Raw genomic sequence first — 114,351 nt, forward strand, 5'->3', positions numbered from 1 at the left:
GCTGGACGAGCTGATGGCCGTGCGCGACGGCGATGTCGTGCTGGTGCCGCGCGGCCATCACCCCTGCGCGGCCCCGCATGGGTTCGAGCTGTACTATCTGAATGTCATGGCCGGGCCGCGCGGGAACTGGAGGTTTGTGGCCGCGCCAGAGGTCGCGCATCTGATGTGAGGCGGGGGGGGGTTGTCACGAAACAGACGCGGCGGCGTCGCCTTGTTGTCATGCTGCCGCGGTAGCAGGCCCCCAGACATCCATACGGGGACCGGACCATGAAACATCTTCTGCTGACCGCCGCCTTTGCTCTGGGCGCCACCGCCGCAGCCGGGTTCACGCTCGACGCACGTTACAGCGATGCCGATGGCGATATGGTCGCCGACATTCCGACCGATCCGGCCGAGCTGGTCGATCCCGCACAGCTGGTCTTTGCCTATACGCCGGTCGAAGATCCCGCCGTCTATGCCGAAGCATGGGCAGGTTTTCTGGCACATATGGAAGAGGTGACCGGCAAACCCGTCCAGTTCTTCCCGGTCCAGTCCAACGCCGCCCAGATCGAGGCGATGCGCGCGGGCCGTCTGCATGTCGCGGGCTTCAACACCGGATCGAACCCGCTGGCCATCGCCTGCGCGGGCTTTCGTCCCTTTGCGATGATGGCCTCCGATGACGGCAGCTTTGGCTACGAGATGGAATTCATCACCTATCCCGACAGCGGCATCGAGTCGGTCGAGGATATCAAGGGCCGCACCATGGCCTTTACCGCCGAGACCTCGAATTCCGGCTTCAAGGCGCCCTCGGCGCTGATGTCGGCGGAATACGGTATGGAGTCGGGCACCGATTACACCCCGGCCTTTTCCGGGGCGCATGACAACTCGGTTCTGGGGGTCGCCAACCGCGACTATGACGCCGCAGCCATCGCCAATTCGGTGATGACCCGGATGCTGGAACGGGGCGTGATCACCGAAGATCAGGTCGTGTCGATCTACAAATCCGAAACCTTCCCCTCGACCGGCTATGGCACGGCCCACAACCTGACCCCCGAGCTGCAGGACAAGATCCGCGAAGCGTTCTTCAGCTTTGACTGGGAAGGCAGCGCGCTGGCCGAAGAGTTCTCGAAATCGGGGGAATCGCAGTTCATTCCGATCACGTTCGAAGAGCATTGGTCGGTCGTGCGCACGATCGACGCCGCCATGGGCGTCAGCTACGAGTGCAGCTGAACCCTGACTGAGCCCTATCAGCGGGCGGGGGAAACCCCGCCTGCATTCATTTCAGAAGGACCGGGACATGCTGCGCATCGACGCCCTGACCAAGACTTACAAGACCGGCGACCGCGCCCTGTCAGACGTGTCATTCGATCTGCCCAAGGGGCAGGTGGTCGGGCTGATCGGCCCGTCCGGCGCGGGGAAATCGACGCTGATCCGCTGCATCAACCGGCTGGTCGAGCCGACCAGCGGCAAGATCCTGCTGAACGACATCGACGTGACCGCACTCGGGTCGGGCGATCTGCGGCGGGCGCGGCGTCGCATCGGAATGATTTTCCAGGAATACGCTTTGGTCGAGCGGCTGACGGTGATGGAAAACGTGCTGTCCGGGCGCTTGGGCTATGTGCCGTTCTGGCGGTCGTTCACGCGGCGCTTTCCGGGGGCCGATATTGCGCGGGCCTATCGGCTGCTGGACCGGGTCGGCCTGTCGGCGCATGTGGACAAGCGCGCCGATGCGCTGTCGGGCGGGCAGCGTCAGCGGGTCGGCATCGCCCGCGCGCTGGAGCAGGAGCCCGAACTGCTGCTGATCGACGAGCCGACGGCCAGCCTCGATCCGCGCACCTCGCGCCAGATCATGCGCCTGATCGTGGAAATCTGCCGCGAGGACGGGCTGCCCGCGATCATCAACATCCATGACGTGCTGCTGGCCCAGCAATTCGCCGACCGCATCATCGGGTTGCAGGCGGGGCGCGTGGTCTTTGACGGCCCGCCCACCGAGCTGACCGAGGATGTGCTGACCACCATCTATGGCGCCGAGGACTGGACCGCCATGCGCAAGGGCGCCGCCGACGACGCACAGGACGAGGCCGATGCCCGCGCCGATGCCGACCGCCTGCTGGAGGCGCTGTAATGGCGCATCCGGTCACATGGAAGCGCCCGCCGCAGATGATCCGCTCGCGCCACTGGCGGGTGATCCTGACGGTCGGCGCGATCCTCTATCTGGTCTTTGCCATCGGCAGCGTCGAGCTGAACTGGACCCGCATGGCCGAAGGCTGGGAACGCGGCGCGCGGTTCATCGGCGGCTTTCTGCAACCCGACTTCACCTCGCGCTGGCGTGACATCAGCACCGGGCTGATCGAAAGCCTGACGATGACGCTGACCTCGACCGTGATAGGGGTCGCCATTTCGATCCCCATCGGGCTGGGGGCGGCGCGCAATCTGGCGCCGCGCTGGGTCTATGCGATCTGTCGCAGCATCATCGCGGCCAGCCGGGCGCTGCAAGAAATCATTGTGGCGATCTTCTTCGTGGCCCTGTTCGGCTTTGGCGCTTTTGCGGGCTTTCTGACGCTGACCTTCGCCACGATCGGCTTTATCGCCAAGCTGCTGGCCGAGGACATCGAGGATCTGGACGAGCGTCAGGCCGAGGCGATCCGCGCGACCGGCGCAAGCTGGTGGCAGCTGGTGAACTATGCCGTGCAGCCGCAGGTGATGCCGCGCCTGCTGGGCCTCAGCCTCTACCGGCTGGACATCAATTTCCGCGAATCCGCCGTGATCGGCATCGTCGGCGCGGGTGGGATCGGTGGCACGCTGACCACCGCGCTCAGCCGGTATGAATATAACAGTGCGGGGGCGATCCTGCTGATCATCATCGTGATCGTGATGCTGGCCGAATATGCCTCGGGTCACCTGCGGAGGATGCTGAAATGACCGCGACGTCTTTTCCCGAAACCTGGCGCCATCGCAGCCCGCGCGGTCAGATTGCGCTCTGGGCTGGCTGGCTGGGGCTGGTGGCGCTGTTCGTCTGGTGCTGGAACCTGATGACCGAGCGGACGATGTGGATCTTTGTCTATGACGCGCCCACCGCCGCAGCCGACCTTCTGGGCCGCGCCTTGCCGCCGCGCTGGTCCTATCTGGAACAGCTGTGGCGGCCGCTGATCGACACGATCAATATCGCCACGCTCGGCACGCTGCTGGGGATCGTTCTGGCGGTGCCGCTGGCCTTTCTGGCCGCCTCGAACACGACGCCTTCGCGGCTGATCGCGCGACCCGTCGCGCTGTTTCTGATCGTGGCGACACGCTCGATCAATTCGCTGATCTGGGCGCTGCTGCTGGTGTCGATTCTGGGGCCGGGCCTGCTGGCGGGCATTCTGGCCATCGCCTTCCGGTCCATCGGCTTTATCGGCAAGCTGCTCTATGAGGCCATCGAGGAAACCGACGCCGCCCAGATCGAGGCCGTGACGGCGACCGGGGCCAGCCGGTTGCAGGTGCTGAACTACGGGATCGTGCCGCAGGTGATGCCGACCTTCTACGGCATCTCGGTGTTTCGCTGGGACATCAATATCCGCGAAAGCGCCATTCTGGGACTGGTCGGCGCGGGCGGCATCGGCGCGCAGCTGCAGGCCAGCCTGAACGTGCTGGCATGGCCGCAGGTCACGCTGATCATTCTGGTGATCCTGGCCACCGTGGTCGTGTCGGAATGGGTCTCGGCGCGCGTGCGCCATGCCATTATCTGAGGCAGCCGCACCCAGCTGGCGGACATGAGGTCCGCCATGGCGATCTGATATTGTAGTTACATAAGACGGATTATTGCTCTGTCATCTGTAGCACGATGACAGAACTGTCCGGCATGCCGCGTTCCAGGATCGGCATGGTGGGCATTCGCCATCCAGCCTGTGCGCCATTGCTGCGGCAGACATCGCCCGATCAGCCGAAATCTCCAGCATCATCCTGACCTGCCACCGGCCGTTTCGCGGTCGCGGGCGGGTTGGCTGTCATGCCCTCGTCATAGCGGACCGGTATGGGTCAAAGTCATTCGGATGACTTGAGGATCGGGCGGAATGGGACGGGACAACTGGAAGATCATCCGCGACCGGATATCCGCCGATATTTCCGGCGGCGCCTTGCTGCCGGGCGCGCGCCTGCCGACCGAGGCGCAGCTGTGCCGGCTGTTTCAGGCCGGGCGCCATTCGGTCCGCCGCGCGGTCGCGGCGCTGTCGGTCGAGGGCAAGCTGCGGGTCGAACAGGGGCGCGGCACCTTTGTGCAGGCCGCGCCGCTGATCAACTACCATATCGGGCGGCGCACCCGGTTCCGCCAGAACCTGCTGGAACAGGGCGTTTTTCCGGCGGGCGAGCAGATGGCCGATGACATCGTGCCCGCCTCGGCGCGGGTGGCTGCGGCCCTTGATCTGCCCGAGGGCGGCGCCGTTCACCGCCTGCTGCGCCGGGGGTTGGCCGACGGGGTGCCGGTCAGCATCGGGCTGTCCTTTCACTGCGCGACCCGCTTTCCCGATCTGGCCCGCCGCCGCACCGCCGGAGAGTCGGTGACCGAGATCTATCGCAGCCACGGCATCGCCGATTACTTCCGCAAGCGCACCATCGTCTATGCCCGCAACCCCGATGCCGAAGAGGCCGGACTGCTGATGCAGCACCCTGATCGGCCGGTCATGGTGCTGCACAAGACCGATGTCGACGCCCAGGGCCGCCCCATCGGCTATTCCGAGGCGGTCTGGGCCGCCGAGCGGGTGCAATTTTCCTTTGACAGTCAGGATGAGGGCGCCGAGGCGCCGGAAAGAGTGACAGATGTTTGACCAAAGCGACGAGACCACTGGTCCGCTGGACCATGGGGCGATGCTGGACGTGCTGGCCCGCGCCGATCCCGCCCGGCTGGCCGCGCTGGCCGAGGCGCTGCTGCCCGCGCTTGGCGAGGTCGAGGTGATCCACAGCCGCACCGGGCTGGTGATGCTGCCGATGCGCGACACGGTGCAGGGCACCGATTTCCATCTGGGCGAGGTGCTGGTGGCCGAGGCGCAGATCCGCGCGGCGGGTACGGACGGCTATGGCATGGTCGTCGGGCGCGATCTGGAACGCGCCATGGCGATGGCGGTGGTCGATGCCGCCGCCGCCAGCCTTGGCCAGACGCCCGAAATCCGCGCGTTCCTGCAGCACGAGGCCCGCGCGCAGGCCGCCGCCGACACCGCCCGCCTGCGCGAGATCGAGGCCACCCGTGTCGATATGGAGACGTTCTGATGTCCGTGACTGAACTGGCCCCCTCCCCCGTGCCGGATGCGTTCGAGACCCGCACCAATGCAACCTTCGAGGCGCTGATGGGCGCATTGTCGCGCCCCGGCACGATCCACACACTGCCCGAACCGGGCATGGCGCCGCTGGCCGAGGCGCTGCTGGACCGCGAATGCCGGGTCTTCTGTCCCGACCCCGCCTTGTCCGACCGGATCACGGCACTTGGTGCGGCGCTGGTGCCGGTGGCCGGGGCCGATCACTGCTTTTTCGCGCTTGGCGATGCCGGGGCGGCGGATCTGCTGGCAGAGGTCGCCGTGGGATCGGCGCTCTATCCCGATGCGGGCGCGACCGTGGTGTCGCCCGCCGTCTTTGGCAGCGGCCAGCGGCTGCGCCTGACCGGGCCGGGGATCGAGACCGTCACCGACATCGCCCTGGGCGGGGTGCCGTCGCATATCTGGGCGCAGCGTTCGGCGCGCTGCCGCTATCCCGCCGGGTTCGATCTGTTCCTGATCTGCGGGGCCGGGGTGATCGGCATTCCCCGCTCGACCACAATCGAGGTGCTGTGATGGCTTATGTTGCAACCCGTGGCGGCGCGCGCGCCATCGACCAGTCCGAACGGCTGTATCGCGCGGAACTGGGCAGGATCGACGCGGAACGGGTCGGGGCCCTGCGCGCGGCCCTGCCGATGCTGATCGACCGGGTGATGGGCGAGGCGTCGCTGTACGAGCCCGATCTTGCCGCGCTGGCGCTGGCGCAGTCGGGCGGCGATCTCTACGAGGCCGTGCTGCTGCTGCGCGCCTGGCGGACGACGCAGCCGCGTCTGGCGGTCGCGCAGCCGGTCCGGCAGGATCAGCTGTTCACCCATCGGCGGATCTCGGCGGCCTTCAAGGATATTCCGGGCGGGCAGATCCTTGGGCCCAGCCTCGATTATGCCCACCGCCTGCTGGCGACCGATGTGCTGGGCGGCCAGCCCTTCGTGCCCGCCCCCGTCACCCCCGCCGCGACCCCCGCGCCCGCGCGCCAGCCCTCGCTGGCCGCGTGGCAAAAGGCGCAGGGGCTGGTCGCCGATCCGCCCCGCACCGACGTCGCCCCCGATGACATCCCCGACCTGACGCGCGAGCCGCTGCTGTTTCCCGCCAAACGCGCCCATACGCTGCAAAGCCTCGCGCGGGCCGATACCGGCGGGATGCTGGCCTTGGGCTATTCCGCCATGCGCGGCTATGGCAACGCCCATCCGACCGTCAACGAGTTGCGGCTGGCCGAGGCCGAGCTGCGCGTCACCCATCCGCGCGGCACGGTGTTTTCCGCCGGGCGGGTGAAGGTCTCGCAGGCCGAGGTCACCTCCAAGGGCAAATCGGGGCTGCTGGAGCTGGGCTTTTGCGCGACGCTTGGCTGGAACGAGGTCAAGGTGATCTCGGGCGCCACGCTGGATCTGAACGCGCCGGGTGCCGCCAAGGGATCGCCGGTCGAGGAAGAGTTCTTCCTGTATCACACCGAGCCGGTCGAGGCCTCGGGCTTTTGCATCCATTTCAAGCTGCCGCATTACGTGACCTTTCAGTCCTCGCTGGATGCGTTGCGGGGCGCACAGGCGGGTGCCGCCCCCGCCCCCGCCAAACCGGAAACCGAAACCCAGACCGCAACCGAACAGGTGCCCGCATGACCGCCCTTGCCACGCTGACCCGGCCCTGGCAGCCGCTGTCCTATGGCTTCCTCGATGCCTCGGCCAAGCGGGAACTGCGCCGCAAGATGCTGAAGGCCATCGCCGTTCCGGGCTGCCAGATGCCCTATGCCAGCCGCGAGGTGCCGATGGCGCGCGGCTGGGGCACGGGCGGGTTGCAGGTCACGCTGACGCTGCTGAAACCCTCATCCGTGGTCAAGGTCATCGACCAGGGGGCCGATGACAGCGTCAATGCCGCCTCGATCCGGTCGTTCCTGTCCAAGGTGTCGGGCGCGGCCGAGACATGGGACACGACCGAGGCGACGCTGATCCAGAGCCGCCACCGCATCCCCGAGGAACGGCTGCGCGACGATCAGGTGCTGGTGCTGCAGGTGCCCAACCCCGAACCCCTGCGCCCGGTCGAACCGAACACGAGCGTGGCGCGCCAGATGCATGCCGATGCCGATTACGGGCGGCTGTGGCTGATCCTGTATGAGCAGATCGTGCGGTCGGGGCGGATCATGCAGGGGGCGTCCTATCCGGCGCTGGTGAACGGGCGGCATGTCATGACCCCCTCGCCCATCCCGCGATGGGATCTGCCGAAACTGCACATGGCGCGGCATCTGACCTTCCTGTCGGCGGGCCGGGAAAAGCGGCTCTATGCCGTGCCGCCCTTTACGCGGGTCGAGCCGCTGGTCTTTTCCGACATCCCCTATCAGGTCGAGGATCACGCGGGCCTGACCTGCCACCGCTCGGGCGTCACCGGGTTCTTCATGAACGAGATCCCGCAGGACGGTGGCGGCTCGCAACACGAGCTGTCCGACAGCCATCTGGGCATCAAGGCGATCCGGCAGGCCGAGGGCGCGCCGGTCAGCATCGGCGCGACATGGTACGAAAACGGAAGGATGCCGCAATGAGCGCCGCCCCGGCTAGTGCACTGGCCCGTCTGGCCCCGCAACTGATGACCACGCCGCCGCTGCTGACCATGACCGGCGTCTCGCGCCGCTATGGCGATGTGGTGGCGCTGCAGGATGTGTCGGCCCTGGTCTATCCCGGCGAGGTGCTGGGCATTGTCGGCGAAAGCGGCTCGGGCAAATCGACGCTGCTGCGGATGATGAACCTCGAGGACACGCCGGATGCGGGCGATTACCGCTTGGCGATGCCCGACCTGCCCGGCAACCTGTTCGCGCTGGACCGCTTTGCGCGCCGGATGCTGTGCGCCACCCGGATCGGCATCGTCTATCAGAACCCGCATCTGGGCCTGCTGATGAAGAACAGCTCCAGCGGCAATGTGGCCGAGCGTCTGCTGATCGCGGGCGAGCGCAGCTTTGCCGCCCTGCGCGCACGCGGGCGCGAGGCGCTGGAGGCGTCGGAATTCCCGTTGGAGCGGATGGATGCGCGGCCCGCCGATCTGTCGGGCGGCATGCAGCAGCGGGTGCAGCTGGCCAAGGCCATCGCGCTGGAACCGGCGCTGCTGCTGCTGGACGAGCCGACGACCGGGCTGGACGTGTCGGTGCAGGCGCTGGTGCTGGACACGTTGAAACGGCTGCAGCGCGACCGGGCGATCACCATGGTCATCGTCAGCCACGATCTGGGCGTGATCCGCACCATGGCCGACCGGGTGATGGTGATGCGGCGCGGGCGTGTCGTGGAACAGGGGCTGGCGGATCAGATCTTTCAGGACCCGCAGCACGAATACACCCAGCAACTTGTCCATGCAAAGCTGTGAGGCCGCAATGACCCCCGTTCTTCACGTCGACAATCTGGCCAAGCATTTCCGCATGCACCATCTGGACCAGACCCTGCACGCCTTTTCCGGCATCAGCTTTTCGCTGGCCGCCGGGGAATTCCTGCTGCTGCGCGGCCCCAATGGCGTCGGCAAATCCACCCTGCTGCGCACGCTCTATCGCAGCTATCTGCCGCGCGCGGGCCATATCTGGTATCACACGACCGAGGGGCGGATTGATCTGGCCTGCGCCGCCGATGTCGATATTGCCCTGCTGCGGCGGCGCGAGATCGGCTTTGTCACGCAATTCCTGATCGCCCGCCCCCGCGTCGCCGCCGAAGACATCGTGGCCGAACCGCTGCGGCGGGCCGGTCACCCTGCGGCCGAGGCGCTGGACGAGGCGCGCCGCTGGCTGTCGGAATTCGGCGTCAAGCGCGACCTGTGGCGGGCCTATCCCACGACCTTTTCGGGGGGCGAGCAGCAAAAGGTCAATCTGGCCCGCGCGCTGATCCTGCCGCAACGGCTGCTGCTGCTGGATGAGCCCACCGCCTCGCTGGATGCGGGCGCGCGGGCGGCGCTGATCCGCAGGCTGGCCGATCTGAAAGCCGCCGGCGTGGCGATGATCGGCGTGTTCCACCATCCCGGCGATGTCGAGGGGCTGATCGACCGCGACATCGAACTGACCGCGCCAGAACTGCCTCAGGCAGTCCCCGCCTGATCGGGTCGCGCCCGTTCCGGGCCATGTAAAAGGGGGGCGGGGCCGGTGCCCTGCCCCCCTTCCCCGTGCGGGCCGGATCTAGAACACGCGCCGCCCTTCGCGCCAGACCGCGACCACCTGATGATGCGCGCCGCTTTGGCGCACACGGACCAGATCGGCGCGCAGGCCCGGCGCGATGCGCCCCCGGTCGGTCAGCCCCGCCATCCGGGCGGGCGCCTCCGTGACCATGCCGATCGCCCGGCACAGATCCTGCGGCAGCCCCGCATCGGCGCCGATGGCAAAGGCCGCATCCAGCGGGCTGCGCGGGATGTAGTCCGAGGACAGGACATCGCACAGATCCGCCTCCAGCAACCGGCGCAACGAGACATTGCCCGATTGCGACCCGCCGCGCAGCAGGTTGGGCGCGCCCATCACCACCGTCAGGCCGCGCGCGCGGGCATGGGCCGCAGCCTCCAGCGTGGTGGGGAATTCGGTCACCGCCACGCCTTCGGCCAGCGCCTGATCGACCTGCTCCGGGGTGCGGTCATCATGGCTCATCAGCGGCACGGCAGCGGCGCGGGCCTGCGCCACGACATGGGCGCGCACCCCGGCGCCCACGCGGGCCGAGCGGTCCAGCAGCTCGGCCATCACCTCGCGCGCGCTGTCCATCTGCTGGCCGGTATCCTGCGCCATCCGGGCCAGCCAGCGCTCGCGGTCGACGCTTTGGCGGTCGCCGGGCGTGTGATCCATGACCGAGACCAGCCGCACCAGCGGGCTGGCGATGGTGGCATCGGTCAGCGCCATCGTGTCGGGATCGCTGATCTCGCAGCGCAGATGCAGCAGGTGATCGGCCCGGAACAGACCGGCCGCCCGGCCCCGCTCCAACGCCGCGACCAGCGGCACCAGCAGGTCACGCCGTTCGGGCCGCTTGATCGAGGCGCCGACGCACAGGCTGTCCAGAACCGTGGTGGTGCCGCCCGCGATGACCACCGCGTCATGCGCCATCAGCGCATTCAGCAGATCCCAGGTCACGCCGCTGCGGGGAAAGACATGCGTCTCGACATGGTCGGTATGCACATCGACAATGCCGGGGATCAGGAAATCCCCGCCGAAATCATGTCCCGGATCAAAGCGCCCCGCCGCCCGCCCGCCGGGGCGCAGGGCGGCGATCTTGCCCTCCTCAACATCGACCGCGCCCTCGATCACGCCATCGGGCGTCACGATCCGGGCGCCGGTCAGCGTCGCCCTGGCCATTTCAGTATCGAACATCCTGCATCCTTCATGTGGTTAACCGTGTTTCCGGGCCCATTTCGCGGTCGTTTCCCAATGGATCGTCACCGGATCGTCGCCCAGCCCATGCGCGGCACAGATCGCGGTCAGATCGGCCATGACCCGTGTCAGCCCGATCCGCCGCACCACCACCGACAGGGTCGAACGCGTCAGATAGAGGTCGATCAGCCCGCGCGCCGTGACCTCGCTGGTCCAGGGACAGGTGCAGGACCGCGCGGCCATGAAGCCGGGCAGCTGCGCCAGACCGCGGACCACGGGTTCCTTGCGGGCCTCGCGGCAGGCCAGGTCGATGGTGCCCGCGGACTGTTCCTCGATATAGCTGTCAAAGGCGCGCAGCAGGGGCGAGGGCTTGCGCCGGTTGCGGATCAGCGCCAGCACGCCGCCGGGGGCCAGCACGCGTTCGGCCTCGGCATAGAACCGCTGCGCGTCGAACCAGTGAAAGGCGGTGCAGGCCACGACCAGCGCGGCGAAGCCCGGCGGCAGGCGCATCTCTTCGGCGGTGGCATCGGCGACCTGCACATCGGGGTCGGTGCAGAACCGCCGGGCCAGCACCCGGCGCATGTCGCGGCCCGGCTCGATGGCGATGAAGCTCCAGCCGGGGCCAAGTGCGGCGCGCAGCGAGGTGGTCGAGTTGCCCGGCCCCGCGCCCACATCGACCGCCACCCGCGCGGCACAGCGCAGATCGGCGGTCAGCGCGTGAAACGCCTGCGCGGGATAGCCGGGGCGGTGCATCTCATAGGTTTCGGCCAGCCCGTCAAAGCGCTCTGCCGCGTCGCGCATGGTTCAGCCCGCCGCCAGCGCGCCATAGGCCGCCCGGCCCCGGACGAAACAGTCGCGCACCGCCGGGGGATGGCCCTCGGGCCAGTCCAGCAGCACCAGATCGGCGCGTTTGCCCGGCGCGATGTCGCCGCGATCGCCCAGGCCAAGGGCGGTGGCGGGGTTCGCCGCGACCAGCCGCCACAGATCGGGCAGCGCGGCGATGCGATCGGCCTGCAGCCGCGCCATCGCCGCCAGCATCGCCGGGTAATAGTAATCCGAGGCCAGAATGTCGCACAGCCCCGCCGCCACCAGATCCGCCGCCCCCGGAGAGCCCAGATGGCTGCCGCCCCGCGCCGCATTGGGCGCGCCCAGCACGATCATGTCGCCCGCCGCGCGCGCCGCCTGCGCCACCGCCCGGTTCATCGGGAATTCGCAGATCCGGGCGCCGTGGCCGCGATAGAAATCGCGCGTCTCGGGCTGGCTGTCATCATGGCTCAGCATCGGCGCGCCCGCCGCGCGCGCCTTGTCCCCGGCGGCGGCGATGGTGGCGGGCACCTCGGGACGGCGCTGCCAGATCCGGCGCATCAGCCCGGCGAATTCCTCGGTGGACATGCCCGACCGTTTGGCCCGTCCCTCCATCCTGGCGACAAAGGCCGGGCTGTGCATATCGGTCACCGGATAGGCCGGATCGTGGTCAAAGGGCCGGTCCTGCAGCGCCATCGACGGGTGCAGCACCGCCATGGTCATGTGATCGTTAAAGGCCAGCGCGGGCAGCAGCGGCCCGGCCAGCGCCCTGTCGATCAGCGGCAGAGCCTCGAAACAGAACGTCTCCCACCGCAGTTGCACGCGGTTCTCGACCGTCAGGCGCGGGGCGAGGGACGCCAGCGCCGCCACCACCTGTTCGCCGGTCGCGACCGAGCGCAGCCCCGGCTCCCAGCTCAGCGTCAGGGCGTGATAGGCGGTGGCGATGCCATTGGCGCCCAGCTGCCGGTCGGTTTCCAGCAGCGCCGTTTCGGTCGGGTTCATCACGCCGGGGCGCGGCATCAGCTGGCGTTCGAACGCATCGCCATGAATGTCGACCATCGCGGGCGCCAGCACCTGCCCGCGCCCGTCGATCACCCGCGCGCCCTCGCGCGGCCCGTCCAGCGCGGTGATGACGCCATCCTCGACCCGGACCGCGACCTGCGCCACCTGATCAGGCAGGATCACGCGCGCGCCTTCGATGACGAACACCTGCATCACAGCCGCTCCAGCACCAGATGCCAGTGCCACGAGCCGGGGGTTTCGTGTTCGCGATCCTCCAGACGGCAGACCTCGAACGCGGAAAACAGCTCCAGCAGGTCGCGGCCGGTGCAGAAATAATGCGGGTGGATCTTGTCGCCCTCGCCCTCGAACACCCAGGTATTGCGCGAGATTTCGCGGCCCGGCGCGCGGGCCAGTTCGACCGGCACGCGGCGTGCCGACAGCATCGTGCCAAGGAAGGTGCCGCCGGGCTTCAGGACGCGGGCGATCTGGGCGATGGTGGCGCGCAGCACGGTCTCATCGCCGTGATAGATCACGTTCCAGGACAGCACATGGTCAAAGCTGTGATCGGCAAAGGGCAGATCGGTCATCAGCCCGGTGCGGGCATCGACGGCCAGCCCCTCGGCGGCGGCGATGCGGGTGATCTGGGCAATGCCCTCGGGGGCGGCGTCCAGCGCGGCGGTGACAAAGCCCTGCCGCGCCAGCGCCAGCGCGTGACGCCCCACGCCCGCGCCCAGATCCAGCACGGCGGCGCCGGGGGTCAGGGTCGCGGCGAACGCCATCACCTCGGGTTCGGGGCGTTCCCATTTGGTCGTGCCATCGGCGCGGGTCCATTCCCGGCCCCAGTATTCATGTGCGGTGTCGGTCTTGGTCATCTCTGTCGTCATCGTCCCGGTCCCATGATGGAGGCGCGCAAAGCGGCGCCGATCTGTTCCACCCCGATCACCACCACCGCGATCATCAGGATCACCGTCATGGCCGTAGGATAGTCGAAAAGGTCAAAGCCCACCTTCAGCTCGATTCCGATGCCGCCTGCGCCCACAAGGCCCAGAATGGTCGAGGACCGCACCGCCTTTTCCAGCCCGAACAGCGAGGTCGAGACAAAGGCAGGCATCGCCGCCGGAATGGTCGCGCAGGCGGCAATGTCGATCCGCCGGGCGCCGGTCGCGCCAAGCGCCTCGGCGGGTCCGGGATCGGTGTTTTCCATGTCATCGGCGAAAAAGCGGCCGCAATAGCCGATCGTGTCGACGACGATGGCCAGCATGCCCGCGAACGGCCCCAGCCCGACCGCGACCACAAAGACCAGCGCCCAGGCCAGATCGGGCACGGCGCGGATAAAGCCCAGCACCGTGCGCACCGCCCAGTTGATGCCCGGCCCGACCAGCACACCCCGCGCGGCCAGCAGCGCGATGGGCAGCGACAGCAGAATGCCGATGGCGGCCCCGGCCAGCGCGATCTGCAGCGTCTCGACCATCTTCCAGGCCAGCCGGTCAAGATTAGGGGTCGAGGGCGGCCAGGCCCGGTCAAAGAAATCGGCCAGCCGGGGCGGCGAGGCGATCAGCCGGTCCGCCGACCAGCCCGCGCCCTCCAGCGACCACAGGATCAGCAAAAGCAGCACGACATAGCCGATGAACCCGCCGATGCCGGGCCGTGCGAAACGGTCGGGAAGCGATCTGTCAGACATAAAGACCTGCCATATCCTGCGCCGAGACATCGCCCGCTGCTGCGTCGATGGCGATCCTGCCGCCCTGCAACCCCAGAATCCGGTCGCCATAGCGCAGCGCGTGATCAACGCTGTGCGAGGTGAACAGCACCGTGACGCCCTCGCGCCGGACCAGCCCCATGAACAGGGCCATCACCTCTTCGCCCGCCTGCGGGTCCAGCGAGGCGCAGGGCTCATCCGCCACCAGAAAGCGCGGCTGGCTGACCAGCGCGCGGGCGATGGCCACGCGCTGGCTTTGCCCGCCCGACAGCTGATCGGCGCGCCGTGCGGCCAGCCCCGCCAGCCCGACCTTGTCCAGCGCGGCAAAGGCGGCGGCGCGGGCCGCGTCCGGGGCCAGCACCTGCGACCAGTAGCGCGGCCCCGAATGGCTGCCCATCAGCCCGTGGATGACATTTGACAGCACCGACAGGCGCGGCACCAGATTGTGTTTCTGCCCCACCAGCCCGGTGCGCGCGCGCAGATGGCGCCGCCCCCGGCGGGTCAGGGTCGCCATGTCCTGACCCAGCAGCGACACCTGCCCGGCATCCGGGGCGATCAGCCCCAGACAGCAGCGCAGCAGCGTCGATTTCCCGGTGCCGTTGGCACCCACCAGCGCCACGCATTCACCCTGACGGATGCCAAAGCTGAGGTCCGAAAAGACCGGCGGGGCCGCGCCATAGCGTTTGGCCAGCCCCTGTGCGGTCAGGTCGTGGGGGCCCGCCTTGACCGCCGCATCGGGGGCCGGGGCCGTGATGCCATCAAGAGGCATCGCCTATTCGCCCAGAAAGCTGTCGAATTGCGGATAGCCCGCCGTGGTATACATCGAGCGGACCAGATTGTAGTTTTCATCCTCGATCGCCACCAGATCCATGCCGACATATTTGTCGTTCTTCTCATGGGTGGTGATCGCCTCGATGATCTGGTCCTTGCTGGCGATGATGGCGTCGCGGACCTGGGCCTGCATTTCGGCGGGGACATGCGCGCCCGCCAGCAGCATGTCATTGGGCAGATCGCCCGACCGCGCCAGCACCTTGAAGAACCCGTAAGGCACCGATGCGTCCTTGTTGCGCGCGTTGGAAATCCAGCTGCCCTCGTTGACCCCGATCGCGGCCACATCGCCCGCCTTCAGCGCCTCATGCGCGATATTGCTGGCGGTGTGCACCTTGTCGACATCGCTCACCGGATCGAGGCCGTAATCGGCCATCAGCTGCATCGGGCAGAGCATGTTCGAGGTCGAGACGATATCCCCGAACGCCACCTTGCGCCCCTTCAGATCGGCCATGCTGTCGATCCCGGCATCGGCGCGCACGACAATGGCGCAGCGGTAATCGGGGCGGCCAAAGCCGATCAGCGGCGTGGCCTCGGTCAGCGTGTTGATGATGATGTATTCCGCCGGGCCGGTGACGACGAAATCCACCGTTTCGCCCCGCAGGGCCTCGGCGGCGGCACTGCGCGACGAGACGGGAAAGAACTCGAACGTATGCCCGGTGGCTGCGTCCAGCGCCGCCTTGAAGGGGCCCCATTCGGCTTGCAGACGCTCCAACCCTTCCACATCGGTCACGGCGATGTTCCAGGTCTCGGCGGCGGCTGAGGCTGCGGCGGCGGTCACCCCGGTCAGGGCAAGGGCGGTTCCGATCATCAGGGACGTGAGGGTCATGGCTGTCTCTCTGGTCAGGATTGGTTCGGATGAATGACTAGGCCCCGGACGTGATAAAACCTGCACGGTCCGGTGAATTTTCTGTCATATTCGCAAGACGGTTTGCTGACAGACCGATCCGTTCACCACGGCAAACCACAGCTCAACCCTTTGAAACAGGTGGCAAAGGCCTGTCTCCGCCGACGGGCAACCGGCCCTTGCGCCGTTTTTCTCAACCGATTTCGCGGCTTTTGACGCGCCGGACGGGTGGATCAGGCGTGCCAATAACATGGTTGCAGAAGCGGTCCTTTGAAAACACATCATTTTCCGGGGCCACTGTCACCGTCCGGTCAGAAACCCGCGACCGAAAATTCATTCGGATGACGCGGGCGCGTTGCACCGCCCCGGCATAACGGCGGCATGGAACAGCACATCCTTTCCCTTGCAGGCCTTGGCCGCAGCTTTGGCACCACCCGCGCGGTGGATGCTGTCACACTCGATCTGCGCCCCGGACAATTCGTGGGCGTGATCGGCCGGTCGGGCGCAGGAAAATCGACCCTCCTGCGCCTGATCAACCGACTGGTCGATCCGACCGAAGGCCGGATCATCTTTGGCGACACCGATGTCACCGCGCTGCGGGGCCGCGCCTTGCGGGCCTGGCGGCGCGACTGCGCGATGATCTTTCAGCAGTTCAATCTGGTCGAGCGGCTGGATGTCCTGACCAATGTTCTGGTCGGGCGGCTGGCCGATCACGGGTTTCTCAGCTCGATGGCCATGCGCTTCAGCGATGCCGAGCGGACCGTGGCCATTCAGGCGCTGGACCGGCTGGGGATGGCACCGCAGGCATTGCAGCGCGCGGGCACCCTGTCGGGGGGCCAGCAACAGCGCGTCGCCATCGCCCGCGCGCTGGTCCAGACCCCGCGCATCATGCTGGCGGACGAGCCGATCGCCAGCCTCGATCCCGGCAACGCCACCCTTGTCATGGAGGCGCTGAGCCGCATCAACCGCGAGGATGGCATCACCGTCCTTGTCAACCTGCACACGCTGGACACCGCCCGCGCCTATTGCGACCGCATCATCGCCATGCGGGCCGGTCGGGTGATGTTCGACGGCACCGCCCGCCAGCTGACCGATGACGTGGTCCGCGACATCTATGGCAGCGACGGGCTGACCGAGTTCAACGAGGCGATCACCTCGACCCGCGCGCGACCCGCCCGCCAGCTTGAAATCGCCTGACCCTTTTCCCCGATACCGGAGCTTTCCCATGCGCCTGTTTGCCCCTCTGACCGTCCCGCTGACCGTGGCTCTTGCCACCCTGACCGCCCTGCCCGCCATGGCGCAGGACTGGAAGACCGATTACCGCATCGTCCGCTTTGGCATCCTGTCGGGCGAGAACGAATCCGACCGGATCGCCCGCTATGGTCCGTTTCAGCAATATCTGGAGGACACTCTGGGCGTCGAGGTCGAGATCTTTACCGCCGGGAACTATGATGGCGTCGTTCAGGCGCTGGCCGCCGGTCAGATCGAATTCTCGTTTCTGGGGCCGTCGGCCTATGCGGCGGCCTATACCGAAACCAATGGCGGCGTGATCCCGTTGCTGACCGCCCAGCAGAACGATGACTCGGTCGGCTATTACAGTGTCATCGCGACCCGCTGCGATGCGGGCTATAAAACGCTGGACGATCTGAAAGGCAAGACGATCGCCTTCGCCGATCCCGACAGCGCCTCGGGCTATACGATCCCCTACTATAACCTGACCGCCCAGGGATACGTCCCGGAACAGTTCTTTGGGGCGGTGCCCTTCTCGGGCAGCCACGAGGCCGGGATCATGGGTGTCATCCACGGCCAGTTCGACGCAAGCGCCACCCATTGGACCAACGAAACGGCGGGCAACATCCAGCGGATGGCCGAAAAGGGCATGATCGACGCTGACGACATCTGCATCGTGTGGACCAGCCCGCTGATCATGGCCAGCCCGTTCACCGCGCGCACCAACCTGCCCGAGGGGCTGATTGCCGATATGAAAGCGGCGGTTCAGGCGCTGTCGTCCGATGCGCCGGAGGTGTTCAGGCAGATGACCGGCGGCGATGCGTCGACGGCAAAGGCCTATGTCGAGGTCACGCATGAACAGTATCAGGTCCTGATCGACATGCGCGACTGGTTCAAGGCGAACCGGGGCTGACAGCCGCTGATCCGAAACCACAGGGGCGGGCCATGCGGCCTGCCCACAGCTTGTCGGGGCCTGCCGGATGACCACAGCCATTCTTGATTTCGAGCGCGATTACCGCGCGCAACGGCGCCGCGCGCGCCTGACCTTTGCCATCGTGACCGTCATTCTGGTCGTGCTGTTCCTGCTGACCGCCGAGGCCTCGAATTTCTTCAAGGTCACGCAGGTCACGCAGGCCGATGGCAGCCGCGCCGAGCGGTGGGTGATCGGCGCGGGCCTGCCGCGTCTGGGCGAATATGTGTCCAGGACCATCCCGGACCTGGGCTGGGCGACCCTGGGCGCGGACATGGCGCAATGGTTCTCGCGCTGGCGGATCTGGGCGGGGCTGTTGATGGAGACGGTGCTGATCGCCTTCATGGCGACGCTGTTCGGCGTGGCGGGCGGCTTTGCGCTGTCCTTTCCCGCCGCCGGCAACCTAGCGCCGAATCGCTGGGTCCGCTGGCTGTCGCGCCGCTTTCTTGAAATCGCGCGGACGGTGCCGGATCTGGTCTGGGCGCTGATCTTCGTCTTCTGTTTCGGCGTCGGTCCCATGGCCGGGGTGCTGGCCATCGGGCTGCACACGGCGGGCGCGCTTGGCAAGCTGTATTCAGAGGCCAATGAGAATATCGACATGCGGCCGCTGGACGGGGTCAAGGCCGCGGGCGGGTCGTGGTTCGACCAGATGCGCTATGGCGCGGTGCCGCAGGTGCTGCCCAATATCCTCAGCTATACGCTGATGCGGTTCGAGATCAATGTCCGCAGCTCGTCGATCATCGGCTATGTCGGCGCGGGCGGGCTGGGGCAAGAGCTGCGGACCGCCATGTCCTATCAGGAATACACCAGCCTGTCGGCGCTGTTCCTGATCATTCTGGTGACGGTGATCGTCATCGACCACGCCTCGGAACGCCTGCGTCACCGCGTGATCGGGCTGGGAGCCAAAGCATGAAAACCGACCTCTCCGGAAACGGCACCCCCACCGCCGACCAGATCGCCGCCGCCCGCGCGCAGCATCCGCTGGCCTTTCGTGCGCCGCTGCCGGTCCGCCTGCGCCGGATCGCGCTGTGGACCGGGCTGGCGCTGCTGGTCGGCTGGTGCCTCTATGACTTCAACTTTTCGCCGCTGCGCATCTGGGAGGGGCTGGGCCGCCTTGGCCGGGTTCTGTCCTTCATGTTCCCGCCGCATATGTGGTCGGAATGGCGCGAGTTCTCCGAGATCCTGAAAGGGCTGGCCGAGACCCTGTCGATGGCGTTTCTGGGCACCTTGCTGGGCGCGCTGTTCGCCTTTCCGCTGTCGTTTCTGGGTGCGCGCAACATCAACCGCCTGCCGGTTCTGCGATTTGGCGTGCGGCGCGGGTTCGACATCATCCGCGCGTTCGAGACGCTGATCCTGGCGCTGATCTTCATCCGCGCCTTTGGCCTTGGGCCGCTGGCCGGGGTGCTGGCCATCGCGGTCAGCGAAATCGGCGCGCTGGCCAAGCTCTATGCCGAGGCGATCGAGAACAGCTCGGACAAGCCGGTCGACGGGGTGACAGCCTCGGGCGGCAGCCGCGTGCAGTCGATCCGCTTTGCGGTGCTGCCGCAGGTGATGCCGGTGCTGCTGTCGATCACGCTGTACAACTTTGAATCCAACGTGCGGTCAGGGACCATTCTGGGCATCGTCGGCGCGGGCGGCATCGGCTTTCTGCTGTCCGACCGGATCGGCGCCTATCGCTGGGACGAGGCCTGGTCGATCATCTTCCTGATCATCGCCATGGTCTATCTGATCGACTGGCTGTCCGGCCTGATCCGCGCCCGCTTTATCGGCACCTGGGACGGCGCGCGGTGATCCGCCGCCCGCCGCACTGCCCGCCGTTCTGACCACCGCACCACCGAGGTTTCCCATGAAAATGCTGTCCGAGGCGCCGACGATCCATGCCACCGCCCATCTGGTCGATTGCCAGATCGGCAAATGGACCGAGATCTATGCCGATGTGTCGATGCGCGAGTCCTCGCTTGGCGATTATTCCTATATCGTCAAGGGCGGCAATGTCGTCTGGTCGAGTATCGGCAAGTTCTGCTCGATCGCCGAGGGCGCGCGGATCAATCCGGGCAATCACGCGACATGGCGCGCCTCGCAGCACCATTTCACCTATCGCGCGGCGCAATACGGGCTGGGTCAGGATGACGACGCCTTCTTTCAATGGCGGCGCGATCACTGGGTCACCATCGGGCATGACGTCTGGATCGGGCATGGCGTCACGGTGCTGGCCGGGGTGAGCATCGGCACCGGGGCGGTGATCGGCGCGGGGGCGGTGGTGTCCCGCGACGTGGCCCCTTATGAGATCGTCGGAGGCGTGCCCGCCCGCCATCTGAAATCGCGCTTTGCCCCGCATCAGGCCGAGGCTTTGCAACAGATCGCATGGTGGGACTGGGATCACGCCCGCCTGCGCGACGCATTGCCCGACATCAGGATCCTCGACATTGACGCCTTCATCGACAAATATCGCTGATCATCCACAGCCCACCTGCCCCCGGACATCCCCGACATGACCGGCATTCTGCGCGTCGCTCTGGCTCTGGCCATCGGGGCGGCGGGCGGGGCGCTGTTCGCGGCCTTGGGCCTGCCCTTGCCATGGATGCTGGGCGCGCTGTTCGCGACGATGACGGCTGCCGTGTCTGGCGCACCCGTCACCGGCCCGGCCCGGCTGCGGCCTGTGGTCGTGGCGGTGATCGGGGTGCTGCTGGGCGCGCGGTTTACCCCGGATGTGCTGGCGCAGGCCGGGGCGTGGCTGGGCTCGGTCGCGATCCTGATGGCCTATGTGGTGGTGGTCGCGCTGGTCGTGGTACCCTTCTATCGTTTTGCCGGGCGGTTCGACTGGGTCACCGCCTATTTTGCCGGAATGCCCGGCGGTCTGACCGAGATGATCGAGATCGGCGAGGCCAGCGGCGCCAAACCCGCCCCGATCATTCTGGCCCACAGCCTGCGCATCGTGGTGACCATCGCGCTGATCGCCCTGTGGTTCCGCGTCATTCAGGGCGAGAGCATCGGCGCCGCCACCGGCGGTCCGCAGGTGCCGCTGACATGGACCGACGCGGCGGTCATGCTGGGCTGTGCCGTCCTGGGCAGCGTTCTGGGCAAGCGGCTGCGTTTTCCCGCGCCCACCTTTCTGGGGCCGCTGGTGCTGTCGGCGCTGCTGCATCTGGGCGGCGCAACCGACAGCGTGCCGCCCGCCCTGCTGGTCACGGTGGCGCAGGTGGTGCTGGGCACGGTACTGGGCTGCCGGTTTCAGGGCATCCGGGCGGCCACGCTGCTGCCCGCGACCGCGCTCAGCATCGGGGCGACGCTTTTGTCGCTGGCGCTGGCGCTGGGGGCCGGGCTGGCGATGCAGTCGCTGCTGGGGATCAGCACCGAACAGGCGCTGCTGGCGCTGGCCCCCGGCGGTCTGACCGAGATGGGCCTGATCGCGCTGGCCATTCAGGCCGATGTGGCCTTTGTGGCGCTGCACCACGTCATCCGCATCCTGTTCGTGATCCTTCTGGCGCCACTGGCGTTCCGGCTGCTGCGCATCCGCCGCGACCCGGCCCGGACCCGCTAGGGCCGCGCGCGGCACCGCGTCACTGCACGCGGATCTGCGCACTGGCCGAGGCGCCGCTGGCGTCGATCACGGTCACGCGCGAAAAGCCCGGCCCCGACAGCGCAATCTCGGACATTTCCGTGATGGCGCCCGTCGCCACCGGCAGGCCGTTCAGCAGGACGGCAAAGGGCGGGGTGCCGCCGCTCAGCCTGACGGGCAGGGTCAGGCCGCGCGCCTCGACCTCGGCCCCGTCGGGCGGATAGATCAGGCGCAGCGGGTCGGCCTGCGCCGTCTGCGGCCCGCTGACCTCGCCCGGGCGCACGAAACGGCGCAGTGCAAGCGGCAGCGCCGCATTGGGCAGGGTCAGCGTGGCGGCAGGAGGCGGGGGCAGCGCGATGTCCGGCAAGGCCGCGAACAGGTCGAACAGCACCGGCGCCGCCAGATCGCCGCCAAAGGCGCCCGGCACCGGCGTGCCATCGGGCCGCCCCAGCCAGACCGCGCCGACATGTCCGCCATCGAACCCCACCGCCAGCGCATCGCGGTGGCCATAGCTGGTGCCGGTCTTGTAGGCCAGCCGCCCCGGCCGCGCCCCCGCAGGCGGCGGCAGTTGCGACAGGATGTGACCGACCTGCCATGCTGCCACCGGGCCGAACATCGCCACCCGACCGGGCCGCGCCTGCCGCCCATCCAGCTGCCGCCCCTCCAGCTGGCCCCCATCCAGTTGGCCGGGCAGCGCCGACAGTGTCACCCCCTGCCCGCCCTGCGCCAGCGCGGCGTAGCCCTGCGCCAGATCCTGCAGGCTGATCCCGGCCCCGCCAAGCGTGATCGCCAGCCCTGCCGTCTGCGAGGGCACCACGAGGCGAACGCCCGCCCGGTCCAGCGCCTGCACGATCCGGGCCGGGCCCACCGCCTCGGCCACGCGCACGACGGGGATGTTCAGCGACAGGATCAGCGCCTGCCGGATCGACACGGTGCCCCGGAAGCTGTTGTCGAAGTTCTGCGGCTGCCAGTTGCCGAAGGCGGTCGGGCGATCCTCGATCAGCGTTTCGGGATGGGCCAGCCCGTCATCAAAAGCCAGACCGTAAACAAAGGGTTTCAGCGTCGATCCCGGTGAACGCAGCGCCAGCGTCATGTCGACGAACCCCGCGCGCGGCGTATCGGTCCAGCCCGCCGTGCCGACCGAGGCGAGGATCGCGCCGGTCCGGTGATCGGCCAGCACGATGCCCGCCGACAGCCGCCCCCCGTGGCCGCGCACGGACCGCGCGGCCAGCGCCTCGGCATGGCGTTGCAGGGCCGGGTCGATGGTCGTCTCGATCCGCAATGCGCCGGGCAGGCTGCGGTGCAGGCGTTCGGCCAGCAGGGGCGCCAGCGCCGGAAAGGCGCGGCGGGTGCCGGGCAGCGGCTCGGCCATCGCGGCGCGGGCCTCGTCTTCGGTCAGCAGGCCGGTCCGGGCGGCGCGGGCCAGCACCCGGTCGCGCGCAAGGCGTGCGGCGCGGGGAAAGCGGTCGGGGCGGCGGGTTTCGGGCGATTGCGGCAGGGCCACCAGCAGGGCGGCCTGCGCGGGGGTCAGGCGGCGCGGCTCGCGGCCGAACCATGTCAGGCTGGCGGCGCGCACGCCCTCGACATTGCCGCCATAGGGAGCCAGCCGCAGATACAGATCCAGGATCTGATCCTTGGTCAGCCGCCGCTCCAGCGCCAGCGCCAGACGCAGCTGGCGCTGCTTGCCGGCCCATTCGCCGGTCGGCCCATCCTCCAGCAGCCGGGCGGTCTGCATGGTCAGGGTCGAGGCGCCCGACACGACGCGGCGATGCCAGACCGCCTGCGCGCCCGCGCGCATGACCGCGCGCGGATCGACCCCGGCATGGTCGCGAAAGCGCCCGTCCTCCCACATCAGCAGCATGTCGACAAAGCGCGGGTCCACCGCCCCCGGCGCCAGCCGCCAGCGCCCGTCGGCCACCTGAAAGGCGCGCAGCAGGCTGCCGTCGCGGGCCAGCACCTCGGCGCCGACCGGCACCGCCAGCGCGGGCAGGGGCGTGGCCGCAACCCACCTGTCCAGCGCGGCCACAGCGCCGTCTCGGGCCAGCCCCGCGCCGAACAGCAACGCCGCCACGGCGATGAGGCGCAGCCCCCACCGCCGCGAGGGGTCGTCAGCGCACAACGCGGACCTGCGCGCCGTCCGACCAGCCGCGATAGTCGGGGCGATACATATCCTCGACGCTGGCGGCGGGGTGGCGGAAGACGCCCGGCGTCACCGCGCGGACCAGATAGGCCAGACGGAAGGACCGGGGCTGGGTCCAGTTCACCGCCGCCGTAAAGCGATCGGTCAGGAACTGGCTCATCTCGGGATCGGCCAGATCGTCCAGCCATGCCAGCGCGCTGATGTCGCCCGCGCGCAGCAGGTTGGGGTTGTCGATCTCGAACCCCGCAGGCAGGGGATCGTTGACGATCAGCCGCCCGCCCTCGCCCTCGGCGCGGGCGAAGGGCGTCACCTCGATCACCACCGCCATGCGGGTGCCAAGCGCCACCAGCGCCGGGTCCATCGGCTGCCCGTCCAGATCGTAATAGCTGCGCGAGATGGCATAGCCCGTGCCCCCCGCCTGCGGCGGCGTGACGGGCTGGCCAAAGGCGGTCAGCGTCACCTCGGTCGGGGTCGCGCCGGTATTGGTGATGGCCTGCGCGGCAGGGCTGAGGGGGGCCACGACCGCGCCGATGGGCTGGCCGTCCACCGCCAGAGCCGGGCTGCCCTGACCCAGCGCATGGGCCGACAGCACCGTCCAGACGGATTCCTGCGTGGACAGGTTGCCATTGCGGGCGGCGATCTGGCGGGACAGGTCGCGGGTCAGCGCCAGCGGCTGGATCACGGTCGAGCCCGCCTCGGTCGCGGCGGCCAGAACCGCGGCGCGGTCGCGCAGGGCGGTGCCGTAATCGCGGCGGAAGACCTGCGCCTCGGTGGTCTGCGCGGCCAGCAGCGCCTGCGCCTGCGCAAACATCCGGTCGGCGCGCGGCTGATCGCCAAGCGTGGCCAGCGCCTGCCCGATCTGGGCCGCCGCCATCGGGGTCGAGAACCCCTCGATCGCCGCATCGGCATAGTAGCGCAGATCGCCGATCCGCGCGGCCCGTTCGCGGGCCAGCACCATGCTGGCATAGGCCAGCGCGGCATTGTCGCCCGCATCCGCCACCGCCGGGTCGGTGGCATAGTTCACCCGGTTCTGCAGATTGGTGATGGCCGTCGCAAAGGGCTGGTCGGGCACCGCAAATCCACCCGCACGGGCGCGCGACAGGAAATCGGTCACATAGGCGTCCAGCCACAGATCGCCGCTGTCCGGCGCCCATAGCCCGAAAGAGCCGCCCGCCGTCTGCCGCGTCAGGATCGTGGTGATCGCGTCCTGCACCGCCTTGCGCGGATCGAAGGCGGCATCGGTCCCGGCATCAGAGGGCCGCCGCGTCTGCGCCGACAGGTCGGGCATGTAGATCAGCGGCATCGCGACCGAGGCCAGCTGTTCGGTGCAGCCGTAAGGGTAGCGCGACAGCCGCCCCAGCGCCCCCGCCACATCCAGCGCGGCAAAGGCGCCTGCGGTCGCGGTCAGCCGTGCATCCGGGGTCAGCCCCGACATCAGCGCGCGGTCGATCGCGGCGGTCTCGCCCGGTGCCAGCGTCAGGCGGGCCTGCCGGGTCACGTCAGGTTCGGCCAGCGACACGGGGATGGTGATGTCCTTGGTCACCACCGCCCCGGCGGGCGTCGTCAGGGTCAGGCGCAACTGCCCCAGCCCCAGCCCGGTGCCCGCATCCAGCGGAACCGTGACGCTTGCGCTGCCCTTCTCGGACAGGTCCAGCGACGGCGCGAAGGCGCCGGGGTTCAGCCCCGCCTCGCCCTGATCCGTGACCGCCAGCGTAACCGTCCCCGCAGGCCCGGTCACATGGGTCAGCGCGACCGAGACCTGCGCCTGATCGCCGGGCGACAGAAAGCGCGGCGCGGTCACGGTCATCACCACCGGATCGCGGATCAGGGCCGTGGCCTCGGCCTGACCGATGGCGCGGTCGGACCATGCGACGGCCATGACCCGCACCTCGCCGTTGAAATCGGGCACCGGCACCTCAAGCCGTGCGGTGCCGTCCGGGCCGAGGGTCACCGGGCCGGAAAACCAGCTCATCAGCCGTTCGGTCGGCGGCGGTGCCTTGGTGCCCATTCCGCCCCCCGCATCGCCGCCGGATCGCAGCGCCCCGTCCGGCGCGCCGCTCGGCAGGATCAGCCGGCCATAAATGTCGCGCAGCCCCACGCCCAACCGGCGCTGGCCAAAGTAATGCCCGCGCGGATCGGGCGAGGCAAAGCCGGTCAGGTTCAGGATGCCCTGATCGACCACCGCGACCGTGGCCTGCACAACCGCGCCCGCCTCGGCCCCCGCAACGCGCAGCGTCACCGGCAGGGCGGTGCGCGGGCTGGCCTCGGGCGCGACCTCGATGCTGGCCTGCAGGGCGCGCGGCCCCGGATCGACCGGCGCATAGGCCAGCCCCAGCGCCCGCGCCGGGCTGCGCGCGCCGCCGGTGCCCGTGCCACTGCCGGTGCCACTGCCGCCCTCAAGGGGCCGCAAGGCGCTGACCGTGACATAGGCGCCCGCGCCCCATTCATCGGTCACCGGCAGCTCGATCAGGTTGTCGCCTTCGGTCAGGGCCACGGCCTTCAGCGCCACCACCCGGTTCGACAGAACCGAGACCAGCGCCGTCGCATCGCTTTGCGCCGCGACCCGGACCCGCGCCACCTCGCCGCTTTGATAGGCAGGCTTGTCCAGCGAGACCGACAGGCGGTCGGGTGTCTCGGTGCCCGATTGCACAGCCCCCCATCCGGCCCAGAACTGCACCGAGGCCGCCGCAGACTGACCCTCCGCCGCCACCGCCACCAGTTCGTACTGCCCCCAGTCGACCGGCACGGCAATCCCGGCCCCGCCCGCCCGCGCGTCGCCCTGCGACACGAGGCGGCGGCGGGTGATCGTTTCCCAGTTCCACTGCCCGTCCAGCGCATACCATTGGTAATCGGTCTCGATCCGGTTCAGCGTCCAGCGAATGGCCAGATCGGCGGCGGTCAGATCGGGGGCGGCGGCGGCAAAGGCAAACCGCGCCTCGGACCCTTCGGACACCGTGTCGCCCTCGAACAGGGGCCGGATGCCGATCAGCGGCAGATCGGGCAGGACCAGCCGCGTCTCGGTACGCTCGACCGGGCGGCCTGCGCCCTCACGGACCTGCAGGGTAAACCGGGCCGTCTGCGCGGCGGCGGCGGCGGCGGGCAGCGTCAGCTCGGTTTCAAACCGGCCCTGCGCATCGGTCTGACCGGCGGGAAGATAGGTGATTTCGGGCGCGTCCTGACTGTCGTGGCGGCCAAAGCGCATGCCCGCAAAGCCGGGCAGATCCTGCGCGGGCTGCCATGTCACAAAACCCTCGACCGGCAGTTCGGCGGCAGGCGCACCAAACAGCCAGCGCGCGTCCAGAGCGATGGCGATGTCATCGCCCGCCAGATAGGGTCCATCGGGCAAAGCGGGGGCAAAACCGATCCGCTCGGGCATGAAATCCTCGACCAGCGCGCGGACGGATGCCAGCGCGGGGCCGTCCGCCTCGGCCCGGATGTCGATGCGCCAGGTGCCGCGCGGCGCGGTATCCGCAATCGGGAAGGCCAGCACATAGCCGCCCGCGCCGGTCTGCGTGGGCATCTGGCGCGCGGCCTCGACCCCGTCGGGGCGATAGAGGATCGCGGTCAGCGGCACGCCGTCCAGCGCCTGCACGCGGCTGTCACGGGCCAGAACCGTCAGGTTCATCACCTCGCCCGCGCGATAGGCGCCCCGGTCCAGCGTTGCGAACACGTCGATGGGCGGGCTGGGCGGCATGCCCTCGACGCCGCGGTCGGACAGGTCGAATTCGGGATCGGTCAGCGACAGGAACGCCATGTCGGTGACCTGCCGCGCGGCGCCCTCGCCCTGCGACTGGCTGGCCATGACCACCGTCGGGGACGCCGGCCCCGTGCCGCGCGTCACACCCGCGTCGAACCGGGCCACGCCCTCATCATCGGTCACGACCGTCGCCAGAACCGCATTCGAGCGTGACAGCAGCGCAACCTCGGTTCCCGGTCTGGCGCCCGCATCGCCCAGACCGCGCACCACGACCGTCAGCCCGTCCGCGCCCATCAGCGTCGAGATCCCCAGATCCGAGATGACAAACCACTGCGCCGCCACGCCGGTCTCGTCCTCGGGACGTCCCGGAACGGTGGCCTGCAGCACATAGATGCCGGGCTCCAGCGGACCGGCCTCGGCGGGGATGGCCAGGCGCGTGGTCAGGTCCCTGTTCATCGCATCGGGGCCCGCCCCCGGCACGCTGGCAGTGCCCTGCCAGATCAGCGTGGCGCGGGTCTCGTTGAAGCTGCGCGCCGACCATGCGTCCAGCGGGCGGGCGAACAGATTGTCCTGCATCACCCCGATCAGGTTGCGGTCGGAAATCCGCATCAGGCGCAGATCGACCTGATCCAGATTGACCGTCGCCATCGCCAGCCCCTGATCGCCGCGCGCGGGCAGCACATAGCTGCGCCCCGGAAAGCGGACCGAGGGCGCGCGGTCGCGGACATAGCCCTTGATCTCGACATCGCGCGCCAGCAGATCGCCGCTGGCCGAGGGCAGCCCGCGCCGAAGGCCGATGGCGATCTGCTGGCCATGGCTCAGCCCGCCGATGCACAGCTGATCCTCGCGCGCCTCGACCGTCAGCCCGGTGTCGGGCAGGCGCACAAAGGGCTGGTAATCCACGCTTTCGGACAGGGGCTGCGAGAATGTCGCGCAGATTTCCGGCGCGAGGCTCTCTGACCGCACATCATCCGCCATGACCCGGAACCCGTTGCGGGCCTCGGACGCGGCCAGCGCGTCGGCAATGCCCGGACGGTCGCTGATCCGGGCCGCAAGGCGCAACGCCGACAGCGCGTCGCGCCCGCGCCCGGCCCGTTCCCACGCGATGGCCAGCATCTCCAGCGCCTGCGCGGCAAGATCGTCATCCGCCGCGCGCAGATAGGCGTTCAGCGCCAGCAACGCCGCCGTCTCGGCGCGATCAAGGCTGGCCTCGTCGGGGTCGGGCAGGGTCTGGCGGGCCAGCTCCAGCCACGCCCATGCCTGATCCGTGCGCCCGATCGCGGTCGCAAGATAGGCCATGGCCGCGTCGCGGTCGTTCCGGGCAATGGCCTGTTGCGCATCACCTGTGGGGTCATCGCTGGCACGGGCCGTGAACAGCCCGGCAAACCCGCGCGCCTGCGCCAGCGCGGCCTCGCGGTCGCGGGTCTCCAGCCAGTCGGCGGCGGCGGCGCGGCGCCCTGCCTCGGTCTGCGAGGCCGCGTTGTCGATCACCAGCGCCGAAAGCGCGCCGACATAGGGTGTGGGCTGGCCACCACCGGATTTCGGAAAGCACGCCCGAGAGGTCTGGTTATAGGTCAGCGCCTCGCAGCGGTCATTGGTGACGCAGGCCTGCACGCAGGCCTCGAATGCGGTGTCAAAGACCGGCCCCAGATCGCCGCCGGGCAGATCGGTGTCGGGCATCAGGCTGACGCGCCGGTCGGGCACCAGCGCCGGATCGGCCCCGGCGGGCAGTGGCACCATCAGGGCAAGACATGTCGCCAGCAGCCCCATCTGTTTCGTGAACATCCGACGCGTCATCCCGGCCTCCGCAGCCTGTCCCATCGCGCGCACCTTGTGCCCGCAGCGCACGCCGCGCAAGCGCCGTGATGGGATGATCCGGGGGCGGGGCGCGAAAAACCCGGCCGCGCCCTTCCCCGATGAATTGGCTCTTGCATCCGGCGCGACGGAAGCCTACCAAGAGTAACCTTACTGATGGTAACTTACCGATGTCGTATCACCGTCTTCCCCGGCAGGAACGCAGGGACGCCCTGCTGGATGCCGCCTGGCGCCTGATCGCAGATCGGGGCGCGGATGCCCTGACCCTGGCCGAGGTTGCGCGGCTGGGCGGCGTGTCCAAACCTGTGGCCTATGATCATTTCGGCGACCGCGCCGGCCTGCTCTGCGCGCTGTACGAGCGGTATTACACGCGCCATATCGACGATCTCGAACGGCTGCTGGCCGCGGCCGGCACGCTGGAGGCCGGGGCACGGACGATCGCGGCCGCCTATGTCGACTGCGAGATAAAGTCGGGTCCGGTTGCCGCCGCCCTGTCCGCCGCCATGAAGGGAACCGCCCGGATGGAGGCGATGAAACACGATTGCGACGACCGCTATCTGGACCTGTGCCGACGGATGCTGACCGAACGCGGCGGCGGCGCACCCGATCAGATCACGCTGGTCGGCTTTCTGGGTGCGGCGGCCAGCGTCGCGCAGCATGTCGTGTCGGGCCGGTTGCCGCAGGCCGAGGCGACGGGCTTTCTGGCCGGTCTGCTGGCAGGCGCGGCCCGGCCCGCCTCCTGAGTTTTCCCTCTCTGCAATCTGAAAAGGACTGAACATGAAAACCGTTCTTCTGATCGGCGCCACTGGCATGATGGGTCAGGCGGCCCGCACGGGCCTTGGCCGCCACAGGGTGATCACCGCCAGCCGCTCGGGCACGGGCTGCGATCACCGGGTCGACCTGACCGATTCGGAGTCGATCCGAAGGCTGTTCGCGGCGGTGGGCCCGGTCGATGCGGTGGTCAACACCTCGGGCCATTGCGAATATGCCCCCTTTGTCGAGATGACCGGGGATCAGTGGCAGGCCACCGTGGCGGGCAAGATGATGGGCCAGATCAATCTGGTGCGCATCGGCTGTGATCACGTCACCGATGGCGGCTCGTTCACGCTGATTTCAGGCATTCTGAACCTCAAGCCGGTCCCGCAGGCCATCGCGGATGCCACCACCAGCGGCGCCATCGACACGTTCGTGCGCTGCGTGGCGCCCGAACTGCCGCGTGGCCTGCGCATCAACGTGGTCAACCCGACCGTGCTGGAGGAGGCGTGGGAGGTCTATGGAGAGATGATGCCGGGCTTTCAGCCGGTGCCCGGCGCGCTGGTCGGCAAGGCGTTCGAGCGGTCGGTCGATGGCTTCATCACCGGGCAGGTGCTGGTCGTCGACGCCTGATGCACCCTCCCCCCCCGCGCGGCCCCGGAAAACAGAGGCCGCGCGGGCAGTGCGCATCGGAGAGGCAGCGTGTTGTCAATACATATCTAAAACTGTCTTTTTGGACTGACCTTTTAGACAGTGCCGTGCCAATGTGCTAAACATAAGGTATGAGGTTGTCAGTTTTAACGAGGATGTTTTTCAGATGCTTTCAACACGCGATATGGTGGGTGACACCAGCGTCGAGCTGACCCGTGACATGCTGGAATGGGTGCTGTCTCTTTTCGAAGCTCTGGGCGATCAGGCACAGGCCCTGACGCTTGAGCTGCGCGGCAACGGGTTGGTCGTGATGAACCCGGAGACGCATCAGTACGAAATCGTCGGCATGGCGCGTCTGTCGCCCGCGATGCGCCACCTGCGCTGACCGCGCCTGAACCGGGCAGCGCGGGGATCTAGGCACCGGTCCGGACCCCGATCCAGATCGTGTGGCGGCTGCCGCGTCTGGCGCGCCCGGCGCGCCCGGCGCGCACCGCGTGCGTGCTGACGTCAAAACCGCATCGCGACAGCCGCTTTGCAAAGGCCGGGTCCCCGGCTGCCGACCAGACCGCAAGAATGCCGCCGGGCGTCAGCGCCCGGCGCGCGAACCGCAGCCCGTCCTCGCTGTAAAGCGCATCGTTTCCGGTCCGCGTCAGACCATCCGGGCCGTTATCGACATCCAGCAGGATGGCGTCGAACGCCCCTGCCCCGGCGCGGATGAAGGCGCAGACATCGCCCGTCCAGACCTCGACGCGCGGGTCCGACAGGCAATCGCCGAACACCTCGGCCATCTGCGCCCCGGCCCAGCCGACCAGCTCGGGCACGATCTCGGCCACGATCAGGCGCGCGCCGGGCGGGGCTTTGGCCTGCGCCGCCCGCAGGGTAAAGCCCATGCCAAGCCCCCCGATCAGAACACGCGGCGCCGCCCGGTCGGCAAGACGGTCGAGAACCAGCGTGGCCAGCGCCTCTTCCGACCCGCCAAGCCGACTGTTCATCAGCTCGTTCCCGCCCTGAAGGCGGATCGAGAACTCGTCCCCCCGGCGCAACAGCCTGAGCGTGTCGCCTGCCGGTGCAGTCGCGGTCGCCAGTTCCATCCATGGCAGCATGCGGGTCATCCCTGTTGTCCAAACCGACCCGTCGCCTATCCGATCACCGACGACAAAAGAAGCGTCATCCGTCACCCGACGGGGCCCGGGTCACGCGGTGAGGGTTCTGTAAGGGTCAGGCATCCGGAACAGATCGGTCGCCCCGGTGCTGCCACCCGCCGCCGTAATCATCGCATGAATCTGACCGCGATGATGGGTCTGGTGATTGAACATGTGCATAACCAGTTCTGCGCGCGACGCCGCCCGGCCCGCCATGCTGCTGGCCATGCCCCCGACGTTGTCCTGTCCGAACCAGACCGGGTTCAGGTCATGGGCCCATGTCACGATCTGATGGTCCAGTGCCTGCCGCTGCAGGCAGAAAGCGGCCCAATCACCGGGAAAACCGGTCGAGCTTGCCAGACCACCCTCCGGCGCGGGCAGCCCGGCAAACCGGCTCATCCAGACGCGGTCACCCCAGAAGATATGGTGAAACGTCCGGCGGATCGACCCGAAAAAGGCGCCACGGTCCCGGTCCCGTTCGTCCGAGGGCAGGCGGGACACGGCTTCGGTCATGCTGTGGTTCTGCCACAGGTTGTATCGCGCCATCGTCAGGGCATAGGTCTGGTCTGGCACGGGATGCGGCCTCCTGTCCGGTCGCCGGTGGCGTCAGTTCATGGCCAGCACCCGCGCCGGGCCGCCGGTGCCCCCGCGATGCTTTGGCGCGCCGATAAAGATCGTGGCCCCGGTGGCCGGAAGCTGGCCCAGATTGGTCAGACCCTCGATCCCGAACCGGCCCATGGCCTGCGACAGTGCCGGTCGCGCCGACAGAAGGCCCGCGGCCGCGCCCGTCGCGGCCGTGGCTGCGGCCCCCGTGAACAGGCTGCGACGCGACAGCATATGGGTTTTGACGTTTTCGATCAGACATGCCGTGCACATGGTCGTTTCTCCGCTGCGGTTCATCCGATGGAACGGCCCGGCGCCCGGACCTGTCAAGCGCCGCCCCACCGGCGCAGGCAGTCTGCGGATTTTTCAGGCGCACAGGCGCGGTCCGGGAAGCAGAACCCGGCCCGCCGCCGTCACAGGACGATCTGCGCATAGTCCCCGACCTCGACCAGCGGGCGCAGGCCCAGACTTTCCTCGGCCCGTGCCAGCGGGTCGGCCTCGGCAAGCGGGCCGAAATCATAGCCGGTCAGCGTCTCAAGGTCGGTGACGCGCAGCTGAAAGGTCTTGTAGGCACCGAACGAGAACCCCTCCATCGCCTCGGTCTCGCCCCGCTCCCGCAGCATGTCCTGAACCAGCTGGCCCTGACTGAGCAGATAGGCGGTGGCGTGCAGGCGCAGGATACCGGTCGCATCCTCGGCCAGCATCGTCACGACCTTCCAGAAATGCAGCGGCAGCGGTGCCCCGGTGGTGCCGAGCGGCGGATCGTCATCGGTAAAGACCGGCCCGGCGAAGACGCAGGCGCGAAAGCCAAAGGTACGGGCGTTGTTCAGCACATAATCCTCCAGCCCCAGCCACTGGGCGTGACCCCGGTTCAGCAGGCGGTGCTGGGGGGCGGCGACGGTGTAGTGAAAGCTGTCGTCATCGGCCCGTCTGGCCTCGGCCTCGTCATCGCCCCAGTTGGTGGCCGCGCGGCGCACCATATGGCCCCGGTCGATGTCGGGATCGCCGTAATCGGCGCGGCCCAGCTGCGCTTCGGCGGGGATGCGCAGGTCGCGGAACCAGCGGTCGCGGCCCCGTTTGACCGGGATCGTCCGCTCGCCGTCGATGTTCAGCGCCGCCAGAGCCGGCTGCTTCATGGCCAGCGAGAACAACACCCCGAAATGCTGATAGCGCAACTCGTGCGGGCGGTCCCCGGTCGCGTCCGAGGGGCGGGCCAGTTCCAGCGGGCGCGACAGGCGCGGCGTCGTCCCTGCCGGCAGCACCGGCAGGGGCACGGGCGCCACATGCAGAAACCCGGTGTCAAACCCCGCGCGGCCCGCGAAATGGTCGGGCGGGCGGTCTCCGTCGCGCGTCTCGGGCGCGGCATCAGGCAGCGCGGCGGCGGGATGGCTGCGGATGTCTGCGTCCAGCAGACGGCGCAGGGTGCTGGCGCGCACCGCCGAATTTCCCACCCCATACCGGCCCGCATAGTGCAGCCCCACCACCTCGCCCCGCTCCAGCGACAAAAGCGGAGAGCCGGAATTGCCGCCAAGCGTCGTGCAGTCATGGCCAAGGACGGTGGCCCCCGCATCGACCCGCAGAAAGCCGGGGGCAAAGCGTTTGACGTCATAGAGGCCGCGGAAATACTGCTCCATCTCGTCGGGATCATTGCGCAGGCCATCGGTGGCCGGATAGCCCACGGTGGCCACCATCTCGCCATCGGCCCCATCGGTCCCGGCCAGAGGCAGCGGCGTCACGCCCATCCCCGCGGGCGGGCGGCTGATCCGCGCCAGCGCCACATCGGCCGAGACGTCATCGGCGATATAGGTGAACCGCTCGATCCGCAGGACCGAGGCCGGGTCGGCGGCCACGCCATGCTCTTCGCCAAGATCAATCGCGGCGCCATAGCGGTTGGCGCCATAGCGCGAGAACAGAAAGACCCCGTCGCCGCGCCAGCTGCGTTGCGCCACCAGCGCGGCCACATGCCGGTTGGTCACGACCAGCAGGTGGTCCGGCCCGTCCTCGTCGATGACCCAGCCGGTGCCGCCCCAGGCCAGATCGTGATTCAGGAACTCGATCCGCCCGACCGAGGGCAGAAAGCGCTGGACCGCCGCGATCCGCACGTCGATATCGGCCGGAAAATCGCCCACCAGCGCCGAAACCCCCTGCACCCTGCCATTGCGGACCAGCAGCGGCGGGCGCCCGGTGGCGCGCACGATGGCCTCCATCTGGCCGGGGGGCATGCCCACGCTCTCCAGCCGCGATGGCCCGGCCTTCAGCGCCTCCAGCGCCCGGTCGGGATCAAGGCCCATCTCGGCCAGAACCGGGTTGCCCCGGCCAATGCTCTGGCGCGCGACATCAAAGCCACCGGCCTGCGCAATCCGTTCAAGACGCCGGATCGTTTCGCTATGGTCAGGCATATGCTGAACTCCCTGAGAAAACATCCATGATGGTCAGACGGCGCGTGGCCATCACGGCCAGCGGAGCCGCGAACACGGCGGGCACGCCGCCCGCCTGCAATCCGGTCAGCGCGGTGCGCAGCGCCCCGTCTGACGCGCCCCCGTCCGACGCGCCCGCATCTGCCGCGCCCCGATCCGCGGCCGCCTGATCGACCGCCAGCGACAGCCGCCGCTGAAAGCGCCGTTCCAGTTGCTGCATGGCCGCCAAGGGATCGGCGTCGGGGTCAGGTTGCGCCCAGATCAGCAGGGCGGTGGCCAGATCACCGTCGTCACATGCCAGCAGTTCGCGGGCGCGCAGCATCGCCACCGCATCGGCGCCCCCGGCCCCGCGCCAGCCCTGCGGCGGCTGGCGGCCATGGCTCCACAGCCCGGCGGCGGTGCGCCGCCAGCGTTCGGCGGCATGAGCCAGCGCGGGCAGGTCCGCGACGGGATGCAAAATGGCGAACCCCTCCAGCCAGTCGGCGGTCAGACCAAGCGTCGCAAACCGCTCGGCCACAGATGCGGGGGCGCGGGTGTCAAAGCTGTCGGAGGCCTCGGGCGCCGCCCCCGGCCCGTCATGGCGCATCCCCGCCAGACCGGCCAGACGCGCCGTGATCGCGGCGGCGGCCGTCAGATGGTCCGGGACCGCGCGCGCCAGACCCTCGGACATCAGACAGGCCTGCAGCGGGATCTCGACCGGGTTCAGCACCGCCATCCGCCGCGCGGGCAGGGCCAGCCGCTGCACGGCGTCCAGATCCGGCGGGATCACCATGGCCTGCCAGGGGTCGGGGTCCGATGGCAGCAATGTCAGCCCCTGGTCCTGCCGCCGCTCCCACCCGCGGCGCAGCGCGGCGGTCAGTTGCGGCACCAGCGGCGCCTCCAGCCAGGGGGCAAGCACCCCAAGCGGCAGATCAAAGGCGCGCAACCCCGACAGCGCCGCCAGATCGGGTGCCGCCGCGATCAGGGCCATGTCCAGCGCCATGCCCTCGATCCCCTGCCGCCCGGTCTCCTGCCGGACCTGCATGATCTGGTCGTGATGGTCGCCCGACCGCAGCCAGCGGGTAAAGGCGTCGCAACGGAACTCGGCCATCATCTCGGCGGCAAAGCGACGTTCCGGTCCCTCGCGGCCAAGGATGAAGGTGGCGATGCCACCGGCGTCACGCGGCGCGCAGGCATCGGCCAGTCGCCGCGCCGCGCCCCACCGGCCCCCGACCCACAGGAAATCCATCACCGTCCGCCCGGCCTCGGAAGCGGCGGTAAAGGCCCCGCCAAGCGCATGTTCCAGCACATGCGCCGCCTCGCGCTCGGCGCCCGAGCGCAGCATGTTGACCAGATCGCGCACCCCGCGCGGATCGGGCTGGCCCGGCGGCGCGGGGTTGGCGGCGCTTGCCTGAATGACCCGGCGGCGGGACGGATCGAAAAAGAACAGCGGCGCGCCATCCTCATCGCGCAGGCGCGGTGCGGCGGTCGCAGAGGCTTTGGTCGGGCGGACATCGGGCGGGGCATCTGCCGGGGTGGCAGGAGGGGTCGCGGCGACATCCGGCGGCGCCCCTGCCATGCGGTACTGCGAACGCCGCCCCTGCGCCTGCAGCACGGCATCGCGGGCGCGGGGGACCAGATCGTCCAGCATATCCTGCGTGAATCCCGCCGCCAGTTCCGCCGGGACGGGGGGCAGCTCGCCCGTGGCGCGGAACAGCTGCAAGCGGTGATACAGCGCCGACAACGGGTCGCTGTCGGCCAGAACTGCGGCGGCGCGGGCGTCGATGGCGGCGCAGTCATCGGGGCTGTCGGCATAGATCAGCGGCAGAAAGGCGCGCCGCACATCGCCGCGGTGCCGCGTCCGCCCCGAGGCGTCGCGCTGGACCAGCCAGTGCTGGTCGTTCAGCTCGGTCAGGATCTGCCCCGCCTCGGACGCCGTCAGCGCAAGGCCAAGCGCGGGCGCCACGATCCGGCGCAGCATGTCGCGGTCGATATGGCGCAGGATCAGCCCCTCATTGGCGATCCGGCGCAGCCGCGCGGGCACCCGGCTGAGGATCGCGCGATAGAGATAGCCGCCGATCGTCTCGTCGCTGGCCGCGCGCGGCAGACCCTCGGCGTCGAACGCGCCGCCCGTCATCGCCTTGCCCGCCAGCGTCAGCAACAGCGGGTTGCCGCGCGCCAGCGGCAGGATCGCGGGCCACAGACCGGGCGCGATGCCATGCGCGGTCAGGATCGCGCGGGCGGCGGTATCCTCCAGCCCCAGCAACGGCACATGGCCTGCAAGCCGTTGGGGCACCGGGTCCAGCGCGTCGCCCCGGCCCGCCGACAGGATCTGGACCGGCCCCGCGCCTTTGGCCAGCTGGTCGAGATGCTCGAACAGGGTCCGCATATCGGTTTCGCCCCGCGCGCGCAGCATTTCCAGCGTGTCCAGCACCACCAGCAGCATCCGCCCGCTGTCGCGCAGCGCCCGCGCGGTGGCCCCGATCAGCGCGCGCGGCAGGCGCCCCCGCGCGCCCCGCCCGGATTGCGAGACCTTGGCCTGCGCACTGTCCAGCCGCGCCTGCTGCAAATGCGTCGCCGCCTCGGGCAGGCTGTCGGCGACCTGACGGGACAGCTCTTCGAAAAAGGCGTGGCCATCGCGCACGTCCAGCGCGGCGCGGTCGAAATCCAGCCGCAGGATCAGAGGCTGGCGGTCCAGACGCGCCTCGCGGATCGCCTGTTCCAGCAGATAGGATTTGCCCATTCCCGGCAGCCCCGAGATATGCAGCGTGCGCAGCGGCGGTTCGTGCTGCGGTCGCGCGATCCAGTCGGCGATGCGAAGGCGTTCGTCGTCGCGGCCAAAAAAGCCGGGGGCCAGAATCTCGTCGCTGCGCCGGACCGCCAGACCCGTGTTCAGCGCCGCGCGCAGTGGCGTCAGCAGCGGATAGGCGGGCGCGCCGGGACCGGCACGGTCCAGCGTGGCCACCGCATCGCGCAGCGCCTCGACCGGGCCTGCATCGGCCACCAGTGCCCCAAGATCGGCGGGACCATAGGGCGCCTGCCCGCGCAGCGCCCGCGCGACCGGCGTGTCAGGCGCATCCGGTGCATCCGGTGCATCAGGCGCGCCGGGGGCGGCAGGTGCGTCGGGGGCATCCCCCGCCCCGGCCACGCCCGACAACAGTTTGCGCCGGGGGCTGGGGCGCAGTTCCCACTGCTCGCCCTCCGGCCCCGGCAGGATCACGCAGTCAGAGCGCAGCGCCGCCAGCACCCGCGCCACCAGCAGCGGATCGGCACCCACCGGCGTGCCGATGACCGCGCGCAGCGCCTCGGCCGGGTCGAAGGCGCCGCGATAGGCCGCCCATGCCCGCACCTGACCGGTCAGCGCCAGCGTGGTGTCATCCGTGCCCTTCACCGGCCTGCCTCGGCGGTGACACGCGTGCGGATGCGCAGGGCGACCTCGGCCAGCAGGGCGGGCGCATAAAAGCCGCCGTGCTGCGGCAGGCCCTCCAGCACCCTTCCGGCGATATGGGTCACCACGTCGGGCGCGAACCCCATCCCCAGACTGTCCGAGATTGCGGCAATGGTCTGCGCCACGTCCTCGCTTCGGAAATCCTCGATGATCTCGCGCATGACGCAGGCCACCCGCGAGGCGCGCGCATCGGCGACCGACTGCACCATCGGCGCGTCCAGCCCATAGCTGTCGTATCCCGCCAGCACCAGCCGCAGCGACGGCCGGGTCAGGATCTGATGCACCAGATGTTCCAGCTGAAACTGGACCGGCTGATCCAGCTCTGCCGGCGGATCGTCGAGATAGATCCAGACCGGGCGCCCGTCGGCCCGAGCCTCGGCCTCCAGTGCATCGGCGATGGCGCGGGCGCGGTCGGCATCGGTGGCCAGCCGCGTGGTTTCGCCCGCGCGCACCCCCGCATGGGCGCCGGGGGCCGGGCCGCCCCCGCGCGCCTCCTGCACCAGCGCGATCAGATCGTCCGAGGCCAGCGACGGCGCGACCCGCAGGCAGCGGTCAGGCGCCTCCAGCGCGGCCAGCCAGGCCTCAAGCATCTGAAAGGAAAAGCCCAGCCCGGCCAGCGCCCGGCCCCGCCGGATCCACAGGCCGCGCAGCAACGCAACCTCGCCCTCGACGATGGCGCAGACCGTATCGAAGAACAGCGCCCGGCCAATGATGATATGGCTGTCCAGCGTGCCGTCCAGCGACCACAGATGGCGCGGGGTCCGGTCCGCCGACAGGCGTTCGCGGAAATCGGGCAGCGCGGCGAACTGATCATGCGGCACCAGACGCCCCTTGCGGCTGCCCGCGCCGATCCATTTGCCCTGATGCAGCCCCAGAAAGCGCAGCTGATTGTCAAAGCAGGCCCCGCCACTAGAACCGGGCGCCGAGGGCGCATCATGCCGCAGCCGCAGCGAACAGCCCTGTCCGGGATGGACCTCGCCGAATTCGACCCCACGCGCCTGCCCCTCGGGATAGTGAATCAGGATCATCCGCGTGACCTGCCGGACCGGAACCGCCGCTTCGGGCAGGGCGGCGCGGCCATAGCGATGGCCAAGCGGGTGGTCCAGACGCAGCAGCGCCACATCCGCGTTTCCCGCGCCTGATCCCGCCGCCGCAGGCACCGGCTGCGGTGGCAGACCCTGTGGATCGGCCGGGTCATAGGGCACTTCAAGGATCACCTGCGCCGCGTGCAGATGCCCGTCCGAGGCCAGAACCTCGATCCTTGCCCCGGCGCCCCTCCCCTCCAGCACATGCTGCGCCGTCAGCACGAGGCGCGGCGTGATCAGCACGCCGCTGCCACAGATCTTGCCGCCGACCAGAATGCGGCAGCGAAAGGCGCGCGAGGCCCGCAGAAACGCCGCCAGCGCGTCTTCGTCCCATCCCGGCGCGTGCGGGCCGGGCTGATCCAGCAGATCGACGCCCTGCCGCAGCAGGATCGAGACAAAGGCGCCATCGGTCTGGTCATCGCGCAGCAGCAGCAACAGCATCCGCGCCAGCGGGATCCCCAGCATCCCCGCGGCGGCACGCAGCGCCACCAGATCGCGCGGCGCCCCGGCATCGGGATAGATCATGCGCAGCGCGGCTTCGACCAGATCGGGCTGACCGGTCAGAACCGGGTCCAGCGCCGCTTCGGTCAGGCCCGCCACCCGCGCGCGCCCTCAGAAGGCCCGCACCAGCGCCCGCAGCGCCGGCCGGTCGGCGATCACCGCGCGCAGCTCGTCCGAAGGCTCATCGGGGCGCAACACCGCCTCGGGGGCCAGCGCCTCCAGCCCGTCCTCGACCACGCGCCGCCGCGCGCCCGCGCGATAGGACAGCCACAGCAACTCGCCCGCAAAGGGCGCGACGGCGGGGCCATAGTCATCCAGCGCCTCGGGCCGTTCCAGCGCCAGATGGCTGACGAGGATGGCCGAGGTCGGCTCGACCCCTTCGGGCGGCAGGGCGGCGTCGGGCAGTGCCTCATGTGCCCCGGCCCCCGCAGGCAGGGCGGCGGCCAGCAGGCGTTCGGCATCCATCACCCCGGCGCCCAGATTGCGCGCGCCGTTCCAGACCGCGGGCGGGGTCAGCCCGCCGACCGCGCAGCGCACGAACATCGCCTGCACCGTGGTGCCCCGTGCATCGGCCACCGCCTTCAGCGCCGCCCGCCCGCCGTGCCGGGCCACCCACAGCGCCGCGCAGCCCGCCGTCAGCGACGTCGCCAGCGTCGTCCCCTGCGAGGCGCGGATGCCGTTGTCGGGATCTGCCGCCCGGTTCTTGGCGGCGCCCCAGACATTCTCGCCGAAATTCGACAGCGTGACCTGCGCGCCGCGCCCGGTCTTGGGCCATGGCGTCAGATCCTGCCGCAGCGCCGCCACCGCCGTACACAGGCCCTGCGCCGCATAGGCTGCGGGAAACACGACCGAGGGCCAGCAGTTTCCGGCCGCGCAGACGATCACCACCCCTGCCGCCACCGCCTCGCGCAGCGCCCGTTCGGTCGCGGCGACGCGGGTGGGGCCGCCAAGCGCCATGGCGATCACCGCCGCGCCCGAGCGGACCGCATGGGTGATCGCGACCGGGATCGTGGTCTGCCGGAAGCTGACGACCGAGCGGATCGCCCGGATCGGCAGCACATCCGCCTCGGGTGCGGCCCCGGTGATCGCCCCCGGCCCGCCCGTCGCGCCCGAGGCATCCGCCGTCCCGCGCGAGGCGATGACCGAACAGACCAGCGTGCCATGCCCGGGATTGGTCATCAGCCCGGTGCTGAAACGGTCGCGGGCATCGGTGCCGCCCTCGACAAGGTTCAGCTGGCCGTGACTGCGGATGACGCCGTTCAGCTCCTGATGCGAGGAATATCCGGTGTCGATCACCGCCACCAGACTGCCCTTGCCGCGCGTCTGCGCCCAGGCCTGCGGTGTCCGGAGGCGCGGATGCACCCAGCCGAAGGGGCGCAGATTGACGCGCGGCGTCTCGCACAGGCTGATGAAGCTTTCGGTCTCATCCGCCCCCAGCGCGGCCGCGCCGTACAGCCCATCCTCCAGCACCGGGTTTGCCTCGCTTGCGCCGACCGCCTCTGACAGCGCGCGGGCAAAGGCAAAGGCCTGCGGCTCGCGCCCGCGCGCCTCCAGCCCGGGGAAGGTGGCAAAGTGAAAGCGGTCGGTCTCGCCACCAAAGGCCGGGGCGACCGTGACCGGCCTGCCGGGCATCGCCACGGCGATCCGGGCGGCCACCTCGTCCGGCGGCAATGGCGCCGCAAAGACCAGTTCGACGATCAGCGATGCGTCGCCGGACGCACCGGGCATGACGGTCTGTGCGGGGGTTGGGGCGCAAAGGGCCGCGTAACGCTCACTCAGCATACCGGAACTCCGACAGAAAACTGCGGATAATGAGCCTTTAATATCACATTATTGCGCGCTGACAAAGTCCGACGATGGCGGATCACCGTCAGGCCGGTGTCACCCCGACGCGCATGCCCCGGTGACGGGGCAGACAGCAGAATTGCGGACAGCAAACGGTCTTGCGTCACATAGTTATGTTATCTAATAACGCACTGCCCATCATTGAGGATCACCCCATGCTCTCCAGACTTCTCGCCTCTGTGGCGCTCGCGGCGGCCCTGACATCGGCTGCCGAAGCCCGCGACGGGTCCGTCGACGTCGTCGCCCCGTTCGAGATCAAGGGCGCGGACCCGTCCACCTCGGGCAATGTGTTCATCAAGATGGATGTGGGCGAGACCCTCGTGAACACCGATGCCGGGGGGCAGCTGATGCCGGGTCTGGCGACCGGGTGGCAGGTCTCGGAGGACGGGCTGGAATGGCGGTTTCAGCTGCGCGAGGGGGTGATGTTCCATGATGGCAGCCCGATGACGGCAGATGCGGTCGCCGCGGCGCTGAACGTGGCCCGGTCCCGGCCCGGCCTGCTGGAAACCGCACCGATCACCGCGATCGTTGCGGACACCGGGGATCAGGAAGCCGGGGATCTGGTGGTGCGGCTGTCCGAGCCCTTTGCGCCGCTGCCGGCCTTCATGTCGGAATACCGCTCGATCATCCTTGCACCCTCGGCCTATGACGCGGCCGGAAATGTCACCGAGGTGACCGGCACGGGCGCCTACCGGGTGACCCGGATGGACGCGCCCTTGCGGCTGGAGGTCGCGGCCTTTGACGGCTACTGGGGCGGCGCCCCCGCCATCGACCGCGCCACCTATCAGGCCGTGGGCCGGGCCGAGACCCGCGCCCTGCTGGCCGAAAGCGGCGACGCGGATTACGTCTTCAACCTCGATCCGGCCTCGATCCGGCGCCTGTCTTCGGTGGACAGCCTCGATGTGCTGTCGGTGCCGACGCCGCGTTCGCTGCTGCTCAAGGTCAATGCCGGGCATCCGGCGCTGAACCAGGCCGAGGCCCGCCGCGCCCTGTCGCTGGCCATCGACCGCGAGGGTCTGGCGCTGGCGATCCTGCGCTATCCGGCGGGTGCCGACCAGATCCTGCCCCCGTCCATCGGCGAATGGCATTCCGACACGGTCGAACCGCTGACCTATGACCCCGCCGCCGCCGCCGGGCTGCTGGCGGGGCTGGGATGGGTGCCGGGACCGGACGGCATCCTGACCCGCGAGGGCACGCGTTTCAGCCTGACGCTGACCACCTATCCCGACCGCCCGGAACTGCCGCTGAGCGCCGCCGTGCTGCAGCAGATGTTTGCCGAGATCGGCGTCGAGGTGACCATCGACTCGACCAACTCGTCCGAGGTGCCGGTGCGCCATGCTGACGGCACGCTGGATATTGCGCTGTTCGCCCGCAATTTTGCGCTGGTGCCCGATCCGCTCGGGACATTCCTGACCGATTACGCGCCGGGCGGCGACTGGGGCGCGATGGGCTGGAACAGTGCCGAATTCACCGGCCTGATCCGTGACCTGTCACAGGGCCGGGGCGGGCAAGAGGCCCGCGACCGCGCCATCGCGATCCTTCAGGACGAACTGCCGGTCATTCCGGTCGCGTGGTATCAGCAGACCGCCGCCGTCTCGAAGGGGATCATCGGCGCGGTGATCGACCCCTACGAGCGGACGATCGGCCTGAAAGACATGCGGTGGGCGGAATGACCGGCGCGATCGGATACCGGCTGGCTCAGGCCGTGATGGTGGCCGGTCTGGTCGGCATCCTGACATTTCTGATGATGCAGGCGCTGCCGGGCGACATGGCCTTTCGCATCGCCGCCGGGCGCTATGGCTATGACATGGTCAATGCCGATGCGGCGGCGGCGGTACGGGCCGAACTGGGTCTGGACCGCCCCGCGCTTGAGGCCTTCGGGCACTGGTTCATGGACCTGTTGCGGCTGGATTTCGGCACCTCGGTCATCTCGGGCGCGCCGGTCATCGACGAGATCCGCCACCAGCTGGGCGCCAGCCTGCAGCTGGCCGGGGCCGCGTTGCTGCTGTCGCTGCTGATGGGGCCACCGCTTGGCGTCATCGCGGGGCTGCGTGCGGGGGGCTGGTTCGACCGGGCGCTGCTGGTCGTGTCGACCGCGCTGCGCTCGGTGCCGCAATTCCTGATGGGGCTGCTGCTGATCGTGCTGGTCTCGGTCCAGCTGGGCTGGCTGCCCGCTGCCGGATACGGGCGGCCCGTGCATTTCATCCTGCCCGCCCTGACGCTGGCGCTGGGGCTGGCCGCCGTCTCGGCGCGGATCACGCGGGACGCGATGGCCGGCGTGGCCTCCAGCGCGTTCTATGCCTTTGGCCGCTGGAAGGGCCTGTCCGAGGGGCAGATGTTCCGCCGCCACGGGCTGCGCAATATCGGCGTGACGCTGGTGACCTTTCTCGGCCTGCAATTCGCCATGCTGATCGAAGGCGTGGTGGTGATCGAGGCGATCTTCAACTGGCCCGGCATCGGCCACGCGCTGGTCCACGCCATCTTTGGCCGCGATGTGCCGATGGTGCAGGGCACCGCGCTGCTGCTGGGGCTGGGCTTTGTCGCGCTGAACGCGCTGGTCGATCTGATCGCCTGGTGGATCGACCCCAGAGGGGTGCGGACATGAGCGCGGTGACAACCGATCTGCCGCTGACCGCCCGGCGCGGCTGGACGCGGGTGCAATGGGCCGGTGCGGCGATCCTGCTGGCGGTGCTGGCCTTCGCGATCCTTGCCCCGCTGCTGTTTTCCGTCGATCCGCTGCGCCAGAGCCTGCGCCACACGCTGGCCGGTCCTGACGCGACCGCGCCGTTCGGCTATGACCATCTGGGCCGCTCGCTGATGGCGCGGCTGGCGGCGGCGCTGCGCCTGTCGCTGCTGATCGCGGCGGCGGCAGTGGTGACCTCGGCGCTGCTGGGCGTGGCCGTGGGGATGCTGGCGGCCTGGCGCGGCGGCTGGGTCGACCGGCTGATGACGCTGCTGGCCGACAGCTTTCTGGCCCTGCCCGGTCTGCTGATGGTGCTGATCGTGCTGGCCATCGTCCCCTCGACCCCGCTGGCCTTCTGGATCGGCCTGACGCTGGTGCTGTGGATCGAGTATTTCCGCCTGACCCGCGCCACCGTGCGGCGCCTGATCGCGGCGCCGGGGGTGCAGGCCTCGCTGCTGCTGGGGTTCGGGCCGCTGTACATCTTCCGCCGTCACCTGTGGCCGGATCTGGCGCCGGTGCTGCTGACCGTTGCGGCCTTTGGCGCCGCCACCGCGATCATGACCATCGCCGCACTGGGCTTTGTCAGCGTCGGCATGCGCCCGCCCACCCCCGAACTGGGGCTGATGATGGTCGAACTGCTGCCCTATTACCGCGAGGCGCCGATGGCCCTGCTGATCCCCGTCATTGCCACCTTCCTGACCCTGCTGGGTCTGAACCTGATCGCCGGAGGCCGCCGCGCATGACCATTCTGCTGACAGCCCGCGACATCTCGGTCCATGCCGGTCGCCGGACGCTGGTCGCGCCCGTCTCGATCACCCTGCAGGCCGGGCGGCCCTTTACCATTCTGGGCGAAACCGGGTCGGGCAAAAGCCTGCTGGCACAGGCGATCATCGGCACCCTGCCCAAGGGGCTGCGCGCGTCAGGGCGGGTGGTGCTGGACGGCCATGACCTTGACCTGTCGCAGCCGGGGCAGCACCGGGCGCTGTGGGGGCGCGTGATCGGCGTGCTGCCGCAAGAGCCGTGGCTGTCGCTGGACCCGCTGATGACGGCGCGCGCGCAGGTGGCCGAAGGGCACGCGCTTGTCCGCGGCCTCGGGCGGGCCGATGCCGCCGCCGCCGCCGACCGCGATCTGGCCGAACTGGACCTGCGGGGCGCGGGCGACCGCCGCCCCGGTCAGCTGTCGGGCGGTATGGCGCAGCGGGTGGCCTTTGCGGCGGCCCGCACCGGCGGCGCCCGGATCGTGGTCGCGGACGAGCCGACCAAGGGGCTGGATGTCGCCCGGCGCGACGATGTCATCGCGCTGCTGATGCGCGAGGTCGACAAGGGCGGCGGGTTGCTGACCATCACCCATGATCTGGAACTGGCCCGCCGCATGGGCGGCGATCTGGCCGTGGTGCTGGAGGGCCGCGTGATCGAGCAGGGCCCCGCAGATCAGGTCCTGTCGCAGCCGCAGCACACCTATACCCGCCGTCTGATCGCCGCCGACCCCTCGGCCTGGCCGCAACGGCCACAGCGCCCGCCACGGGGCACGCCCGTGCTGCAGGCCCGGGGGCTGGGCGTCTCACGCGGCGGCAGGCCGCTGTTCGCGGGGCTGGACCTGACGCTTCACCCCGGCGAGATCATCGGCATCGCCGGTCCAAGCGGCTGCGGCAAGTCAACGCTTGGCGATCTGCTGCTGGGGCTTGCGTGCCCCGATGCCGGGCAGATCACCCGCGCCGACGGCATTGCAAAGGTGCGCTTTCAGAAGCTGTATCAGGACCCGCCAAGCGCGTTTCCGCATCAGGTCACGCTGGGTCGGGCGCTGGACGATCTGGTGCGGCGGCACCGGCTGGACGGCACGGTCATTCCGCCCCTGATGGAGCGGCTGCGCCTGTCGCCGGTCCTGCTGACGCGGCGCCCGACCGAGGTGTCGGGCGGCGAGCTGCAGCGCCTTGCGCTGCTGCGGGTGCTGCTGCTGGACCCGGTCTTTCTGTTCGCGGACGAGCCCACCTCGCGGCTGGACCTGATCACGCAGGCCGAGGTGACGCAGCTTCTGGCCGAGACCGCGCGCGACACAGGAATGGCATTGCTGCTGGTCAGCCACGACGCCCGGCTGATCGCAAAGACGGCCGATCGCAGCCTGCGGCTTGGCGACAGCCTGCCAGAGACCGCGCATCAGGCCCGGCGCGCGTCCTGACGGACAGCGGCATCAGCCGGGCCGGGCTGCGTCGGGCCGGGCTGCGTCGGGTCAGGGCCGCCTCAGGACAGGGCGATCAGATGGTTGTCCCATGCGGGGCCGCCGCGGCGCTGCGGGCGCAGCCCCGCCGCGTCGCAGGACCAGACCACGCCGCTGCCATCGGTGACCAGAAAGCCCCGGCCCGACATGGCGACGCCGCAGGCATCCGCGCGCGGATGGGTGGCCAGATGGCGTCCGTCGGGCGCGTGGATCATCACCACCCCGCCGCGCGGCGATGTCAGCGCGATCAGACCCTGCGCCGTCATCGCGACGGACCCGGCATAGCCCTGCATCCGCAGCGCCTCGGACGCGGGGGGCGGGCACAGGACCGGCGCGCTGCCCGGATGCCACAGCCCCAGCAAGGGCACCGGCTCGAACGGATCACCCTCCCATTGCATGGCAAAGGCCACCACCCCGCCGGGACCCGCGGCCAGATGCCGGATGGAATTGCGGTGCAGATCCGCGGGCAGTCCGGCCTGCGCCGAGATCCGGCCCTCGGGGGTCAGCCGGGTCAGGTTGGGCCGCATGCGGTCGAGGTTCAGCTTGCTGCGGTCGGCCGGATCGGCGGCAATGCCGCCATTGGCGACGATCAGCCCGCCATCCGCCTGACGCAACAGATCATGCGGCCCCACCCCGCCCGAGGACCATTCGCCGATCCGCGTGAAGTCCCCGGTCTGCCACAGGCCGATCCGCCCCCGGGATGTGCTGGCGATCACCTCGGAGGTATACAGCACCCGGCCATCGGCGGAGAAGACGCCGTGCCCGCTGAACTGGCGGCCCTCGGGCGGGGTCAGGCGGTGGAGGACGCGGCCCGTCAGGCAGTCCAGAACCAGCGCGAACCTGCCGGGGCGGCGGGCAAAGGCCACGGCCAGCGGCTGGTCGGGATGGGCGGCGGCGGCATGCCCCCGGTCCGGCAGATCGACCGAAAAGAGGCTTTCGCCCGTATCGGTCAACCCGTGCAGCACATAGCGATCACCCTGCCTGCCGGCGGACAGGCAGGCGGGGCTGCCCAGATCGGCCCAGACCGGTTTCGGCACCGACAGGGCGGCCAGACCCGCCAGAAACAGACGCCGTGTCGTCATCAGTCCCCGTCCATCGCATTGAAACCCACGCTGACGCCCAGAGCCGGACCAAGCTCGGCCACTGCGGTGTCGCGCACAGCCTCGACGGCCTGTTGCACGATCTGGACCTTCAGCCATCCCTGAGGGGTCGCGGTCCCGGCCAGAACCGGGTCGGGCAGCGCCTCGGCCAGCGCGATCGCCCGGTCCAGCGCCGCCTGCGTGCGGGGCGCCTGCCCGGACAGGGCGGCCACCATCCCGCGCAGGGCGCGCAGCGACAGCGTCACATTGCGCAGGCTGCGCCCCGAGGCGCGCGCCTCGGCGCGTTCGGGCGCGGGACGGTCGAAACTGCCCAAAGGGCGCCCCAGCCGCTGATCCTTCACAAAGTCCAGGCCCGTCACGATCTGGGTGAACAGCATCTGTCGCGGCTCGGCCGGGTTCAGAAAGCGGGTATTTCCCGCAGCCCCCGGATGGCGCAGCAACGGGCCGAATTCACTGCGCCAGCCGTCCTCCAGCTCGGCTGCCAGCCGCGCCAGATCGGCGGTGGTGGCCCGGATCAGCGGGCAGGTGTCCGCAGGCCAGGGCGTCGCGGGAAACAGCAGCCGCTCCAACCCGGTCAGGCCGCGCGCGGCGACGGATTGCCGGGCAAAGGCCGCCGGGCCAAGCGCCCCGGCATCGCCATCAATCAGGGCACGCTGCACCCTGAGGCCCAGACCCTTGGGGTCGGGCCAATAGGCAATGGCAAGGCCGCGCCCCTCGTCCTCGACCGGGCCGGTGCGGATGTGCTGCACCCCCATCCAGTCGTCATAGGCGGCATGAAACAGGGGGATCAGCCGCGCGGGCGCACAGCTGTCGCGGGCCGCCGCCGCCAGCCGGGCGGTGCTGGCGGCAAATGCCGCGTGCCGGGGCAGGATATGGCGGTCGATCACCTCGGCGGTGTCGGCAGAGGCGGTCTGCGCCGCCACCACCAGCAGCATCAGGATCAGACGGAGCAGCGGCATCACAAACTCTCCAGAAAGGCAATCAGCGCCTCGCGATCGGCGGTGGGCAGGGCGGCGGCGGCATCGCGGGCGGGCCCGGCCTCGCCGCCATGCCACAGGATCGCCTCCAGCAGGTTGCGCGCCCGCCCGTCATGCAGGAACTGGCTGTGACCGCTGACCGTCTGCGTCATCCCGATGCCCCAGAGCGGCGGCGTGCGCCATTCGCGGCCCGTCGCGCGGCCCTCGGGGCGGTTGTCGGCCACACCCTCGCCCATGTCGTGCAGCAGCAGGTCGGTATAGGGCCAGATCAGCTGAAAGCTCTGTTCCGGGCGGTCGGCCAGCCGATGGGTGACATGTTTCGGCGTGTGGCACCCGGCGCAGCCAAGCGTGTGGAACACCGCCTTGCCGCGCAGCACGCGGGGATCGCCGACCCCGCGGCGCTCGGGCACGCCCAGATTGCGGGAATAGAAGGCCACCAGATCGAGGCTTGCGCCATCCACCTCCAGCCCGTCGCGCAGGCCCGCGTCCTGCCCGTGCGGCGCCGCGATGCAGGTGGGTTGGCGGTCGGTGCAATCGCCCGAGGGTCCGGGATGCAGCGGGTTCGACAGGCCCATATCGCCGGAAAAGGCGGCGGCTGACTGCTCCAGCACCGTGGGCTTGCCCGCTTTCAGCCCAAAGCGCCCCAACATCGGCACCCCGTGGCGCGCCGACATGACGATCTGCGCCCGCCCCGAAATGCCGTCGCCATCGGCATCGTCCGGATCGGCGCGCGCCAGAATATCGGCCGCCGGGATCGCCTCCAGCAGGCCCAGCCCGATCATCTGCGGCGCGACGCGGGGCGAGATCATCAGATCGGGCGACAGCGGCCCATAGCCCGGTTGGCCGATCGCATAGACCGGCGCACGCAACGACACCCCGGTGCCATCCGCCAGCGTCACGGTCTGTTCGGTATAGCTGACCTCCATCCGCCCCTCGGCGGGCAGGCCGAATGTGGCGAAATCCTGCAGCTGGCCGCCATAGACGGGGTCGGGGCTGGTCGCCAGCCAGTCCGCGATCCCCTGCGGCGCCGTCCCGCCCGGCACCGACAGGCGCAGGAACATCGACACGCGCGCGTCCCGCTCATCAGCAGGCGGATGGCCGCGCCCGTCCTTGAGATGGCAATCCTGACAGGCCCGCGCATTGTAGAGCGGCCCCAGCCCGTCCGAGGCCAGCGTCGATGCGGGCGAGGCCACCCACATCTTGCGAAACAGCGCATTGCCCAGCTTGAAGTCCATCTCTTGCGCAAAGGCCATATTGGCCGACGCCTGACTGAAGGCATCCGCCGTGTCCCGCGCGCGCACGGTCGCCGCGCCACCGGGATTGGCCTCGAAAGGCTCGGGCTGCGTGAAATCGGCCGGAGGCGCCAGAATGGCGGCGATGCGCTCCCGCTCGGCCTGCGTGCGGGGGATCACCGACAGATGCGGATCATCCAGCGGCTGACCCCATGCGGGGCCGAGGGCTGACCCCGTCAGACCGCCCAGAAGGGCCAGCACCAGCCCGCAACCCCGCCCCCGATGCCCGCGCATCCGCATCGCCTACTGAAAGACCGCCGTGGGGTTGTCGAGACTGTCCGAGCCTTCCAGCGCGATCCCCGACAGGCCAAGCGCTGTCACGGCACGCTCGATCGAGGCGGTCTGGGTGACCAGCGCATCGACCGCCGCCATGACCAGCGCCTCGCCTTGGGCATTGCCCGGCGCCAGCATCTGGTCATAGGCCATGCCGCCCTCGGCGGCGGCCTTGACCGAAGCCAGCCGGTCGACCGAGGCATCCAGCTCATTGCGCAGCTGCGCGTCGACAGCCGCATCCTGTGCCGCGACCAGCGCCGACAGCGACGGGCCTGTCATCCGGGTGCCATCGGTGCGGACATACTGGCCCAGATAGACGTTCCGGATGCCCATCCCGTCGTAATAATGGCTGTTATGGGTGTTGTCGGAAAAGCAGTCATGCTCTTCCTCGGGGTCGTTCAGCATCAGGCCCAGCTTCATCCGCTCTCCCGCCAGTTCGCCATAGGACAGGCTGCCCATGCCGGTCAGCATCGCCATCAGCCCCGCCTGCGGATCGGCAAGCACGGCCTGACGCCCGGCGCCGCCCTCATCCCATGCCGCGACCATCTCTTCGAGGTCGGCAATCAGCAGGTCGGTCGCGGCCATCAGATAGGCGGCCCTGCGATCGCAATGGCCGCCGGTGCAGCCATCGCCCTGAACATAATCGGTATAGGGACGGTCGCCGGCCCCCGGCCCGGTGCCGTTCAGATCCTGCCCCCACAGCAGAAATTCGATCGCGTGATAGCCCGAGGCGACATTCGCCTCGATCCCGTCGGCCTCGTGCAGGGTTCCGGCGATCAGCTCGGGCGTGATCTGCGTCGCATCGACCTCGACCCCCGACAGCGTGAACTGCGGCGTCGCGATGACATTCAGCGCCGCCAGGTCGTTTTCCTCGTTCGGCGCCGAGCCCGGGGCGACATAGTCGATCAGCCCCTCGTCCAGCGGCCAGGCATTCACCCGCCCCTCCCAGTCATCGACCACGGGGTTGCCGAAGCGGAACACCTCGGTCTGCTGATAGGGCACGCGCGCCTCAAGCCAGGCGGCGCGCGCGGCGGTCAGCCTCTGCCCGGACGGGTCCGCGATCAGCGCGGCCACCGCCTCGCGCAAGCGGCGGGCGGTCAGCAGGCTGTCGGCATACCCGGCATGGGCGATGTCGGCATAATGCGCGGTCACGCTGGACGGGTCGGCGGCAGGATCGGCAGCCGGATCGGCGGCAAGCGCGGGCAAGGCCACCAGCGCGGTCGACAAGAGGGCAAGGGCAAGGCGGCGTTTCATCGGCATATCTCTCCGGGGGCAGATGCGAAAGGTCGACCGCTTGGTCTGCGCAGGCAGGCCCCGGGCCGGTGACCGGATTTAGAGCCGTCTGATCGCGCTTGTAAAGTTGATAATTTGTGTCGGAATTAAACAGCCGGATCGCCGTGGCCGGGCCGTCGCGATCAAATCACGACACGGTCTCCATTCTTTCTCCACACCTGTCTGCCACAAGGGCTTATGACAAATCTTGCACTCAAATCCGTTCTGCATGGCTGGCGGCGTTATCTTCCGGTGGTGATCGCCGTGGGGATTTCGGGGCTGATGATGGTGGTTCAGGCGGCGCTGGCGATGGGGGCGTTTTCGCTGTCCGCCGCGCCGATCCGTCAAAGTCAGGCCGATCTGTGGATCGGGCCTGCCGATGCCGTGGCGCTGGATCAGAGCCGGGGCCTGAGCCAGCTGGCCGTGGGGCGGCTGTGGCTGGACCCCGACATCACCCGGATCGAGGCCTATGCGACGCCCGACTATGTCAGCATCGGCGACAATGACGAGACCGGCCAGATGGGCGTCGTGCTGGGGCTGCAGACGGGGGACGGGGCGATGCTGCTGGCCCGCGCCATCCCGGCCCCGCTGCGCCAGCGGCTGACCCAGCCGGGCAGCGTCGTTCTGGACCGATCCGATGCGCGCAAGCTGGGGCTGGCGGTGGGCGACCGGGTGCGGGTCAACCGCCAGAGCCTGCAGGTGGCCGGGCTGGCCGAGGGGGTGCGGGCGATGTTCGGCACGCAGTTGATCGCCTCGGATCTGACCGCGCGCGAGGTGATGCAGGGCGGATCAGGGGGCGGCAACGCGGCCTTTTATCTGGCCCGCCTGCGCCCCGGAGCCGACCCACAGACCGTCGCCGCGCGTCTGTCCGAGGTCATCCCGGTGCCGGAATACCGCGTCTGGATGCCGGATGATCTGGCGGCCTCGACGGTGCGGTCCTGGGCGCTGGAATCGGGGGCGGGCACGCTGTTTCTGGCGTCATCGGCGATTGCTCTGGTCATCACGCTGATGGTGGTCAGCCAGACGCTTGGCGCCGCCGTGGCAGGTGCCATGCGCGAATATGCGGCGCTGCGGGCCTATGGCATCAGCTTCCGGTCGGTGCAGGGCGTGGTGATGAAACAGGGGCTGTATGTCAGCGCGGGCGCGCTGGCGCTGACGGCGGTGGCATCCGCGCTGGTGCTGTGGGTGCTGCATCAGCGCGGCGTGGCCTCGGACCTGCCGCCCGCGCTGGCGGCGGGCGTGGCGGCGGGTCTGGCGCTGACGGTGGTGATCTCGAACCTGTTTGCGCTGCGCCGGTTGCGCCGCGCCGATCCCGCATCGCTGCTGAGGTAGGGCCATGAAACACGATACCGTTCTGAGCGTTCTGTCGGGCGCCGTTCTGTCGGGCACGGGCCTGTCGAAACGCTTCGGCAAGGGGGCAAAGGCCGTGCAGATCCTGCAGGATCTGGACATTGCCCTGCCGCGCGGCGCGCTGTCGCTGGTCAAGGGGCCGTCGGGCTGCGGCAAGTCCACGCTGCTGGCGATTCTGGCCGGGCTGACCGCGCCCGATGCGGGCCGGGTCGACGCGCTTGGCCAGCCCTTGTGGGCGCTGCGCCCCGCCGCCCGCGATGCCTTCCGGCTGCGCCATATGGGGTTCGTGTTCCAGGGCTCGATCCTGTTTCCCGCCCTGCGCGCGCATGAACAGATCGAACTGGTGCTGGGCCATATGGGCATCCCTGCCGCCCTTGCCCGCGCCCGCGCCATGGCCGCGCTGGAGGATGTGGGCCTTGGCCCCCGCGCCCATCTGCGCCCCGACGCGCTGTCGGGCGGCGAGAAGCAGCGCGTGGCCATCGCCTGCGCGCTGGCCAAGCAGCCGCAGCTGATCTTTGCGGACGAGCCGACCAGCGCGCTGGACACGGAAAACAGCGATCTGGTCAGCCGCCATCTGCGGCGTCTGGCCACTGACCACGGGGTGACGGTGATCTGCGTCACCCATGACGACCGGCTCAGCCCCTGGGCCGACCGGATTTATCACATGCGGGCCGGCCGGATCGACCGCATCCAGATGAAAGCTCCCTGATGAAACGTGTGTTTATGCTGTGCCTGTTCGCGATCTTTCTGCTGGGCACCTTCTTTTCCCCGCAGCCCGGGCGCACGCAGGAGGCCGACGGGGTGCCGGGCGCGCCCCTGGCCGGACAGTCCCAGGAGGCGGCGTCCCAATGGGTCGCCGTCGCGCGCGGCGTGGTCGAACCGACCGGCGGGCTGATGCGGCTGGCCGCGCAGCGCGAGGGGTTGATCGAGGCCGTCATGGTGAATGAGGGCGATCACGTCACCAAGGGGCAGGAACTGGCGCGTCTGACCGACAAGGCGGCACAGGTCCAGATCGGCATCGCGACCGCCGAACTGGACCAGAGCCGCACACAAGAGGTTCTGGCCCGCCTCCGCGCCGAGGCCGCCCAGGCCGAGGCCGACCGGATCGCCCCTCTGGCCCGCGCCGACGCCCTGCCCCGCCGCCAGGTCGACGAGGCCACCCGCGCCGCCCGCATCGCCGCGATCGAACTGGACATCGCCGGTCAGGCCGTCCTGCTGGCACAGGAACGGCTGAAGGTGCAGCAGGCCGACGCGGACGCCCATATCGTGCGTGCGCCCGTCGATGGGGTGATCGTGCGCAGCACGGCCCGGCCCGGCGACGGGACCTCGACCAGCACGGTGACCGAGATGTTCCTGCTGGCCCCGGACGGCCCGCTGGTGCTGAAGGCACAGCTGGACGAACAATTCGTGGGGCTGGTCGATCCCGGCCAGCGGGCCGAGATCCTGCGCGAACGCGACGACGGCTCGCGCCTGACCGGCACGGTGATCCGCGTCGCCCCGGTCTTTGGCAGTCTGGTCGCGGCCCAGCCCGGTCAGGCCGGACGCGGCGACGAGGCGCGCACTCTGGAAATTTCCGTCCGGCTGGACGGACCCGACGACCAGATCAGGCAGCTGGTTCTGGGGCAACGCCTGATTGCAAGGATCTCGGAATGAACCGTTTGTCCACCCTGACGCTGGCCGCCGCGCTGCTGTTGTCCGCTTGCGCCGCCATCCCCGAACTGGACGGCCAGCCGGTCGCGGCCGTGCGCGCCGCCGATCTGCACCGCGCAGACGCCCCGGTCTGGGGGCTGGATTTCAACGATCCGGCCCTGCGCCGGATGCTGGCCGAGGCCGATCGCGCGGGGCTTGACGCAGCCTCCGCCCGTGCGCGGTTCCGCGCCGCCGATCTGGCTCTGGATCAGGCGCGCGCCGATGCGGGCCCTGGGGTCAGCGCGGGCGCCGCAGCCGACCGCGCCGGGCTGTCCGCGACCGGCGCGCTGCGCTATGAGCCCGACCTTGCGGGGCGCTTTGACGCCGCCCTCCGTGCGGCCCTGCTGGAGCATTCGGCCAGCGGGCTGGACCTGCTGATGGCGCGCCGGACCCTGGCGCGCGAGGTCACGCAGGGCTGGGTCGCGCTGGCCGAGGCCCGCGCTGATGCCGCCCGCGCCAGCAGCGACATCGCGGCCGAGGACCGCGCCCTGACCCTGTTGCGCCTGCGCCGCGACGCGGGCGAGATCACCGGCGCCGATCTGGCCGGGCGCGAGCAGGCCCTGATCCGCGCCCGCAGCGAGGCCGCCAGCGCCTCGGGCCGCGTGGCTTTGGCCGAGGCGCGGCTGCGCGCGCTTGGCGTGGCCTCCATCCCGTCCGCCATCGCGTTGAAATCGGCGGCGCGCCCGGCGGTGCCTGCCCGCACCGATCTGGCGGCCACGCAGGCGGTGGTGCCGGTCTGCGCCGCATGGCTGCGGTTTCGCGCCTCGGACGCCACCCGCGCCGAGGCGCTGGCCGCCGCGCGCCCGCGTCTGGTGGTGACCTCGTCGCTGGCGGCCACGGCCAAAACGCTGGCCGGGCTGATCGCGGGCAATGCGGCGGCGGTGACGAACGCGGTCCGGGTCGAGGGCGCGCTGCTGGACAATGGCCAGTCGCGCCGCACGGTCGACCGCGCGCGGCTGTCGGTGGCGCAGGCGGAAATCGACTGGCTGCGCGCCCGCAACCGCGCCGATCTGGATGCGCTGGAGGCCGTGACCGCGCGCCAGTCCGCCGAGGCGGGGCTGGACGCCGCCCTGTCGGGATGGCGCAATGCCGACGGCGATCTGAGCCGCGTGCGCGCGCGCCAGACCGCCGGGCTGGCCGATGCGCTGGAACTGGCCGAGGCGGAACGCAGCGTGGCACTGGCCCAACGCGACGTGGACCGCGCCCGCGCCGAGACGTTCCGCGCGGCCGCCGCCCTGCATGACGCCTTGCCTCCGGCGGTGCCGGGATGCATCCCTGTCCCTGCGCAACCGCTCTGAGGCCCCATGGACGACCCCAACGCCCTGATCCTGATCGTCGAGGACGAGCCCGAAATCGCGCTGATCCTGTCGCGCTATCTGGAGGCTGCGGGCTATCGCACCCTGACTGCGCGCGACGGCGATCAGGCGCTGATGCTGACGGCGACGCTGCGGCCCGACCTGATGCTGCTGGATCTGAATATCCCGCGCCGCGACGGGTTCGGGGTGCTGTCCAGCCTGCGGGGCCGGGACGATGCGCTGCCGGTGATCGTGGTCAGCGCCCTGTCCGAGGATGTCGACAAGCTGTCCGCCTTGCGGATCGGCGCCGATGACTATGTCACCAAGCCCTTCAACCCGCGCGAGGTCGTGGCCCGCGTGGGCGCGGTCCTGCGCCGCATCCGGCCACAGGGGGCGGGGGGCCTGCGGCAGGGGAACCTGCTGCTGGACCCGGTGGCGCGGCGGGTCAGCGCGGATGGCCGCGACGCGGGCCTGACCGACAGCGAATACCGCCTGCTGGCGGTGCTGATGGGGCAACCCGGCCGCGCCTTCAGCCGGGCCGAGCTGCTGGACGCCGGGCTGGAGGACAGCGACGCGCTGGAACGCACGATCGACAGCCACATCTCGCATCTGCGCACCAAGCTGGCTGCGGTGGGGGCGCAGGCGCGCGTCGTGAACCTGCGCGGCTTCGGCTATCGTCTGGACCCCGCGCCATGAACCGCCTGTCCAGCTATCTGTTCCGCGCGGCGGGCCTGTCGGTGCTGGTCGCGGTGGGGGTGATGTTCGGTGTGGTCATGCTGGCCGACTGGTGGAATTTCCGCGCCTTCGAGGCCAGCCTGTCGCCCGATCTTCTGGCCCAGTTGAACGACGACCGGCGGCCGGGGATCGAGCTGTCCAACGCGCTGAACGCCTTCTATACCAGCTGGCAGGTCCGCGCGGTCATGCCCGGGGCAGTGCTGCTGGGCACGATCGCGGGTGGTCTGGTCGGCATGGTCCACAGCCGCCGCCTGATGCGCCCGCTGGATGCCGTGGCCGCCGCGCTGGCGGATCTGGCGCGCGGCCAGACCGACGCGCGGGCCGTCTGCCGCCCCAGCCGGATCGCCGAAATGGACGCGTTCACGCGCAATTTCAACGCCATGGCCGAGGGGGTCGAACGCGCCGAACGCGAGCTGCGCGAGACGAACGCCGCCATCGCCCATGAACTCCGCACGCCTCTGACCGTGCTGATCGGGCGGCTGAACGGCATGGCCGACGGCATCTTTCCGATGGACGAGGCCAGCCTGCGCGCGCTGCTGACGCAGACGGGCCAGCTGCACCGGATCATCGACGACCTGAACCTGCTGACGCTGGCCGATGCCGGGCGATTTCACCTGCATCCCGAGCCGATGGATCTGGCCCATCTGGTGGCCGAGGCCCTTGCGACCGAACCGGACGATATCGAGACCGATCTGCGCCCCGCCCCGCTGGAAGCCGATCCGGCGCGGCTGCGGCAGATGCTGGCGGTGCTGCTGGACAATGCCCGCCGCTATGCCGGTGGCCGCGGGCTGCGGGTCGAGACAGGAACGGACGGCGCCATGGCAGTCCTGCGCGTGATGGATCGCGGCCCCGGCCTGACGCCCGATCAGGCGGCGCGGGCCTTTGACCGGTTCTGGCGCGCCGAGGCCTCGCGCGGCACCGAGGGCGGCGGCAGCGGGCTGGGGCTGGCCGTGCTGCGCAGTCTGGCCGAGGCCCATGGCGGCACCATCCGCCATGATCCCCGCCCCGGCGGCGGCGCCGTCTTCAGCCTGCGCATTCCCGTACCGCCCGGGCCAGAGGCCACCGGATCATCCTGATCGCCCGCGCCAGCGCCGGTGACATGCAGGCAGGTCAGGCGCGGTCTGACGGGTCACCCTCCCTGATCCTGCGGGCCAGATTGCGGCAGGCGCGCACGGTCAGCGCCATTGACGTCAGCGTCGTGCCCCAGACCCCGCTTGTGGCAAAGGCCGCAGCGTCCGTGATCAGGACATTCGGTGCGTCCCAGCATTGGTTCGTGTCGTTCAGCACCGAGACCTGCGGCGTGCGTCCCATCCGCGCGCCACCGGATTCGTGAATCGCGGCCCCCATGATCATGGTTTTTCTGAACCACAGACGGAACAGCGTGCGGCTGAGCCAGTCCGCGTCGGGATAGGCGCCGCGCCCGAATTCGCGCAGACCACGCGGTGAGCCGATGAACTCGAACGCGACGCCGGTTTCGCGCGCGATGTCCAGCAATGTCTCTTCCTGCGTCTCCAGCGTCGCCATGTCCTGTGACGAGGGGACGCAGCGGATATGCGGGACCGCCATGCCCCAGGCGTCGCGCCTGCGCGGATCCAGCGTGACGGCGTTGTCCCGGTCTGGCATCATCTGCCCGAAGCCAAAGAAGCTGGTGCGCGACGGGCCGCCGGGGGCGGCGGGAAACCGCCCGATCGAGCCCTGATAGTTGAACTGGTTCGCGGCCTGCCCGTCGCGCCCGACAAACCGGGTGACCAGAATGCCGCCCGAGGCGCCGTAAAACGGGTCCGGCGGGGCGGATCTGTCCTCGAACGCCCCGCGCGACCTTTCATAGCTGCCAACCGCAAGGCAGGGCATCTGATCCATGAAGTAGCGCCCCAGAAGGCCGGAACTGTTGCCGATGCCGCCGGGATGCGCGGGGCCTGCCGAGTTCAGCATCAGCCGCACGCTTTCAATCGCCGATGCACACAGCACGACAGACCGTGCGGCACAGGTCTGTGTCGCGTGGCTCAGGCGGTCGATGATCTCAACGCCTGTGGCCCGGCCTGACTGCGGATCGGTCAGCACCCGGCGCGCGATGGCATCATGGCGCACGGTCAGCCGGCCCGTGGCCATCGCCGCCCGCAGTGGTGAGGGCCTGCGCTGCGGCTCTGGTGCGATATAGCGCCAGGACACCACCGGACGATCCGGGCAGCGCGCGCGCATGTCGGCCCGGAACTGCTGTTCCGGCGGGGTCAGCCAGGACGCATGGGCGTACCGGCCATCCGGCAGGGTCGGCACGCGATCGGTCTGACCATAGAGGCCGAGAAACGCTTCGACCTCGTCATAAAACGGCGCCAGATCGGCATAGCTGACCGGCCAGTCCACCCCCTGTCCGGTCCGCGACCGCAGCCTGAAATCGTCGTCGGTCCAGCGCAGCAAGGCCCGCCCGAACGTGTGCATCCGCCCGCCCGCCTGCCGCCCGCGGATCCACAGATAGGGCGCGTCCTTCGGCGTCGTGTAGGGGTTCTTGCGGTCATTGATGTAAAAATGCCCAAGCCTTTCCGAAAAGAACGCGGCGCGGGCCTGAACGGCCTGCCCCCTCAGCGTCGCGCGCGCGCGTTCCCAGATATTGATGTCCGAGGCGGGGCCGGTCTTGCGGTCGGGGTCGAAATCGGCGTCGGTGATGTCGGGCCCTGCCTCCAGCAACAGCACGCGCAGGCCCTGCCCGGTCAGCTCTTTCGCCGCGAAAGAGCCGTTGGGGCCGGAACCGACGACAATCGCGTCGTATATGTCTTCAGTCATGGGGTCTTCCGAATGTCGTTCTGCCGGTCTGTACCGGGTTTTCTGGAGCCGGATATTGGGGGCCCGGATATGGGGGGCCGGGACGTCACATGCGCCGTCCGTCCGCAGCAAACAGCGAGGCCTTGCTGATGTCGATGCGGGCCTGAACGGGCTGGCCGGGCGTCTGGTCGACATCGCCCATGACGCGGAAGGACAGGGTCTGGCCCGCGCGCTCGAACCAGACCACGGTGTCGGCGCCCATCGGCTCGACCACGGCGATGCGGCCTGCGATGCTGCCGTCCGGGTCCGGGTCCGTGGCTGTGTCCTGCGCCTGCACGATCAGATGTTCAGGCCGGAAACCCAGCGTGGCGGGGCCGGGCGCGGGCGTGCCGTGATAGCTGTCAAGGCCGATCGCCAGCCCCGCGCTGCGAAACTGGCAGATGCCCGCCTGCTGATGCACCTCGCCTTGCAGAAAATTCATCGCCGGGGCGCCGATGAAGCCCGCGACGAACAGGGTGGCCGGGCGGTGATAGATCTCGGCCGGGGGCGCAAGCTGCTGGATCACGCCGTCTTTCATGACCGCGATGCGGTCGGCCAGTGTCATCGCCTCGATCTGGTCATGGGTCACATAGATCATGGTGTTGCCCAGATCCTGATGCAGCTTCTTGATCTCGACGCGCAGTTCGTTTCGCAACTGGGCATCGAGGTTCGACAACGGCTCGTCGAACAGGAACACATCGACCTCGCGCACCAGCGCCCGCCCGATGGCGACCCGCTGCCGCTGCCCGCCCGACAGATCCGCCGGGCGCCGGTCCAGCAGGGGCGTCAGGTGCAGCATCCGGGCCGTGCGCTCGATCCGCGCGGCGACCTCGGCCCTGGGCAGGCCCGCGACGCGCAGGCCAAAGCCCAGATTCCTGCGCACGCTCATGCGCGGATAGAGGGCGTAGGACTGAAACACCATGCCGATGCCCCGGTCGGCAGGCTCGGCCCAGGTGACGTTCCGGCCGTTGATCCAGATCTCGCCATCGGTCACGTCATTCAGCCCGGCAATGGCGTTCAGCAGCGTCGATTTTCCGCAGCCCGAGGCGCCCAGCAGCACCAGAAACTCGCGCGGGCGGATATCCAGGCTGATGTTTTCCAGCACGACATGGGGGCCATAGGCGACCTTGAGATCCTTGACAGAGACAGCGGCAGAGAGGGGGGCAGAAACGGCGGCAGAAACGGCGGCTTGCATGGGTTATCCTTTCACGGCGCCTGCGGCGATGCCGCGGACGAACCAGCGCCCGGACACGAAATAAATGGTCAGCGGGACCAGCGCGGTCAGGATCGTCGCCGCCATATTGACGTTGTAGAGACGCTCGCCGGTGGTGGTGTTGACGATATTGTTCAGCTGAACCATCATCGGCTGGTTGTCGCGGCCGGCAAAGACCAGCCCCAGCAGGAAGTCGTTCCAGATGCCGGTGAACTGCATCATCGAGGCGACCACGATCATCGGCACCGACATGGGCAGCATGATCTCGAAAAAGATGCGCCAGAAGCCTGCGCCATCCAGCCGGGACGCCTTGAACAGCTCTTCGGGGATGGCGACGAAATAGGCGCGGAACAGCAGCGTCACCAGCGGCAGGCCGAACAGCACATGGACCAGCACGATGCCGGGCCACGAATTGTACAGCCCCGCCGCCGCCATGCCGCGCACCAGCGGATAAAGAAACACCTGATAGGGCACCAGCGCCCCCGCCATCAGCAGGCCGAACATCAGATTGCCGCCCCGCGGCCGCCAGAAGGACAGCGCATAGCCGTTGATCGCGCCCAGCATCACCGAGATGGCGACCGAGGGAATGGTGATCCGCACCGAGGCCCAGAAGCCGGTGCTGATCCCCTCGCAGGTCCCGCCCGCGCAGGCGCCGCTCCAGGCGGTTTTCCAGGCGGACAGGTCAAGGGCCGCGGGCAGCGCAAAGATCTGCGCCTGACGGATTTCGGGCATGGATTTCAGCGAGGTGACGATCATCACATACAGCGGCACCGCAAAGAACGCAGCCGCCGTCAGCAGGAACGCATAAAGCCCGAGACGCCCGAGGGTCAGCCGCTGCGGGCGGGGGCCACGGGACGGGGCCGCTGCGGCGGCGCGGGGGCCGGTCACAATGCACCTGCCTTGCGCCGGGCGCGGATATAGCTGGCATAGCGGAACGGCGCCACGATCACGATGACGCTGAGCAGCAGCATGATCGAGGCGGCGGTCGCCAGCCCCAGATTCTGGCGCTGAAACAGGTTGTCCATGATGAACTTGGCGGGCACCTCGGTCGCCGTGCCGGGGCCGCCATTGGTGGTGGCAACGACAAGGTCGTAGGTCTTGATCACCCCCATCGACAACAGCGTGGCGACGGCGGCCAGCGGCGCGCCCAGTTGCGGCAGGATGATCGACAGATAGGTCCGCCAGACCGGAATGCCGTCCACCCGCGCGGCGCGCCACTGTTCGGCGTCGATGCCGCGCATCCCCGCCAGCAGCATCACCATGACCAGACCCGAGCCCTGCCAGACCCCCGCGATCACCACGCCATAGATCGCGACATCGGGGCGGGTCAGCAGGTCAAAGGTGAACCCCTCCCAGCCGATGCCGCGCATCTGGGCCTGCAGCCCCAGCACCGGGTTCATCAGCCATTGCCAGATCAGGCCGGTGACGACAAAGGACATGGCATAGGGATACAGAAACAGCGTGCGGAACATGCTTTCGAACCGGACCTGCCGGTCCAGCGCCGCCGCCAGCAGAAAGCCGATCAGCAGGCATCCGCCCACATAAAGCGCGCCGAACACCACAAGGTTCTGCACCGCGCCGGTCCATTTCGACATGCCCAGCAGCCGTTCATACTGGTCGAACCCGACGAAATTCGATGACGGGAACAGCCGTGAATCGGTGAAGGACAGGCGCAGCGTCCATGCAATCGCGCCGATATAGACCAGCACGACCGCCGCCCATGTCGGCGTCAGCGCGAGGAAGGGCACCAGCGTGCGTCTCAGTCCGGGTTTCATCGGCTCTCTCTGGCAGGGGCGTGGTGGTCAGGGCCGCGCGGAGTGCGCCCCTGCGGCAAGGGTCATTCGAAGATCGCGGCGAAACCGGCCATTGCAGCGTCGATGTCGGCATCGGGGGTGGCAAAGAACTCGCCCACGAAATCGGCGATCAGGCCGACCTGCTCGGGCAGGACGGTGATGGCCGGGTCGGGCACCAGCGCATTCTGCTCCAGCATGGCGATGCCCTTTTGCGCGCAGGCGTCAAAGCCCGACATGTCGACGTCAGAGCGCACCGGGATCGAGCCCTTGTTGAGCGAGAAGCCGACCTGCACCGCCGGGTCCATCACGACCTCGGCCATCAGCTTTTGTGCGGCCAGCCCGCTGTCGTCTCTGGTGACCGGAAAGCCCAGCCCGTCGGTGATGAACACCATCCCCGGCGTCGAGGGCACCAGCATGCAGCCGAAATCGACCTCGGGCTGCTGACCGGCGCTGGTGAATTCGCCCTTGGCCCAGTCGCCCATGAACTGCACGCCCGCCTGGCCGGTGATGACCATCGCGGTCGCATCGTTCCAGTTGCGCCCCGGCGCGCCCGCATCGACATAGTCGCGCATGCGGCCAAAGATCTTTAATGCCGCGCGCACCCCGTCCGAGGCGATGGCATCGGGGTCCTGGCCGGTGAAGATCCGGTTGAACCCGTCGATGCCCACCTGCGTCAGCAGGATCATGTAAAAGACCTTTGCCTCCTGCCAGGACTGGCCGCCCCATGCGATGGGCGTCACACCGGCCGCCTTCAGCGCGTCCATATCGGCAAAGAACGCGTCCCAGTCCTGCGGCTCTGCGGTGATGCCTGCCGCCTCGAAGGCCGCGCGGGAATAGTACATCCAGCTTTCGCCATGCAGGCCGGTGGGGGCCAGATAGACCTCGCCGTCAAAGCTGATGTTGTCATGGATCGCCGCCGGCAGAACGCTGGCCCAGTCGCCCGCTGTGGCGATGTCGGTGATCGGCGTCATCATGCCATTGGCCGCATAGGCGGCGGCGTCCTGACCCAGCACGAACTGGCGCACGGTGGGCGGATCGCCTGCCATGACCCGGTTCTGAAACGCGGCATTCGCATTCTCGAACCCGGCGATCGAGGTGTTTTCCCAGGTTCCGCCGCGCGCCTCGAAGGCGTCTTTGATGACCTCGGCGGCGGTCATCTCGCCGCCCGATGTCCAGGATGTCGACACCTCGGCCGTCAGGTCCTGCGCGGCCACGGCACAGGGCAAGGCGGCCAGCGCCGTCCCTGCGATCAGAAAGGATGCAATGTTCATGATGATGTCTCGTGTTGTTGCGATGAGGCAGTCAGCGGTCAGGTCGGGTGAGGGCGCGTCGCGCAAAGGCCAGCCCCTGCGTCAGATCCGCGACGGGATCGGCCGAGGCGTCCAGTTCCAGGATCGCCCAGCCCCCGATCCCGCGCGCCGTCACAAGGCCGGACCACGCCCGCCAGTCCACGCGACCGGCGCCCAGACCGCAGAAATAGCGCTGGTGGCGGGTGTGGATCGTGTCATCAATCGGCGTGTCGTGCGGCATCGGGCCGGTGGCGTCCTTCCAATGCGCGATCAGGACACGTTCGTGGTGGCGATCGACGATCTGCACCGGATCGCCGCCCATCAGCACCAGATGCGCGGTATCGGGGCACAGCCCGACAAAGACAGGGTCGGTCAGCAGCATCATCAGGTCGATATCGCGCGCGGCGGCAAAGACCGAATGCGCCTCGGTGTGCAGGGCGATCTTCACGCCATGGGCGGCGGTGGCGACACCAAGGCGGTTGACGATATCCGCCAGCGCAGAGGCCGCCGACAGGTCGAACAGCCGCGCGGGGGTTGCACCCGGCGTCTGGCGCATCGGCAGGCCGACGACCATGACATCGGCCCCGGCGGCGGCCAGAAATCCGGCAGCGGCAGCGCCGCGCCCGATGATCCCGGCGACGGCGGCGGGATCGTTCAGATCCGGCGCAAAGGCCAGATCCGCAAAGAACGCCGAACACAGGCACAGGTCCCGCGCCGCGAGTTGGCTGGCAAATTCATCTGCCGACCCAAAGGCTGCAACCGCGCAGATCCAGCTATAGGGCGGGAATGTCAGCTCGATCCCGGTGATCCCGGTCTGGTGGACAGCATCCAGAATCCGGGTCCAGAAGGCATGCGGATCGCGCGCCGCCACCGCTGTGATCCCGGCCTCATCCGCCACGCCCCAGAAGGCCGGATCGTGAAAGGTCACCAGATCGACCCCGAACATCCTGTCGGTCTCACTCGGCATGACAAAAGGGCCCCCCTGAAGGTGATTATTCTATAACTCGTGATTTTTTTCATGTGGTTATGCGTGGCAATCGTTTGCCAATACAGAGGCGTTAGTGTAACGCTGGACGGGCCACAATCGGTTTCTGACAGAGCTGATGCTGCCCGCGCCAGAACGCCCGGATTGTGTGCACATAGCGGCGGAACTGATCGGAAATCAGGCGTGACAAAAAGACAGAAGGCGACTGGCACCGTCAGCATGAGGGATGTCGCAGATGCTGCGGGCGTCGCCGTCTCGACGGTCAGCCGGGCGCTGGCCAATCCGGGGCGTGTCAGCGACGCGACGCTGAAACAGATCGCGGATGCGGCGCGCAGGCTGGGCTATACGCCCAACGCCGCAGCCCGCAGCCTGCGCAGCGGCAAGACCAATGTGATCCTGATCGTGCTGCCGGGGCGGCTGACCTATGGCGCGTCGCAGGTCATTCCGCACGCGCTGGCGGGCATCGACGCAGAGCTGTCGCAGCACGGCTATCACATCCTGATCGCCAATCTCGACCGCCTGGCCAAGACCGACCGCCATATCGTCGATCTGGCCAGTGGCGGCGCGGTGGACGGGGTGATCATCCTGTCCTCGTCGGTCCCAAGGGTCGGAAAGCGCTCGGTCTTGAACGGCGGGCTGCCGGTCGTCGCGCTGTTTCAGGACCTCAGTGCCGAGGGTGTGCCAAGCGTCCTGACGAATGAACGCGCGATGATGCGGCAACTGACCTCGGACCTGATCGCTCAGCGGCACCGCGCGTTCTATTATGTCTGTGGCCCGGCGGGAAGTTATCACGAACGGCAACGCATGGGTGGCATCCACGAGGCGCTGGAGGCTTGCGGCCTTGCGCCCGGCAGCCTGCGCCACTCGGCCGGACAGATCGCCTATCAGCGCGGGTTCGAGATCGGCGCCGATGCCGCGCGCGACTTTCTGGCGTTGCCCGACCGGCCCACGGCGGTCATGTGCTGTTCCGACGATGCGGCGCTGGCCTTCATACGGGTGCTGATCGACGCCGGGGTCACGATCCCGGACGAGGTGTCGGTCACAGGCTTTGACGGCGCCGCGATCGGCACGATCTTCTCTCCGTCTCTCTCGACCATCGAACAGCCTGCCATCCGGATGGGGGCGCAGGCCGCGTCGCTGCTGCTGGCGCGCCTGAACAACGCGGTCGTGCCTGCGGTCACGGTGCTGGACAGCACCTTCATCCCCCGCGCCAGCACGGCCCCATTTCCGAAAGGACCCCCGACATGACCCCTTTTCCCGACAAGACCGCCCTTGCCGATGTGGCGGGGCGCACCATCGTGGCCGATGCCATGCACGCGCCCGTGCGCGGCCAGGTGGCCTATCTGCCCGACATTGCCATCACCGTTGACGCTGCGGGCTATATCACCGCCGTCGGCCAGGACATTCCCGCCGATGCGATCCGTCTGCCGCAGGGCTGTCTGCTGATGCCGGGGCTGGTCGATCTGCATGTCCACGCGCCGCAATTCCCGCAACTGGGCACCGCGCTGGACGTGCCGCTGGAGGACTGGCTGCAGACCTATACCTTCCCGCTGGAGGCGCGCTATTCGGATGAGGATTTTGCCGCCGGGACCTATGCGGCGCTGATTGCGCATATGCTGGCCTGCGGCACCACCACCGCGCTGCATTTTGCGACGGTGCACCTGCCGGCCACGCAGATTCTGGTCGATACCTGTCTGGCGCAGGGCCAGCGGGCGCTGGTCGGCAAGGTCGCGATGGACCACCCCGACACCTGCCCCGGCTATTACCGTGACGCCGATGCGGCGACCGCCATCGCCCAGACCCGCGCGCTGATCGACTATGTGCGCAACCATCCGGCGAACGGCGCGGAACTGGTCCATCCGGTCATCACGCCGCGCTTTATTCCGGCCTGCACCGACGATTGCCTGCACGGGCTGGGGCAGCTTGCGGCCCAGACCAACACGCGCATTCAGACCCATGTGTCGGAAAGCGACTGGGAACATGCCCATGTCAGACAGCGCACCGGCAAAAGCGATACCGAGGCGCTGGACCACTTTGGCCTGCTGCGCCCCCATACCGTGCTGGCCCATGCCAATTTCCTGTCACCCGGCGACATGACGCTGATCGCCGAACGCAAGGCCGGGATCTCGCATTGCCCCTGGTCGAACATCTATTTCGCAAACGCGGTCTTTCCGCTGCGCGAGGCGCTGGACCGCGGCGTGCGTGTGGGCCTTGGCACCGACATCTCGGGCGGCCCGATCGGCACCGTCTGGGAGGCCGCCCGGATGAGCATCGCCGCCTCGCGCCTGCTGGAGGGCGGCGTCGATCCTGACATCCCCGCCGAAAAACGCGGACGGCCCGACAGCCGCATCGACACGGCGACCGCGTTCCACCTCGCCACCCGTGGCGGTGCAGAGGCGCTTGGCCTTGAGGTCGGGGCCTTCGAGGTCGGGATGAAGTTCGACGCCATCGCCATTGATCCCCACGCGCCGCTGGGTCAGATCGCGCCCCATGCCTCGGACAGCCCGCAGAGCCTGCTGGAAAAGGTGATCTATGGCGCGACCAAGGCAAATATCGCGGCGGTCTGGACAGACGGCATTTGCCGCAGCCGGCAGCACGCCGCCTGATCGCCCCCCTGCCGGAGCTGCGCCCCTGCGGGTCCGGGACGGGGACAGCCGGGCGCCACATGCGGGATCTGATCCTCTGACGGGTCCGGCGGCAAGATTGCCACCGGGGACGATGTGTCCGGCGCCCGGCTCTGATCGCGGTCCACCGCGCTGTGGATTTGCGCAGAACAGCCTGACCCGCCACTGCGCCATGTTATCCACATTTTCTGTGGACAGTTCCGGGGACAGTCACAAAACCCCCGTTGGGGATCAGCACCCTGCCCCTCGCGCGGCGTACCGCCCCCCAATGGGGCAGGGCCTCAGGCGCGGGGGGCGGCGAAGACGTCCGTGTACAGCACCGGACCCCCGGTAAAATATCCCTGCATCCGCGTGACACCCAGATCGCGCAGCGCCTCCAGGATCTCGCGCGAGCTGACATGCTCGCCCACCACCATCAGGCCCAGCCGGTCGCACAGCCCGACAATGGCCTCGATGATCCGCAACTCTCGCCGGTCGGGACAGACGACATTGGCGACAAGCCGTCCGTCCAGCTTGACGCAATCGACCTCCAGATCGGTCAGATAGGAAAACCCCGACAGGCCCGCGCCGAAATCGTCCAGTGCGACCAAGCAGCCCATCGCGCGCAGAGCGGTGACATTGGCGCGGGCCTGCGCAAAGTCGTGAATGGCCGAGGATTCCGTCACCTCGAACTGAATGCGCGCGGGATCGACCGCGGCTTCGGTCATGATCCGGTCGATCTTTCGCCAGAACCCCGCGCCGGACAGCGTCCGCCCGGAGACGTTCAGCGAGATGTTGATGTCGGGACGCAGGCCCAGATCGGCGGCATGTCCCAGAATGGCCTTGCGGATGATCCACTCATCCATGATGCAGATCATATGCGTCCGCTCGACCAGCGGCAGAAACGTCAGGGGGGCGTGGATGCGCCCGTTCGCGTCCTGCATCTTGACCAGAACCTCGTAGAATGATGTGGGCCGGGTCGCATTCAGGTCGATGATCGGTTGCGCATGCAGGATCAGGCGCGAGTCCTCCATCGCGGACATGGCGTCTGACAGCAGGAACGCGCTGTTGGTTGCAGCCAGCACCGCGGCGCTGTCCGAGGCATCGTATTCGACCAGATCCGTCCCTCTGGCGCCCGCCATCGCACAGGCCGCCGCCGCCTGCCGGGTCAACGCCGCCGGATCGCCGCCGCCATCATCGGACCAGATGATCCCCGCAAAAGCCGCCGTCGAAAAATATGCCCCGCCCGCCTGCACGCGGCAGCCCGGAATCCGGTCCAGCGCCTGCCTGACCAGATCGGCCAGAGCGGCGCGGCTGTCGCCAACCAGCGTCACGACAATCCAGCCAGAGGCGGGCGCTTCGGACACGCGGTCGCACCCGAAACGGTCGCACAACAATCCGATGACCTGATCCCGGACCGCACGGACCAGCCGGTCACCCCCGGCAATCATCAGCTGATCCGTGTAGCTGAGACCAAAGATGCAGAGCCCACGCAGAGCCGTGTCGTCCAAACCGCACATTTTCGACATTCCTGAGATCGAACACCCAGGATGCGGCGCCAGAGCCGATTTCCAAGACCCAAGGCTGATCGTCCCAGCCCACTAAACTACTTCGTTCAAAAATCAAGTCTCAGGTGGCACTTGACCTTAAAATCTAGCCCGGACGGCAACAAAGCGCTATCGCGTTCATGCCGCGCCCTTGTGCACCCCTGACCTGATTCACCCGTTCATCCAACCAGCCTTGACGACAGGAACCTAACATTATGTACAGGTTTAAGTTTTATCGTCATGGTTGTACGTGAACCACGTGGTTTGGTTAGGTGGTGATATGAATGCTCATTTTTTGGTGCTTGCGAACACCTTGGGGTTGATGGCGCTGTGCACCATCCTGTTCAGCCGTGCCCAACGACACATTCAGCACAAGAACCTGCGACGCTTCTGCGTCGGGGCAGCCTTTGGGGCGGCGGGCGTTATCGCCATGTTGCAGCCCCTGGAACTTGCCCCCGGAGCCTTTGCGGATGCGCGCGGCGCCTTTGTCGGCATGGCCATGGCCTTTGGCGGCCCGCTCGCGGCGGCGGTTGTCGTGACCATGACGGTCACCGCGCGGCTGCTGATCGGCGGTGTCGGCGCGCCCTGGGGGGTGATGGTGATCGCGATCACCGCCCTGCTGGCGGGCGGTTGGCTGTACTATTTCCGCAGACGCGAAAGGCGCGACATCCGCGCCTGGGCGACCCTGACCCTCGCCTGCGGCCTGCCGACCTTCGTGGTTCTTGCGCAGGTTCCCGGCTTTGGCCAGCAGACCGAGTTCTTCATGGCCTTTCTGACCGCCATGCTGGTTCTGGGATTTGGAAAGCTGCTGGATTCCGAGCAGCGGCGCGGGCGCCGCGAACGGCACCTGATCTCGGCGGCCGAAACGGATGCGCTGACCGCCCTGCCCAACCGGCGCGCATTGGACGAATATGCCAGACAGCTTGAGGATGCGGGCGCGAAAGACGTCATGCTGCTGCTGCTGGATGTGGACCACTTCAAGAAGATCAACGACGAATTCGGGCATGACGTGGGCGATTCGGTGCTGCAGAACATCGCCCTGGCGATCAAGAGCACGATCCGGGCAGGCGATTTCGCCGCGCGGATCGGCGGCGAGGAATTCGCGGTCATCGTGCGGACCAAGGACGTGGCCACCGGCTATCAGATCGCCGAACGGTTCCGCCGCGCGGTACAGGTGCCTTACGGCGATCCTGCCGAAGACCGTTATTCGACGATCAGCGTGGGCGGCTTCTGCTTCAGCGGCAAACCCTTCAGCTATATCAACGGCTACAAGCAGGCCGATCAGGCGCTGTACCGGTCCAAGGCCGAGGGCCGCAACCGCGCGACCATCGCACCCGGCCTGCAGGCGGCCTGACCGGGCAGGCTGTGCCCCGAAATCAACCATGAGCAGAGTATCTGCGGCCCCGGCAACTTGAGCGCTTGAGTACAAATGGGCAGCCGTTATGATCGCACTATTGCAGTCTCACCGGATTCCCGCCCATGAACATCTCGTGCATTTTTGCTGCCGGTTCGCTGGCTCTGCTGGCCGCATGCGGCGGCGGCGGGGGCGGGGGTGGGTCACAGACGCCGCCGCTGCCCGAGGGCAAGCCGGTCGCGTCGGGCCCGTTCGAGACCTACCAGACCGATCACAACAGGTTTCAGCGTGTCCGGATGGACCGTTCGCGGGCGGGCGATGCCGCCGTGCTGGCGGCATTCGACGGCGCCCCCACCGATCCGGCAGGGTATCGCAACCTGATCGCGCTGGCCGAGGCCGAGGCCAGCCGGATGACCATCGAGGTGATCGCCGAGGTCGGTCCCGGCACGAACGGCGCGCCCACCCGGCTGCTGCGCCTGACCGCCGATCAGGCCCCGTTAGAGAATGTCCGCGACGGCGCGCTGGTCACCGCCAGCGGCCAGTATTTCTTCAAGGGGCAAAGCTTCGCCTGGGTGACGATCGACGACGGGCCGCTGCTGTCGGGGCGCCACAACGAGGGGCTGGAAAACCTGATGCTGGATTTCGATCGCGGCACGGCGGATATCGACATCCGGACCGAGGTTTCGGACCGCTCGCAGGTCGAGATCGGGCTGCGCGCGCGCGGCCTGCCCTTTGATGTGGTCAGCGGCGCCTATGGCGGGGCGGCGACCATCCGTGTGCGCAACCCCGATGTGACCGAAACATATCGGGTCGCCGGGCATCTGCGCGGCAATGTCGGCGGCAGCCCCACCTATCAGGACGGGGTGCATGGCATGACCACCTCGGGGCTGTATACGGCGACGGGAACGGATGACGGGCGGACGGTGACGGTCGACGGCACCTATTTCGGCCGCGATCCGAATGCCCGTCCCTAGGCTGGCGCGCGCGCTGGCCGTTGCCGCCGCGCTGATCCTGGGGCCGCACGTCATGGCCCCCGCCACCGCCACGGCGAATGCCGATGTCGCTGACCGGCTGCGGCTGGCGGCGGCCGCGGCGCCCGAGCGTTTGCGCCTGCGCGTCCATGCACAGGCCCTCAGCGACGGGGTGCTGCCGCCCTATGGTCTGGCGCGGCTGCGCAGCGACATGATCCGGCAGGGGTACTATTTCAACGGCGGCCCGCCCGCGATCGTCGCGCGCGAAGGCTATGTCGCGCCGGTGCTGGCATGGGACGGCAATATCAATGGCGGCGTGCTGCAGGACCGGTTCGTCTTCAACGGCCTGACATTCGAGGCAACCCCCGAGGCCCGGGCAAAGGCCGGGCTGGTCGCCGGGGCGCAGGCCACGGGCGTGACCCGCCTTGCCTGGCGCACCGGCAATCTGATCGAGCTGCGCGGCGCCATCGAACTGGGCTGGTCGCCCGAACACGGGATCGGGCGGGCCGATGCGCGCGCCTCGGTCTGCTCGCAGAACCATCTGACGGGCTGGACCTTTCTGGACATCTGCGGCACCGCGGCCCGCTATTGGCGCGACCTGAGCCGCGGCACCGCCACCCAAACCTCGGTCGAGATGCTGCGGATCCTTGCCACCGACCGGCACGCGCATCAGCTGGGCCTGCGCTATATCCGCGCCTCGGGGACGCCCCGCGATCAGAACCGGATTGCGCTGTCCGCCGACTCGGTCTGGTCGCGGCTGGCTGCGCGGGCCGCTGTGACCCTGGGTGAGGCCTCGCCCGACAGCACCGTTCTGCGCTATCGGCTGGACGGGGGCGTGACATGGCTGATGCTGGACCGGGCCGTCAGCTTCGATCTGTCGGCGCAGGTGCTGGAGGGCGGCGCGTTTCTGGGCGTTCCCCGCCGCGATGAGGTCTACGGGCTGTCGCTGTCGACGCAGCTGCGACCGGGGGCCGAGCTGCGCCTTGGCGTGACCGACAGCAACTCGACCGCCGGAATCGCCAATTACCGGCAGGTCACGATCGACCTGCGGCTGGACCGCCTGCGCTGACCGGTCAGTTCAGCGCGGCCAGCCCCCGCCGTGTCTCGGCGGTTGCCAGCGCGTTGTGCAGGCGCGTGAACTCCTCGCGCGCGCGGGCGGGCTGATTGCTGTTGAGATAGGCATAGGCGCGCAGGACATCCAGATCGCGCCGCAGGCTGCCGGTCAGCCCCTGAATCGCGTCAAAGAACTCGATCGCGCGGCGATAATCGCGGCGGTTATAGGCCGCCACGCCGCGTTGATCCAGAATCTGGCGTTCGACATCGACCCGCTGCGCGCGCGTCAGGTCGGTGACGGCGGCAAGGCGCGCGGCGTTGTCGGACATGCCCATCTTCAGATAGGACAGGGCAATGCCGTAATGTGCGTCCCGGCGCTGCGTGGCGTCCAGCCTGCCACGAAGCGCGGTCTCGAACTGGGCGACTGCCTCCATCGGGCGATCCAGATTAAAGGTCTGCCAGGCCTGCTGATAGACCCCCACGGCGGACCCGCCCCCCCCCTGAGAGGGCGCAGGCGCTGGCTGAGCCGCAGCCGGAGCCGCAGACGGAGCCGCAGCCGCAGCCGAGGGCGCGGCGGCGGCGGGCGGGGTTGCCGGGGCAGCCGCAGCAGCGCGGGCCGGTGCGGCAGCTGCTGTTGCGGTCCCGGAGGCGGCAGCGGGCGCGTCCGGGGCCGGGGTGCCCAGCAACCGGGCCTGCACCGGTGTCAGCGCATCGGTCATTGCGGGAAAGCGCGCCATGACCTGCCCGAACAGCCCCCGCAGATCATCGGGCGAGGCGACGGCACTGGCCTTTTCCAGCGTGGCGACAAGATCGGGCTGGTTCACGCAGGCGGCCAGCACCGCGCGATAGGTCCCCAGCGCGTCCCCCTCCTGCCCGGCCGCCTGCTGCGCATCGGCGATGCGCCAGGCGTTGTTGATGCGGTCACAGCGCAACAGGCCGGGCCGTTCCCCCGCCAGCGCCAGCGCGCGCGCCAGATCATCCGCGCCCAAGGCCGCGTCCAGCAGGATCTGCCCCTCATTCGTCTCAAGCAGCGACAGCATTTCCGCCGGAGGGGTCCAGTCGGGATAGGCCGTGCGGCTCTCGGCGATGGTAGCGCGCGCCTCGTCGAACTGATTTGCGCCGATCTGACGATAGATCGTGTCGATCTCGGCGCTGGGGCCGCTTTGGGTCAGGCGCGCCAGATCCTCGGGCGGCTGCCAGTCGGGATAGAGGATCTGCAGCCGCTGCAGTTCGGACCGGACCGATGCCTCGTCCTGCTGCTGATAATAAAAGGTCAGGGCCAGCAACTCCTCGGGGTCGGGGGCTGACTGGGCCTGCGCGGCAGAGGCCGCGATGGCAAGGATTGCGGCGAAAACGACGGATCGGGTCATAGGGGAACACACCTCGGATAGGTCGTGATCTGCACGACAAGCGACATCAGATGCAGGGTGGCGGGATAATAGGGCTGATTGCTGTCAAAGCGCGGCATCAGCGACCCCACCCCCCCGTCCGCCGCGCAAGAGGCCAGCCGCGCGACGGCGGCATAGCCGGAATGGGGGCTGCGTTCGGCGACCTCGCCCGTCTGCGGATCTATCCGCGTCGGCGTGCCCTGTGCGTCCTGGCCTGCGGTGGCGTCAATATAGGCCCGCACCGCCGGGCTTTGCCCCTGCCCCGACCACAGCGCGAACAGCGGCACCCGCACGGCCTCGTACCCCACAAGGGATGAGAATTCCGCCGGCGCGGGCCGGATGCCCGAGGCGTCCAGCATGATCCAGTCGGGCACCGGACCCGCGCCGCCAAGCTGGTCGATCAGCGCCATCCCGTCGCGTGCGGCCTGCGCCAGCCGGGGCGTGCCCGCCGCCTCGGCCAGCTGCGTCATCGCCAGCGGCATGTAGTATGAGGGGTTCACGACGATCCCGTCCTCGCGCACGAAACCGGCGGCGGCGGGCAGCAGAATGATCCGCCCGCTGCCATCGGGATGTCCGGCCAGACAAAGGCGGTCCAGATCCTGCGCAATCGCGATCGCGCGCTGCCGGAAGCCCGGCTCATTGCCCAGACCGGCGGCAAGGATCAGCCCCCAGGCATAGAACAGGTCGCCGTCACTGGCATTGTTGCGGTCGGTGACCTGCGGCACCGAGTCGGGTCGCCAGCGCCACGCCAGCAGCGCATCCTCGCGCACGTTCAGGTTGCGCTCGGTCCAGAGCACGATCGACCGGCAGGTGACCAGATCGCCGAACATCGCCGCCAGCAGCAGGCCATAGCCCTGCCCCTCGGAATGGCTGGCGCCGCTCTGGAACCCGTCGATCACCCGGCCGTCAGGCATCAGGCACAGGGTTTTCCATGCCGCCCATGCCTGCTGCAGCGGGTGCAGCTCATCGGTCAGCGCCCGCACATTGGACAGATCCTGACCCGTGGCACGCGTCGCGATGGCCGCCGCGATAAGGGATAGACAGGCACGTCGGTTCATGATCGCCCTCGGTGGTCGCGGGTGGACAGCACGTAAAACAGCGCAGGCAGCGCAGACAGCAGCGCCAGAGCCAGCAGGGACAGCGTAAAGAGCAACGGCGACCACGAGGCATAGTTGCCCAGGATCGACCGCAGATTACCGCCAAACAGGCGCTCGGCCAACACGGGCGGGCGGATCGGGGTCCAGACGTCCCATGTCCCGTCCGGGCGCAGAACCGCCGCCTCGCCGATGGCCGACCGGCTGGCGATCAGCGCATTCATCCGGTCGGCAACGTCATCGACTTGAATCCGCGGCCCGAGGATCAGCCACAGCGCGTCGGGCTGGTCGGGGTCCGGGCGCCACAGCAGGGCATCGCCCTGACGGTCGGCCATCCACTCGCGCAGGCTTTGCTGCGACCCCTGAAACGCGGTCTGCCGGAAGCTCTGGACATCCTGCCACACGCCATCCCGCGAGGCGAAACCGCCCGCCACCCACGACCCGATGCGGCGCAAAATCCCCGGCGCGGCGGCATCATCGTCGCCCGGCTCATCGAGGCTGTAGGTCGGGGCGGCCTGTACCTGCGCCGCGTCCTCAGCGGCCCCCGGCGTGGCCCTGTTGAACAGCAGCGCCTGCACCTGACCCAAGCTCACCCCGGCGTTGTCCAGCGGCACGAGGTTCAGCTCGTTCAGCCGCGCGAGGGTCAGGGTCACGCCCTGTTGCGGCGCGGGCGGATTGCTCAGCGCCGAGGCCAGACGGATCGCCTGCGCCTGCAGGTCCAGACTGGCCGCGACCGCATCCGGCACCGTGACATTGGCGGGCATCAGCCCCGAAAAGGGCGCCGCCATCCCCGGCAGCGTCATCGCGGGCGAGGTCGGCACCTCCAGCGTGCTGTCGGCCAGCACCACCAGCATGTCGCTGGTGCGGACCGGGCAGGCCTCATTCGCGGGCGCGCCGGGCACCATCATCTCGAAGCTGAGGGTATTGCGGCCGGGATTGAGCAGATTGGCGTTGAAACCGACCGGCAGCGGCGGCTGGATCTGACCGCCCTCACGATCCAGCGGCAGCAGCCGCACCGTCTGTTCGTTGACCTTGACCAGCAGGATCGCACCTTCGGCCAGGCCGCGGGCAAACCCGTAATGCAGCGTCAGCCGTGCTTTCTGGTTGGCCAGCAGCAGCCAGTCATCGGGCAGCGCAAAGGCCACGTCATGGCGGAAGTAATGGGTGTTGCCGACAATATCGCCGGTGCCAAGCGCGGACAGCGGCACCGGGTGTCCGGGCGCGATCTGCACCATCGGCGCATCACTGCCGGCGGGCCGGGGCAGGGCGGCAGCCAGATCGGGCAGCTGGTCGCCGTTGTATTCGACCTGCAGAACGATGGCGCCGGTTGCGCCGCGCCGATAGCTGACCGCGCTGCGATCCGAGGCGATCAGGGCGACGGTGGCAAAGCGCGGCGCCTCGATGCCATAGAACGAGGTGACCCGCATGCGCCCCCGGCCCGCCAGACTGGCCATCATCGCATCCGACGCCTGACGCAGCACGCCCGCATCGACGGTGTCATCGACCAGCAGATCCAGCGTTCCGCTGCGCGCCAGCTGCGCGCGCATGGCAAGGGCGAAGCCTTCCGCATCGGGGCGCAGCGCATCGGCGGGCACGGTCGCGCCGCTGTTGGCAAGGTCGATTTCGGTCCAGACGTGAAAGCTGGCATCGGGGCCGCAATAGATCCGGTGCGGCTGATTGACGGTCAGGTCGATGGTATTGTGCCCGGTCGTCAGCGACGGGCCGGGCAGGCTGACCGTCGCAAAATCGCCGATGCTGCGCAGCGGCATCTCGACCGGCTCGGCGCCATTGACCGAGGCGCGCAGCGTCGCCGTTCCGGTCAGCACATCGACGCCCGACCGCAGCGCCAGCTGCACCTCGGAGGGGGGGATGACATTCTCGGGCAGCTCCAGTGTCAGCCGGGTGCGGGCCGTCTCGCCGGTCAGGCGCAGCACGCCGGGCGAAGGCAGGCTTTCCCCGATCCGGACCTCGCGCGGCAGTTGCGTGTTGGGCGCGATCAGCGGCAGCAACCAGTTCTCGCCGGTCACGTCGGGCGCGGTCGCCCGGTCGCGTTCGACCGGCGGGGCAAGGGGCATGTCATCGGGCACGGCGCGGGGCTGCAACTGGATGACCGGCGTGTCGGGCCCGCCCGCAGCAGCCGGGGGCGTCGCCGTCACAGCCGCGGTGTCGCCCGATCCTGCGGGCTGGCTGCCGCCCAGGGTGATCGTCGGCGGCGTGTCATCCTGCGCGCCTGCGGGGTGCGGTGTTCCCAGAGCGAGGGCGCAGAACGCGCAGCCTGCCAGCAGGATCGGGCGAATATGGCGTGTCATGGCCGCGTCACCCCGATCATTTCTTCGGGTGTCATGGGTCGCGCCTCTTGATGATATTCGGGCGTGTCGAAATCGGCGCCGAACGCCACCAGATGCGCGGGCGTCGCGTTCTGCGCCGCCTTGTGCGCGACCCGGCGCCGGCGGGCCGGTTCACGGGCGAAATCGCGCGCGGTCCTGGGCAGCGAAGTCACCATCAGCCACAGCACATAGCCCAGACCGGCGATCAGCCCCTTGCCCTGCTGCGTGCTCCGGCGCTGCGCCAGCCAGTGTTCGGACGAGCCAAAGATCAGATGCGCCACGGCCTCGCGCACGTCGATCTCCTGCTCGGCCACGAATTTCAGGTTCAGCACCACGGCGCCGCTGGCCGAGGTCGAGGTTTTCAGCAGATTCGCCCGGACGTCACGTTCCAGATGCGGCGCATGCGGGAACGAGGGGCGCAACACCACCTCGCGGCCCAGAGGCGGCAGGCGCAGGGGGGCGGTGCCGGGCGCGCTGGTCAGTTCCAGCCCGGCGCCGCTGGTCGAGGCGTCAAAGATCGTGACGGGGACAGGCGCGGCACCCGACCCTTCCCACCGCAGGCTGCCCGGCTCACGCATCGCCACGCGCGGCGAGGCGCGGCGCTGCTGCTTTTCCGACACCGCGCGCAGCGAGATGCTGACCAGCAGCATGTTCACAACCGCCCAGATCCCCACCACCATCAGCACGCTGCGGTCGCCCGGAAACGCGAACCACCGCGTGATCAGCGCGACCACGCCCGCCACGGTCAGCCCGAACAGGATCAGCAGCGGGCGGTAGATGGGCGAGATGTAATCCTCGGCCAGCGTCTCGTCCTTGGCGGTGACGTTGAACTTGGCGCCGCGCGGGCGCAGCACGGTGCGCAGGATGGCGCCCGCCAGATAGGGGGCCTGCGCGACCTCGTAGATCTCGGAGATCAGCGGCCATCGCTGGCGCGAAAAGACGGCGTTCTGCACCAGCAGGACAATGGCCATATAGCTGAGAACATAGGCTGCCGCCTCGCGCAGCGTCGTGACAAAGATCTCGACCCCGAAGAACAGATAGGTCAGCGGCGCGATCAGATAGGCCAGCCGGATCAGCGGAAACAGCCAGAACGACATCGAGTTGATATAGCACAGCCGCTGCAACGGGTTCAGCCCGCGCCGCAGCAGCGGGTTCTTCAGGATCAGCATCTGCATCATCCCCGCCGCCCACCGGCCGCGCTGCTGGATGAAGGATGCAAAGGTCTCGGGCTGCAGCCCCGCGATCATGGCGCGGTCCAGATACATGCTGCGCCAGCCCTTGGAATGAATTTCCAGCGCGGTTTCGGCGTCTTCGGTGATCGTCTCACCCGCAAACCCGCCGACGCTGTCCAGCGCCTTCCTGCGCAGTACCGCCGCCGATCCGCAGAAGAACGCACCACCCCAGCGGTCAAGACCGGGATGGATCTTGCCATAGAACATCTCGTTCTCGGGCGGGCATTTCAGGCCAAGGTTCCGCTCGATCGGGTCCTTGTTGATGAAAAAATGCGGGGTCTGGACCAGAAACAGGCGCGGGTCCTGACGGAAATAGCCGACCGTGCGGGCCAGAAAATCGCGCGACGGGACGTGGTCGGCGTCAAAGACGACAACCAGTTCACCGTCCAGACGCTCCAGCGCGGCGCTCATGTTGCCGGCCTTGGCATGTTCGTTGCGCGCGCGGGTGGAATAGATGACCCCCAGATCGCGGCACAGCTGCTGCAACTGCGCGCGGCGCTGGCGCGAGGCCGCCGCAAGATCGGGATCGGAGGAATTGCAGCGCTGGTCGGTGCCGCCGTCATCGCACAGCACGACCCGGCGCAACTTGGCGGGATAGATCATGTTCTTGGCCGCCGACAGCGTGATCGACAGCATCTCGACCGGCTCGTTATAGGACGGCACGAGGATATCGACCGTCGGCAGATCCTCGGCCTGCACCTGCGGCGGCAGGTCCCGGACGACCGGATCGGCCGTGATGAAAGCGTTGAGGAAAAAGACAAAGATCGAATAGGTCTCGGTCAGCAGAAGCAGGACGGCCAGCACAAAGGACAGGTTGAAATCAACATCCGGCAGCGTCGAGGTCAGGCGCCAGACCAGATAGCGGATGACCGTGATGCTGGCGATGCTCATCAATGCGACGCGGGCCACGATATGCGCCGCAAACGGCTTGAGCAGCGCCACCAGCAGGACCGAGACCACCCCCAGCATCGCCTGCGCCGCGTTCGAGGTGGGCACCGAGGCGAGGATAAGCACCGGCACAAGGGCCAGCAGCCAGAGCGGCAGAGTCCATCGCGCGAAAGAACCGCCTTTGATCATGTATCGGGCCTTTGACAAGGGCTGAAACCGGGGGCTTGCAGGCTACCGGACAATGGGGGCCGCCAGCGGAGAGATGACGCGCGTGGCGCCTGCGGCCACGCCCGCAGAGGGAGGCGTACTGACGCTTCCGGCAGTGAGGGGCGCCAGCGCCTCGGACGCGTCGCCCTGAATGCAGTTGCGCAGCAGAATGTCGAGAACCGTCGCAGATCCGGGCAGCAGGCGCTGCGCCGAGGTGATCCGCCGGATGCCCAGCACGCAGACCGCGTCGCCGCCGACCCGCTGCTCAAGCCAGAAATAGGGGCCGATGTCATCCTCGGCGGTGATCAGATCGCCCGGTCTGATCTCGGTGAACGGCTCGGGCGGGCCGTCGATGCTGCGCATGAACTCTTCGTACACAAGGCGTCCACCGTTCCCCGAGCGGTTCTGGGTCCGCATGATGATGACATTCTCGCCCGGAACGCCAGAGCGGTTGTCCAGCGCCACCCGCTGCTGGGATTCGCCGCGCAGTCCGCGCTGCACCACCATGACGATGCCCGGCGCGTTGATCCAGCTTTGCGAGACTGCGACGGGGGTAAAGGGCGTCTGCTCGCGCAGCTCTCGCGAGGTTGTCAGCAACGCGCGCGGATCAACGGCGCAGCCGGCGACAAGAAATGCGGCAACCATCAGCACCAGGGCGGACCGGCCTGCTGTGATTGCGCCAATGTCGTGACAGGTTTTCGACATCCGTTCCCTCGCCCGTTTGCAAGGGGACCTTATCGCGGCTTCCGGGGATTGCATATGTGCAGTCAATATAATGAATGCTGCAAGTTGTGTGCTGTTGCATTCAGATCATCCTGCGCGCTAGCGCGACGGGCCGGTCTGCCTCAGCCTGCCGTGTCCCCGACGCGGCCGCAGATCAGTTGCGCCACGGCAAAGCCCCTGCCCCGCGCCGGCCCAGAAGCAGTTCGGTCAGGACACACAGCGCGAACAGCAGCAGCGTCGAAAGAACCGAGACTGCGGCGGCAGCGGTCGAATTGCCCTCGTATTGCAGGGAAAAGACCATGACGCCAATGGTTTCATGGCCCGATGACCACAGCAGCGCCGACAAGGTCAGCTCATTCATCGCGGTCATGACGATCAGGATCGCACCGGCCAGTGCAGCCGCGCCGACCGAGGGCGCAAAGATCCGACCGATGCGGCGGCCCAGACCGATCCCCGCAATGCGCGCCGCCTCGTCCTGCGCCGGGTCGCCCCCGCGCGCAGCCGCCACGACGGGGCGCAGGATCAGCGGCAGGAACCGCGCCAGATAGGCGATCAGGAGAATGGCCATGGTGCCGTACAGTGACACCCCGATCAGCGGCAAAGGCGGCAGGAAGGCCAGAATCATCGCCAGCGCGACCACGGTGCCGGGCACGACCCAGGGCGCCTCGGCCAGCAGATCGACGGTCGCGATCGCGGGGCTGGGGCGGCGGGTCGCCAGATAGGCCAGCGGCAGCGCGATCATGGTGCAGATCAGAGCCGCAGCCCCCGACAGCATCAGCGAATTCAGAAAGCCCCGGATCACCGCCGGATTGGCCAGCACGCGGCGATACTGATCGAGGCTGGCGATCTCGGCCGAGAACGGCACCCCGATCGCGGGCACCAGCGAGGTCAGGACCAGCGCCGCCAGCGGCAGGATGGCGATGACCAGCACCCCCGCCCAGATCGCCGCCTGCGCCACAGGCGGCGCGCGGTATTCGGGGGCAAAGGCGCGCCCGGCCTCGACCCGCATGCGCAGATGGCGCAGCAGCAGGGCACGCAGGGCCAGCGCTGCCACCGCCATCAGCGTCAGGATCAGCGCCAGCACCGCAACCTGCCCTGCGGCCTGGGGGCCAAAGCTGTTCAGCCGCTGATAAATCAGCGTCGTCAGCATCGGCACGCGGCCCGGAATGCCCAGCAGCGCCGGAATGCCGAAATTGCCGACCGCTGCCGTGAAGGCCAGCAGCGCACCGGCCAGCGCCGACGGAAAGGTCAGCGGCAGGATCACCCGTGTCAGCACCAGTCGCGGCGGCACGGCGGCGATGCGGGCGGCCTCGACCAGATCGGCGGGCACGGATTTCAGGCTGGCGCGGATGGCGATATAGACCAGCGGCATATGCTCGATCCCCATGACCAGCGCGATGCCCATGCGGGAATAGAGCGGGTTGCCCTGACCGGGCGGCGGCGCCAGCCCCAGCGCGCCCAGGATCGGCGATCCGGCGCCCGTCAGCTCGATCCAGGACAGGGCCAGCGTCTGCGAGGGAATGATCAGCGGCATCAGGATCAGAAAGGACAGCGCCGCCCGGAACCGCATCCGCATCAGCCCCACGGCCAGCGCCAGCGCCGCCCCCAGCGCGACCGACACGCCGACCGAAATCAGCGACAGGCTCAGCGTGTTCCAGAAGGCCCGCCCCGTCGCCCGCGCCGACAGCGTGTCGCGCAGAACGCCAAGGGCCGCGCCGTCCTCGCCCGGCCGGAAGGCGGTCAGCAGCAGCTGGCCAAGCGGCCAGATCGTGATCGCCCCGACGTAAATGCACAGCAGGATGGCCAGCAATCGCTCGCCATCCCCGGTTCTGCGGTCACCGAAAAGGTGCAGCTCAGCCGCCATAAAGATCGGCGAATTCCTGTTTGACCGCATCGCCGTCCGACAGCAGGCGGGCATTGTCGGCCTCGATCAGGGTCAGGCTGGCCGGGCCGGGATAGCCCTCGGGCGCGGCCATGCCCGCCTTCAGCGGGAAATAGCCCTGCGCGACCGACTGTTCCTGTGCGGCCTGACCAAGCTGCCAGTCCACAAAGGCGCGGGCGGCGTCTGCCGCATCCGTGCCCGCCAGAATGGCGACCGGCTGGGTCACCGCCGTCACACCCTCGGACGGAAAGACGAAATCGACCGGCGAGCCCTGCGCCCTGGCGTTCATCGCCATGTATTCGACCAGCACGCCATAGGCTTTCTCGCCCCGCGCGACAGCCTCCAGCACGGTGCCGTTGCCCTGCCCCGCCACGGCGCCATTCTCGGCCAGCGTCTCGAAATAGGTCCAGTCGAATTCGGGCTGCTGGACCATGGTGCCGACATGGATCGCCGCCGCCCCGGAATACAAGGGCGAGGGCATGATCGTCTGCGCGGCAGCCTCGGGCACGGCCAGATCAGCCCATGAGGTCGGCGCGGTGTCCACCAGCGTGGTGTTATAGACGATGCCGGTGGTGATCAGCTTGGTCGGAAAGAACATCGCATCCGCGTCCAGCAGGGCCGCGTCGATGCCCTCGACCGGGGCGTCGGGATAGGCCATCAGCCGGTCGTCCTGCTTCAGCTGGGTCATGGCGACCGCATCCGCGATCAGCAGCACATCGGCGGGCGAGCCGCCTGCCGCGAATTCGGCGGACAGCTTGGCCATCACCTCGGTCGTGCCCGAGCGGAACAGCTCGACCTCGATCTCGGGGTGGTCCTGATTGAAGGCCGCGATCACCTCGGTCATCTGCTCTTGCGGCTGCGAGGTATAGACGGTCAGGGTTTGGGCCTGCGCCGAAAGGGCAAGGGCGCTCAGGGCGGTGGACAGCATCAGCAGGCGGGTCATGGGAACCTCGTGGTGGGAAAAGAGGGGACGGCGGCGATCCGGGGCGGATCGGCACGCAGGCATCCGCGCGGGTCGCGAAGGACCGCGATCCGCGCGCGATTCGGAAGGCGCGGGACAGTGGCGCGCGGCTCAGGCATGGGCATGATCCCGGCGGGGCTGGTGCGCGGGCGCATCGCGGCTGTCGCGGGGGATGACCCAGCCGCCGGTGATCCGGACCCCGATCACCGATTGCGGCGGCAGCGGCGCGGTCAGGGTCAGCGACAGGTTTTCGACCCCGATCCCGCGCGGCAGGATATGGGTCAGATAGTGCCCGTTGCGGAAACTCTGCGCCAGAACCTCGGCCCGGAAATGGCCCGGCCCGGTGACCACGTGCAGATCCTCGCGGTGCAGGCACAGCCAGCCCGCACCGGGGGCGGCCTGACCGGCCACGCGCAGCGCCACGCCGTCCAGATCAAGATCGCAAAGCCCGTCACGCTGCGCACTCACCCGCACCGGAAGGGTCGCGCCATGGCCGATGAAGCGCGCCACCATCGGCGTGGCCGGGCGGCGATACAGATCCTCGGGCGTGCCGGTCTGCTGGATCGTCCCCGCCTCCATGACCGCGATATGGCTGGCCACCGCCATCGCCTCGTCCTGATCATGGGTCACGAGGATGAAGGTCGCGCCGGTCCGGGCGTGCAGGCGGCGGAACTCGGCCAGCATCTGCTGGCGCAGATGCGCGTCCAGATTGGCCAGCGGCTCGTCCAGCAGCAGGATCCCCGGCTGCAGCGCCAGCGACCGCGCCAGCGCCACCCGCTGCCGCTGGCCGCCCGACAATTCGTGCGGGCGGCGTGCGGTCAGATGGCTCAGCCCGACCGTCTCCAGCACCTCGCGGATGCGTGCCTCGCGGGCGGGGCGGGGCATCGCGCGGGCCTTCAGCGCGAATTCGACATTGCCGCGCACGGTCATGTTCGGCCACAGCGCATAGGACTGAAACACCATGCCCAGACCGCGCTGTTCGGGCGGCACGAAACGACCGGGCGCTGCGATCACGCGGTCATCAAAGCGCAGCTCTCCGGTATCGACCGTCTCCAGCCCGGCGATCAGGCGCAGAAGCGTGGTCTTGCCGCAGCCCGACGGCCCCAGCAGGGCCAGAAACGCGCCCGCTGGCAGATCAAGCCGGATATCGTTGAGAACCGGGTTTCCGTCAAAGGATTTGCCCAGCCCCCGTGCGGTCAGTTGCGGCATGACGACTCCTTGTCAGGAGGCTGGTAGAGGCCGGTGGTGACAGCAGGGTGAAAGCCGGGTGACGGTTTTGCGAAGGCAGGCCCGCGCATGCGGCAAAGCGCGCCGGACATCCGGGTTGCCCGAGGGCACCCCGTCCGGCGCGCATGCGGTGTGATCGCCCAAGCTGTGGCAGGCCCGTTGATCCCGCGGCTACTGGCTGCGGCAGAACTGTGCCACCTGTTCGTCGCTATAGGGAACAGTGCCACGCTTGCGCGCCACCAGTTGCCCGTCACTGTTGCGCGAACATGTCACAAAGCGCGAGATCGGGGGCGGGGCCGCAGGCTGCCTGCTGACAAAGTTGGACGCGGTCCGCTGCGCCCGTTCCGCCGACCGGCGCTCGGACGACGAGCAGATGCTGCTGGACGGAATCGTTCCGACCTGCCGCAGCGCCGCGCAGGCATTCGGGTCCCTTCGGGCGATCATGATCAGCGCGGCCTCGCCCTGCCCCATCTGCGCCAGCAGGCAGGCCTCATCGACCTGAGTGACGCCACCCGAGGCGCCCCCTCCGATCAGTGAGATCCCGATACTGCCCCCAAGGCCGCAGGGATGACCCGATCCCATGGACGGCGGCTGGACCGACGGCGCCGATCGCACCTTGTACGAGCCGCTGTATTCATGTTGCGCCCTGGTGGTTGCATTGCCGCGCTGATCGAGGTATATTTGGGCATTGGACGTACCGCCGGAGGCCGACGACGACGCCGCGCTTTCGACCTGTGCGGAACTTGACGAACCGGATGTGGAATTGCTGGTCATCGTCTGGGCTTCTGCCGAGGATGACCACATCGCCGTTGCTGAAATGATGAACGCCACGGCATATCGTGCTGGGTTTTTAATCGTGAAATTGCGGTCCATAGTTTACTCCTCCCCTCCGAACGCAGAGGTGGTGATGAAGGCCGGAGTCGGCACGTTCGGACACCCACCCCGGCCAACTTAAGCCCGCACATGCAGGCCTAAGCTTTAGGCACCGATCGTTGCCGTTACGGCAGGATGGTACCAAAGCCGCCGAAGGCACCTGCGGTGCTTCCGTTCGTACCCGTATAGGCGCCCGACGCGCCGGCTCCGCCGAAGCCGAAAGAGGCGGTCGTCGACGTGTTGCTCACGCCGCCAGCAGCGGTGGTGCCCGACCCGGACCCCGATGCCGCGCCACCAAAGCCCAGGGTGGTGAACCCGCCGGCCGCACCGGTCGAGGACAGGTTCATCGTGGTGGTGTTGGAGGCCGCCGCAGCGCCGCCGAAGGTGCCGGCGCCCGAGCTGCCCTGATAGACCGCGCCACTGGACGAATTCGACCAGGACCCGGTGCCCAGAACCGTCTGTGCCGATGCGGCACCCACGGTGAGAAAGACCGCTGAAGCGGCAATCAAGAACGTTTTCATTTGCTTATCTCCCTTGCTGGAAGCGACTCACCGCCGCTTCACAAACTATTGTTAGCACAAATGCGCCTGTCGCGCAATAAAGTTTCGTTTGAAGGACCTTTTGCGCAATTTAATTACTCGCTTAAGTTGAAGGCTCGCAAATGCGCAATCATAAGCTGTGCGATGACGCCGCAGCATCTGTCCGGGCTATGGGCCGCGTGGCGCGCTCTGCCAGACCCGGCCCGAGGGGAATTCGCACAAGACAGCAACCCGCGCGTCGCAAGCAGGATCGGATGCTATCGTGCGCGTCAAGCGACCTTTTGGCCGCGCGCATCTGACCGCGCTTCGGAAACAGCCGTTGCGGTATCGGGGCGGTTGACAGGTCGGACCGGCGCCGATACTGGCCCGCATTATGGAACCGACAAGCCGCCCCCTGCCGACCTGCTATTATCCGCTGCCCTGAGCAGCGGACGGCCTTGTCATGTCACCGCTGCGCCCGCCAGCGGTCGCATATCGGAGACAGTCCCGGACCCTGGCGCCTCTTCCCCTCAAGGAAAACGCCATGTCCCTCCTGTTGCCTCCTTCGGTCCTCATTCTCGGCTTCGGCGCGTTCGGGCGTCTGATGGCCGCGCATCTGACGCCGCATCTGCCGGTCGCAGTCTGCGATCCTGCGCTGGAACCCGGCCAGACCGGTCTTCCGGTCGTGCCACTGTCGGGCGCCGCTGCGTTCGACATCGTGGTGCTGGCCGTGCCGGTCCCCGCGCTGGCCGCGTGCCTGCGCCAGCTCGCGCCGCATCTGCGCCCCGGCCAGATCGTCGTTGACACCTGCTCGATCAAAGAGGAACCGGCGCGGCTGATGCAGGCTTTGCTGCCGGACCATGTGCAGCTGCTGGGATGCCATCCCATGTTCGGCCCGCAAAGCGCGCGTCACGGCGTGGCGGGCCAGCGGGTGGTTCTGTGCCCGCTGCGCGGCACCGGCTGGCGCAGGATCGCGGCCTTTCTGCGCCACCGGATGCGGCTGCGGGTGGTGCTGTCCTCGCCCGAGGAGCACGACCGCCACGCGGCCCTGACCCAGGGGCTGACGCATCTGCTGGCCCGCGCGATGCATCAGCTTGCCCCCCATCCCACCATCCGCACCCGCAGCTTTGATCTGATCATGGAGGGGCTGGGCATGGTCGGGCAGGATGCCCCCGAGGTGTTCGAGGCGGTGACGCGCGGCAATCCGCATCTGCCCGCACTGCGCCAGAGGCTGGCGCAGCTTCTGTCCGAAGGCTGACCGCCCGAAACCGGGTCGCAAAGGGCTTGACATCGTTGCACTCGCAACGACAATATCATTGCAACTGCAACAAGCGCGCCGGAGGATTGCCGTGACGCCCCATGACCCGCCGCATGGCCTGACCCGCGCCGCCTCGATTGGCGCGCATGCGGGCTATATGCCCGGCTTTGGCAATGACTTTGAAACCGAGGCCCTGCCGGGCGCCCTGCCGCAGGGCCAGAACAGCCCGCAGAAATGCAACTATGGCCTTTATGCCGAGCAGCTGTCGGGCACGGCCTTCACCGCGCCGCGCGGCCAGAACGAGCGGACATGGTGCTATCGCATCCGCCCCTCGGTCCACCATACGGGGCGGTTCACGCGCATTGATCTGCCGCATTGGAAGACGGCGCCGCATGTGCTGCCCGATGTCACCAGTCTGGGCCAGTACCGCTGGGACCCGATCCCGGTGCCCGACCAGCCACTGACATGGCTGACCGGCATGCGCACGATGACCACGGCGGGCGACGTGAACATTCAGGTCGGCATGGCCACCCATGTCTATCTGGTCACCCGGTCCATGCAGGACGAATATTTCTTTTCCGCCGACAGCGAACTGCTGGTCGTCCCGCAGGAGGGGCGGCTGCGCTTTTGCACCGAACTGGGCGTGATCGACCTGGAGCCGCGTGAGATCGCCATTCTGCCGCGCGGCCTCGTCTACCGGGTCGAGGTGCTGGACGGCCCCGCCCGCGGCTTTGTCTGCGAGAATTACGGCCAGAAATTCGACCTGCCCGGCCGCGGCCCCATCGGGGCGAACTGCCTCGCCAATCCGCGCGATTTCAAGTCCCCGGTGGCGGCGTTCGAGGATCGCGAGGTGCCAGGCCGCGTCATCATCAAATGGTGCGGGCAATTCCATGAGACGCGGATCGGCCACAGCCCGCTGGATGTGGTGGCGTGGCACGGCAATTACTGCGCGTATAAATACGACCTGCGGACCTATTCTCCGGTCGGTGCGATCCTGTTCGACCATCCCGACCCGTCGATCTTTACCGTTCTGACCGCGCCCTCGGGGCAGGAGGGTACCGCGAATATCGACTTTGTGCTGTTCCGCGAGCGCTGGATGGTGGCGGAACACAGCTTTCGCCCGCCCTGGTATCACAAGAACATCATGTCCGAGCTGATGGGCAACATCTATGGCGTCTATGATGCCAAGCCGCAGGGGTTCGCGCCGGGGGGCATCAGCCTGCACAACTGCATGCTGCCCCACGGCCCCGACCGCGATGCGTTCGAGGGCGCCAGCAATGCGGAACTGGGCCCCGAAAAGCTGGACAACACCATGTCCTTCATGTTCGAGACCCGGTTCCCCCAGCACCTGACCGAATTTGCCGCCCACGAGGCGCCGATGCAGCGGGACTATGTCGAGGTCTGGGATCAGCTGCGCAAGAAGTTCGACGGCACGCCGGGGGTCAAGTAGGCGTCCCCTCCCCGGATTTCGTTGCAATGAGAACCATCCCTGCCCTTTGTTTCAGTTGCAACGTCCAGCCCCCCGAGCTTTCTGCAAGACAAGCGAGACCCGACATGCCGCATCCGATCCAGCGCAGCCAGGTGGCTGCGGCGAACGACCCCGATGGCCAGTTCCCGATCCAGAACCTGCCCTATGGCGTGTTCTCGACCGATGGCACCGCGCCGCGCTGCGGGGTGGCGATCGGCGACCGGGTCCTGGATCTGGCCGCCTGCGAGGCGCGGGACCTGCTGGACGCGGGCGGCACCTTTGCGGCCCCGCAGCTGAACGATTTCATCGCGCGGGGTCGGTCCGAATGGGACCGCATCCGCGCCCGGCTGACCGCCCTGCTGGCCCATGACGGGCCGGGTGACCTGCCGCTGGTGGCGATGGCGGACGCGCGCCTGCATCTGCCGGTCCGGGTGACCGGGTTCACCGACTTCTATGCCTCGAAAAACCACGCCTTCAATGTCGGTCTGCTGTTCCGCGGCCCCGAAAACGCACTGCCGCCGCAATGGACGCATATGCCCATCGGCTATAACGGGCGGGCGTCCTCGGTCGTCGTCTCGGGCACCGACATCCGTCGCCCCATGGGACAGGTCAAAGCCGAGGGTGGCCCCGAATGGACCGCCTGCCGCCGTCTGGATCTGGAGCTGGAACTGGGCGCCATCGTCGGTGCCGACAGTGCCATGGGCGATCGGATCAGCGTGGATCAGGCCGAGGACATGATCTTTGGCTATGTGCTGCTGAACGACTGGTCGGCGCGCGACATTCAGGCCTGGGAATACCAGCCGCTGGGGCCGTTCCAGTCCAAGGCGCTTGGCACCACGATCAGCCCGTGGATCGTGACCCAGGCCGCGCTGGAGCCGTTCCGCAGCGCGGGCGCTGTGCGCGACCACGACCTGCTGCCCTATCTGCACGAAAACCGCCCCGGCTTTTACGACATGATCGTCGGCTGGACGATGAACGGCCAGACGATGGCGCGGACGAATTACAACGTGATGTACTGGTCCAGCGCACAGCAACTGGCGCATCACGCGGTCTCGGGCTGCCCGATGCGGGTGGGCGATCTGTTGGGGACAGGCACGATCTCGGGGGCCACCCCCGACCAGACCGGCGCGCTGCTGGAGATGACGCAGGGCGGCACGGCCCCGGTCACCGTGAACGGCGCCCCCCGCACCTTCATCGAGGACGGCGACGAGATCGGGCTGTTCGGCTTTGCCCAGGGCGAGGGCTTTCGCGTGGGCTTTGGCCCCTGCACGGGGCGCATTCTGCCCGCCCGCCCATAACAGCGCGCCTGCGCGATTGCTGGCGGTCCCCGGCCTTGTGGCGGGCGCAGATCGCGCAGGCGCCGGAAGGGCGTCGCCGATGATCGGGGGCCGGTCGATCGGGTGGCGGGCGCCGGGATGATGATCTGCGTGCCGGTGACGGCGCGGGCATGCCGTGGTTGTCGATGCCACCTATCTGCTATTCTTGCCGGATCTGCTGCGCTATAGGCGGTCCATGACCGATCTTTTGCCGCCGTGCCCCGAATGCCGCTCTGTCTACACCTATGTGGCGGAGTCCCTGCTGACCTGTCCGGAATGCGGGCATGAATGGTCGGCTGATGCCCCAACAGAGGCAGGCGCCGAGATCCGCGACAGCGTTGGCAATCTGCTTGCGGACGGCGACACGGTGACCGTGATCAAGGACCTGAAGCTCAAGGGCTCTTCGGGCGTGATCAAGGTCGGCACCAAGGTCCGCGGCATTCGTCTGGTGGACGGCGATCATGACATTGACTGCCGGATTCCGGGGGTGGGCCAGATCGGCCTCAAATCGCAGTTCGTCAGGAAGGTGGGCGACTGAGGAGGGGGCCGTGATCCCCTGCGCGTCACCCCGGATCGTGCCGCTGCGACCGTCGGGGTTCGCGCCTGCGGGCCGTCGGGGGCTGCGCGACGGCGCCTGACCCGGCGACCGCCCCCGTTCTGGTCCGCATGCCCACGCAACAGCACGTTCCGGTCATCCTGCGCCCGCATCTGGCCGGGCTTGCTTGACACCCCTTGCGCCCACCTCTATCCGGGCGGACTTCTGCGGGATCGGGGGCCGGAACATGTCACGCAATGGCCGCGCCTTGGGCGTCGACTTTGGCACGTCGAATTCGGCGGCGGGTTACCTGCGCGACGGCAGGCCGCACCTGATCGAGATGGCGCCCGGTCAGACCACGATGCCGACAACCTTTTTCTTTGATCACGAACGCCGCCGGACACTGATCGGCGATCCTGCCAATCAGGCGCTGCTGGATGGTCTGGACGGCCGGTTCATGCGCGCGCTCAAACGCGTTCTGGGCACCACGCTGATGCATGAAAAGCGCCAGATCCTGAATGAGCGCGTGACCTTCGTCGAGATCATCGCGCGCTTTCTGAATCAGATCAAGACCCGCGCCGAGGCCGAGGCGGGCATGACCTTCGACCGGGTGCTGTCCGGGCGTCCGGTGGTGTTTCACGGGTCTGGCGATCCGCGCGAGGCCAGGGCCGAGGCCGATCTGCGCGCCTGCTATCTGGCGGCGGGGTTTCTTGAGGTCGATTTCATGCCCGAGCCCGAGGCCGCCGCCATCGCCAGCGGCGCGCTGGAACAGTCGGGCCGGATCGGGCTGATCGTCGATGTCGGCGGCGGCACGTCGGATTTTTCGTTGTTTCGTTCCGGTCCCGAGGGCGTTGCGATCCTTGGCAGCCATGGCGTGCGCATCGGTGGCACCGACTTTGACCGCGCGATCAGCATCGAGCGGGTGATGCCGCTGCTGGGCCGGGGAACCGAGCTGCGCAAGGCCATGGGCGCGGGCACATCCCCGACGCCCAACGCGATTTTCAACGACCTTGCCACCTGGGAAAAGATCCCCTTTGTCTACACCCCGCAGAACCGGCGCATGACCGCCGGGATGGTGCGGCTGGCCGAGCAGCCGGAAAAGCTGGCCCGGCTGGCGAAGGTGCTGGAGGATGAGCTGGGACATGATCTGGCCTTTGCCGTCGAGCGGGGCAAGATCGCCGCCAACGGTGGCGCCGTGCAGCCCCGCATCCTGCTGGACCAGATCGAGCGTGACCTCTCTGCCCCGCTGCCGCCCGAGGCGCTGACAGACTGCCTTGCGCGCCACGCGGACACGCTGGCCGGGGGCGCACACGAGACATTGCGCCTTGCAGGTCTTGACGCGGGCCGGGTGCAGCAGGTGGTCTATGTCGGCGGCTCCAGCCTGATGTCGATGGTGTCGGGCACGATGAGGGCGCAGTTTCCCGCGGCCGACCATTCCTTCAACAACGTCTTCACGGCGGTCACCGACGGTCTGGCCATCGCGGCAGGACGCTGACCCGTCGCCCCCTTGTCCCCGGCGCAGGTCTGCACGGTTCATCGGCCCGCGCGGTTGGCCCGGCCTTAGCTCAGTTCCGTGATCTTGCGCTCGATGCTCCTGCGGCCCCGGCGGGATCTGATCTGCCGGGCATACAACGTCTCGGGCACAAGCGCGCGTTTGCCGGGCCCCTCATCGCGTCTGAAGCTGCGCTTTGCCGCGACGATGCTGTTGGTCGCGGCCGTGATGGCCGCCACCGTGATCTCGATGCGGCTGATGTCGTCCAGGTCGATCGGCTCGAAGAACTGCAGGCGGTCTCGTTCCAGCAGATCCTTGATGCTGCCGATATCGACGTATTCGCCGCTTTTCAGCGGGCCCTGCAGCGTCGCCTCGCTGGGGGACCGGCGCTCGGCCCGTGCCACCTCGGCGACCTCGGCGCGGTCGGCAACCGATGATGTCCGCTCGCCGTCGCCACTCCAGACCGTCAGAATGATTTCAAGGATATAGACCGGCTCGAAGCCCAGATTGCTGACCAGCGCACGGGCGGAAAAGCTGCGCTCGCCGCCCAGATTGATCAGGATCTCGGTGCGGCGCTGTCGGCGCAGACCAGACACGATGATATGCAGATAGAATACCCAGACCAGCGCGGTGACGCCTGACATCATCGCCTGCACAAGACCGCTGTTCTCTTCGATCCACCCCAGCATCAGTGCCGTGCCCGCCGCAGACGTGGCGACCCTTCGCGGCGCGGGTCGGCGTCCGGTCTGCCGGCCTTCGCATCAACGCTATCCGTCATGTTCACTCTCCGCCAATCAACTGGTGCGTGGCGTAACCAGCGGATGACCCAACTGTTCCAACCCACGGCGCAGGCGGTTTTCAAAGCCTTTGCAATCGCTTCTGGTCAGGGCGTCAGCGCCGCCAGAACAGCCTCGCGGACCGCGCGCAGGGGATGGGCCAGCAGATCCACGTCGTGCAACACCTGCGCGGCATGCAGACAGGGCAGATCGCCCGCCAGTTGCCGCGGCGCCGCATTCCCGTGGTCGATCAGCCGGGACAGACATAGCGATGGGGCATCCGAAACCCCTGCCCTGTTACGCGGGCGGGCGGGCGGGCGGGCGAAACGCGCCGATTGCGTCAAGGGTGCCTGCGCAATGGCCAGAAATAGATCTTTGTCAATTGTGCGTCGGATTGGTGAACTGTTGTGCCCCGTTCGGGTTGTCTTTCCGGCACCCGGTCCACGACCCCGCCTTCCCATCGCCAAAGGCATCCGTCATGCACATCCTTCATCTGGCCTTGGGCGGCTGTCTCAGGGCGCCTCCGGTCTGTTACGGCATCACCGAAGACACCGGCGGGCATATCGCATATGTTCTGGGCGCGGCGATGGCGCAGGCGGCCCGTCCCGATGTCGGTTCGGTCGACATCGTCACCCGTGCCTTTCATCAGCCGGGGCTGGACCCGCTCCATGCGGCGCCGGTCGAGATGGTCGCGCCCGGCTGCCGCATCCTGCGCCTGAAGACCGCCAACAGCCGCTATCTGGCCAAGGGCGCGCTGGAGGCCGAGATCCCGGCGCTGATCCGTGCGTTCTGTGACCTGCTGGCGGGGATGCCCCGGCGGCCGGATGTCATCCACGCCCATTTCGCGGATGCCGCCCGGCTGGCGCGCGCGGCGCAGCGGGAATTCGGCATCCCGTGGATCTATACCCCCCATTCGCTGGCCCTGCAAAAGGACCCGCAGGCCGCCGGGCGTTCCGGTCTGCGCCCGCGCATCCGCGCCGAGCGCGCGGCGATCACCCGCGCCAGTGCCATCATCGTCTCGTCGCGCGATGAGGCCGAGCGGCAGCTGCGGCCCTATGGCGCCGATGGCGAGGGGCGCAGCCATTGCATCGCACCGGGCGTGCACCTGGCGCGCGATCAGGGGCCGGGCGCGGCGGATCTGCTGCTGGCGCCGCTTTTGCGCGAGGCCGGTCTGCCCATCGTGCTGGCCGTGGCACGCCCGGTGCACAAGAAGAACCTCGCCGGGCTGATCGAGGCCTATGCGGCCTCGGACGAACTGCGGGCGCGGGCCAATCTGGTCATCCTTGCCGGGCAGCATGACGGGATCGAGGCGCGCGCGACCGGAACCGGCCCCACCGAACAGGCGCGGGTGCTGCGCGATCTGTTCGACCGGATCGACCGTCACGGGCTGGCGGGCAAGGTCGCATTGCCACCGCGCCATGACGCGGTGCAGCTGCGCGCGCTCTATGCACGGGCGGCGCAGGGGGGCGTGTTCGTCAATCCCGCACTGCACGAGCCTTTCGGGCTGACCCTGATCGAGGCGGCACAGGCCGGGGTGCCGGTCGTGGCCACCCGCCACGGCGGGCCGGTCGACATTGTCGCGCAATTGGGCCATGGCGCATTGGTCGATCCCTCAGATCCGCACCAGATCGCCGGGGCCTGCCTGCGGCTGATGGGTGACGCGCCCGGCGCGCGGGCAGCACAGGACCGGGCGCTGGCCGGGTATGACTGGGCCACATGGGCCGCGCGGTCGGTCGCCGTCTGCCGCAGCCTGCGCCGCCCGATGCCCGCGCCGCGCCGCGATCTGCGCCGTATCCTCGCCTGCGACATCGACGGCACGCTGACGGGCTGCGCCCGATCGGCACGACGGTTCGGCCTCTGGCACGGCGCCCGTTCGCCACAGATCCTGTTCGCGGTCGCGACGGGGCGGTCGGTGTCGCAGGCGCGCGGCGTGCTGGAGGCGTGGTCCCTGCCGCTGCCCGATCTGTTCATCACCTCGGTCGGCAGCGAGATCTGGCGCTGGTCCGGTGGCAGCCGGCTGCATCTGTGCCGCGACTACGCACAGCATCTGGACCGCGACTGGGACCGGGACGCGATCATGGCGCGGATCGGCGCGCAGGCCCTTGCAGGCCCCGACTGGCAGCCCGGCCATGAGCAGCGCCGCTGGAAGCTGTCGCTGTTCGGCACAGCGGCACAGGCGGCCCGGATCCGGCTGGATCTGGCCCGCGCCGGGCTGGCCGCGCATGTCATCCCCTCGCACGGGCGCTTTATCGACATTCTGCCCGCAGCGGCGGGCAAGGCGGCGGCGCTGGCCTTCGAGGCCGCGCGCCATGGGCTGACGCTGACGCAGTGCATTGCGGCGGGCGACAGCGGCAATGATGCGGATATGCTGGCGGCCAGCGGCGCCTCGATCCTGCCTGCCAATGCCTATGCCGAACTGGCGCATCTGCGCGGCGGCGGCATCTATCTCAGCCCCTATCCCCATGCCGGGGGGGTGATGGACGGGCTGGCGCGTCTGGGGCTGACCGCAGGGCATCGGGCGGGGCTGCACCATGCGTGACGCGCCCATCACCCCCGCCGATCAGCGGCCCTTTGGCTATTTCGTACATCATCAGGGTCGCGGCCATGCCGAGCGCTGCGCGGCCATCGTCAACGCGCTGCCGCCCTGCCGCCCGGTGACGATCTTCTGCGCGCGCGACGACATCTTTCCGCCGCTGCCGCCCCATGCCCGCATCCACCTGATCCCCTCGCTGTTCGAGCGGGCGGGCGGCGAAGGCGACATGGACCACCTGCCCACCCCCGACACGCTGCATTGCGCGCCTCTGGGCTGGCCGGGCATCCGCAGGGCGATGGGGCAGATCGCGGCATGGTTCGCCCGCGCGGATCCCGCGCTGATGATCTGCGATGTCAGTGCCGAGATCGCGCAGCTGGCCCGGATCTGTTCCGTTCCCCATGTCAAGGTCCTCCAGCACGGCGACCGGGGCGATCCGGGGCATCAGGCGGCCTATATGGGGGCGGTCGGCCTGTTGGCGCCCTTTGCCGCCGCGCTGGCGCAGCCCGACTGGCAGCCCTTTGCCGATCGCATCCATTTCGCGCCGGGTCTGGGGATCGACACAGCCCCCCTGCCCGACCGGGCTGCGGCGCGGCGCGCGCTGGGGCTGGAGCCTGACCGGGCGCTGGCGCTGGTCGTCTCGGGGGCGGGCGGGACCGGGTTTTCGCAGGCCCCCCTTGGCGTGGCCGCGCGGACCCGGCCCGACTGGCACTGGTTGACCATCGGCAGGTTGCAAGAGGAATGGCACGCGACCGCGGGCCGGAACCTGACCTTCAAGGGCTGGGTCGGCGACGCCGCCACCCATATCGCGGCGGCCGATCTGGTCATCTCGTCCACGGGCAACACAACCTGCGCGCAGGTGCTGGCGGCCGGGAAGCCGTGGATCGTCGTGCCCGAGTGGCGCTATTTCGACGAGCAACGCCTGAAGGCCATCGCACTGGATCGCGCGGGGGCGGCGCTGCACCTGCCGCATCTGCCCTCCAGCGCGCAGGCATGGGAGGCGGCCATCACCCGTGCGCAGGCGCGTCACGATCCGGCGGCGCAGGCGCGGCTGCTGTCACCGGACCCGGCCCCCGCCACCGCCGCCTGGCTGGAGGGGCTGGTCCGCGATCTCTGGGCGCCGCGCATGCAGCCGGAAGCCCGGCCCGCCCAACCACTGACCGAGCAATCCTCAACCAAAGGAATCCCCGCATGACACGCGTGTCCGCGCTGACCATCGCCTCGGGCCGTGACGCCCATCTGGCCAATGTGATCAAAGGCTTTCAGAACCAGACCCACCGCCCCGCCGAGCTGATCATCGGCGTCATGCAGGACAGCGATTACACGGACCTGCCGCCGGCGGATTTCCCGATCCGCCAGATCCGGATTTCGGGACCCGCACTGGCGCTGGCCGCGGCGCGCAATGCCGTGGCCGACGCCGCCACCGGCGATGTGCTGGTCTTTGTCGATGTCGACTGCATCCCCGATCCCGGTTTCGTGGCCAGCTATCTGGCGGCCATGCAGGGCCAGCGGGGTCTGTTCATGGGCGAGGTGCTGTACCTGCCCAAGGGCGCGACCGAAGACGGCCTCGATTTCGACCGCTTTGCCGGGATGGCCGTCAAGCATTCCGACCGGCAGGGGCCGCCCGCCTCGGGGCTGGCCGCCTGCAGCGATTACCGGTGTTTCTGGTCACTCAATTTCGCGATGCACCGGGCCTGCTGGCAGGCCGGTCCGCGCTTTGACGAGGATTTCACCGGCTATGGCGGCGAGGATACCGATTTTGGCCGCAGCCTGTCGGAGGCGGGCGCACCGATCTGGTGGATCGCGGGCGGGCGGGTCTATCACCAGTATCACCCCCATTGCATGCCTCCCGTCCACCACCTGCATTCGGTCCTGCGCAATGCCGAGGTCTTCGCGGCCAAATGGGGCCATCGCACGATGGAGCACTGGCTGTACGCCTTCCGCCTGATGGGCCTGATCGAAAACACGCCGGACGGGCTGCGGGTGCTGCGCGAACCCGGCCCGCGCGACTTCGCGCTGTGCGAGCAGCAGGCCCATATGCCCTATGCCAATTCGCGCCGCGTCATCGACCACCTGCATCAGATCCCCGCCGACGCGCGCGGACCCGACCGCGCCGCAGAGGTCGCCCGCGCCCAACGCGCGATGCTGCTGCCTGCCGCCCCATGACGGGTTCGCACATGACCGGGCAGCACCAGACCGACAGGCCACTGAACGTCGCGGTGCTTGCGCATTGCCGTCACCCGATCGCGGCCCCCTTCATGGGCGGGATGGAGGCGCATGCCCATCATCTGGTCCACGCATTGCAGGCGCGCGGCCACCGGGTGACGCTGGTGGCGGCGGGCGACAGCCGGGTGACGGTGCCGCTGCTGCCGCTGATGGACAGGCATTACGACCGCGATTTTCCGTGGCACGCCTTTCACGGCACCAGCCGGTTGAACACCCATCTGGACCAGCATCATGCCGAGGCGCTGGCCACCCTGTCGGGCATGGGCTTTGATGTGATCCACAACAACACGCTGCACCGCTATCCGCCGCGACAGGCGCGACGGGCGCGGGTGCCGATGGTCACCTCGCTGCATGTCCCGCCCTTTGACGCGCTGCGGCGGGCGGTGTGCGACAGCGTGGCGCCGTGGCATCCCGTCACCGGCTGCTCGGACCGGCATCTGGCGGCCTACTGGCCCGACGGCGTGCCGGATGACGCGCATGTGGTGCCGAACGGGATCGATCTGGCGCAATGGCCCTTTTGCCCGCAGGGCGATGGCTCGGCGGTCTGGGCCGGGCGCATCACGCCCAACAAGGCGCCCCATCTGGCCATCGCCGCCGCCCGCGCGGCGGGCGTGGCCCTGACCCTGTTCGGCGCCATCGAGGACGGCGATTATTTCGACGCCCGCATCCGTCCGGTCCTGTCCGGGAACATCCGCTTTGGCGGGCATCTGCCCGCCCGCGCGCTGGCTGCGGAATACGGGCGCGCCTCGGCCATGCTGTTCACGCCCCAATGGGACGAGCCCTTCGGCCTGTCCGCGATCGAGGCCATGGCCTGCGGCACCCCCGTCGCCGCCATCCGCATGGGCGCCGTGGACGAGGTTCTGGGCACGACCGGGCGCTATGCCGCCCCCGACGGCACCGGACTGGCCCATGCGCTGGTTCAGGCCATGGCCGTCCCCCGCCACCTGCCCCGGCAGCGGGTCGAGACGCGCTTCAGCCTTGACCGCATGATCGCGGGATACGAGCGCCTGTATCACAGCGCCATCACCGCCCGCGACGCCCCCGCGCCAGAGGTCGAGTTCGCCCTGATCGAACTGCCCGCTAGATTGCGCCCGGCAGGCGGTCTCCGACACGTTGGCGCGCCGTAATCCCGGCAGCCGACTCGCCGGAGCGCATGGCTGACGCGCAGGACGCGAAACCTGGCGGACCGGAAGGTGCATCCACCTTTGGTCCGGTCGCATCCCTCTGGCTGACCGCGCGGCGTTCCGGCGCGCCGTTCACGATCCTGCGACGTCCGGAGGGGGCGTTCCGGGTCGTCCCGCCTGTTCCAGTTGCGCCGACAGCCTTTCAAACAGCTTCAGGTAGCGCGCATTGTGCCGGTATGCCGACAGCGCCGTCACGATCATTTTCAACTCGGCTTTGGTGGTGGTAATCAATTGGTCCGGCACGAGGTGCTCCGATTTACGACTTTCATGCGATTAACTTACCGCTCTTCATATGGTTGCACGAAAATGCCGGTACGGGCCTGCATTGTCTTCAGGTGATGCCGCCCGACCATCAGAATCGTGGCGTCAGACATTGCTGACTGTGTGTCATATGAGCAGGTTGCCACCGCGATTTGCACATTTTTGCGCCATCTGCCTTGCGCCGTCTGCATGATCCTGAATCGCTGGCGGCAGGAACAACCGGCGCGTTCGTCAGTTGTCGGCCCATCAACCTGAGGAGGGTTTCATGACCGACAACACACTCAACACACCCATGGGCGACACGACTGCCGACGCCAACCGCGACGTTGCAGCAGAGGGAACGAACCGCCTGATCGCCTCGGACAAGATCGAAGGCACAGCGGTCTACAGCACCAATGGCGACCACATCGGCAGCGTGCACAACTTCATGGTCGACAAGGTGTCCGGCAAGGTCGCCTACGCGGTCATGTCCTTTGGCGGTTTTCTGGGCATTGGCGAACGCTATCACCCGCTGCCGTGGGAGGCGCTGAGCTATCGGTCCGATGTCGGCGGCTATGTCGTCTCGATCGACCCGGCACAGTTGGAAAACGCGCCCCATCACGGCCGCGAAGAGGACCCCTGGGCCGATCCCGCGTATGGGCCGCGGATCTATGACCATTACGGTCTGTTGATGCGGGTCTGATCTGGCCGGTGGCGGGCGCGATGTGCCCGCCATTTGCCATGACCATACGCTGGACCTGTCCCGCCGGTTCAGGCATCCTGCCCGGCAAAGGCCCCGGAGTCCCGCAGTCCCTGCGCGGTTTCCGCCTGTGTTCTGATCTGCCGCGCAGGGTCTGACAACGGCACGTCCAGCACGTGGTCACGTCGAAGCCTCGGCTCATGCGAAAGGGAATGACATGCAACTGACCCGGCTCGCCTATGCCTCCAACCACGGCGGCATCGCAGATGATGCCCTTGACGATATTCTGCGACGATCCCGCACCAACAATGATAAGGACGGCATTACCGGCGTTCTGGTTGTCAGCGACGAAGAGTTTGTGCAGCTTCTGGAAGGGCCGCGCACCGCCGTTTCCAGATGTTTCATGCGCATCATGCAGGACGTGCGCCACCACCATATCAGGGTGCTGCTTGCTGGCGCGATCGAGTCCCGCCTGTGCGCTGAAGGGGGCATGCGCTGCATCGCGACATCGCAATCGGATCAGGGGCCCCTGTCGCGCTACTGGATCAACGGCACATTCGAGCCGGACGAGATGTCGGAAGCCGCGATTTTGGGCCTGTGCCGGGACATCTCGGAAAGCACGTGAACCCGCGCGGCAACGCGGTCGCGACGATCTTGTCCGACAATATGGTGCAGGGCCTGGCTGATTGCCGGGCCATGTCGGTTGTGGCTGCGGATCGGTTGGCTGTCCGGCCAGTCCAGGTCCGCGCCCCCCGGCGCCATCCGCCACAGACAGGGCCGTTCTTCGCTGTCCTCTCCGATCATGCCGATGCGGCCCTGCTGCCCGCCGGAAGCGGACCGTCATACTTATATGATGATTGACAACTGCTGTACGACAACCAATGATCCGCAGGAGGGGGCGGAGCGATTCCATCCGCCGGCAGGGAGGTTCTGATGACATATTTCCGATCGACAGTGGCCGCAGCCGCGATTGCGCTGGGGATGCTTGGCGCATCCGCAAGCTGGGCCGAAACGCCGCCGGATCAGCTGATCGTGGCGACAACGCTGAACAACATCCTGACGCTGGACCCGGCGGGCATCACCGGCCGTGAGACGGTTCAGGTGCTGGGCAATGTCTATGATTCGCTGACCGTTCTCGACCACGCGAACCCCGGCGAATTCATCCCCCGCCTTGCCGAAAGCTGGGAGATTGCGCCCGACAACAGCGCCATCACCTTTCGCATCCGTCAGGGCGTCAGCTTTGCCTCGGGCAATCCGCTGACCGCCGAGGATGTGGCATGGTCGTTCCGCCGCCTGCTGACGCTCAATCTGGCGCAGGCGTCGTTCCTGCGCAGCCGGGGCTTTACCCCCGAGGCGGGCGACACGCAATTCGTGGCCGAGGATGACCACACGCTGACCATCAACCTGCCCCAACGCGACGATCCGCGCCTGCTGATGATGGTGCTGTCGCAGGCGGGGCCGGGCTCGATCCTCGACCGCGAACTGGCGCTGGCCAATGAGGTGGACGGCGATCTGGGCGCGGCATGGCTGCGCAACAACTCGGCCGGATCGGGCGCCTATGTGCTGACCAACTGGTCCTCGAACGAGAACGTGATCCTGACGCGCAATGACAGCTACTGGGGCGAGGCACCGGCCATGCGCCGCGTTCTGATGCGCCACCTGCCAGAGTCGCAATCCCAACGCCTGATGCTGGAGCGGGGCGATATCGACATCGGCTATTCGCTGCAGGCGGCTGACCTGAAGGCTTTGGATTCGCTGGAGGATGTGACGGTCGAGACGGTCTCGGGCGCGGGGTTCTACTACCTTGCGGTGTCGATGAAGGACGACCGCTTTGCCAACCCCAAGGTGCGCGAGGCGCTGCGTTATCTGATCGACTATGACGGCATCAATGCCGCGATCATGCCCTATTACGGCGTCAAGCATCAGCGGCTGTACAACAGCGGCTTCATGGGCAGCCTGCCCGATCCCGGCTATGCGCTGGACGTGGACAAGGCAAAGGCCCTGCTGGCCGAGGCGGGCTATGCCGACGGGTTCAGCGTGACCCTGCGCGCCCTGTCCGAGGCGCCGTTTCTGAACGCGGCCACCGCCATTCAGAACACGCTGGCGCAGGCGGGCATTCAGGCCGAGATCATCACCGGCTCGGGCGACCAGATCTATGGCGCCATGCGCGAGCGGAATTTCGAACTGCTGGTCGGGCGCGGCGGCGGCGGGCAGCAGCCCCACCCCGACAGCAACCTGCGCGCCATGGCCTATAACCCCGACAATTCCGACGATGCCGGGCTGACCAATTATCAGGCGTGGCGCACCAGCTTTTATGACGAGACGCTGAACGCGATGGTCGTCGATGCCCTGCTGGAACAGGACACGACCGCGCAGGCCGGGAAATACGAGGCGATCCTGACCCATCTGGACGAGGTCGTGCCCTCGATCCTGCCGTTTTCCGAGGTGGTCGATACCGCCGCCTATCGCAGCGATGTCGAGGGGCTGATCGTCAGCCCCTGGCTGACCCGCTTTGAAACGGTGGCCAAGGACCGGTGACCGCGCGGGGCCGGGCATGGCGCCCGGCCCCATTCGTCAGACAGATACCGGGCTTTGCGACGCTGCCGGATATGTCTTGGCGCAACTTGACTTACAAGTGCGGTTCGCCTTTGATCATCCGACCTGAAAGGATGAGGGCAGCATGACGGATCAGCCGGTAAAGGCGCGCAAGGGCACCGGAACGCTGGTGTCGCAGGTCAGCGAGGCGCTGCGGCAGGAGATTGCCGCGGGCGTCTATGTGCCGGGCGACAAGCTGCCAAGCGAGGCGCGTCTGACGCAGGCCCATGGCGTCAGCCGCACCGTCATCCGCGAGGCGATTGCGGCCCTGCGCTCGGACGGTCTGGTCGAGGCGCGGCAGGGCGCGGGCGTCTTCGTTCTGGAACCGGCACAGCCCGCCATGCCCAGCTTTCAGAACATCGACACGGCGCGCATTTTCTCGGTGATCGAGCTGCTGGAGCTGCGCACGGCGGTCGAGGTCGAGGCGGCGGGCTTTGCCGCCAAACGCCGCTCTGCCATGCAGGAAGAGGCGATTTTCGACTGTCACCGCCGGGTGCGCGCCTGTCTGGACGCGGGCGAGGCCACGACCGAGGCCGATTTCGCCCTGCATCTGGCCGTCGCCGAGGCGACCAACAACCCGCGCTTTCCGCAATTCCTGACCATGCTGGGGGCAGGCGTCATCCCGCGCGCCGCCCTGCAATCGAACGACAGCGACACGCCCCGCGCCTATCTGGGCCGGTTGCATGACGAACATGAGGCGATCATCGGCGCGATTTCGGCGGGGGACGAGGCGGCCGCGCGCGCCGCGATGCGCAGCCATCTGGAGGGCAGCCAGGCCCGCTATCGGGCGCTTTTGCGCGGATGACGCCCGACACATCATACAAGTTATTGACACCTGTAATGCAAGCTGCATAATCCCCTCATAGCGATTGCCAATGAGGGGCCGATGGAACCGCAGGATATCAAGACAGCATTGGGGGCGGGCCTGCTCTCGTTTCCCGTGACCCATTTCGACAGCGCCGGAACATTCGCCGCCGAAAGCTATCGCCGCCATGTCGCATGGCTGTCGGGCTTTGACGCGCCGGTGCTGTTCGCCGCCGGGGGCACGGGCGAGTTCTTTTCGCTGCATCCCGACGAAATCCCCCAGATCGTGCGCGCCGCCAAAGAGGCCGCGGGCGACACCGCCATCGTCTCGGGCTGCGGGTACGGCACCGAAATGGCGGTGCAGATCGCGCGTTCGGCAGAACAGGCCGGGGCGGACGGGCTGCTGCTGCTGCCGCATTACCTGATCGACGCCCCGCAAGAGGGGCTTTACGCCCATGTCAAAGCCGTCTGCGACGCGACCGGCATCGGGGTCATGGTCTATAACCGCGACAATTCGGTGCTGCAGGCCGACACGCTGGCGCGGCTGTGCGATGCCTGCCCGAACCTGATCGGGTTCAAGGACGGCACCGGCGATATCGGGCTGATCCGGCAGGTCACCGCGAAAATGGGCGACCGGCTGACCTATCTGGGCGGCATGCCCACCGCCGAATTGTTCGCCGAAGCCTATCTGGGCGCGGGCTTTACCACCTATTCCTCGGCCGTGTTCAACTTTGTGCCGGGGCTGGCCGTGCGCTTCTACACGGCGCTGCGGGCCGGTGATCGTGCCACCTGCGAGACGATCCTGAACGATTTCTTCTATCCGTTCATGGCGTTGCGCGCGCGCCGCAAGGGCTATGCCGTGGCCGCGATCAAGGCCGGGGTGCGGCTGATGGGCTTTGACGCGGGCGCCGTGCGGGCGCCTTTGTCCGACCTGACCCCCGAGGAAGAGCGTATTCTGGCGGCCATCATGGAGCCGCATCGCGATGCCGCCCCGCAGATGCATGCTGCACAATAGGGCCGCGCCATGATCATCACCGACGTCACCGCCCGCACCTTTCTGACCACCACGCGGCGCCATTCCGACAGCGCGGGCCACGCCCATCCCGGCCCCGCCCATCAGGTGCAGCAGGCCATCCTGACCATCCGCACCGAGGATGGCCACGAGGGCCACAGCTTTACCGCGCCCGAGATCGTGCGCGACCACGTTCTGGACAAGTTCGTCAGGAAAGTCCTGATCGGGCAGGATCACCGCGACCGCGAACGGCTGTGGCAGGATCTGGCGCATTGGCAGCGCGGATCGGCCGCACAGCTGACCGACCGCACGCTGGCGGTGGTCGATACCGCGCTGTGGGATCTGGCGGGCCGGACGCTGAACCAGCCGGTCTACAAGCTGATCGGCGGCTATCGCGACAAGGTCCGCGCCTATGGCTCGATCATGTGCGGCGACGAGATCGAGGGCGGGCTGGCCACGCCCGAGGATTACGCCCGCTTTGCCGAGGTGCTGGTGGCGCGCGGCTATCAGGGGATCAAGCTGCACACCTGGATGCCGCCGGTCAGCTGGGCACCGGATGTGAAGATGGACCTGAAGGCCTGCGCCGCCGTGCGCGAGGCGGTCGGCCCCGACATCCACCTGATGATCGACGCGTTTCACTGGTATTCCCGCGTCGATGCGCTGGAACTGGGGCGCGGGCTGGAAAAGCTGGCCTTCGACTGGATCGAAGAGCCGCTGGATGAGCAGTCGATGTCCTCTTATGCGTGGCTGGCCGGGCAGCTGGATATTCCGGTCGTCGGCCCCGAAAGTGCGGCGGGCAAGCATTGGCACCGCGCCGAATGGATCACGCACAAGGCCTGTGACATCCTGCGCACGGGCGTGAATGACGTGGGCGGCATCACCCCGGCGCTGAAGACGATGCGTCTGGCCGAGGCCTTCGGGATGGATTGCGAGGTGCATGGCAACACCGCGATGAACCTGCATGTCGTGGCGGCCTCGAAGAACTGCCGCTGGTACGAACGCGGGCTGCTGCATCCGTTTCTGGACTATGATGACGGGTTCGATTACCTGAAATCGCTGTCGGACCCGATGGATGCGCAGGGCTTTGTCCATGTCCCCGACCGGCCCGGCATCGGTGAAGACATCGACTTTGACTTTATCGAGAACAACCGGGTCGGCTGAGGGCCCGGCGCAGGAACCGTTCGGCCTCGTCCTGCTGTTCGAGGCCGAACTGGTGCCCGCCGTCGAAAAACCCGGTATCGAGGCGGGCGTGATCGGGCCCCCAGATCCGGTGCAGATCGCCGTAGGCCTCGGCAACGGCGGCTTGCGGCATATGCGGATCGTCGCGCCCTGACCGGAAAAGCGCGGGCTTTGCCGCCCCCGCGCCTGCCATGTCGGGAAAGTCCATCTGACCGGACAGGGACGGGTGCAGCATGTAGAACGCCGATTGCCCCCGCAGCAGCGGCGCGCCGGGGGCCATCAGCCCGCAGCGCCGCGCCATCCAGCTTATGCTGACGCAGGCTCGGATTTCGGGCGCCAGTGCCGCCACCTGCCAGGCGCGGAAGCCGCCGAAGGAAAAGCCCAATGCGCCCACGCCGCTGATGCCCGGCTGGGCTGCCAGCCAGCGGGCGGCCTGCAGATCCTCGGCGGCGACGATGCCCGCAAGGCTCCAGCCCAGTTGCATCGCATTGGCGGCCAGCGCCTGCTGGCCCTCGTATTCGCCCGCCTGCCGCGCACCCCAGCCAAGCGCGTCGAGGCACAGCACCGCATAACCCTGTGACAGCAGCCACGGCCCCAAGGCGCGGCCAGCGTAATGCCGGTCGGGATCGGGGCGCGGGTCGAACATCTTGCGCCAGCCGTGATCGAAGGCACCACCATGGTCGTGCAGCAGCAGGATGGCGGGATGCGGCGGGGCCGTGTCGGGGCGCAGAAACACGCCCCCGGCCCCGGCCCCGGTCGCGAACCGCCAGCAGCCCTCGGCCACCTGCATCGCCGGGCCGTCACAGGGCGGCAGCGCGGCCAGCATCCGGGCGCGCGCCCGGCCCGGCCAGTCCGCGCGCCCGTCGAAGGCACCGGCAAAGCGCATGCTCTGCCGGTGCTGTTCCAGAAAGCCGGGCAGGTCAGGCAATGCGGGCATGTGGGTGAGGTGCAGGCGCGCTGGCGGCCTGTTCATAGGCCAGACTGGCGCCAATCAGCTCGCGCGCATAGGGGTGGCGCGCCTCATTCCCGGCGATGGCGTCGCGGGGCAGGATCTCGACAATGTCACCGGCCTGCATCACCGCAAAGCGGTCGCACATGTGGTCCACCACGGCCAGATCATGGCTGACCATCAGATAGGTATAGCCATGCCGCTGCCGCAGATCGGCCAGCAGGTTCAGGATCTCGGCCTGCACCGAGACATCCAGCGCGCTGGTCGGCTCGTCCAGCAGCAGCACCGCCGGTTCAAGGATCAGCGCGCGGGCGATGGCCACGCGCTGGCGCTGGCCACCCGACAGCTGATGCGGATAGCGGTCGAGGAAACTGACCGGCAGGCCGACATCGCGCAGCATCTGCTCCATCCGGGCCTGCCGGTCGCCGATGCGGTGGATGCGCAGCGGCTCGGCCAAGGTGGTGCGCACCGACTGGCGCGGATGCAGCGATCCGTAGGGGTCTTGGAACACCATCTGCACCGCGCGGCAGCGATCTGCCAGCGGCATGTCGCGCACCGACTGCCCGCCGATGCGGACCGTGCCGGACCATTGCGCCAGCAGCAGCGACATGCAGCGCAGCACCGTGGACTTGCCCGAGCCGCTTTCGCCGACCAGCCCGAAACACTCGCCCGCGCCGACGCTGAACGAGACTTCGGGCAGGATCCTGACCGCCCGTGCCCCCTCGCCCAGGGTGATGGACAGATTGCTGACCTCGACCGGTTTCATGCCGCGCCCTCCACCGGATGGGTCCATTCCGGGCGACGTTGCAGCACCGCCAGCCGGTCCTTGCGCTGCCCGATCCGGGGCTGCGCCGCCAGCAGCCCCTGCGTATAGGGATGGCGCGCCTGATCCATCGCGTTGGCGTCGAGGCATTCGACCACCTGCCCGGCATACATGATCAGCACCCGGTCGCAGAAATTGCGCACAAGGTTCAGGTCGTGGCTGATCATGATCAGCCCGATCCCCCGGTCGCGCACCAGATCGCCCAGAATGGTCAGCACCTGCAACCGCACCGTCACGTCCAGCGCCGATGTCGGCTCGTCCGCGATGACCAGATCGGGCTGGGTCAGCAGCATCATCGCGATCATGATGCGCTGCCCCATCCCGCCCGAGATCTGGTGCGGATACTGGTCATAGACCCGTTCGGCGTCGCGGATCTGTACCGCCTCCAGCATCTGGACGGCGCGGGCCCGCGCCTCGGCCCGCGTGCAGGGAAAGTGGACGCGATAGGCCTCGGACACCTGATCGCCCACCCGACGGATCGGGTTCAGCGAGAATTTCGGGTCCTGCAGGATCATCGACATCCGCCGCCCGCGCATCTTCAGCATCTGGCGTTCCGACAGACCCAGCAGGTCGGTGCCCTTGAAGGCCATGCGATCCGCCGTGATCCGCGCCGTGGGCAGCAGCCGCAGCAGCGCCCGCCCGATTGTGGACTTGCCCGAGCCGCTTTCGCCCACGATCCCCAGCCGCTCGCGGCCAAGGGAAAAGCTGACATTGCGGACGGCATCGACATAGCCCCCGTCGCTGCGATAGCTGACGCTCAGGTCGCGCACCTCAAGGATCGGGTCCATCATCATCTCCGGTTCATCTGTTTGGGGTCCAGCGCGTCGCGCAGCCCGTCGCCCAGAAGGTTGAAGGCCAGGCTGACTAGCAGGATTGCCAGACCCGGAAAGGTCACCACCCACCAGCTGTCGATCATATAGCGCCGCCCCGTGGCGATCATCGCGCCCCATTCCGGCATCGGCGGCTGCGCGCCCAGACCCAGAAAGCCCAGACCCGCCGCCGTCAGGATCACCGTCGCCATGTTCAGCGTGATGCGGATGATGACCGAGGGCAGGCACATCGGCACGATCGACCGCCAGATGATCCGCGCGGGTGACGCGCCCTGCAACCGCGCGGCGGCGACATAATCGGCGCTGCGAAAGGTCAGCGTCTCGGCCCGCGCCAGCCGCGCGATGGGCGGCCACGAGGTCAGCGCAATGGCGATGATGGCGTTGTTCAGGCTGGGGCCGAGGGCCGCGACAAAGGCCAGCGACAGGATCAGGCCGGGAAACGACAGGAAGATGTCGGTGATCCGCATCATTGCCGTGTCGTAAAGCCCGCCGAAATAGCCCGCCGTGGTGCCCACGAACAGCCCGATGGGCGCCACGACCACGCTGACCAGCGTGATGATCGTCAGCGTGATCCGCGTGCCATGGACCAGCCGGCTGAAGATGTCGCGGCCCAGATCGTCGGTGCCGAACAGATGCCCGCTTCCCGGGGGCTGCAGGATGTTCATCAGGTTCTGGGCATAGGGATCATGGGTGGCGATCAGCGGCGCGAATGCCGCCACCAGAACCAGCGTGCCGATCACGACAAGGCCAAAGGCCGAGGTCGGGCTGCGCATCAGAAAGCGCAGGATGTTGGTCAGCGGCGCCAGCGCGCCAAGGACCGGGTGCCGGACAGGCAGAGATGCATCGGTCATCGCGTCCTCGGATCAAAAATGCGGTACAGCGCGTCCGAGATCAGGTTCAGCGTGATAAAGATCACGCCCACGATCAGCACGCAGGTCATCACGGCATTCATGTCGCCGGTCAGCAGGTTGTTGGTCAGGTACTGGCCAAAGCCGGGCCATGCGAAAACCGTCTCGATCAGCACGGCACCTTCCAGCAGTGATCCATAGGCCAGCGCCACGATGGTCACCAGCTGCACGCGGATATTGACGAAGGCGTGGCGCCAGATGGTCTGGCGGCTGGACAGGCCCTTGACGCGGGCGGTGGTGACATATTCCTGATTGATCTGATCCAGCATGAAGCTGCGCGTCATCCGGGTGATATAAGCCGCCGAGGAATAGCCCAGGATCGAGGCGGGCAGGATCAGGTGGTTCAGCGCGCTGCGGAACACCTCCCATTCGCGGGCAAGGGCGCTGTCGATCAGCAGAAAGCCGGTGCGCGGCTCGACCAGACCGATATGGAACTGACTCATCCGGCCGCTGCCGCCGACCCAGCCCAGGGCCGCGTAGAACAGGATCAGCCCGATCATCCCGGTCCAGAAGATCGGCATCGAATGGCCCAGCAGGCTGATGACGCGGATCACATGGTCGATCCAGCGGTCCTTGTTCACCGCCGCCGTGACGCCCAGGCCGATCCCCAGCACCGAACCGATCAGGATGGCAAAGGTTGCCAGCTCGATCGTGGCGGGCATGACCTGCAGGATGTCGTGGATCACCGGCTGCCCGGTGCGGATCGAGGATCCGAAATCGCCCCGCAGCACGTCGCCCAGATAAGAGGCGAACTGCTGCCAGACCGGGCGGTCCAGCCCCAGCTGGCGATAGACCTGCTCATAGGTCTCGCGGGTGGCATCCTCGCCGACCATGGCGCGGACCGGATCGCTTGGCATCATGCGCCCGATCACGAATGTCAGCACCAGCAGGCCGAACAGAGTGACAGCGACCGAAGCCACCTGCCTGATAATGGCGTGCAGACGGCCTTGCCAAAGCCACGCGACAGATGCCTGCCCTCGCCGTTCCGGAGCTTTCATAGTCCCCCTCCCTCGCAGGCTGCATGCAACCCGTCCTACATCTATGGCCAACTTGTCATATGTATTTCATCCTGTCAAACATTGCCTGCCCGGCATGCGAAAAGCCCGCGCCCCTTCAGGGGCACGGGCATGGCAGTGCGGGATCAGACGGCGGCCGACCGCGCATCAGGCAAGGCGCGCGCCCGCCACGGGGAGGTCGTGCGGGCGCGCAAGGCCCGGATCAGAGGGTCGCGCCCATCATCATCCGGACGATCTCTTCATCATTGGTCTCGGTCGGGCGGCGTTCGCCCGCCACCACGCCGCGGGCCAGCACGATGATCCTGTCGGCGGCGGCAAAGATGTCGGGCAGGTTGTGCGAGATCAGAATGATCCCGACGCCTTTCGCCTTCATCCGCCCGATCAGGGACATCACCTCGCGCTGCTCGGGCACGCCCAGGGCTGCGGTCGGCTCGTCCATGATCACCAGCCCGGCCTGCCAGTGGATCGCGCGGGCGATGGCGATGGCCTGACGCTGACCGCCCGACATCTCGCGCACCGGGGCGGCGGGGTCGGGGACCACGATGCCCAGACTGCGCATGACCTCGGCGGCATCCTCGCGCATCTTCCTGCGGTCCAGATAGGGCAGCCCGAACATCCGTCGGGTCACTTCGCGTCCCAGATAGAGGTTCAGCCCCGGGTCCAGATTGTCGGCCAGCGCAAGGTCCTGATAGATCGTCTCGATCCCCGCCCGGCGCACCGCCTCGGGGGTCTTTCCCGTCAGCAGATCGCCGTTCATATAGACCTTGCCCTCGGTCGGCTGATAGACGCCCGAGATCATCTTGATCACGGTCGATTTGCCCGCCCCGTTATCCCCGGCCAGCACGACACATTCGCCGGGATTGACCTCGAAGGTGACGTTGCTGACCGCCTCATTGCCGCCAAAGCGCTTTCTGAGGCCGTCGATCTTCAGCAGCGCAGTCATGATCTGCCCTCCACGATCCGGTCTTTCGACTGATCCACAAGAACCGCGACGATGATCACCAGACCCACGGCGACGAACTGCCAGTAGGGCGGCAGGCCGCAGAAGACGAGGCCGAACTGGATCACCGCGATGATGAAGGCGCCGATGACGGTGCCCGCGATATTGCCCTGCCCGCCAGTCAGCGAGGCGCCGCCGATAAAGACCGCCGCCACCGCGTAGAGCAGGATCGGCTCGCCCGCATTGGCGGCACCTGCGGAAAAGCGGCTGGTATAGATCAGACCGCCGATGCCCGCCGTGACGGCCGACAGGATGAACAGCTTGATCAGGTGCCGCCTGACGTCCACGCCCGCCCGCTCGACCGAGGCGCGGTTGGCGCCAAGCGCATAGGTATGCACGCCGAACCGCGTGTGTTTCAGCACGTAATGGCAGATGATCGCCAGAACCCCCGCCACGACCAGCGGCAGCGGAAGGCCCAGAATATCGCCATTGCCGAAGGCGCGCACATGATCGTTGCGGATCGACACCGTCGCCCCGCCCGCCACGATCAGCGCCACGCCCCGCGCGATGCCATAGGTGCCAAGCGTGCCGATAAAGCTGGGCACGTTCAGGATGGCGACAAGCCAGCCATTGACCGCGCCGACCAGTGCGGCGGCGACCAGCCCCGCGAACATGGCCAGGATCACCATGAACAGGCTGGCATCGACGCCCGCCGCCCGGACGATCAGCGCCATGACGACGGCGGCCAGCCCGGTGCTGAAGGCGATCGACAGGTCGATATGGCCCGCCACGATCACCAGCGTCAGCCCCAGCCCCAGCAACAGGATCTGACTGGCCGCGACCGAGATGGACTGCAGGTTGTGCACCCGGAACAGGAAGGTGCTGCCCGTCTGGGTCTGGGCAAAGATTTCGAAAAAGCCGAGGATGAGGATCAGGAACAGCCACGACCAGGCGTTGAGCAGGGACCTCATGACTGAGGCCCCCTTGGGTTTCTTGATGGTGCTTCCCCCGTTCACCATATGCTGCGTCATTCCGAATAGATGAACTTGGCGATGGCTTCGTCATTGACGTTATCCGCGTCGATGACGGTAAAGCCGGTGCCGATCGTCGTGGGAACCGACTGGCCGGTCAGCGCGGCATAAGCGGTCATGACACCGAAATAGCCGATCTCTGCCGGGTGCTGGGCGATCGCTGCGTCCACAAGGCCGGACGAGATATTGTCCACGATCGTCTGCGGCGCGTCGAAGGCGATCACGGTCACGGACTCGGCCATGCCGGTGCTTTCCACCCCGTTGCCCGCCCCGAGGGCCGAGAACAGGTTGGCCCCGAACACGCCCGCCAGATCGGGATTGCGGGCCACGACCGCCTGAAACTGCGAGGCGGCAAGCGAGGCGTCGTTTTCGTTGTACTGGGTCTCCAGCACTTCGACATCGGGATAGTTCTCGGCCATCTCGGCCTTGAAACCCTCTTCGCGCTGGTCGGTGGTCGAGATGCCGGGGCGGACGTTCGACACATAGACCTTGCCTGCGCCGCCCATCTCGTCAGCCATATAGCGCGCCGCCATCCGGCCCCCGGCGATATTGTCCGAGGCGATATAGGACAGCGGGAAATCCCCGTCGCCGACCCCGTCCTGATACATGCCGTCATCAATGAACGTGTCGACGGTGATCACCGGGATGCCCGCATCCGCGGCGCGGCGCAGCGGCTCGATCAGCTGGACGCTGTCGGTGGGCGCGATCAGGATCGCATCCGGGCGGCGCCCGATCACGGCATCCAGAACCGGCGCCTGCAGGACCGGGTCGAACTCTTCCGCGCCCTGAAAATCGACGGTGATGCCAAGCGCCTCTGCCGCCGCCTGCGCGCCCCGGTTCATCGTGATATAGAAGGCGTCGGTGGTCAGGCCGGGCACCAGAACGATCGTCAGATCCTCTTGCGCCTGGACCGCGCCCGCCGTGCCGAGGGCCGCCGCGAATGCTGCCGTCTTGATAAGGTTTTTCATGAAGGTCTCCTCCCTTGATGTGATGGCTCGTCGAGCCAGTTTTCCTGATCTGCCCCTTCCTCCTGCGGGCGAATCAAAAAGCCGAAACTCGGTGCCCGCAGCTTGCCGGGGACGCCCCCGCCTCGCAAGAAGTAAATATCAGAAATATATTTCCTAGCATTTGCAAAGGGTCAGGCAGGGCGCGGGCGCGCCTGACCTGCGGTCAGATCGGTTGGGACCGGGGCAGGATGACAAGGTCGCGGATCGTGACGTGGCGCGGGCGCGTCAGCATGAACAGCGCGGCATCGGCCACGTCTTCGGATCGCAGCCCCTCGCCCGCGGCGGCCTTGCGGTCGATCTCGGCGGGGTCGGTGATCCCCCACAGCTCGTTCAGCACGACACCGGGTGCGATGGCCATGACGCGGATGTTCTGCGGCCCCACCTGACGCCGCACCCCATGCACGAATGCCTGAACCGCGTGTTTCGAGGCGGAATAGACCGGCTCCCAGTGGATGGCCTGATGGCCCGCGACCGAGCTGGTGACCAGAATATCGCCCTGCCCGCGCGCGATCATGCCGGGCAGAACCGCCTGCACCAGCCGGAAGACCGCGTTGACATTGATCGACAGGGTGCGGTCCATCGCGTCGGGATCGGTATCGGCCACCTCGCCGGCCAGATACAGCCCGGCATTGGCCATCAGGATGTCGACGGGACCAAGCCGCGCCTCGACCTGCGCGATCACCTCCGCGACGGCTGTGGCGCGGGTCAGATCGGCGGCGACCGCGACGGCGTCCGGCCCGATGGCCCGTGCCGCAGCCGCCAGCTTGTCAGCCGAGCGGGCCACCAGCGCCACCCGCGCGCCCGCCTGGGCCAGCGCATGCGCGGCGGCAAGGCCGATGCCCGAACTGGCCCCGGTCACCAGCGCGACCTTTCCTGCAACAGACGACATGTGTCCTCCCCCATGTCTGCGGCGGGTCACCCCACCACCCGGGTCCGCCGGACAGACCAGCAGCCTCCCTCCCGGAACATGCCGCAAGAGTTGCACCAAAAATTACGCACGTAAAGAAAAACTTCGCCAAGCCATGATTTCCCCCATCATACGGTATGTGCACGCTAGAAGGTTCACACAACAATGCAGGTGCGGCATGAAATGAGGCTTGCAGCAATTATCTTTACGCGCGTTAAATAAATCATCAGAGTCGGCAAGAGCAGTCGGGGACCGGCCATGCGTCAGGTGATGCCGGCCCCCCTTCGGTGCCTGTGCGGCTGGCAGAGGAGGGCCAGAGATGTATCTGAACAAATTCGATCTGACCGGCAGGCGCGCGGTCGTGACGGGTGGCGCGACGGGCATCGGGGCCGCCTGCGCCGACGCCCTGTCCGAGGCCGGGGCGCATGTGGTCATCGCCGATCTTGATGCGGCCGGGGCCGCGGCCAAAGCCGCCAGCCTCGTCGCGGCGGGACGATCGGCCGAGGGCCGCGCGCTGGACGTGACCGACAGCGCCGCCATCGAGGCGCTGGCCGAGGCGCTGGAGGCGGCGGGGGGCGTCGACATTCTCGTCAACAATGCGGGCATCGTGCAGTCGAACACCCCGGCCGAGACATGTTCCGATGCCCATTGGCGCCGTCACATGGCGGTCAACCTGGATGGCGTGTTTTTCTGCGCGCGCAGCTTTGGCAAACGGATGCTGGCGCGCGGCGCGGGCGCCATCGTCAATATGGGCTCGATGTCCGGGCTGATCGTGAACAGGCCGCAGGAGCAAAGCTTTTACAACGCCTCCAAGGCCGGGGTGCATCACCTGACGAAATCGCTGGCCGCCGAATGGGGCGGGCGCGGCGTGCGGGTCAACGCCGTGGCGCCGACGGTGATCAGGACCGAGCTGGTCAGCCGTGTCCTGCATGAAATCCCCGAGATGGAGCGGATCTGGCTGGACATGACCCCCATGGGCCGGTTGGGGCGACCCGACGAGATCGCCTCGGTGGTGCTGTTTCTGGCCTCGGACGCCTCCAGCCTGATGACGGGCGCGGTCGTGTCGGCGGATGCGGGCTATACATGCTGGTAGGGGGGGCAGGCCGCACAGGGCCTGCGCGCCCGGCGGACTGGCGCGAATTTCTTGCCTGTTCGGCGCGGCTGGGACGGGACGTGTCGCTGGTGCAGGCCGCCGGGGGCAACAGCTCGATCAAATGCGGCGAGGTGTTGTGGATCAAGGCATCG

101 protein-coding genes and 1 pseudogene (1 of these 102 only partly in view) are annotated in these 114,351 nt (G+C 68.2%); 53 read left to right on the top strand and 49 right to left on the bottom strand.

The genetic code is table 11. From position 1 onward, the window contains the following. The 12 genes from ACK41U_RS01510 to ACK41U_RS01565 all read left to right on the top strand — a co-directional run. Positions 1 to 169: 5-deoxy-glucuronate isomerase (locus tag ACK41U_RS01510; protein WP_409675201.1), on the top strand; the 169-nt coding region annotated here is incomplete at its 5' end. 98 nt (positions 170 to 267) lie between these two features. Beyond that, the gene (gene phnD / locus ACK41U_RS01515) at positions 268 to 1,209 is read left to right on the top strand and encodes a phosphate/phosphite/phosphonate ABC transporter substrate-binding protein (protein ID WP_409674878.1); all 942 of its coding nucleotides are present in this window, start codon (positions 268 to 270) and stop codon (positions 1,207 to 1,209) included. 67 nt (positions 1,210 to 1,276) lie between these two features. Next, positions 1,277 to 2,104, top strand: coding sequence for a phosphonate ABC transporter ATP-binding protein (gene phnC, locus ACK41U_RS01520; protein WP_409674881.1), 828 nt, complete (start codon positions 1,277 to 1,279; stop codon positions 2,102 to 2,104). Continuing rightward, positions 2,104 to 2,901, top strand: a complete 798-nt coding sequence (gene phnE / locus ACK41U_RS01525) for a phosphonate ABC transporter, permease protein PhnE (RefSeq protein WP_409674884.1) — start codon at positions 2,104 to 2,106, stop codon at positions 2,899 to 2,901. The genes phnC (ACK41U_RS01520) and phnE (ACK41U_RS01525) overlap by 1 nt, the downstream gene beginning before the upstream one ends. Then, positions 2,898 to 3,707: a phosphonate ABC transporter, permease protein PhnE gene (gene phnE / locus ACK41U_RS01530; protein WP_409674887.1), complete on the top strand. Its 810-nt coding sequence runs from the start codon at positions 2,898 to 2,900 to the stop codon at positions 3,705 to 3,707. Before phnE (ACK41U_RS01525) ends, phnE (ACK41U_RS01530) begins: the two co-directional genes overlap by 4 nt. Positions 3,708 to 4,031: 324 nt before the next feature. Next, the gene (gene phnF, locus ACK41U_RS01535; protein WP_409674890.1) at positions 4,032 to 4,781 is read left to right on the top strand and encodes a phosphonate metabolism transcriptional regulator PhnF; all 750 of its coding nucleotides are present in this window, start codon (positions 4,032 to 4,034) and stop codon (positions 4,779 to 4,781) included. Beyond that, positions 4,774 to 5,220, top strand: a complete 447-nt coding sequence (phnG, locus tag ACK41U_RS01540) for a phosphonate C-P lyase system protein PhnG (RefSeq protein WP_409674893.1) — start codon at positions 4,774 to 4,776, stop codon at positions 5,218 to 5,220. The genes phnF and phnG overlap by 8 nt, the downstream gene beginning before the upstream one ends. After that, positions 5,220 to 5,777: a phosphonate C-P lyase system protein PhnH gene (gene phnH / locus ACK41U_RS01545; RefSeq protein ID WP_409674896.1), complete on the top strand. Its 558-nt coding sequence runs from the start codon at positions 5,220 to 5,222 to the stop codon at positions 5,775 to 5,777. Before phnG ends, phnH begins: the two co-directional genes overlap by 1 nt. Continuing rightward, positions 5,777 to 6,871 carry a carbon-phosphorus lyase complex subunit PhnI gene (locus ACK41U_RS01550; RefSeq protein WP_409674899.1) on the top strand — a complete coding sequence of 365 codons (1,095 nt, stop codon included), beginning with the start codon at positions 5,777 to 5,779 and terminating at the stop codon, positions 6,869 to 6,871. Before phnH ends, ACK41U_RS01550 begins: the two co-directional genes overlap by 1 nt. Then, positions 6,868 to 7,785: an alpha-D-ribose 1-methylphosphonate 5-phosphate C-P-lyase PhnJ gene (locus ACK41U_RS01555; RefSeq protein ID WP_409674902.1), complete on the top strand. Its 918-nt coding sequence runs from the start codon at positions 6,868 to 6,870 to the stop codon at positions 7,783 to 7,785. Before ACK41U_RS01550 ends, ACK41U_RS01555 begins: the two co-directional genes overlap by 4 nt. After that, positions 7,782 to 8,597 (top strand): ATP-binding cassette domain-containing protein, encoded by an 816-nt coding sequence (locus tag ACK41U_RS01560; protein WP_409674904.1) that lies wholly within the window; start codon positions 7,782 to 7,784, stop codon positions 8,595 to 8,597. The genes ACK41U_RS01555 and ACK41U_RS01560 overlap by 4 nt, the downstream gene beginning before the upstream one ends. 7 nt (positions 8,598 to 8,604) lie before the next feature. After that, positions 8,605 to 9,312, top strand: coding sequence for a phosphonate C-P lyase system protein PhnL (locus ACK41U_RS01565; protein WP_409674907.1), 708 nt, complete (start codon positions 8,605 to 8,607; stop codon positions 9,310 to 9,312). 78 nt (positions 9,313 to 9,390) lie between these two features. Here the strand turns inward: ACK41U_RS01565 and ACK41U_RS01570 are convergent, their stop codons facing one another. From ACK41U_RS01570 to ACK41U_RS01600, 7 genes are read right to left on the bottom strand one after another with little or no spacing between them, the layout of a single operon-like run. After that, complete coding sequence (locus tag ACK41U_RS01570) at positions 9,391 to 10,560, bottom strand: alpha-D-ribose 1-methylphosphonate 5-triphosphate diphosphatase (RefSeq protein ID WP_409674910.1); 1,170 nt, start codon at positions 10,558 to 10,560, stop codon at positions 9,391 to 9,393. 18 nt (positions 10,561 to 10,578) lie between these two features. Next, entirely contained in the window at positions 10,579 to 11,361 is a 783-nt protein-coding gene (locus tag ACK41U_RS01575) for a class I SAM-dependent methyltransferase (RefSeq protein WP_409674912.1), read from the bottom strand. A gap of 3 nt (positions 11,362 to 11,364) precedes the next feature. Then, entirely contained in the window at positions 11,365 to 12,579 is a 1,215-nt protein-coding gene (locus ACK41U_RS01580; RefSeq protein ID WP_409674915.1) for an alpha-D-ribose 1-methylphosphonate 5-triphosphate diphosphatase, read from the bottom strand. Further along, a complete protein-coding gene (locus ACK41U_RS01585) occupies positions 12,579 to 13,238 on the bottom strand; it encodes a class I SAM-dependent methyltransferase (protein ID WP_409674918.1) in 660 nt (219 codons plus the stop codon). Before ACK41U_RS01585 ends, ACK41U_RS01580 begins: the two co-directional genes overlap by 1 nt. Before the next feature lie 8 nt (positions 13,239 to 13,246). Then, positions 13,247 to 14,047 (bottom strand): phosphonate ABC transporter, permease protein PhnE, encoded by an 801-nt coding sequence (gene phnE / locus ACK41U_RS01590; RefSeq protein WP_409674921.1) that lies wholly within the window; start codon positions 14,045 to 14,047, stop codon positions 13,247 to 13,249. After that, complete coding sequence (locus ACK41U_RS01595) at positions 14,040 to 14,834, bottom strand: phosphonate ABC transporter ATP-binding protein (RefSeq protein ID WP_409674924.1); 795 nt, start codon at positions 14,832 to 14,834, stop codon at positions 14,040 to 14,042. The genes phnE (ACK41U_RS01590) and ACK41U_RS01595 overlap by 8 nt, the downstream gene beginning before the upstream one ends. Positions 14,835 to 14,837: 3 nt before the next feature. Continuing rightward, on the bottom strand, positions 14,838 to 15,722 hold the full coding sequence (locus tag ACK41U_RS01600) for a PhnD/SsuA/transferrin family substrate-binding protein (RefSeq protein WP_409674927.1): 885 nt from the start codon (positions 15,720 to 15,722) through the stop codon (positions 14,838 to 14,840). Between the two features lie 399 nt (positions 15,723 to 16,121). Between ACK41U_RS01600 and phnC (ACK41U_RS01605) the strand changes: the two genes are divergently transcribed. From phnC (ACK41U_RS01605) to ACK41U_RS01630, 6 genes are all read left to right on the top strand, one after another. Then, complete coding sequence (gene phnC, locus ACK41U_RS01605) at positions 16,122 to 16,937, top strand: phosphonate ABC transporter ATP-binding protein (protein WP_409674929.1); 816 nt, start codon at positions 16,122 to 16,124, stop codon at positions 16,935 to 16,937. A gap of 28 nt (positions 16,938 to 16,965) precedes the next feature. Continuing rightward, the gene (gene phnD, locus ACK41U_RS01610; protein ID WP_409674932.1) at positions 16,966 to 17,883 is read left to right on the top strand and encodes a phosphonate ABC transporter substrate-binding protein; all 918 of its coding nucleotides are present in this window, start codon (positions 16,966 to 16,968) and stop codon (positions 17,881 to 17,883) included. Between the two features lie 67 nt (positions 17,884 to 17,950). Continuing rightward, positions 17,951 to 18,853 (top strand): phosphonate ABC transporter, permease protein PhnE, encoded by a 903-nt coding sequence (gene phnE / locus ACK41U_RS01615; RefSeq protein ID WP_409674935.1) that lies wholly within the window; start codon positions 17,951 to 17,953, stop codon positions 18,851 to 18,853. Further along, positions 18,850 to 19,731, top strand: a complete 882-nt coding sequence (phnE, locus tag ACK41U_RS01620; protein WP_409674938.1) for a phosphonate ABC transporter, permease protein PhnE — start codon at positions 18,850 to 18,852, stop codon at positions 19,729 to 19,731. Before phnE (ACK41U_RS01615) ends, phnE (ACK41U_RS01620) begins: the two co-directional genes overlap by 4 nt. Before the next feature lie 55 nt (positions 19,732 to 19,786). Further along, the gene (locus ACK41U_RS01625) at positions 19,787 to 20,395 is read left to right on the top strand and encodes a DapH/DapD/GlmU-related protein (RefSeq protein ID WP_409674941.1); all 609 of its coding nucleotides are present in this window, start codon (positions 19,787 to 19,789) and stop codon (positions 20,393 to 20,395) included. 36 nt (positions 20,396 to 20,431) lie between these two features. Then, entirely contained in the window at positions 20,432 to 21,481 is a 1,050-nt protein-coding gene (locus ACK41U_RS01630; RefSeq protein WP_409674944.1) for an AbrB family transcriptional regulator, read from the top strand. Positions 21,482 to 21,500: 19 nt separating this feature from the next. Here the strand turns inward: ACK41U_RS01630 and pbpC are convergent, their stop codons facing one another. Together pbpC and ACK41U_RS01640 are read right to left on the bottom strand one after the other, a co-directional pair. After that, a complete protein-coding gene (gene pbpC, locus ACK41U_RS01635) occupies positions 21,501 to 23,618 on the bottom strand; it encodes a penicillin-binding protein 1C (protein WP_409674947.1) in 2,118 nt (705 codons plus the stop codon). Continuing rightward, positions 23,608 to 29,157: an alpha-2-macroglobulin family protein gene (locus tag ACK41U_RS01640; RefSeq protein WP_409674950.1), complete on the bottom strand. Its 5,550-nt coding sequence runs from the start codon at positions 29,155 to 29,157 to the stop codon at positions 23,608 to 23,610. Before ACK41U_RS01640 ends, pbpC begins: the two co-directional genes overlap by 11 nt. A 164-nt stretch (positions 29,158 to 29,321) precedes the next feature. Between ACK41U_RS01640 and ACK41U_RS01645 the strand changes: the two genes are divergently transcribed. From ACK41U_RS01645 to ACK41U_RS01655, 3 genes are all read left to right on the top strand, one after another. Then, positions 29,322 to 29,894 carry a TetR/AcrR family transcriptional regulator gene (locus ACK41U_RS01645; RefSeq protein ID WP_409674953.1) on the top strand — a complete coding sequence of 191 codons (573 nt, stop codon included), beginning with the start codon at positions 29,322 to 29,324 and terminating at the stop codon, positions 29,892 to 29,894. Between the two features lie 34 nt (positions 29,895 to 29,928). After that, entirely contained in the window at positions 29,929 to 30,537 is a 609-nt protein-coding gene (locus ACK41U_RS01650; RefSeq protein ID WP_409674956.1) for a short chain dehydrogenase, read from the top strand. Between the two features lie 184 nt (positions 30,538 to 30,721). Further along, the gene (locus tag ACK41U_RS01655; RefSeq protein WP_409674958.1) at positions 30,722 to 30,940 is read left to right on the top strand and encodes a hypothetical protein; all 219 of its coding nucleotides are present in this window, start codon (positions 30,722 to 30,724) and stop codon (positions 30,938 to 30,940) included. A gap of 28 nt (positions 30,941 to 30,968) precedes the next feature. Here ACK41U_RS01655 and ACK41U_RS01660 read toward each other — a convergent pair whose 3' ends face one another. The 7 genes and pseudogenes from ACK41U_RS01660 to ACK41U_RS01690 all read right to left on the bottom strand — a co-directional run bounded on the left by ACK41U_RS01660 (position 30,969) and on the right by ACK41U_RS01690 (position 41,458). Then, entirely contained in the window at positions 30,969 to 31,667 is a 699-nt protein-coding gene (locus ACK41U_RS01660) for a spermidine synthase (protein ID WP_409674961.1), read from the bottom strand. A gap of 81 nt (positions 31,668 to 31,748) precedes the next feature. Further along, complete coding sequence (locus ACK41U_RS01665) at positions 31,749 to 32,270, bottom strand: DinB family protein (RefSeq protein WP_409674964.1); 522 nt, start codon at positions 32,268 to 32,270, stop codon at positions 31,749 to 31,751. Between the two features lie 33 nt (positions 32,271 to 32,303). After that, a pseudogene (locus ACK41U_RS01670) lies at positions 32,304 to 32,432 on the bottom strand (cyclase family protein); the annotation flags it as partial. A gap of 281 nt (positions 32,433 to 32,713) precedes the next feature. Beyond that, positions 32,714 to 34,699: a DNA/RNA non-specific endonuclease gene (locus ACK41U_RS01675; protein ID WP_409674967.1), complete on the bottom strand. Its 1,986-nt coding sequence runs from the start codon at positions 34,697 to 34,699 to the stop codon at positions 32,714 to 32,716. Continuing rightward, positions 34,692 to 38,087 carry an AAA family ATPase gene (locus ACK41U_RS01680; protein ID WP_409674970.1) on the bottom strand — a complete coding sequence of 1,132 codons (3,396 nt, stop codon included), beginning with the start codon at positions 38,085 to 38,087 and terminating at the stop codon, positions 34,692 to 34,694. Before ACK41U_RS01680 ends, ACK41U_RS01675 begins: the two co-directional genes overlap by 8 nt. Next, the gene (locus ACK41U_RS01685; protein WP_409674973.1) at positions 38,084 to 39,829 is read right to left on the bottom strand and encodes a trypsin-like serine peptidase; all 1,746 of its coding nucleotides are present in this window, start codon (positions 39,827 to 39,829) and stop codon (positions 38,084 to 38,086) included. The genes ACK41U_RS01680 and ACK41U_RS01685 overlap by 4 nt, the downstream gene beginning before the upstream one ends. 12 nt (positions 39,830 to 39,841) lie before the next feature. After that, on the bottom strand, positions 39,842 to 41,458 hold the full coding sequence (locus ACK41U_RS01690; protein WP_409674976.1) for a S8 family serine peptidase: 1,617 nt from the start codon (positions 41,456 to 41,458) through the stop codon (positions 39,842 to 39,844). Positions 41,459 to 41,730: 272 nt separating this feature from the next. Here ACK41U_RS01690 and ACK41U_RS01695 point away from each other — a divergent pair, with 272 nt between their 5' ends. The 4 genes from ACK41U_RS01695 to ACK41U_RS01710 are packed head-to-tail and all read left to right on the top strand — an operon-like array spanning position 41,731 to position 46,434. Then, entirely contained in the window at positions 41,731 to 43,248 is a 1,518-nt protein-coding gene (locus tag ACK41U_RS01695) for an ABC transporter substrate-binding protein (protein WP_409674979.1), read from the top strand. Next, entirely contained in the window at positions 43,245 to 44,180 is a 936-nt protein-coding gene (locus ACK41U_RS01700; RefSeq protein WP_409674981.1) for an ABC transporter permease, read from the top strand. Before ACK41U_RS01695 ends, ACK41U_RS01700 begins: the two co-directional genes overlap by 4 nt. Further along, positions 44,177 to 45,001, top strand: coding sequence for an ABC transporter permease (locus ACK41U_RS01705; RefSeq protein ID WP_409674984.1), 825 nt, complete (start codon positions 44,177 to 44,179; stop codon positions 44,999 to 45,001). Before ACK41U_RS01700 ends, ACK41U_RS01705 begins: the two co-directional genes overlap by 4 nt. Further along, positions 44,998 to 46,434, top strand: coding sequence for an ABC transporter ATP-binding protein (locus ACK41U_RS01710; protein WP_409674988.1), 1,437 nt, complete (start codon positions 44,998 to 45,000; stop codon positions 46,432 to 46,434). The genes ACK41U_RS01705 and ACK41U_RS01710 overlap by 4 nt, the downstream gene beginning before the upstream one ends. 62 nt (positions 46,435 to 46,496) lie before the next feature. Here the strand turns inward: ACK41U_RS01710 and ACK41U_RS01715 are convergent, their stop codons facing one another. From ACK41U_RS01715 to ACK41U_RS01730, 4 genes are read right to left on the bottom strand one after another with little or no spacing between them, the layout of a single operon-like run. Further along, positions 46,497 to 47,555, bottom strand: a complete 1,059-nt coding sequence (locus tag ACK41U_RS01715) for a DUF1513 domain-containing protein (RefSeq protein ID WP_409674991.1) — start codon at positions 47,553 to 47,555, stop codon at positions 46,497 to 46,499. Next, the gene (locus ACK41U_RS01720; protein WP_409674994.1) at positions 47,555 to 48,532 is read right to left on the bottom strand and encodes an imelysin family protein; all 978 of its coding nucleotides are present in this window, start codon (positions 48,530 to 48,532) and stop codon (positions 47,555 to 47,557) included. The genes ACK41U_RS01715 and ACK41U_RS01720 overlap by 1 nt, the downstream gene beginning before the upstream one ends. Next, the gene (locus tag ACK41U_RS01725) at positions 48,532 to 50,082 is read right to left on the bottom strand and encodes a di-heme oxidoredictase family protein (protein WP_409674997.1); all 1,551 of its coding nucleotides are present in this window, start codon (positions 50,080 to 50,082) and stop codon (positions 48,532 to 48,534) included. Before ACK41U_RS01725 ends, ACK41U_RS01720 begins: the two co-directional genes overlap by 1 nt. Positions 50,083 to 50,085: 3 nt before the next feature. Beyond that, positions 50,086 to 51,369, bottom strand: coding sequence for an imelysin family protein (locus ACK41U_RS01730; RefSeq protein ID WP_409675000.1), 1,284 nt, complete (start codon positions 51,367 to 51,369; stop codon positions 50,086 to 50,088). A 216-nt stretch (positions 51,370 to 51,585) separates the two neighbouring features. Between ACK41U_RS01730 and ACK41U_RS01735 the strand changes: the two genes are divergently transcribed. The 6 genes from ACK41U_RS01735 to ACK41U_RS01760 are packed head-to-tail and all read left to right on the top strand — an operon-like array spanning position 51,586 to position 57,532. Continuing rightward, a complete protein-coding gene (locus ACK41U_RS01735) occupies positions 51,586 to 52,719 on the top strand; it encodes an ABC transporter permease (protein WP_409675003.1) in 1,134 nt (377 codons plus the stop codon). A gap of 4 nt (positions 52,720 to 52,723) precedes the next feature. After that, entirely contained in the window at positions 52,724 to 53,446 is a 723-nt protein-coding gene (locus tag ACK41U_RS01740; protein ID WP_409675006.1) for an ABC transporter ATP-binding protein, read from the top strand. Continuing rightward, complete coding sequence (locus ACK41U_RS01745; protein WP_409675009.1) at positions 53,446 to 54,390, top strand: efflux RND transporter periplasmic adaptor subunit; 945 nt, start codon at positions 53,446 to 53,448, stop codon at positions 54,388 to 54,390. The genes ACK41U_RS01740 and ACK41U_RS01745 overlap by 1 nt, the downstream gene beginning before the upstream one ends. Continuing rightward, a complete protein-coding gene (locus ACK41U_RS01750) occupies positions 54,387 to 55,724 on the top strand; it encodes a TolC family protein (protein WP_409675012.1) in 1,338 nt (445 codons plus the stop codon). The genes ACK41U_RS01745 and ACK41U_RS01750 overlap by 4 nt, the downstream gene beginning before the upstream one ends. 6 nt (positions 55,725 to 55,730) lie before the next feature. Beyond that, positions 55,731 to 56,417, top strand: coding sequence for a response regulator transcription factor (locus ACK41U_RS01755; protein ID WP_409675015.1), 687 nt, complete (start codon positions 55,731 to 55,733; stop codon positions 56,415 to 56,417). Beyond that, the gene (locus ACK41U_RS01760; RefSeq protein ID WP_409675018.1) at positions 56,414 to 57,532 is read left to right on the top strand and encodes a sensor histidine kinase; all 1,119 of its coding nucleotides are present in this window, start codon (positions 56,414 to 56,416) and stop codon (positions 57,530 to 57,532) included. Before ACK41U_RS01755 ends, ACK41U_RS01760 begins: the two co-directional genes overlap by 4 nt. Before the next feature lie 34 nt (positions 57,533 to 57,566). On the opposite strand, the gene ACK41U_RS01765 is transcribed toward ACK41U_RS01760, so the two are convergent. The 6 genes from ACK41U_RS01765 to ACK41U_RS01790 form a co-directional block, all read right to left on the bottom strand. Then, the gene (locus ACK41U_RS01765) at positions 57,567 to 59,234 is read right to left on the bottom strand and encodes a GMC oxidoreductase (RefSeq protein WP_409675021.1); all 1,668 of its coding nucleotides are present in this window, start codon (positions 59,232 to 59,234) and stop codon (positions 57,567 to 57,569) included. Between the two features lie 85 nt (positions 59,235 to 59,319). After that, a complete protein-coding gene (locus tag ACK41U_RS01770) occupies positions 59,320 to 60,447 on the bottom strand; it encodes an ABC transporter ATP-binding protein (protein ID WP_409675024.1) in 1,128 nt (375 codons plus the stop codon). A gap of 3 nt (positions 60,448 to 60,450) precedes the next feature. After that, on the bottom strand, positions 60,451 to 61,353 hold the full coding sequence (locus ACK41U_RS01775; protein ID WP_409675027.1) for a carbohydrate ABC transporter permease: 903 nt from the start codon (positions 61,351 to 61,353) through the stop codon (positions 60,451 to 60,453). Next, on the bottom strand, positions 61,350 to 62,240 hold the full coding sequence (locus ACK41U_RS01780; protein WP_409675030.1) for a carbohydrate ABC transporter permease: 891 nt from the start codon (positions 62,238 to 62,240) through the stop codon (positions 61,350 to 61,352). Before ACK41U_RS01780 ends, ACK41U_RS01775 begins: the two co-directional genes overlap by 4 nt. Before the next feature lie 62 nt (positions 62,241 to 62,302). Beyond that, positions 62,303 to 63,529: an ABC transporter substrate-binding protein gene (locus ACK41U_RS01785; RefSeq protein WP_409675033.1), complete on the bottom strand. Its 1,227-nt coding sequence runs from the start codon at positions 63,527 to 63,529 to the stop codon at positions 62,303 to 62,305. A gap of 31 nt (positions 63,530 to 63,560) precedes the next feature. After that, a complete protein-coding gene (locus ACK41U_RS01790) occupies positions 63,561 to 64,514 on the bottom strand; it encodes a sugar phosphate isomerase/epimerase family protein (RefSeq protein WP_409675036.1) in 954 nt (317 codons plus the stop codon). Between the two features lie 237 nt (positions 64,515 to 64,751). Between ACK41U_RS01790 and ACK41U_RS01795 the strand changes: the two genes are divergently transcribed. Together ACK41U_RS01795 and ACK41U_RS01800 are read left to right on the top strand one after the other, a co-directional pair. Beyond that, a complete protein-coding gene (locus ACK41U_RS01795; RefSeq protein ID WP_409675040.1) occupies positions 64,752 to 65,780 on the top strand; it encodes a LacI family DNA-binding transcriptional regulator in 1,029 nt (342 codons plus the stop codon). Then, positions 65,777 to 67,138 (top strand): amidohydrolase family protein, encoded by a 1,362-nt coding sequence (locus ACK41U_RS01800; RefSeq protein WP_409675043.1) that lies wholly within the window; start codon positions 65,777 to 65,779, stop codon positions 67,136 to 67,138. Before ACK41U_RS01795 ends, ACK41U_RS01800 begins: the two co-directional genes overlap by 4 nt. A 299-nt stretch (positions 67,139 to 67,437) precedes the next feature. Here the strand turns inward: ACK41U_RS01800 and ACK41U_RS01805 are convergent, their stop codons facing one another. After that, positions 67,438 to 68,655 (bottom strand): EAL domain-containing protein, encoded by a 1,218-nt coding sequence (locus ACK41U_RS01805; RefSeq protein WP_409675046.1) that lies wholly within the window; start codon positions 68,653 to 68,655, stop codon positions 67,438 to 67,440. Positions 68,656 to 69,004: 349 nt separating this feature from the next. Here ACK41U_RS01805 and ACK41U_RS01810 point away from each other — a divergent pair, with 349 nt between their 5' ends. The 3 genes from ACK41U_RS01810 to ACK41U_RS01820 all read left to right on the top strand — a co-directional run bounded on the left by ACK41U_RS01810 (position 69,005) and on the right by ACK41U_RS01820 (position 72,076). After that, complete coding sequence (locus ACK41U_RS01810) at positions 69,005 to 70,036, top strand: diguanylate cyclase (protein WP_409675204.1); 1,032 nt, start codon at positions 69,005 to 69,007, stop codon at positions 70,034 to 70,036. A 125-nt stretch (positions 70,037 to 70,161) separates the two neighbouring features. Continuing rightward, a complete protein-coding gene (locus ACK41U_RS01815; protein WP_409675049.1) occupies positions 70,162 to 71,010 on the top strand; it encodes a viral aspartic protease in 849 nt (282 codons plus the stop codon). Next, the gene (locus ACK41U_RS01820; protein WP_409675052.1) at positions 70,997 to 72,076 is read left to right on the top strand and encodes a hypothetical protein; all 1,080 of its coding nucleotides are present in this window, start codon (positions 70,997 to 70,999) and stop codon (positions 72,074 to 72,076) included. Before ACK41U_RS01815 ends, ACK41U_RS01820 begins: the two co-directional genes overlap by 14 nt. A 4-nt stretch (positions 72,077 to 72,080) precedes the next feature. Here ACK41U_RS01820 and ACK41U_RS01825 read toward each other — a convergent pair whose 3' ends face one another. From ACK41U_RS01825 to ACK41U_RS01870, 10 genes are all read right to left on the bottom strand, one after another. Beyond that, complete coding sequence (locus ACK41U_RS01825; RefSeq protein WP_409675055.1) at positions 72,081 to 73,430, bottom strand: hypothetical protein; 1,350 nt, start codon at positions 73,428 to 73,430, stop codon at positions 72,081 to 72,083. Then, entirely contained in the window at positions 73,427 to 74,506 is a 1,080-nt protein-coding gene (locus ACK41U_RS01830; RefSeq protein WP_409675058.1) for a glycosyl hydrolase family 8, read from the bottom strand. Before ACK41U_RS01830 ends, ACK41U_RS01825 begins: the two co-directional genes overlap by 4 nt. After that, positions 74,503 to 76,851, bottom strand: coding sequence for a cellulose biosynthesis cyclic di-GMP-binding regulatory protein BcsB (locus tag ACK41U_RS01835; protein WP_409675061.1), 2,349 nt, complete (start codon positions 76,849 to 76,851; stop codon positions 74,503 to 74,505). The genes ACK41U_RS01830 and ACK41U_RS01835 overlap by 4 nt, the downstream gene beginning before the upstream one ends. Continuing rightward, positions 76,848 to 79,178, bottom strand: coding sequence for a UDP-forming cellulose synthase catalytic subunit (gene bcsA, locus ACK41U_RS01840; protein ID WP_409675064.1), 2,331 nt, complete (start codon positions 79,176 to 79,178; stop codon positions 76,848 to 76,850). The genes ACK41U_RS01835 and bcsA overlap by 4 nt, the downstream gene beginning before the upstream one ends. Before the next feature lie 42 nt (positions 79,179 to 79,220). Next, complete coding sequence (locus tag ACK41U_RS01845) at positions 79,221 to 79,841, bottom strand: hypothetical protein (protein WP_409675068.1); 621 nt, start codon at positions 79,839 to 79,841, stop codon at positions 79,221 to 79,223. 232 nt (positions 79,842 to 80,073) lie between these two features. Further along, on the bottom strand, positions 80,074 to 81,783 hold the full coding sequence (locus ACK41U_RS01850; RefSeq protein WP_409675071.1) for an ABC transporter permease: 1,710 nt from the start codon (positions 81,781 to 81,783) through the stop codon (positions 80,074 to 80,076). Next, positions 81,773 to 82,744, bottom strand: coding sequence for an ABC transporter substrate-binding protein (locus tag ACK41U_RS01855; RefSeq protein ID WP_409675074.1), 972 nt, complete (start codon positions 82,742 to 82,744; stop codon positions 81,773 to 81,775). The genes ACK41U_RS01850 and ACK41U_RS01855 overlap by 11 nt, the downstream gene beginning before the upstream one ends. 129 nt (positions 82,745 to 82,873) lie before the next feature. Continuing rightward, the gene (locus ACK41U_RS01860; RefSeq protein ID WP_409675077.1) at positions 82,874 to 83,971 is read right to left on the bottom strand and encodes an ABC transporter ATP-binding protein; all 1,098 of its coding nucleotides are present in this window, start codon (positions 83,969 to 83,971) and stop codon (positions 82,874 to 82,876) included. Between the two features lie 189 nt (positions 83,972 to 84,160). Then, the gene (locus ACK41U_RS01865) at positions 84,161 to 84,862 is read right to left on the bottom strand and encodes a hypothetical protein (RefSeq protein ID WP_409675080.1); all 702 of its coding nucleotides are present in this window, start codon (positions 84,860 to 84,862) and stop codon (positions 84,161 to 84,163) included. Positions 84,863 to 84,987: 125 nt separating this feature from the next. After that, on the bottom strand, positions 84,988 to 85,383 hold the full coding sequence (locus ACK41U_RS01870) for a hypothetical protein (RefSeq protein ID WP_409675083.1): 396 nt from the start codon (positions 85,381 to 85,383) through the stop codon (positions 84,988 to 84,990). A gap of 541 nt (positions 85,384 to 85,924) precedes the next feature. Between ACK41U_RS01870 and ACK41U_RS01875 the strand changes: the two genes are divergently transcribed. The 5 genes from ACK41U_RS01875 (at position 85,925) to ACK41U_RS01895 (ending at position 91,452) form a co-directional block, all read left to right on the top strand. Continuing rightward, entirely contained in the window at positions 85,925 to 86,638 is a 714-nt protein-coding gene (locus ACK41U_RS01875; RefSeq protein ID WP_409675086.1) for a prephenate dehydrogenase/arogenate dehydrogenase family protein, read from the top strand. 91 nt (positions 86,639 to 86,729) lie between these two features. Continuing rightward, entirely contained in the window at positions 86,730 to 88,088 is a 1,359-nt protein-coding gene (hmgA, locus tag ACK41U_RS01880) for a homogentisate 1,2-dioxygenase (RefSeq protein WP_409675089.1), read from the top strand. 104 nt (positions 88,089 to 88,192) lie between these two features. Continuing rightward, on the top strand, positions 88,193 to 89,404 hold the full coding sequence (gene fahA, locus ACK41U_RS01885; protein ID WP_409675092.1) for a fumarylacetoacetase: 1,212 nt from the start codon (positions 88,193 to 88,195) through the stop codon (positions 89,402 to 89,404). A 214-nt stretch (positions 89,405 to 89,618) separates the two neighbouring features. Further along, on the top strand, positions 89,619 to 89,960 hold the full coding sequence (locus tag ACK41U_RS01890; protein WP_409675095.1) for a zinc ribbon domain-containing protein YjdM: 342 nt from the start codon (positions 89,619 to 89,621) through the stop codon (positions 89,958 to 89,960). 244 nt (positions 89,961 to 90,204) lie between these two features. Then, positions 90,205 to 91,452 (top strand): Hsp70 family protein, encoded by a 1,248-nt coding sequence (locus ACK41U_RS01895; RefSeq protein ID WP_409675098.1) that lies wholly within the window; start codon positions 90,205 to 90,207, stop codon positions 91,450 to 91,452. Positions 91,453 to 91,517: 65 nt separating this feature from the next. Here ACK41U_RS01895 and ACK41U_RS01900 read toward each other — a convergent pair whose 3' ends face one another. Both ACK41U_RS01900 and ACK41U_RS01905 read right to left on the bottom strand, forming a co-directional pair. Further along, positions 91,518 to 92,138 (bottom strand): hypothetical protein, encoded by a 621-nt coding sequence (locus tag ACK41U_RS01900; RefSeq protein ID WP_409675101.1) that lies wholly within the window; start codon positions 92,136 to 92,138, stop codon positions 91,518 to 91,520. 194 nt (positions 92,139 to 92,332) lie between these two features. After that, positions 92,333 to 92,569 (bottom strand): hypothetical protein, encoded by a 237-nt coding sequence (locus tag ACK41U_RS01905; protein ID WP_409675104.1) that lies wholly within the window; start codon positions 92,567 to 92,569, stop codon positions 92,333 to 92,335. A 134-nt stretch (positions 92,570 to 92,703) separates the two neighbouring features. On the opposite strand from ACK41U_RS01905, the gene ACK41U_RS01910 reads away from it, so the two are divergent. The 4 genes from ACK41U_RS01910 to ACK41U_RS01925 are packed head-to-tail and all read left to right on the top strand — an operon-like array spanning position 92,704 to position 98,108. After that, entirely contained in the window at positions 92,704 to 94,764 is a 2,061-nt protein-coding gene (locus ACK41U_RS01910; RefSeq protein WP_409675107.1) for an HAD family hydrolase, read from the top strand. Further along, entirely contained in the window at positions 94,757 to 95,950 is a 1,194-nt protein-coding gene (locus ACK41U_RS01915) for a glycosyltransferase (RefSeq protein ID WP_409675110.1), read from the top strand. Before ACK41U_RS01910 ends, ACK41U_RS01915 begins: the two co-directional genes overlap by 8 nt. Then, on the top strand, positions 95,947 to 96,921 hold the full coding sequence (locus ACK41U_RS01920; RefSeq protein ID WP_409675113.1) for a glycosyltransferase family 2 protein: 975 nt from the start codon (positions 95,947 to 95,949) through the stop codon (positions 96,919 to 96,921). The genes ACK41U_RS01915 and ACK41U_RS01920 overlap by 4 nt, the downstream gene beginning before the upstream one ends. An 11-nt stretch (positions 96,922 to 96,932) precedes the next feature. Beyond that, positions 96,933 to 98,108 carry a glycosyltransferase gene (locus ACK41U_RS01925; RefSeq protein WP_409675116.1) on the top strand — a complete coding sequence of 392 codons (1,176 nt, stop codon included), beginning with the start codon at positions 96,933 to 96,935 and terminating at the stop codon, positions 98,106 to 98,108. 129 nt (positions 98,109 to 98,237) lie between these two features. On the opposite strand, the gene ACK41U_RS01930 is transcribed toward ACK41U_RS01925, so the two are convergent. Beyond that, entirely contained in the window at positions 98,238 to 98,408 is a 171-nt protein-coding gene (locus ACK41U_RS01930) for a hypothetical protein (protein ID WP_409675119.1), read from the bottom strand. A gap of 283 nt (positions 98,409 to 98,691) precedes the next feature. Here ACK41U_RS01930 and ACK41U_RS01935 point away from each other — a divergent pair, with 283 nt between their 5' ends. The 6 genes from ACK41U_RS01935 to ACK41U_RS01960 all read left to right on the top strand — a co-directional run bounded on the left by ACK41U_RS01935 (position 98,692) and on the right by ACK41U_RS01960 (position 104,677). After that, positions 98,692 to 99,108, top strand: coding sequence for a PRC-barrel domain-containing protein (locus ACK41U_RS01935; RefSeq protein ID WP_409675122.1), 417 nt, complete (start codon positions 98,692 to 98,694; stop codon positions 99,106 to 99,108). 214 nt (positions 99,109 to 99,322) lie between these two features. After that, the gene (locus tag ACK41U_RS01940) at positions 99,323 to 99,730 is read left to right on the top strand and encodes a BLUF domain-containing protein (protein WP_409675125.1); all 408 of its coding nucleotides are present in this window, start codon (positions 99,323 to 99,325) and stop codon (positions 99,728 to 99,730) included. Between the two features lie 308 nt (positions 99,731 to 100,038). Continuing rightward, entirely contained in the window at positions 100,039 to 101,643 is a 1,605-nt protein-coding gene (locus ACK41U_RS01945) for an ABC transporter substrate-binding protein (protein WP_409675127.1), read from the top strand. A 142-nt stretch (positions 101,644 to 101,785) separates the two neighbouring features. Continuing rightward, the gene (locus ACK41U_RS01950; protein ID WP_409675130.1) at positions 101,786 to 102,505 is read left to right on the top strand and encodes a FadR/GntR family transcriptional regulator; all 720 of its coding nucleotides are present in this window, start codon (positions 101,786 to 101,788) and stop codon (positions 102,503 to 102,505) included. 81 nt (positions 102,506 to 102,586) lie between these two features. Beyond that, on the top strand, positions 102,587 to 103,519 hold the full coding sequence (gene kdgD / locus ACK41U_RS01955) for a 5-dehydro-4-deoxyglucarate dehydratase (RefSeq protein WP_409675133.1): 933 nt from the start codon (positions 102,587 to 102,589) through the stop codon (positions 103,517 to 103,519). A 9-nt stretch (positions 103,520 to 103,528) separates the two neighbouring features. Next, on the top strand, positions 103,529 to 104,677 hold the full coding sequence (locus ACK41U_RS01960) for a mandelate racemase family protein (RefSeq protein WP_409675136.1): 1,149 nt from the start codon (positions 103,529 to 103,531) through the stop codon (positions 104,675 to 104,677). Here ACK41U_RS01960 and ACK41U_RS01965 read toward each other — a convergent pair. The 9 genes from ACK41U_RS01965 to ACK41U_RS02005 form a co-directional block, all read right to left on the bottom strand. Next, positions 104,652 to 105,632: a dienelactone hydrolase family protein gene (locus tag ACK41U_RS01965; protein ID WP_409675139.1), complete on the bottom strand. Its 981-nt coding sequence runs from the start codon at positions 105,630 to 105,632 to the stop codon at positions 104,652 to 104,654. The two genes, ACK41U_RS01960 and ACK41U_RS01965, sit on opposite strands and share 26 nt — an antisense overlap. Next, on the bottom strand, positions 105,616 to 106,410 hold the full coding sequence (locus tag ACK41U_RS01970) for an ABC transporter ATP-binding protein (RefSeq protein WP_409675142.1): 795 nt from the start codon (positions 106,408 to 106,410) through the stop codon (positions 105,616 to 105,618). The genes ACK41U_RS01965 and ACK41U_RS01970 overlap by 17 nt, the downstream gene beginning before the upstream one ends. Further along, positions 106,407 to 107,255 (bottom strand): ABC transporter ATP-binding protein, encoded by an 849-nt coding sequence (locus ACK41U_RS01975; RefSeq protein ID WP_409675145.1) that lies wholly within the window; start codon positions 107,253 to 107,255, stop codon positions 106,407 to 106,409. The genes ACK41U_RS01970 and ACK41U_RS01975 overlap by 4 nt, the downstream gene beginning before the upstream one ends. Before the next feature lie 2 nt (positions 107,256 to 107,257). Further along, entirely contained in the window at positions 107,258 to 108,148 is an 891-nt protein-coding gene (locus ACK41U_RS01980) for an ABC transporter permease (RefSeq protein WP_409675148.1), read from the bottom strand. Further along, entirely contained in the window at positions 108,145 to 109,203 is a 1,059-nt protein-coding gene (locus ACK41U_RS01985) for an ABC transporter permease (RefSeq protein WP_409675151.1), read from the bottom strand. The genes ACK41U_RS01980 and ACK41U_RS01985 overlap by 4 nt, the downstream gene beginning before the upstream one ends. A 220-nt stretch (positions 109,204 to 109,423) precedes the next feature. Next, on the bottom strand, positions 109,424 to 110,164 hold the full coding sequence (locus ACK41U_RS01990) for an ATP-binding cassette domain-containing protein (protein WP_409675154.1): 741 nt from the start codon (positions 110,162 to 110,164) through the stop codon (positions 109,424 to 109,426). Next, positions 110,161 to 111,132, bottom strand: a complete 972-nt coding sequence (locus ACK41U_RS01995; RefSeq protein WP_409675157.1) for an ABC transporter permease — start codon at positions 111,130 to 111,132, stop codon at positions 110,161 to 110,163. Before ACK41U_RS01995 ends, ACK41U_RS01990 begins: the two co-directional genes overlap by 4 nt. 56 nt (positions 111,133 to 111,188) lie before the next feature. Next, positions 111,189 to 112,160 (bottom strand): ABC transporter substrate-binding protein, encoded by a 972-nt coding sequence (locus ACK41U_RS02000; RefSeq protein ID WP_409675160.1) that lies wholly within the window; start codon positions 112,158 to 112,160, stop codon positions 111,189 to 111,191. 202 nt (positions 112,161 to 112,362) lie between these two features. Further along, on the bottom strand, positions 112,363 to 113,088 hold the full coding sequence (locus ACK41U_RS02005; protein WP_409675163.1) for an SDR family oxidoreductase: 726 nt from the start codon (positions 113,086 to 113,088) through the stop codon (positions 112,363 to 112,365). 337 nt (positions 113,089 to 113,425) lie between these two features. Here ACK41U_RS02005 and ACK41U_RS02010 point away from each other — a divergent pair, with 337 nt between their 5' ends. Next, on the top strand, positions 113,426 to 114,199 hold the full coding sequence (locus tag ACK41U_RS02010; protein WP_409675167.1) for an SDR family NAD(P)-dependent oxidoreductase: 774 nt from the start codon (positions 113,426 to 113,428) through the stop codon (positions 114,197 to 114,199). Next, positions 114,190 to 114,351 carry the 5' end (the start) of a class II aldolase/adducin family protein gene (locus tag ACK41U_RS02015; RefSeq protein WP_409675171.1) on the top strand. Its footprint extends 945 nt past the window's final position, so 162 of the gene's 1,107 nt are visible here — the first part of the coding sequence; the start codon lies at positions 114,190 to 114,192; the stop codon falls past the right edge of the window. Before ACK41U_RS02010 ends, ACK41U_RS02015 begins: the two co-directional genes overlap by 10 nt.

The sequence above is a fragment of the Paracoccus sp. (in: a-proteobacteria) genome, assembly GCF_046289755.1.
Lineage (GTDB): Bacteria > Pseudomonadota > Alphaproteobacteria > Rhodobacterales > Rhodobacteraceae > Paracoccus.

Coding starts and splice junctions, on each gene's coding strand:
- ACK41U_RS01560 (WP_409674904.1), top strand. CDS start 7,782: ATGAGCGCCGCCCCGGCTAGTGCACTGGCCCGTCTGGCCCCGCAACTG.
- phnG (WP_409674893.1), top strand. CDS start 4,774: ATGTTTGACCAAAGCGACGAGACCACTGGTCCGCTGGACCATGGGGCG.
- ACK41U_RS01870 (WP_409675083.1), bottom strand. CDS start 85,383: ATGAAAACGTTCTTGATTGCCGCTTCAGCGGTCTTTCTCACCGTGGGT.
- ACK41U_RS01725 (WP_409674997.1), bottom strand. CDS start 50,082: ATGCGGATGCGCGGGCATCGGGGGCGGGGTTGCGGGCTGGTGCTGGCC.
- ACK41U_RS01790 (WP_409675036.1), bottom strand. CDS start 64,514: ATGCCGAGTGAGACCGACAGGATGTTCGGGGTCGATCTGGTGACCTTT.
- ACK41U_RS01715 (WP_409674991.1), bottom strand. CDS start 47,555: ATGACGACACGGCGTCTGTTTCTGGCGGGTCTGGCCGCCCTGTCGGTG.
- phnC (WP_409674929.1), top strand. CDS start 16,122: ATGGAACAGCACATCCTTTCCCTTGCAGGCCTTGGCCGCAGCTTTGGC.
- ACK41U_RS01980 (WP_409675148.1), bottom strand. CDS start 108,148: ATGACCGATGCATCTCTGCCTGTCCGGCACCCGGTCCTTGGCGCGCTG.
- phnE (WP_409674935.1), top strand. CDS start 17,951: ATGACCACAGCCATTCTTGATTTCGAGCGCGATTACCGCGCGCAACGG.
- ACK41U_RS01650 (WP_409674956.1), top strand. CDS start 29,929: ATGAAAACCGTTCTTCTGATCGGCGCCACTGGCATGATGGGTCAGGCG.
- ACK41U_RS01645 (WP_409674953.1), top strand. CDS start 29,322: ATGTCGTATCACCGTCTTCCCCGGCAGGAACGCAGGGACGCCCTGCTG.
- ACK41U_RS01770 (WP_409675024.1), bottom strand. CDS start 60,447: ATGCAAGCCGCCGTTTCTGCCGCCGTTTCTGCCCCCCTCTCTGCCGCT.
- ACK41U_RS01925 (WP_409675116.1), top strand. CDS start 96,933: ATGACCGGGCAGCACCAGACCGACAGGCCACTGAACGTCGCGGTGCTT.
- ACK41U_RS01700 (WP_409674981.1), top strand. CDS start 43,245: ATGACCGGCGCGATCGGATACCGGCTGGCTCAGGCCGTGATGGTGGCC.
- ACK41U_RS01625 (WP_409674941.1), top strand. CDS start 19,787: ATGAAAATGCTGTCCGAGGCGCCGACGATCCATGCCACCGCCCATCTG.
- phnE (WP_409674884.1), top strand. CDS start 2,104: ATGGCGCATCCGGTCACATGGAAGCGCCCGCCGCAGATGATCCGCTCG.
- ACK41U_RS01800 (WP_409675043.1), top strand. CDS start 65,777: ATGACCCCTTTTCCCGACAAGACCGCCCTTGCCGATGTGGCGGGGCGC.
- ACK41U_RS01855 (WP_409675074.1), bottom strand. CDS start 82,744: ATGACCCGCCTGCTGATGCTGTCCACCGCCCTGAGCGCCCTTGCCCTT.
- ACK41U_RS01585 (WP_409674918.1), bottom strand. CDS start 13,238: ATGACCAAGACCGACACCGCACATGAATACTGGGGCCGGGAATGGACC.
- ACK41U_RS01830 (WP_409675058.1), bottom strand. CDS start 74,506: ATGAACCGACGTGCCTGTCTATCCCTTATCGCGGCGGCCATCGCGACG.
- ACK41U_RS01675 (WP_409674967.1), bottom strand. CDS start 34,699: ATGCCTGACCATAGCGAAACGATCCGGCGTCTTGAACGGATTGCGCAG.
- ACK41U_RS01915 (WP_409675110.1), top strand. CDS start 94,757: ATGCGTGACGCGCCCATCACCCCCGCCGATCAGCGGCCCTTTGGCTAT.
- ACK41U_RS01820 (WP_409675052.1), top strand. CDS start 70,997: ATGCCCGTCCCTAGGCTGGCGCGCGCGCTGGCCGTTGCCGCCGCGCTG.
- ACK41U_RS01655 (WP_409674958.1), top strand. CDS start 30,722: ATGCTTTCAACACGCGATATGGTGGGTGACACCAGCGTCGAGCTGACC.
- ACK41U_RS01895 (WP_409675098.1), top strand. CDS start 90,205: ATGTCACGCAATGGCCGCGCCTTGGGCGTCGACTTTGGCACGTCGAAT.
- ACK41U_RS01795 (WP_409675040.1), top strand. CDS start 64,752: ATGAGGGATGTCGCAGATGCTGCGGGCGTCGCCGTCTCGACGGTCAGC.
- kdgD (WP_409675133.1), top strand. CDS start 102,587: ATGGAACCGCAGGATATCAAGACAGCATTGGGGGCGGGCCTGCTCTCG.
- phnF (WP_409674890.1), top strand. CDS start 4,032: ATGGGACGGGACAACTGGAAGATCATCCGCGACCGGATATCCGCCGAT.
- ACK41U_RS01735 (WP_409675003.1), top strand. CDS start 51,586: ATGACAAATCTTGCACTCAAATCCGTTCTGCATGGCTGGCGGCGTTAT.
- ACK41U_RS01555 (WP_409674902.1), top strand. CDS start 6,868: ATGACCGCCCTTGCCACGCTGACCCGGCCCTGGCAGCCGCTGTCCTAT.
- ACK41U_RS01835 (WP_409675061.1), bottom strand. CDS start 76,851: ATGACACGCCATATTCGCCCGATCCTGCTGGCAGGCTGCGCGTTCTGC.
- ACK41U_RS01630 (WP_409674944.1), top strand. CDS start 20,432: ATGACCGGCATTCTGCGCGTCGCTCTGGCTCTGGCCATCGGGGCGGCG.
- ACK41U_RS01935 (WP_409675122.1), top strand. CDS start 98,692: ATGACCGACAACACACTCAACACACCCATGGGCGACACGACTGCCGAC.
- ACK41U_RS01580 (WP_409674915.1), bottom strand. CDS start 12,579: ATGCAGGTGTTCGTCATCGAAGGCGCGCGCGTGATCCTGCCTGATCAG.
- ACK41U_RS01940 (WP_409675125.1), top strand. CDS start 99,323: ATGCAACTGACCCGGCTCGCCTATGCCTCCAACCACGGCGGCATCGCA.
- ACK41U_RS01850 (WP_409675071.1), bottom strand. CDS start 81,783: ATGGCGGCTGAGCTGCACCTTTTCGGTGACCGCAGAACCGGGGATGGC.
- ACK41U_RS01765 (WP_409675021.1), bottom strand. CDS start 59,234: ATGACTGAAGACATATACGACGCGATTGTCGTCGGTTCCGGCCCCAAC.
- ACK41U_RS01825 (WP_409675055.1), bottom strand. CDS start 73,430: ATGACCCGATCCGTCGTTTTCGCCGCAATCCTTGCCATCGCGGCCTCT.
- ACK41U_RS01600 (WP_409674927.1), bottom strand. CDS start 15,722: ATGACCCTCACGTCCCTGATGATCGGAACCGCCCTTGCCCTGACCGGG.
- ACK41U_RS01920 (WP_409675113.1), top strand. CDS start 95,947: ATGACACGCGTGTCCGCGCTGACCATCGCCTCGGGCCGTGACGCCCAT.
- ACK41U_RS01710 (WP_409674988.1), top strand. CDS start 44,998: ATGACCATTCTGCTGACAGCCCGCGACATCTCGGTCCATGCCGGTCGC.
- ACK41U_RS01910 (WP_409675107.1), top strand. CDS start 92,704: ATGCACATCCTTCATCTGGCCTTGGGCGGCTGTCTCAGGGCGCCTCCG.
- phnC (WP_409674881.1), top strand. CDS start 1,277: ATGCTGCGCATCGACGCCCTGACCAAGACTTACAAGACCGGCGACCGC.
- ACK41U_RS01750 (WP_409675012.1), top strand. CDS start 54,387: ATGAACCGTTTGTCCACCCTGACGCTGGCCGCCGCGCTGCTGTTGTCC.
- ACK41U_RS01990 (WP_409675154.1), bottom strand. CDS start 110,164: ATGACTGCGCTGCTGAAGATCGACGGCCTCAGAAAGCGCTTTGGCGGC.
- ACK41U_RS01865 (WP_409675080.1), bottom strand. CDS start 84,862: ATGGACCGCAATTTCACGATTAAAAACCCAGCACGATATGCCGTGGCG.
- phnE (WP_409674921.1), bottom strand. CDS start 14,047: ATGTCTGACAGATCGCTTCCCGACCGTTTCGCACGGCCCGGCATCGGC.
- ACK41U_RS01975 (WP_409675145.1), bottom strand. CDS start 107,255: ATGGACCCGATCCTTGAGGTGCGCGACCTGAGCGTCAGCTATCGCAGC.
- ACK41U_RS01995 (WP_409675157.1), bottom strand. CDS start 111,132: ATGAGGTCCCTGCTCAACGCCTGGTCGTGGCTGTTCCTGATCCTCATC.
- ACK41U_RS01660 (WP_409674961.1), bottom strand. CDS start 31,667: ATGACCCGCATGCTGCCATGGATGGAACTGGCGACCGCGACTGCACCG.
- ACK41U_RS01900 (WP_409675101.1), bottom strand. CDS start 92,138: ATGCTGGGGTGGATCGAAGAGAACAGCGGTCTTGTGCAGGCGATGATG.
- ACK41U_RS01705 (WP_409674984.1), top strand. CDS start 44,177: ATGAGCGCGGTGACAACCGATCTGCCGCTGACCGCCCGGCGCGGCTGG.
- ACK41U_RS01785 (WP_409675033.1), bottom strand. CDS start 63,529: ATGAACATTGCATCCTTTCTGATCGCAGGGACGGCGCTGGCCGCCTTG.
- ACK41U_RS01985 (WP_409675151.1), bottom strand. CDS start 109,203: ATGAAAGCTCCGGAACGGCGAGGGCAGGCATCTGTCGCGTGGCTTTGG.
- ACK41U_RS01720 (WP_409674994.1), bottom strand. CDS start 48,532: ATGCCGCTGCTCCGTCTGATCCTGATGCTGCTGGTGGTGGCGGCGCAG.
- ACK41U_RS02010 (WP_409675167.1), top strand. CDS start 113,426: ATGTATCTGAACAAATTCGATCTGACCGGCAGGCGCGCGGTCGTGACG.
- ACK41U_RS01550 (WP_409674899.1), top strand. CDS start 5,777: ATGGCTTATGTTGCAACCCGTGGCGGCGCGCGCGCCATCGACCAGTCC.
- ACK41U_RS01575 (WP_409674912.1), bottom strand. CDS start 11,361: ATGCGCGACGCGGCAGAGCGCTTTGACGGGCTGGCCGAAACCTATGAG.
- ACK41U_RS01570 (WP_409674910.1), bottom strand. CDS start 10,560: ATGTTCGATACTGAAATGGCCAGGGCGACGCTGACCGGCGCCCGGATC.
- ACK41U_RS01740 (WP_409675006.1), top strand. CDS start 52,724: ATGAAACACGATACCGTTCTGAGCGTTCTGTCGGGCGCCGTTCTGTCG.
- ACK41U_RS01755 (WP_409675015.1), top strand. CDS start 55,731: ATGGACGACCCCAACGCCCTGATCCTGATCGTCGAGGACGAGCCCGAA.
- ACK41U_RS01805 (WP_409675046.1), bottom strand. CDS start 68,655: ATGTGCGGTTTGGACGACACGGCTCTGCGTGGGCTCTGCATCTTTGGT.
- ACK41U_RS01815 (WP_409675049.1), top strand. CDS start 70,162: ATGAACATCTCGTGCATTTTTGCTGCCGGTTCGCTGGCTCTGCTGGCC.
- ACK41U_RS01565 (WP_409674907.1), top strand. CDS start 8,605: ATGACCCCCGTTCTTCACGTCGACAATCTGGCCAAGCATTTCCGCATG.
- ACK41U_RS01760 (WP_409675018.1), top strand. CDS start 56,414: ATGAACCGCCTGTCCAGCTATCTGTTCCGCGCGGCGGGCCTGTCGGTG.
- ACK41U_RS01965 (WP_409675139.1), bottom strand. CDS start 105,632: ATGCCCGCATTGCCTGACCTGCCCGGCTTTCTGGAACAGCACCGGCAG.
- ACK41U_RS02005 (WP_409675163.1), bottom strand. CDS start 113,088: ATGTCGTCTGTTGCAGGAAAGGTCGCGCTGGTGACCGGGGCCAGTTCG.
- phnD (WP_409674932.1), top strand. CDS start 16,966: ATGCGCCTGTTTGCCCCTCTGACCGTCCCGCTGACCGTGGCTCTTGCC.
- fahA (WP_409675092.1), top strand. CDS start 88,193: ATGCCGCATCCGATCCAGCGCAGCCAGGTGGCTGCGGCGAACGACCCC.
- bcsA (WP_409675064.1), bottom strand. CDS start 79,178: ATGATCAAAGGCGGTTCTTTCGCGCGATGGACTCTGCCGCTCTGGCTG.
- ACK41U_RS01745 (WP_409675009.1), top strand. CDS start 53,446: ATGAAACGTGTGTTTATGCTGTGCCTGTTCGCGATCTTTCTGCTGGGC.
- ACK41U_RS01945 (WP_409675127.1), top strand. CDS start 100,039: ATGACATATTTCCGATCGACAGTGGCCGCAGCCGCGATTGCGCTGGGG.
- phnH (WP_409674896.1), top strand. CDS start 5,220: ATGTCCGTGACTGAACTGGCCCCCTCCCCCGTGCCGGATGCGTTCGAG.
- ACK41U_RS01950 (WP_409675130.1), top strand. CDS start 101,786: ATGACGGATCAGCCGGTAAAGGCGCGCAAGGGCACCGGAACGCTGGTG.
- ACK41U_RS01890 (WP_409675095.1), top strand. CDS start 89,619: ATGACCGATCTTTTGCCGCCGTGCCCCGAATGCCGCTCTGTCTACACC.
- phnE (WP_409674887.1), top strand. CDS start 2,898: ATGACCGCGACGTCTTTTCCCGAAACCTGGCGCCATCGCAGCCCGCGC.
- ACK41U_RS01780 (WP_409675030.1), bottom strand. CDS start 62,240: ATGAAACCCGGACTGAGACGCACGCTGGTGCCCTTCCTCGCGCTGACG.
- phnE (WP_409674938.1), top strand. CDS start 18,850: ATGAAAACCGACCTCTCCGGAAACGGCACCCCCACCGCCGACCAGATC.
- ACK41U_RS01970 (WP_409675142.1), bottom strand. CDS start 106,410: ATGAAACCGGTCGAGGTCAGCAATCTGTCCATCACCCTGGGCGAGGGG.
- ACK41U_RS01730 (WP_409675000.1), bottom strand. CDS start 51,369: ATGAAACGCCGCCTTGCCCTTGCCCTCTTGTCGACCGCGCTGGTGGCC.
- phnD (WP_409674878.1), top strand. CDS start 268: ATGAAACATCTTCTGCTGACCGCCGCCTTTGCTCTGGGCGCCACCGCC.
- ACK41U_RS01695 (WP_409674979.1), top strand. CDS start 41,731: ATGCTCTCCAGACTTCTCGCCTCTGTGGCGCTCGCGGCGGCCCTGACA.
- ACK41U_RS01860 (WP_409675077.1), bottom strand. CDS start 83,971: ATGCCGCAACTGACCGCACGGGGGCTGGGCAAATCCTTTGACGGAAAC.
- ACK41U_RS01595 (WP_409674924.1), bottom strand. CDS start 14,834: ATGCCTCTTGATGGCATCACGGCCCCGGCCCCCGATGCGGCGGTCAAG.
- ACK41U_RS01960 (WP_409675136.1), top strand. CDS start 103,529: ATGATCATCACCGACGTCACCGCCCGCACCTTTCTGACCACCACGCGG.
- ACK41U_RS01845 (WP_409675068.1), bottom strand. CDS start 79,841: ATGGTTGCCGCATTTCTTGTCGCCGGCTGCGCCGTTGATCCGCGCGCG.
- ACK41U_RS01690 (WP_409674976.1), bottom strand. CDS start 41,458: ATGCCCGGTGCGTCCGGCGACGCATCGCTGATCGTCGAACTGGTCTTT.
- ACK41U_RS01875 (WP_409675086.1), top strand. CDS start 85,925: ATGTCCCTCCTGTTGCCTCCTTCGGTCCTCATTCTCGGCTTCGGCGCG.
- ACK41U_RS02000 (WP_409675160.1), bottom strand. CDS start 112,160: ATGAAAAACCTTATCAAGACGGCAGCATTCGCGGCGGCCCTCGGCACG.
- ACK41U_RS01640 (WP_409674950.1), bottom strand. CDS start 29,157: ATGGGACAGGCTGCGGAGGCCGGGATGACGCGTCGGATGTTCACGAAA.
- ACK41U_RS01810 (WP_409675204.1), top strand. CDS start 69,005: ATGGCGCTGTGCACCATCCTGTTCAGCCGTGCCCAACGACACATTCAG.